At 68.6% G+C, this 115,343-nt stretch carries 101 protein-coding genes, 1 tRNA gene and 3 pseudogenes (1 of these 105 running past the window's edge); 49 read left to right on the top strand and 56 right to left on the bottom strand.

The genetic code is table 11. The features are described from left to right. The 3 genes in view from AAF430_07190 to AAF430_07180 are tightly spaced (at most 10 nt apart) and all read right to left on the bottom strand, a layout consistent with a single transcriptional unit that may run on beyond the window. Positions 1-1,162: the 5' portion of a sulfatase-like hydrolase/transferase gene (locus AAF430_07190; GenBank protein MEM7409998.1), read on the bottom strand. Its footprint begins 461 nt before the window's first position; the window shows 1,162 of its 1,623 coding nt (coding positions 1-1,162); its start codon is at positions 1,160-1,162; its stop codon lies off the left edge, out of view. After that, positions 1,162-2,004 carry a TauD/TfdA family dioxygenase gene (locus AAF430_07185; protein MEM7409997.1) on the bottom strand — a complete coding sequence of 281 codons (843 nt, stop codon included), beginning with the start codon at positions 2,002-2,004 and terminating at the stop codon, positions 1,162-1,164. The genes AAF430_07190 and AAF430_07185 overlap by 1 nt, the downstream gene beginning before the upstream one ends. Positions 2,005-2,014: 10 nt before the next feature. Beyond that, on the bottom strand, positions 2,015-2,626 hold the full coding sequence (locus AAF430_07180; GenBank protein ID MEM7409996.1) for a TetR/AcrR family transcriptional regulator: 612 nt from the start codon (positions 2,624-2,626) through the stop codon (positions 2,015-2,017). Positions 2,627-2,758: 132 nt separating this feature from the next. Between AAF430_07180 and AAF430_07175 the strand changes: the two genes are divergently transcribed. Further along, positions 2,759-3,991 (top strand): hypothetical protein, encoded by a 1,233-nt coding sequence (locus AAF430_07175; protein ID MEM7409995.1) that lies wholly within the window; start codon positions 2,759-2,761, stop codon positions 3,989-3,991. A 33-nt stretch (positions 3,992-4,024) separates the two neighbouring features. Here AAF430_07175 and AAF430_07170 read toward each other — a convergent pair whose 3' ends face one another. Both AAF430_07170 and AAF430_07165 read right to left on the bottom strand, forming a co-directional pair. After that, positions 4,025-5,665 (bottom strand): long-chain fatty acid--CoA ligase, encoded by a 1,641-nt coding sequence (locus tag AAF430_07170; GenBank protein ID MEM7409994.1) that lies wholly within the window; start codon positions 5,663-5,665, stop codon positions 4,025-4,027. Between the two features lie 88 nt (positions 5,666-5,753). Continuing rightward, the gene (locus AAF430_07165) at positions 5,754-7,004 is read right to left on the bottom strand and encodes a sulfotransferase (protein MEM7409993.1); all 1,251 of its coding nucleotides are present in this window, start codon (positions 7,002-7,004) and stop codon (positions 5,754-5,756) included. Positions 7,005-7,202: 198 nt separating this feature from the next. On the opposite strand from AAF430_07165, the gene AAF430_07160 reads away from it, so the two are divergent. Continuing rightward, on the top strand, positions 7,203-8,876 hold the full coding sequence (locus AAF430_07160; protein MEM7409992.1) for an ATP-binding protein: 1,674 nt from the start codon (positions 7,203-7,205) through the stop codon (positions 8,874-8,876). Positions 8,877-8,895: 19 nt separating this feature from the next. Next, positions 8,896-9,489 (top strand): annotated as a pseudogene (locus AAF430_07155) (SDR family NAD(P)-dependent oxidoreductase). Between the two features lie 109 nt (positions 9,490-9,598). Here AAF430_07155 and AAF430_07150 read toward each other — a convergent pair. Further along, the gene (locus AAF430_07150) at positions 9,599-10,204 is read right to left on the bottom strand and encodes a TetR/AcrR family transcriptional regulator (protein MEM7409991.1); all 606 of its coding nucleotides are present in this window, start codon (positions 10,202-10,204) and stop codon (positions 9,599-9,601) included. 150 nt (positions 10,205-10,354) lie between these two features. Between AAF430_07150 and AAF430_07145 the strand changes: the two are divergent. The 3 genes and pseudogenes from AAF430_07145 (at position 10,355) to AAF430_07135 (ending at position 12,549) form a co-directional block, all read left to right on the top strand. Next, positions 10,355-11,725, top strand: a pseudogene (locus AAF430_07145) (cytochrome P450). Next, the gene (locus AAF430_07140) at positions 11,708-11,986 is read left to right on the top strand and encodes a ferredoxin (protein MEM7409990.1); all 279 of its coding nucleotides are present in this window, start codon (positions 11,708-11,710) and stop codon (positions 11,984-11,986) included. Before AAF430_07145 ends, AAF430_07140 begins: the two are co-directional and overlap by 18 nt. A 2-nt stretch (positions 11,987-11,988) precedes the next feature. Further along, positions 11,989-12,549 (top strand): nuclear transport factor 2 family protein, encoded by a 561-nt coding sequence (locus AAF430_07135; protein ID MEM7409989.1) that lies wholly within the window; start codon positions 11,989-11,991, stop codon positions 12,547-12,549. On the opposite strand, the gene AAF430_07130 is transcribed toward AAF430_07135, so the two are convergent. After that, positions 12,546-13,118 carry a hypothetical protein gene (locus AAF430_07130; GenBank protein ID MEM7409988.1) on the bottom strand — a complete coding sequence of 191 codons (573 nt, stop codon included), beginning with the start codon at positions 13,116-13,118 and terminating at the stop codon, positions 12,546-12,548. The two genes, AAF430_07135 and AAF430_07130, sit on opposite strands and share 4 nt — an antisense overlap. A 143-nt stretch (positions 13,119-13,261) precedes the next feature. Here AAF430_07130 and AAF430_07125 point away from each other — a divergent pair, with 143 nt between their 5' ends. Next, positions 13,262-13,708, top strand: coding sequence for a hypothetical protein (locus AAF430_07125; protein MEM7409987.1), 447 nt, complete (start codon positions 13,262-13,264; stop codon positions 13,706-13,708). Between the two features lie 9 nt (positions 13,709-13,717). Then, the gene (locus AAF430_07120) at positions 13,718-14,515 is read left to right on the top strand and encodes a thioesterase family protein (protein MEM7409986.1); all 798 of its coding nucleotides are present in this window, start codon (positions 13,718-13,720) and stop codon (positions 14,513-14,515) included. 28 nt (positions 14,516-14,543) lie between these two features. On the opposite strand, the gene AAF430_07115 is transcribed toward AAF430_07120, so the two are convergent. Genes AAF430_07115 through AAF430_07105 form a run of 3 tightly spaced genes read right to left on the bottom strand, consistent with a single transcriptional unit; the run spans position 14,544 to position 18,164 of the window. After that, entirely contained in the window at positions 14,544-14,927 is a 384-nt protein-coding gene (locus AAF430_07115) for a hypothetical protein (protein ID MEM7409985.1), read from the bottom strand. A 47-nt stretch (positions 14,928-14,974) separates the two neighbouring features. Next, complete coding sequence (locus tag AAF430_07110) at positions 14,975-16,600, bottom strand: hypothetical protein (protein MEM7409984.1); 1,626 nt, start codon at positions 16,598-16,600, stop codon at positions 14,975-14,977. A gap of 31 nt (positions 16,601-16,631) precedes the next feature. Beyond that, on the bottom strand, positions 16,632-18,164 hold the full coding sequence (locus AAF430_07105; protein MEM7409983.1) for an amidase: 1,533 nt from the start codon (positions 18,162-18,164) through the stop codon (positions 16,632-16,634). Between the two features lie 124 nt (positions 18,165-18,288). On the opposite strand from AAF430_07105, the gene AAF430_07100 reads away from it, so the two are divergent. Further along, complete coding sequence (locus AAF430_07100; protein MEM7409982.1) at positions 18,289-18,963, top strand: hypothetical protein; 675 nt, start codon at positions 18,289-18,291, stop codon at positions 18,961-18,963. A 51-nt stretch (positions 18,964-19,014) separates the two neighbouring features. Continuing rightward, positions 19,015-20,169: a cytochrome P450 gene (locus AAF430_07095; GenBank protein MEM7409981.1), complete on the top strand. Its 1,155-nt coding sequence runs from the start codon at positions 19,015-19,017 to the stop codon at positions 20,167-20,169. Here AAF430_07095 and AAF430_07090 read toward each other — a convergent pair. From AAF430_07090 to AAF430_07070, 5 genes are all read right to left on the bottom strand, one after another. Then, entirely contained in the window at positions 20,166-20,723 is a 558-nt protein-coding gene (locus tag AAF430_07090; GenBank protein ID MEM7409980.1) for a PEP-CTERM sorting domain-containing protein, read from the bottom strand. The genes AAF430_07095 and AAF430_07090 overlap by 4 nt on opposite strands. 183 nt (positions 20,724-20,906) lie before the next feature. Beyond that, entirely contained in the window at positions 20,907-22,193 is a 1,287-nt protein-coding gene (locus AAF430_07085; GenBank protein ID MEM7409979.1) for a cytochrome P450, read from the bottom strand. A gap of 56 nt (positions 22,194-22,249) precedes the next feature. Beyond that, complete coding sequence (locus tag AAF430_07080) at positions 22,250-22,711, bottom strand: VOC family protein (protein ID MEM7409978.1); 462 nt, start codon at positions 22,709-22,711, stop codon at positions 22,250-22,252. A gap of 13 nt (positions 22,712-22,724) precedes the next feature. Further along, on the bottom strand, positions 22,725-23,483 hold the full coding sequence (locus AAF430_07075; GenBank protein ID MEM7409977.1) for an SDR family oxidoreductase: 759 nt from the start codon (positions 23,481-23,483) through the stop codon (positions 22,725-22,727). A gap of 55 nt (positions 23,484-23,538) precedes the next feature. After that, positions 23,539-32,283, bottom strand: coding sequence for a thrombospondin type 3 repeat-containing protein (locus AAF430_07070; GenBank protein MEM7409976.1), 8,745 nt, complete (start codon positions 32,281-32,283; stop codon positions 23,539-23,541). Positions 32,284-32,704: 421 nt separating this feature from the next. Here AAF430_07070 and AAF430_07065 point away from each other — a divergent pair, with 421 nt between their 5' ends. Beyond that, on the top strand, positions 32,705-33,370 hold the full coding sequence (locus tag AAF430_07065; protein ID MEM7409975.1) for a hypothetical protein: 666 nt from the start codon (positions 32,705-32,707) through the stop codon (positions 33,368-33,370). On the opposite strand, the gene AAF430_07060 is transcribed toward AAF430_07065, so the two are convergent. After that, a complete protein-coding gene (locus AAF430_07060) occupies positions 33,367-33,804 on the bottom strand; it encodes a pyridoxamine 5'-phosphate oxidase family protein (GenBank protein MEM7409974.1) in 438 nt (145 codons plus the stop codon). The genes AAF430_07065 and AAF430_07060 overlap by 4 nt on opposite strands. Positions 33,805-34,006: 202 nt before the next feature. On the opposite strand from AAF430_07060, the gene AAF430_07055 reads away from it, so the two are divergent. The 3 genes from AAF430_07055 to AAF430_07045 all read left to right on the top strand — a co-directional run bounded on the left by AAF430_07055 (position 34,007) and on the right by AAF430_07045 (position 38,172). Beyond that, positions 34,007-34,474 carry a hypothetical protein gene (locus tag AAF430_07055; GenBank protein ID MEM7409973.1) on the top strand — a complete coding sequence of 156 codons (468 nt, stop codon included), beginning with the start codon at positions 34,007-34,009 and terminating at the stop codon, positions 34,472-34,474. A 361-nt stretch (positions 34,475-34,835) separates the two neighbouring features. Further along, a complete protein-coding gene (locus AAF430_07050; protein MEM7409972.1) occupies positions 34,836-36,143 on the top strand; it encodes a tetratricopeptide repeat protein in 1,308 nt (435 codons plus the stop codon). A 10-nt stretch (positions 36,144-36,153) separates the two neighbouring features. Next, positions 36,154-38,172: a TPM domain-containing protein gene (locus AAF430_07045; protein ID MEM7409971.1), complete on the top strand. Its 2,019-nt coding sequence runs from the start codon at positions 36,154-36,156 to the stop codon at positions 38,170-38,172. A gap of 177 nt (positions 38,173-38,349) precedes the next feature. Here the strand turns inward: AAF430_07045 and AAF430_07040 are convergent, their stop codons facing one another. The 3 genes from AAF430_07040 to AAF430_07030 all read right to left on the bottom strand — a co-directional run bounded on the left by AAF430_07040 (position 38,350) and on the right by AAF430_07030 (position 42,115). Continuing rightward, on the bottom strand, positions 38,350-38,943 hold the full coding sequence (locus tag AAF430_07040) for a hypothetical protein (GenBank protein ID MEM7409970.1): 594 nt from the start codon (positions 38,941-38,943) through the stop codon (positions 38,350-38,352). Positions 38,944-39,053: 110 nt separating this feature from the next. After that, a complete protein-coding gene (locus tag AAF430_07035; protein ID MEM7409969.1) occupies positions 39,054-40,109 on the bottom strand; it encodes a PEP-CTERM sorting domain-containing protein in 1,056 nt (351 codons plus the stop codon). 1,562 nt (positions 40,110-41,671) lie between these two features. After that, complete coding sequence (locus tag AAF430_07030) at positions 41,672-42,115, bottom strand: HAD domain-containing protein (protein MEM7409968.1); 444 nt, start codon at positions 42,113-42,115, stop codon at positions 41,672-41,674. Between the two features lie 127 nt (positions 42,116-42,242). On the opposite strand from AAF430_07030, the gene AAF430_07025 reads away from it, so the two are divergent. The 11 genes from AAF430_07025 (at position 42,243) to AAF430_06975 (ending at position 52,912) form a co-directional block, all read left to right on the top strand. After that, the gene (locus tag AAF430_07025; protein ID MEM7409967.1) at positions 42,243-43,793 is read left to right on the top strand and encodes a thrombospondin type 3 repeat-containing protein; all 1,551 of its coding nucleotides are present in this window, start codon (positions 42,243-42,245) and stop codon (positions 43,791-43,793) included. Between the two features lie 178 nt (positions 43,794-43,971). Continuing rightward, positions 43,972-44,484: a MarR family transcriptional regulator gene (locus tag AAF430_07020; GenBank protein ID MEM7409966.1), complete on the top strand. Its 513-nt coding sequence runs from the start codon at positions 43,972-43,974 to the stop codon at positions 44,482-44,484. Next, complete coding sequence (locus AAF430_07015; GenBank protein ID MEM7409965.1) at positions 44,481-46,214, top strand: amidohydrolase family protein; 1,734 nt, start codon at positions 44,481-44,483, stop codon at positions 46,212-46,214. Before AAF430_07020 ends, AAF430_07015 begins: the two co-directional genes overlap by 4 nt. Continuing rightward, the gene (locus tag AAF430_07010) at positions 46,215-47,039 is read left to right on the top strand and encodes a TauD/TfdA family dioxygenase (GenBank protein MEM7409964.1); all 825 of its coding nucleotides are present in this window, start codon (positions 46,215-46,217) and stop codon (positions 47,037-47,039) included. Continuing rightward, positions 47,036-47,506 carry a hypothetical protein gene (locus AAF430_07005; GenBank protein MEM7409963.1) on the top strand — a complete coding sequence of 157 codons (471 nt, stop codon included), beginning with the start codon at positions 47,036-47,038 and terminating at the stop codon, positions 47,504-47,506. The genes AAF430_07010 and AAF430_07005 overlap by 4 nt, the downstream gene beginning before the upstream one ends. 71 nt (positions 47,507-47,577) lie before the next feature. Further along, positions 47,578-48,741 (top strand): amidohydrolase family protein, encoded by a 1,164-nt coding sequence (locus AAF430_07000; protein MEM7409962.1) that lies wholly within the window; start codon positions 47,578-47,580, stop codon positions 48,739-48,741. 2 nt (positions 48,742-48,743) lie between these two features. Further along, on the top strand, positions 48,744-50,123 hold the full coding sequence (locus tag AAF430_06995) for a hypothetical protein (GenBank protein MEM7409961.1): 1,380 nt from the start codon (positions 48,744-48,746) through the stop codon (positions 50,121-50,123). A 2-nt stretch (positions 50,124-50,125) separates the two neighbouring features. After that, positions 50,126-50,983, top strand: a complete 858-nt coding sequence (locus AAF430_06990; protein ID MEM7409960.1) for an amidohydrolase family protein — start codon at positions 50,126-50,128, stop codon at positions 50,981-50,983. Positions 50,984-51,010: 27 nt separating this feature from the next. Further along, on the top strand, positions 51,011-51,523 hold the full coding sequence (locus tag AAF430_06985) for a hypothetical protein (protein ID MEM7409959.1): 513 nt from the start codon (positions 51,011-51,013) through the stop codon (positions 51,521-51,523). Positions 51,524-51,525: 2 nt separating this feature from the next. Then, on the top strand, positions 51,526-51,939 hold the full coding sequence (locus tag AAF430_06980) for a cupin domain-containing protein (protein ID MEM7409958.1): 414 nt from the start codon (positions 51,526-51,528) through the stop codon (positions 51,937-51,939). A gap of 187 nt (positions 51,940-52,126) precedes the next feature. Continuing rightward, a complete protein-coding gene (locus AAF430_06975) occupies positions 52,127-52,912 on the top strand; it encodes a VPLPA-CTERM sorting domain-containing protein (protein ID MEM7409957.1) in 786 nt (261 codons plus the stop codon). A gap of 131 nt (positions 52,913-53,043) precedes the next feature. On the opposite strand, the gene AAF430_06970 is transcribed toward AAF430_06975, so the two are convergent. Both AAF430_06970 and AAF430_06965 read right to left on the bottom strand, forming a co-directional pair. Then, on the bottom strand, positions 53,044-54,270 hold the full coding sequence (locus tag AAF430_06970; GenBank protein MEM7409956.1) for a hypothetical protein: 1,227 nt from the start codon (positions 54,268-54,270) through the stop codon (positions 53,044-53,046). A 219-nt stretch (positions 54,271-54,489) separates the two neighbouring features. Further along, complete coding sequence (locus tag AAF430_06965) at positions 54,490-55,680, bottom strand: alpha/beta fold hydrolase (GenBank protein ID MEM7409955.1); 1,191 nt, start codon at positions 55,678-55,680, stop codon at positions 54,490-54,492. Positions 55,681-55,970: 290 nt separating this feature from the next. Between AAF430_06965 and AAF430_06960 the strand changes: the two genes are divergently transcribed. After that, on the top strand, positions 55,971-56,606 hold the full coding sequence (locus tag AAF430_06960; GenBank protein MEM7409954.1) for a hypothetical protein: 636 nt from the start codon (positions 55,971-55,973) through the stop codon (positions 56,604-56,606). A 468-nt stretch (positions 56,607-57,074) separates the two neighbouring features. Beyond that, on the top strand, positions 57,075-58,154 hold the full coding sequence (locus AAF430_06955; GenBank protein MEM7409953.1) for a hypothetical protein: 1,080 nt from the start codon (positions 57,075-57,077) through the stop codon (positions 58,152-58,154). 408 nt (positions 58,155-58,562) lie between these two features. Here the strand turns inward: AAF430_06955 and AAF430_06950 are convergent, their stop codons facing one another. After that, positions 58,563-58,823, bottom strand: a complete 261-nt coding sequence (locus tag AAF430_06950) for an RNA-binding protein (GenBank protein ID MEM7409952.1) — start codon at positions 58,821-58,823, stop codon at positions 58,563-58,565. A gap of 363 nt (positions 58,824-59,186) precedes the next feature. Here AAF430_06950 and AAF430_06945 point away from each other — a divergent pair, with 363 nt between their 5' ends. The 4 genes from AAF430_06945 (at position 59,187) to AAF430_06930 (ending at position 61,234) form a co-directional block, all read left to right on the top strand. After that, entirely contained in the window at positions 59,187-59,582 is a 396-nt protein-coding gene (locus AAF430_06945; protein ID MEM7409951.1) for a helix-turn-helix transcriptional regulator, read from the top strand. Positions 59,583-59,655: 73 nt separating this feature from the next. Further along, positions 59,656-60,087: a hypothetical protein gene (locus AAF430_06940; GenBank protein ID MEM7409950.1), complete on the top strand. Its 432-nt coding sequence runs from the start codon at positions 59,656-59,658 to the stop codon at positions 60,085-60,087. 66 nt (positions 60,088-60,153) lie between these two features. Then, positions 60,154-60,429: an RNA-binding protein gene (locus AAF430_06935; protein ID MEM7409949.1), complete on the top strand. Its 276-nt coding sequence runs from the start codon at positions 60,154-60,156 to the stop codon at positions 60,427-60,429. Positions 60,430-60,493: 64 nt separating this feature from the next. Continuing rightward, positions 60,494-61,234 carry a class II aldolase/adducin family protein gene (locus AAF430_06930; protein ID MEM7409948.1) on the top strand — a complete coding sequence of 247 codons (741 nt, stop codon included), beginning with the start codon at positions 60,494-60,496 and terminating at the stop codon, positions 61,232-61,234. A 164-nt stretch (positions 61,235-61,398) separates the two neighbouring features. On the opposite strand, the gene AAF430_06925 is transcribed toward AAF430_06930, so the two are convergent. After that, a tRNA-Ala gene (locus AAF430_06925) sits at positions 61,399-61,474 on the bottom strand. Positions 61,475-61,717: 243 nt separating this feature from the next. Here AAF430_06925 and AAF430_06920 point away from each other — a divergent pair. Further along, positions 61,718-62,170: a universal stress protein gene (locus AAF430_06920; protein ID MEM7409947.1), complete on the top strand. Its 453-nt coding sequence runs from the start codon at positions 61,718-61,720 to the stop codon at positions 62,168-62,170. A gap of 66 nt (positions 62,171-62,236) precedes the next feature. On the opposite strand, the gene AAF430_06915 is transcribed toward AAF430_06920, so the two are convergent. The 3 genes from AAF430_06915 to AAF430_06905 form a co-directional block, all read right to left on the bottom strand. Next, a complete protein-coding gene (locus tag AAF430_06915) occupies positions 62,237-63,250 on the bottom strand; it encodes a ferritin-like domain-containing protein (protein MEM7409946.1) in 1,014 nt (337 codons plus the stop codon). A 137-nt stretch (positions 63,251-63,387) separates the two neighbouring features. Then, positions 63,388-65,004 (bottom strand): PfkB family carbohydrate kinase, encoded by a 1,617-nt coding sequence (locus AAF430_06910; protein MEM7409945.1) that lies wholly within the window; start codon positions 65,002-65,004, stop codon positions 63,388-63,390. Next, positions 65,001-66,191, bottom strand: a complete 1,191-nt coding sequence (locus AAF430_06905) for a dihydrodipicolinate synthase family protein (GenBank protein ID MEM7409944.1) — start codon at positions 66,189-66,191, stop codon at positions 65,001-65,003. The genes AAF430_06910 and AAF430_06905 overlap by 4 nt, the downstream gene beginning before the upstream one ends. 32 nt (positions 66,192-66,223) lie before the next feature. Between AAF430_06905 and AAF430_06900 the strand changes: the two genes are divergently transcribed. After that, positions 66,224-68,911 carry a right-handed parallel beta-helix repeat-containing protein gene (locus AAF430_06900; GenBank protein ID MEM7409943.1) on the top strand — a complete coding sequence of 896 codons (2,688 nt, stop codon included), beginning with the start codon at positions 66,224-66,226 and terminating at the stop codon, positions 68,909-68,911. A gap of 69 nt (positions 68,912-68,980) precedes the next feature. On the opposite strand, the gene AAF430_06895 is transcribed toward AAF430_06900, so the two are convergent. From AAF430_06895 to radA, 9 genes are all read right to left on the bottom strand, one after another. Beyond that, entirely contained in the window at positions 68,981-69,586 is a 606-nt protein-coding gene (locus AAF430_06895) for a response regulator (protein MEM7409942.1), read from the bottom strand. 217 nt (positions 69,587-69,803) lie between these two features. After that, entirely contained in the window at positions 69,804-70,562 is a 759-nt protein-coding gene (locus AAF430_06890; GenBank protein MEM7409941.1) for a hypothetical protein, read from the bottom strand. Between the two features lie 2 nt (positions 70,563-70,564). Then, the gene (gene eno / locus AAF430_06885) at positions 70,565-71,860 is read right to left on the bottom strand and encodes a phosphopyruvate hydratase (protein ID MEM7409940.1); all 1,296 of its coding nucleotides are present in this window, start codon (positions 71,858-71,860) and stop codon (positions 70,565-70,567) included. A gap of 66 nt (positions 71,861-71,926) precedes the next feature. Beyond that, entirely contained in the window at positions 71,927-72,739 is an 813-nt protein-coding gene (locus AAF430_06880; protein ID MEM7409939.1) for an ABC transporter ATP-binding protein, read from the bottom strand. After that, complete coding sequence (locus AAF430_06875; protein MEM7409938.1) at positions 72,736-73,758, bottom strand: iron ABC transporter permease; 1,023 nt, start codon at positions 73,756-73,758, stop codon at positions 72,736-72,738. Before AAF430_06875 ends, AAF430_06880 begins: the two co-directional genes overlap by 4 nt. After that, positions 73,755-74,603, bottom strand: coding sequence for a helical backbone metal receptor (locus AAF430_06870; protein MEM7409937.1), 849 nt, complete (start codon positions 74,601-74,603; stop codon positions 73,755-73,757). The genes AAF430_06875 and AAF430_06870 overlap by 4 nt, the downstream gene beginning before the upstream one ends. A gap of 67 nt (positions 74,604-74,670) precedes the next feature. Then, positions 74,671-74,994 carry a ComEA family DNA-binding protein gene (locus tag AAF430_06865; protein MEM7409936.1) on the bottom strand — a complete coding sequence of 108 codons (324 nt, stop codon included), beginning with the start codon at positions 74,992-74,994 and terminating at the stop codon, positions 74,671-74,673. Positions 74,995-75,038: 44 nt separating this feature from the next. Beyond that, complete coding sequence (locus tag AAF430_06860) at positions 75,039-76,064, bottom strand: polyprenyl synthetase family protein (GenBank protein ID MEM7409935.1); 1,026 nt, start codon at positions 76,062-76,064, stop codon at positions 75,039-75,041. An 86-nt stretch (positions 76,065-76,150) separates the two neighbouring features. Further along, positions 76,151-77,545, bottom strand: a complete 1,395-nt coding sequence (radA, locus tag AAF430_06855; GenBank protein ID MEM7409934.1) for a DNA repair protein RadA — start codon at positions 77,543-77,545, stop codon at positions 76,151-76,153. Positions 77,546-77,692: 147 nt separating this feature from the next. On the opposite strand from radA, the gene bioB reads away from it, so the two are divergent. The 3 genes from bioB (at position 77,693) to bioD (ending at position 80,627) form a co-directional block, all read left to right on the top strand. Beyond that, on the top strand, positions 77,693-78,784 hold the full coding sequence (gene bioB / locus AAF430_06850; protein ID MEM7409933.1) for a biotin synthase BioB: 1,092 nt from the start codon (positions 77,693-77,695) through the stop codon (positions 78,782-78,784). 62 nt (positions 78,785-78,846) lie between these two features. Next, positions 78,847-79,953, top strand: a complete 1,107-nt coding sequence (gene bioF / locus AAF430_06845) for an 8-amino-7-oxononanoate synthase (protein MEM7409932.1) — start codon at positions 78,847-78,849, stop codon at positions 79,951-79,953. After that, a complete protein-coding gene (gene bioD, locus AAF430_06840) occupies positions 79,950-80,627 on the top strand; it encodes a dethiobiotin synthase (protein ID MEM7409931.1) in 678 nt (225 codons plus the stop codon). The genes bioF and bioD overlap by 4 nt, the downstream gene beginning before the upstream one ends. Positions 80,628-80,672: 45 nt before the next feature. On the opposite strand, the gene AAF430_06835 is transcribed toward bioD, so the two are convergent. Both AAF430_06835 and AAF430_06830 read right to left on the bottom strand, forming a co-directional pair. Then, positions 80,673-82,298, bottom strand: a complete 1,626-nt coding sequence (locus tag AAF430_06835) for a hypothetical protein (GenBank protein ID MEM7409930.1) — start codon at positions 82,296-82,298, stop codon at positions 80,673-80,675. Between the two features lie 322 nt (positions 82,299-82,620). Beyond that, positions 82,621-83,868 carry an NAD(P)/FAD-dependent oxidoreductase gene (locus AAF430_06830; protein MEM7409929.1) on the bottom strand — a complete coding sequence of 416 codons (1,248 nt, stop codon included), beginning with the start codon at positions 83,866-83,868 and terminating at the stop codon, positions 82,621-82,623. Positions 83,869-84,067: 199 nt separating this feature from the next. On the opposite strand from AAF430_06830, the gene AAF430_06825 reads away from it, so the two are divergent. Next, positions 84,068-84,631, top strand: coding sequence for an MXAN_5187 C-terminal domain-containing protein (locus tag AAF430_06825; protein ID MEM7409928.1), 564 nt, complete (start codon positions 84,068-84,070; stop codon positions 84,629-84,631). A gap of 92 nt (positions 84,632-84,723) precedes the next feature. On the opposite strand, the gene pyrF is transcribed toward AAF430_06825, so the two are convergent. The 17 genes and pseudogenes from pyrF to rpmH form a co-directional block, all read right to left on the bottom strand. Then, a complete protein-coding gene (gene pyrF / locus AAF430_06820) occupies positions 84,724-85,440 on the bottom strand; it encodes an orotidine-5'-phosphate decarboxylase (protein MEM7409927.1) in 717 nt (238 codons plus the stop codon). A 79-nt stretch (positions 85,441-85,519) separates the two neighbouring features. Further along, positions 85,520-85,927 (bottom strand): ATP synthase F1 subunit epsilon, encoded by a 408-nt coding sequence (gene atpC / locus AAF430_06815; GenBank protein ID MEM7409926.1) that lies wholly within the window; start codon positions 85,925-85,927, stop codon positions 85,520-85,522. Next, complete coding sequence (atpD, locus tag AAF430_06810) at positions 85,927-87,348, bottom strand: F0F1 ATP synthase subunit beta (GenBank protein MEM7409925.1); 1,422 nt, start codon at positions 87,346-87,348, stop codon at positions 85,927-85,929. Before atpD ends, atpC begins: the two co-directional genes overlap by 1 nt. Before the next feature lie 128 nt (positions 87,349-87,476). Then, positions 87,477-88,340, bottom strand: a complete 864-nt coding sequence (atpG, locus tag AAF430_06805; GenBank protein MEM7409924.1) for an ATP synthase F1 subunit gamma — start codon at positions 88,338-88,340, stop codon at positions 87,477-87,479. Continuing rightward, positions 88,341-89,885: a F0F1 ATP synthase subunit alpha gene (atpA, locus tag AAF430_06800; GenBank protein ID MEM7409923.1), complete on the bottom strand. Its 1,545-nt coding sequence runs from the start codon at positions 89,883-89,885 to the stop codon at positions 88,341-88,343. A gap of 2 nt (positions 89,886-89,887) precedes the next feature. Then, a complete protein-coding gene (gene atpH, locus AAF430_06795; GenBank protein ID MEM7409922.1) occupies positions 89,888-90,439 on the bottom strand; it encodes an ATP synthase F1 subunit delta in 552 nt (183 codons plus the stop codon). After that, the gene (locus tag AAF430_06790; GenBank protein MEM7409921.1) at positions 90,436-90,987 is read right to left on the bottom strand and encodes an ATP synthase F0 subunit B; all 552 of its coding nucleotides are present in this window, start codon (positions 90,985-90,987) and stop codon (positions 90,436-90,438) included. The genes atpH and AAF430_06790 overlap by 4 nt, the downstream gene beginning before the upstream one ends. Next, a complete protein-coding gene (locus AAF430_06785) occupies positions 90,984-91,568 on the bottom strand; it encodes an ATP synthase F0 subunit B (GenBank protein MEM7409920.1) in 585 nt (194 codons plus the stop codon). The genes AAF430_06790 and AAF430_06785 overlap by 4 nt, the downstream gene beginning before the upstream one ends. Positions 91,569-91,842: 274 nt before the next feature. Beyond that, complete coding sequence (locus AAF430_06780; protein ID MEM7409919.1) at positions 91,843-92,178, bottom strand: polymer-forming cytoskeletal protein; 336 nt, start codon at positions 92,176-92,178, stop codon at positions 91,843-91,845. Further along, the gene (locus tag AAF430_06775) at positions 92,168-93,085 is read right to left on the bottom strand and encodes a ParB/RepB/Spo0J family partition protein (GenBank protein MEM7409918.1); all 918 of its coding nucleotides are present in this window, start codon (positions 93,083-93,085) and stop codon (positions 92,168-92,170) included. Before AAF430_06775 ends, AAF430_06780 begins: the two co-directional genes overlap by 11 nt. Continuing rightward, a complete protein-coding gene (locus AAF430_06770; GenBank protein ID MEM7409917.1) occupies positions 93,078-93,977 on the bottom strand; it encodes a ParA family protein in 900 nt (299 codons plus the stop codon). The genes AAF430_06775 and AAF430_06770 overlap by 8 nt, the downstream gene beginning before the upstream one ends. Positions 93,978-94,161: 184 nt before the next feature. Then, positions 94,162-94,797 (bottom strand): 16S rRNA (guanine(527)-N(7))-methyltransferase RsmG, encoded by a 636-nt coding sequence (rsmG, locus tag AAF430_06765; protein ID MEM7409916.1) that lies wholly within the window; start codon positions 94,795-94,797, stop codon positions 94,162-94,164. Between the two features lie 458 nt (positions 94,798-95,255). Continuing rightward, the gene (locus AAF430_06760; GenBank protein ID MEM7409915.1) at positions 95,256-96,107 is read right to left on the bottom strand and encodes a R3H domain-containing nucleic acid-binding protein; all 852 of its coding nucleotides are present in this window, start codon (positions 96,105-96,107) and stop codon (positions 95,256-95,258) included. Between the two features lie 48 nt (positions 96,108-96,155). Continuing rightward, positions 96,156-97,865: a membrane protein insertase YidC gene (gene yidC, locus AAF430_06755; GenBank protein MEM7409914.1), complete on the bottom strand. Its 1,710-nt coding sequence runs from the start codon at positions 97,863-97,865 to the stop codon at positions 96,156-96,158. A 14-nt stretch (positions 97,866-97,879) separates the two neighbouring features. Next, positions 97,880-98,101: pseudogene (yidD, locus tag AAF430_06750) on the bottom strand (membrane protein insertion efficiency factor YidD). Further along, entirely contained in the window at positions 98,098-98,454 is a 357-nt protein-coding gene (gene rnpA / locus AAF430_06745) for a ribonuclease P protein component (protein ID MEM7409913.1), read from the bottom strand. Before rnpA ends, yidD begins: the two are co-directional and overlap by 4 nt. A 1-nt stretch (position 98,455) precedes the next feature. Next, the gene (gene rpmH, locus AAF430_06740) at positions 98,456-98,605 is read right to left on the bottom strand and encodes a 50S ribosomal protein L34 (protein ID MEM7409912.1); all 150 of its coding nucleotides are present in this window, start codon (positions 98,603-98,605) and stop codon (positions 98,456-98,458) included. 459 nt (positions 98,606-99,064) lie between these two features. Here rpmH and dnaN point away from each other — a divergent pair, with 459 nt between their 5' ends. Further along, positions 99,065-100,192, top strand: coding sequence for a DNA polymerase III subunit beta (dnaN, locus tag AAF430_06735; GenBank protein ID MEM7409911.1), 1,128 nt, complete (start codon positions 99,065-99,067; stop codon positions 100,190-100,192). A gap of 42 nt (positions 100,193-100,234) precedes the next feature. Here dnaN and AAF430_06730 read toward each other — a convergent pair whose 3' ends face one another. Beyond that, positions 100,235-100,660, bottom strand: coding sequence for a hypothetical protein (locus AAF430_06730; protein ID MEM7409910.1), 426 nt, complete (start codon positions 100,658-100,660; stop codon positions 100,235-100,237). Between the two features lie 588 nt (positions 100,661-101,248). On the opposite strand from AAF430_06730, the gene gyrB reads away from it, so the two are divergent. The 10 genes from gyrB to AAF430_06680 all read left to right on the top strand — a co-directional run bounded on the left by gyrB (position 101,249) and on the right by AAF430_06680 (position 113,186). After that, positions 101,249-103,672, top strand: a complete 2,424-nt coding sequence (gene gyrB, locus AAF430_06725; protein MEM7409909.1) for a DNA topoisomerase (ATP-hydrolyzing) subunit B — start codon at positions 101,249-101,251, stop codon at positions 103,670-103,672. Between the two features lie 21 nt (positions 103,673-103,693). Continuing rightward, positions 103,694-106,198: a DNA gyrase subunit A gene (gyrA, locus tag AAF430_06720; GenBank protein MEM7409908.1), complete on the top strand. Its 2,505-nt coding sequence runs from the start codon at positions 103,694-103,696 to the stop codon at positions 106,196-106,198. Continuing rightward, entirely contained in the window at positions 106,195-107,490 is a 1,296-nt protein-coding gene (gene hemL / locus AAF430_06715; protein ID MEM7409907.1) for a glutamate-1-semialdehyde 2,1-aminomutase, read from the top strand. The genes gyrA and hemL overlap by 4 nt, the downstream gene beginning before the upstream one ends. A 211-nt stretch (positions 107,491-107,701) precedes the next feature. Further along, a complete protein-coding gene (locus AAF430_06710; protein ID MEM7409906.1) occupies positions 107,702-108,022 on the top strand; it encodes an AtpZ/AtpI family protein in 321 nt (106 codons plus the stop codon). Positions 108,023-108,065: 43 nt separating this feature from the next. Beyond that, entirely contained in the window at positions 108,066-108,548 is a 483-nt protein-coding gene (locus tag AAF430_06705; GenBank protein MEM7409905.1) for a hypothetical protein, read from the top strand. Beyond that, positions 108,521-109,237: a F0F1 ATP synthase subunit A gene (gene atpB / locus AAF430_06700; protein ID MEM7409904.1), complete on the top strand. Its 717-nt coding sequence runs from the start codon at positions 108,521-108,523 to the stop codon at positions 109,235-109,237. Before AAF430_06705 ends, atpB begins: the two co-directional genes overlap by 28 nt. A gap of 47 nt (positions 109,238-109,284) precedes the next feature. Further along, positions 109,285-109,596, top strand: coding sequence for an ATP synthase F0 subunit C (atpE, locus tag AAF430_06695; GenBank protein MEM7409903.1), 312 nt, complete (start codon positions 109,285-109,287; stop codon positions 109,594-109,596). 226 nt (positions 109,597-109,822) lie between these two features. Beyond that, positions 109,823-111,685, top strand: a complete 1,863-nt coding sequence (locus tag AAF430_06690; GenBank protein ID MEM7409902.1) for a hypothetical protein — start codon at positions 109,823-109,825, stop codon at positions 111,683-111,685. Further along, positions 111,682-112,347, top strand: a complete 666-nt coding sequence (locus tag AAF430_06685; GenBank protein ID MEM7409901.1) for a class I SAM-dependent methyltransferase — start codon at positions 111,682-111,684, stop codon at positions 112,345-112,347. The genes AAF430_06690 and AAF430_06685 overlap by 4 nt, the downstream gene beginning before the upstream one ends. 2 nt (positions 112,348-112,349) lie before the next feature. Continuing rightward, complete coding sequence (locus AAF430_06680) at positions 112,350-113,186, top strand: glycosyltransferase family 2 protein (protein MEM7409900.1); 837 nt, start codon at positions 112,350-112,352, stop codon at positions 113,184-113,186. 4 nt (positions 113,187-113,190) lie between these two features. On the opposite strand, the gene AAF430_06675 is transcribed toward AAF430_06680, so the two are convergent. Next, entirely contained in the window at positions 113,191-114,207 is a 1,017-nt protein-coding gene (locus AAF430_06675) for a PEP-CTERM sorting domain-containing protein (GenBank protein MEM7409899.1), read from the bottom strand. A 350-nt stretch (positions 114,208-114,557) separates the two neighbouring features. On the opposite strand from AAF430_06675, the gene tmk reads away from it, so the two are divergent. After that, positions 114,558-115,175, top strand: coding sequence for a dTMP kinase (gene tmk / locus AAF430_06670; protein ID MEM7409898.1), 618 nt, complete (start codon positions 114,558-114,560; stop codon positions 115,173-115,175). Positions 115,176-115,343: the final 168 nt, after the last annotated feature.

Raw genomic sequence — 115,343 nt, 5'->3', positions numbered from 1 at the left:
CACGGGCCTTGCGCGAGCCCTGCTCGAGCTCCTGCCAGAGACTGCGCCCGTTCTGTTCGTACTTCGTCTCCACGGGCACGCCGGCGGCTTCGGCGAAGGTCGGAAAGACGTCCATCGCCGACATGATGCTCTCGTTCACGGTGCCGGCCTTCAGCTTCGCCGGGTAGCGCAGTACGGACACCACGCGGATTCCGCCCTCGAAGGTGTCTCCCTTGCCGCCGCGTAGCGGCACGTTGTCGGCCCCGCCGGTCGCGTAGGCGGCCCCGCCGTTGTCGCTGAAGAAGAGCACGATCGTGTTCTCGGCGACGCCCTCCTCATCGAGTGCCTTCAGCACCATGCCGACCGCCTGATCCATCGCGTCGACCACGGCGGCGTACACCGGGCGCGCGCTGTCCCGCAGCATCAGCCGGTTGATGCGCCGCGAGTCGTCGGTCTGGGCGCTGCGCGCCGGCTTGCGATCGTCTTCCATGTCCGCGTACTTCTCGAGCAGGTCGTCGGGCGCTTCGAGTGGCGTGTGGGGAGCGATGAAGGGCATGTAGAGCAGGAACGGCTTCTCCTTGTCGCGGTCTCGAATCCAGCGCGCGCCTTCCTTGCCCAGCAGGTAGGTCTCGTAGCCCTCGTCATCGATCGTCACGCCGTTGCGTTGGAAGTCGCGGCCCCCCTGGTTGGCGAAGGGCGGGAAGTAGCCGACCTCGGTGTGGAGGTGACCGTAGAAATGCTCGAAGCCGCGCTGGTTCGGGTGATAGGTCTCCTGCGCGTGGCCCAGGTGCCATTTGCCGACCATGGCCGTCTGGTACCCCGAGCGTCGGAACGCTTCGGGCAGCATCACCTCATCGGGGTGAATGCCGACGGTGTGCCAGGGCATGATCACGCCGTAGGTCACGCCCAGTCGCATCGGGTCGCGGCCGGTCATCAGCGCCGCACGCGTGGGCGAGCAGATGGGCGTGGTGTAGAAGCGATCGAGCTGCACGCCTTCGGCGGCCAACCTGTCGAGCGATGGGGTCTCGATCACCTCTTCGCCGTGAAAGCCGACGTCCGACCAGCCGAGGTCGTCGGCGAGGAAGATCACGACGTTCGGCTTCTCGGCTGCGGCGGCGGTGGCGGCGAGCGCCAGCAGCGCAAGACCGGTGGTCGCGACGGAACGCAGGGATAGGCGGCGCATCAGAACGGGGCCTCCCCTTCGAGGGTGGTGCGGTGGATCGTGCGCGGGGCGTCTCCGTAGTCGGCGATCGCGTAGTGGTGGGTGGCGCGGTTGTCCCAGATGGCGACGTCCCCCGTCTGCCACCGCCAGCGACACTGGAATTCGGGCTGGTTCTGGTGCTGGAAGAGGAACGCCAGCAGCGCGTCGGCCTCGGCCGGCGGCAGCCCTTCGAGATGCGCCGTGAAGGTGGGATTCACGTAGAGGATCTTCCTTCCCGTCGCGGGATGGGTCCGCACGACCGGGTGGATCGCCCGGGGCAGGCCGCTCATGTCGGGCATCGCGCCGGTCGGCGACTTCGTCGCCTGGGACCGCTCGCGCACCACGTTGCGAACGGTGCCCGCGAGATCGTGGACCGCCTCGAGCCCGTCGAGATAGGCCTTCATGCGATCCGAGAGCGCCTCGTAGGCGGCGGTCATGTCGGCCCACATGGTGTCGCCGCCACTCTCGGGGCACTGCTTCATGTAGAGCACCGAACCCATCGGCGGCTTCGGCGAGATCGACACATCGCTGTGCCACAGATTCGCCCTACCGCCCTCTTGCCCTTCGAGCACCACGATCTCGCGGTGGCCGTCGAGGGTGGGCAGGTAGGCGGGGTGGTCGGTGAACACGGGCGCGAGCCCCGCACTGAACGCGACGTGCTGTTCGGGCGTCAGGTCTTGACCGCGAAAGAAGACCACCTTGTGGGTGTAGAGGGCATCGAGCACGGCGCTGGACTGTTCGGGCGCCAACGGTCGGGACAGATCGAGTCCGCGCAGCTCGGCACCAAGCGCGCCGGAGATCGGGTGGGATTCGAGTTCGGACATCCGGGCCTCCTCAGGCGTGGGGGGACGTGACCGGAGCCTCGAAAGCGCCGGTGAGAAAATCGAGCAGGGCATTCGCATGGGCTTCGAGGCCGCCGTCGGGAGCGGGGCCGTGGGCGAGGCTGCGCAACAAGAGGTCGATCGCCCAGGCCAACCGCAGCTCGACGAGGGGCCTGGGCAACGCCGGGTTGGCGCGTGCCAGGAGCGGGACGAGGCGATCGACGCCGCCGGGCCAGCGCGCCACGACGAAGGCCGGGTCGAGATCGCCGTCGGCGCGCAAGCGGTGAATGAGGCGCAGGTAGCGCGCGCCGTCGGCCCCGCCTTCGGCAAGCAGCTCGGCGAGGGGTTGCATCAATGCCTCGAGCACGGCGCGCGTGCTCGGCGCCTCGGCCGACGCTTCCAGACTGTCGAGCAGCTGCTGGCGCCGCCCCATCAGGGACGGCATGCGGCGCTCGAGCAGGGCTTCCACCAGGGAGCGCTGGCTCCCGAAGTGGTAGTGGAGCGCCGCCGGCGAGAGCCCCGCCTCGGCGTTGATCGCCCGCAGCGAAACCCCCGACAGGCCGTGGTCCGCGAAGAGCGCCTCGGCGCAGTCGAGCAGACGTTCGCGGGCCGAGGCTCTTGCCATGGGGCGCAGTATTCACTTATCACGCGATCTAATCAAATGATAAGTTTGACCCGGACCGACTCGGCGGGCGAGTTTTCGGGCGAGGCGCCCGGAGAAGGAGAGCGCCGCGGGTCCGGGGAGGTCGCGTACGGAATGGCAGCCGGACAGGGAAGCGCCTGGCGGGACGCGGCGGCCTGGCTCGGACCGGTGGCCCGGGCCGGCGGGCAGCTGCTCGGAGACCGGCTCCGCGACCTGGCGCGCCCCGGACTGCCACGGACGCCCGAGGCGCTGGTTCCGCTGGCGGAGCGACTGCTGCGCGAGGCGGCGCCGACGGGAGCGCCCGCGCTGGCCCCGCTCCGCGCGGTCCGGCTCGCTGGTCGCAGCTTCGAGAGCAGCAACTGTCAGAACTTCCTGCTCGCCCTCGAGTACGCGACGCCTGCGGACGACCCGGTCCACGCGCCGGCCACCCTCTACGCGAAGCTCCCCTGTCGCGAACGCGCCACGCGCCTGTTCGCGAACGCCGTCGGCTTCTGGAGCGTCGAGGTGACCTTCTGTCGCGACGTCGCGAACCACGTCCCCGTGCGCGTGCCGCGCGTCTACGCCGCCACCCAGCAGGGCAGCCGCTTCGTCCTCCTCCTCGAAGACCTCAGCGCCGAGCCCGACGTCGTGCTCTTCGACAACCGCGACATGGCCAACGGGACCACGCCGGAACAGGCCGCGCGCTGCATCGACACCTTCGCCGAACTCCACGCGGCCTGCTGGGACTGGCCGCGCGACGCCCGCGAAGCGCGCTTTCCGGAATCCCTGCACCCCTACTTCGCGCCGGGTGCCCGCCGGCGCAGCCGAGCCCTCGCCTCCGTCGCGATCGAACCCGCCCGACGCGCCGCCCCCGACCTCCTGCGCGACGACCACGTCGCCCTCTTGCGGGAAGCCGTGCGCAAGTGGAACGCCGTGCTCGAGGCCTGGTACCGCGAGCCCCTCACCCTGGTCCACGGCGACAGTCACCTTGCGAACTGCTTCGAGTACGCGGGCGCAGACGGACGGCGCGTCGGCTTGTTGGATTTCCAGGGAACCCACTGGTGCCCGGGCACGCGCGACATCCAGTACTGCCTCACCAACTCGTTGGAGCCCGACGTGCTGGCCGAATGCGAAACCGAGCTGCTCGATCGCTACCGCGCCGCGCTCGCACGACATGGCGTCGCGCTCTCGGACGAGCGCGCTCGCGCGCAGTATCGCGCCGCAAGTCTGCAGACCCTGCTCGTCGCCGTGACGACCCTCGGCCTCGGTTCGCTCACCGAGCGCACCGAAACCGTGCGCACCATCCTGCGCCGCAGCCTCGCCGCCATCGATCGGCTCGACTTCGCCGACTGGCTCGCGGACCTCTAGCCTGCCACCGGACTCGGGAACGCTCCGCGCCCGCTAGCGCAGGTCGGGGAGTTGATACCCCTCCTGGTCCAGATCGGCCCGGATGTTCTTCTTGTCGATCTTGCCGGTCGACGTGAGCGGAATGCTCTCGCGGAAGAGCACCTCGTCGGGCAGCTGCCACTTCGCGAAACGCTCGGTGCAGTGGGCGAGGATCTCGTCGGGCGTCGGCTCCTGGCCCGCCGCCGCCACCACGATGGCGATCGGGCGCTCGTCCCACTTCGGGTGGGGCGCCGCCACCACCGCTGCCTGGGCCACCGACGGCAGCGCGCAGATGTGGTTCTCGAGATCGATCGAGCTGATCCACTCTCCCCCGCTCTTGATCAGGTCCTTCGAGCGGTCCGTGAGGATCAGGTACTCCTCGGGATCGATCATCCCGACGTCGCCGGTGACGAGCCAGTCTTCGTGGAACTTGTCGGGCTGCGGGTTGTTGTAGTACTCGCTGCAGATCCACGGGCCGCGAATGCACACCTCGCCCACGCTCTTGCCGTCGTGGGGCAGCGGGTTCCATTCTTCGTCGAAGATCTCGACTTCGAGGCCGGGGATCACGAGGCCCGCCTTGCATTGGTTGGCGATGCGCTCTTCGTCGAGCATCGTCAGGTGCGCGCGCTTCGCAATGCGGCGCGAGACCGTCGCGAGCGGGTTCGTCTCGGTCATGCCCCAGCCCTGGATCATCTCGCAGCCGAGCTGCTGGAAGAACCACTGGATCAGGGCCGGCGGCGGAGCCGAGCCACCACAGGTGAGTCGCGTGACGGTCGAGAGGTCCCAGCGCTTCGGCTCGGCCTGAATCGCCGCCATCGCGCCCTGCCAGATCGTCGGGACGCCCGCCGAGATCGTGACCTTCTCCTCGGCCATCAGATCGAGTAGCGCATCGGGCGTCATGAACTTGTGGGGCAGGACCGTCTTCGTTCCGAGCATCAGCCCTGCGAAGGGAAGCCCCCAGCTCATCGCGTGGAACATCGGCACGATCGCCTGCATCGAGTCGGTGGCCGAGAGCGACATCGAGTCGGTCATGCAGACGGCCATCGTGTGCAGGTAGGTCGAGCGGTGCGTGTACATCACCCCTTTCGGGTGACCCGTCGTGCCGCTCGTGTAGCAGAGACCCATCGGCGCGTTCTCGTCGATCTGGGGCCACTCGTACTCGGTGGACTGGGAAGAGATCCACTCGTCGTAGTCGACGGCGCCGGGCAGAGCCGTGTCCCACTTCTCCGCGCCCGGCTCGGCGCACACCACGACCTTCTCGACCGTCGGGATCTTCCCGACGAGGGGCTCGAGGAGCGGCAGCAGGTCCTGGTCGACCAGGATGATGCGATCTTCGGCGTGGTTGATGATGTACTCGAGCTCACCCGGCGAGAGTCGGATGTTGAGCGTGTGCAGCACCGCGCCCATCGACGGTACGCCCTGGTACATCTCGAGGTGGTAGTGGTTGTTCCAGCAGAAGCTGGCCACCCGGTCGCCGACCGCGACGCCCGCGGCGGCGAGGGCGTTCGCGAGCTGGCTGGCCCGTGCGTGGGTCTGCGCAAGGGACTGGCGGTGGGTGCCGTCGGTGGTCTTCGTGACCACCTCGACGTCCGGGGAAACGCGCGCACCGCGGTCGAGCAGGCGGTGCATCAGCAGGGGGGTGCGTTGCATGGTCATGGGAAGCCTCCGTCGAGCCCGAGCATCCTAGCGCGAACAGGCGCTCGGCTGGGCGGCTTCCGAGCCGTTGCGGGGCGCCCCGCGGCGCTCAGTCGACCTCGAGGTTGACCGGGAAGCGCTCCAGGTAGAAGTCGAAGGCGGCCCGCACCTGCTTCGGCTCGGCCCCGAAGTCCTCGCGAAGGTCGTACACGACGCGTCCGTGCTTGCCGCGCTGATGGGACGCGAGGTGGTCCTGGATCTGCCGACGCACTTCCGCGTTCATGGGCAGGCCCGCCAGGTCGTAGATGCGCTCGACCATCGCGAAGTCGTCGGCCATGAACTCGTGGAAGAGGACGTCGATGGTGCGATCGGCGGGGAGTCGGTCGCGATCGCGCACCGAGGCGGCGAGCAGCTGCTCGATCCGCTGGCTCCAGTACTCGAGGTACCACTCGGGCGGCGTCGTCTTGTAGCTCATGCGCGCGCCGTAGCAGGTGATCGTCGCGGCCGACTGGATCACCGCGACCGGGTCGCGGTGGGTGACGGCGAAGGTCGCGTCGGGGAAACAGTCGGCCAGGGGGCCGAGTTGTTCCAGGTGCTGGGGACACTTCAGCACCCAACGCTCCCGCGGCGCGTACCACTGCAGGATCTTCAGCCCTGTCTTCATGTACTCGTAGTGGGGCCGCTGATCGTGGCTGCGGTAGTACTCGACCCACTTCGGCACGCGCCCCACCCACTCCTGGTTGTAGCTCGAGAAGTCGGGCAGCATGAGCTCGAGTTCTTCGTGTACGTGGTCGGGGTTCATCGGATGCATCGCCGCCGTGAGCGGTGACATCATCTGCATCTGCTCCCAGGCTTTCTGGCAGCGTTGGAAGCGCGGATCGGCGGCGTCGCGGGTGGGGTTCTCCTCGGCGACCGGTGCCTGGCCTTCCCACAACGGCATCGAGCGCAGTCGCGGATCGGCGGCGATCAGGTTCACGAGGTGCGTCGTCCCGGAGCGCGGCAGCCCCACCACGATGATGGGCGCCTTGATCTCGATGTCGTGGATCTCCGGGTGTTCCTTCAAGAGTGCGTGGATGCGCAGGCGGTTCGTCGCGTAGCGGACGCAATCGTTGAAGAGGGAGAGGCGGCCCAGGTTCGTGCGGTCCGGGTCTTCGTCGGGTTCCGAGAGCCAGAGGGCGAGGCGCTCCTCGAAATCGTCGGGCCCGAAGTCGTCCAGTCCGGTCGCTTCGCGGGCCTTGGTGAGCACGGCCGAGACGCTGAGATCGAGATCGAGGCCGTCGGCGTAGTTCAGGGCCGCGCGTTGGACGTCGCCCAGTTCGGGCTGCGCCAGATCGGTGATGCGAATGATCTCGCCTGCCATGTTGCCCGCTCCTCCAGCGCTCGATCGGACCCACGCGCCGACCGGGGAACGCTGCATCATACGCCGTTGCTGCGCCGGCGATCCCTCTTCTTCCCGGCGTGTGTCGGAATGCCTTCGATCCCGGCGTCCGGAATGGCTTCGATCCCAGGCTTCGGAATGGCTTCCTCCGGCGGTGTCGCCGGAATATGATGGGCGCGGATGCAACCCGTGCTCGGCGCTTCCGCGATCCTGGTCGGCGGCCTGGTCTTCCTGGGCATCCTGGCGATCGTGATGGATCGGGTCGGTCGCAACAGTGGTGGCCGCGACTGGGCACTCGGGTGGGTGTGCCTGTGGCTCTCGGGTCTGTGCGTCACGTTGAGCGAGGTCCAGCCGTGGCTGCGTCCCGGCTACCCGATTCTCGCCACCGCCTACTGTGCCCTGACCATCGCAGGCGCCGCGCGCTATCGCGGCGTCCCGGTCCCCGAGTGGCTCTGGGGGACAGCGATCAGCGTGGCCCTGCTGCGGATCGTGTTGCAGCCCTTCCTCACCGAGGGCGCCACCCAGGTGCTCGGCACGGCCGTGATCGCGCTCGCCCTCGGCTTCGCCGCCGGGCTCGTCTGGCGCGGCGCGCGACTCGGTAACTCGCCGAAGTGCGATCGCGCCATCGCCTGGGGCACGCTTTCGATCCCCCTCGTTTCCGCCGCCTACGCCTACGGCAAGGTCATCGGCGCCCCACCGACCCATGGCCTGTTCGCGTGGCTCCTCGGCGGCATCCTGCTCGGCGGCATCCAGGCGGGCTGCCTGTTGATCCGCCTCGAACAGGCGTCCGAACGCTCGCGCGCCTCGCTCGAGGCGTTGATCGGCTCCACCCCCTTCGGTCTGGTGCTCTGCGACTCGCGCGGACGGGTGCAAACCGTGAACCCGGTGTTTGCGAAGCTCCTCGGCCTCGATGATCCGACCGCGTTCCTCGGCGGAAGCCTCGAGCCCCTGCATCGGCGCCTCGCGCAGCTCCTGCACGATCCCAGCCGCGCCATCTTCGCGGCCCTCCCGGCAAAGAAATCGCCCCTCGCCCTCGAACCGCGGGAGCTACAGCTCGAAGACGGACGCCTCGTCGTCTCCGACGTGCGCCCGGTCCACGGGCGCGACGGCGAACCGATGGGTTCGCTGTGGCTCCTCGCCGATGTCACCGAGGAGCGCCGCTTGCAGGAGCAGCTCGGCCGCTCGCGACGACTCGAAACCCTCGGTCGCCTGGCCGGCGGCGTCGCCCACGACTTCAACAACAAGCTGACGGCAGTGCTGGGGAACGCATCGGTGTTGCGCGAGTCCTTCGAGCCGACGGACTCCCGCCAGGCGATGCTCGCAGACCTCGAGCACGCAGCGGAGTACTGCAGCAACCTCACCCAGGACCTCCTCGACTTCGCCCAGGCCGCTCCCCGGGCCCGCAGCGAGGTCTCGGTGCGCGGTTTCCTCGACGACTTGATCCAGACGATGCGACCCCAGCTGCCGCGCTCGCTCGCCGTCCGGGTGGACGTCACCGAGCCTGGGCTTCGGGTCTATGCGGACCCAACGCAGTTGGAGCGGGTGTTCTCGAACCTCCTCCTCAATGCGCGCGATGCCACGGCGGGCGAGGGTCGGGTGACGATCGCCGCACACACCATCGATCGCGGACGCCAGATCGAGATCGAGATCGTCGACGATGGCGCCGGCATGGACGCCGAAACCCGCGACCGCATCTTCGATCCGTTCTACTCGCGCAAGCGCACCGGCACCGGCCTGGGCCTCGCGATCGTCCACGGGATCGTCACCGGACACGGCGGCGAGGTGCGGGTCGAGTCCGAGCCGGGCCAGGGCGCCCGCTTCTCCACCAGCTGGCCGGCCGCGGACGCCGTGTGAGGAACGACTGGACCGCGCGATGACCGATCGACGCCTGGCAGGGAAGCGGGTGCTGGTGACTTGCGCCGAGAGCTACATGGGACCGGCCACCGTCCCCCTGTTTCGCGAGCACGGCGCCGAGGTGATCGCCGATGCGCGCGATCCCCGACCCGCCGACGCTCCCGCGGAGCTCGTCGCCGAGGCCGGTCGGGTCGACGTGCTCGTCGCGAACCTGGCCGCGCCCGCGCATCTGGGCGTCGGGGTGACGGACCTCGACGACACGATCTGGCTCGACATGTTCGAGACCATGGTGCATCCGCTGCATCGGCTGACCCGCGCGGTGCTGCCGCAGATGATCGAGCGACGCGCGGGGAAGATCGTCGTGTTCGGAAGCGCGACGGGGCTGAAGGCGCTCGAAGGCGTGTCGGCCTATGCCGCGGCGCGCTCGGCTCAGGTCGGCTACGTCCGCAACGCGGGCACCGAGGCCGCGCGACACAACGTGCAGATCAATCTGATCGCCCAGAACTGGGTCGAGAACCCGGCCTACTTTCCGCCCGAGTTCGTCGCGACCGACACCTTCCGCGAACTCCTCGACCGCCACGTGCCGTTGGGGCGACTCGCGACTCCGCGAGAAGACGCCCTCTTTGCGCTCTTCCTCGCTTCGGACGAGAGCGACTTCTTCGTCGGCCATTCAGCGGCGGCTGGGCCCAGTAGCGCCGGCCGGGTCGATCCGCCCGCGGCGTTCAACGCTGCTGCAGCTCGCGGACCAACGTGTCCTTCAAGAAGGCGAGACTGCGGGCGGCGACCTGCGGGCTGCGGCCCTCGAGCACGTTCGCCGTGGCGAGGCCCGAGAGCACCGACGTCGCGTAGTGCATCAGGTCGGTCGTCTCGCGTTTCGAGAGCCGACTCTCGGGGAAGAAGTCCTGCCAGATCCGGCTCCAGGTGCGCAGTGTGCCGACCGCCCAGCGCGCGTCCAGCTCGGGCGGCAGGTTCAGCAGGATCTCGAAGGTGGTGCGGTAGTGATCGCTGCGGAAGTGGTGCCAGGCGCGGTCGACGAAGGTGTCGACCCGCTCGGAAACGCTGCCCGTCGCATCCGGTTCACCGAGGGCCTCGGCGAAGCGCGCGAACGACGCTTCGAGCGCCGCAGCGAGCACCCCGTTCTTGTCGCCGAAGTGATGCTGGATCGCTCCCCAGCTCACGCCCGCGCGGCGCGCGATCTCGCCGCCGGTGGTGCGCTGGAAGCCGAGTTCGGCGATGCAGGCGACGACGGCAGCGAGCACGCGGCCCCGCGTCTCCGCCGTGCGTTCGGCGTGACTGCGTCGCCGGCGCGGCGGAGCCGTCACGCGCATGGCGGGCTTGGTAGCGGCGATGACGGCCTCCCGGGCCCGACCCGGGCCCTCCGAACGCCGCAGAGTCTATCACCATTTACATTGACTGGAAATGGTAAATGGCATAGGCTTCCCGTGTCGCGCGGGTTCTCCGCGCCGCGAGGACCTGCCATGGCCTCTGCCGCCGCTTCCCCGCCGCCCACCGACGCTGCAGGCGGTGCCGCGCCGCCCCCCCTGTCGCGCCACTGGCCGCTGCTCGGGCACCTGCTCGAGCTGCGCAAGCGTCCGATCGAGCTCTTCCAGCGCGTGCGCGACGAGCTCGGGGAGATCGGCGAGATCGACTTCGCGGGCAACCGGGTGGTGATGCTGATGGGCGAAGAGGCCCAGGAGGCCTTCTTCCGCGCGCCCGACGAGCAGCTCGACCAGGCCGCCGCCTACCCATTCATGACACCGGTATTCGGAGAGGGCGTCGTCTTCGACGCGACTCCGGAGCAGCGCAAGCAAGCGCTCCGCAACCAGTCCCTGCGCGCCGAGTACATGAAGGGCCACGCCGACACCATCTCGCGCGAGACCCAGCGCATGCTGGAGCGGCTCGGAGATGCGGGGGAGGTCGATCTGCTCGACTTCTTCTCCGAGCTCACCATGTACACCTCGAGCGCGTGTCTGATCGGGCCCGAGTTCCGCGAAGAACTCACCGACGAGTACTACGCCACCTTCTACGAACTCGAGAAGGGCACCGACGCCCTCGCCTACGTGAACCCCCACCTTCCGCTGCCGGTCTTCTGGCAGCGCGATCGCGCGCGGCGTCGCCTGGTCGAGCTCTTGACCGGTGTGTTCGAGCGACGTCGCAACGACCCCGACACGAAGCCCGAGCTCTTCGACGTGTTGCTCGGCCTGAAGGACAAGGATGGCCAGCCCCGCTACACGGTCGATCAGATCACCGGGATGTTCATCTCGCTGATGTTCGCCGGTCACCACACCACCTCGGGCACGGCGGCCTGGACGCTGATCGAGCTCCTGCGCAACCCGCACACCCTGAAGCCGGTCGTGGAAGAGCTCGACGAGCTCTACGCCGACGGCCGCGAGATCAGCTACCAGGCCCTGCGCGAGATCCCCCAGCTCGAGAACGCCATCCAGGAAGCGCTGCGACTCCACCCGCCGCTGATCATCCTGATGCGGAAGGTGGTCCACGATTTCCACTACAAGGGCTGGACGGTGCCTGCGGGAAAGCTCGTCGGTGTGTCGCCCGCGGTATCGAACCGGATGCCCGAGTGCTTCCCCGATCCCGACCGCTTCGACCCGGGGCGCTACGAGAAAGGCCGGGAGGAAGACAAGCAGCTCTTCGCCTACATCCCCTTCGGCGCCGGCCGCCACCGCTGCGTCGGTTCGGCCTTTGCGATGATGCAGCTGAAGGCGATCTTCAGCGACCTGCTACGCGCCTACGAGTTCGAGCTGGCCCAGCCGCCCGCGTCCTACCGCAACGACCACTCGAAGATGGTCGTGCAGCTCGAGCAGCCCTGTCGCGTGCGCTACCGGCGCCGCAAGGCGACACAGACGGCTGCGGCCGCGAGAGCCGCGTCGCGTTCCGACGTCCCGGCAGGCGGTTGCCGCGTCTCGGTCGACCTCGACCTCTGCCAGGGCCACGGCGTCTGCATGGCCGAGGCACCGGGCGTGTTTCGCGTCGACGACGCCGAGCGCAAGGTCGTCCTGCTGCAGGAAACCCCGGACGCCGACGAGCGCGCCCGGGTCGAAACCGCCGTCCAACACTGCCCGACCCGGGCACTCACCCTCGAGGAGTCTTGACGATGCCCGCGTTTCCCCGCGAAGAGCTGCAAGAGATGGTCGACCGCTGGGTCGCCGCCAACAACGAGGCCGGTCGCACCGGTGACTGGTCGCCGATGGCCGAGTTCTTCACCGACGACGCCGTCTATACCTGGACCACCGGTCCCAACTGGGACTTCGTCGCGCGCGGCAAGCAGCAGATCAAGGAATGGGCCTTCGGCACCGAGATGGCCGGCCTCGAGCACTGGACCTACCCCTACGTCCGCACCCTGATCGATGATCAGAAGGCCGAGTTCATCGGCATCTGGCGCCAGGTCGCCCCCGTCAAGGACCCCGACGGGGTGAACTACGAGATCCGCGGCACCGGCGGATCCTGGTTCCGCTACGGGGGCGACTTCAAGTGGGCCTGGCAGCGCGACTTCTTCGACCACGCCTGCGCCGGCGCCGTGTTCGGCGCGATGGCCCAGAACGGTCAGCTCACCGAGAAAATGCTCGAGCGCATGAAGAAGGGCTCGAAGATGCCGGGCTGGACTCGCGCGAGCGAGTACGACTGGTTCTCGGAGATCGCCGACATCGAGGCCTAGCGCTCGGTTCTCGGCTCCTCGGACGCGGCGTCGTCGTCGCGGAACGTCTGCAGCAGGCTGCGTCCGAGCAGGAAGACGGCGAGTGCCGCCAACACGTTGATCGCCCACGGGCGCAGACTCGGGACGGGTGCGGGGCTCGAGATCGTCGTGATCGTGAACTCGGGCACGGGCGGAATGCTCTGCCAGGGTCCCGAAGTCGGCGTCGCGAATGTGAAGGGGAAGAACGAGGGCGCCCCCGTCGACGCGTTGTAGGTGATCCCGAAGTCGTGTCCCCCACTCGCCACGATCTCGGGCCCGTTCAACAGCCCCCCGATCGTCGCCGTCGAGCCAGAGGCCGAGATGCCCACGTCGCCCACCGCGTAGACGTTCCCATCGATCGTCAGATCGATCGACAGGATCGCCGTCGGCAGGTTGTTGTTGGTCTCGTCCGCCAGGACCTGGATCGATCCGCTGATCGGGGTCTGGGGAGCGCTCGCCGACACGTTGAAGGTGAAGTCGATCTGCTGGGTGATGTCGGCCAGCGCCCCACCGGGCAGCAGCAAGACGAGACAAACGAGGATGCGCCGCATGAAGAACCTCCGCTTTGGGGGAGCCGCCGCACCAGCAGACTCCCGTAGCGCCATTAACGGCTCCGAAACCGGGGACTTAGCGGCGCGCCGGTGTGCGCCGGGGAGCGCGGTATGCTCGCGAAGCGCGCCCCACTGGAGCCCTCATGACCCCCCTCGAGCGCTTTCTCCCCTACGCCGCCGATTTCGAGAAGACCCTCGTCGACGACGACTGGGCGCGATTGACCCCCTACTTCGCCGAGGATTCCGTCTACCTCGTCGAGTCCGACCGCTTCGGCGCCGAGCTGACGGGGCCCGACGCGATCTTCGCGGGAATGAAGAAGTCGCTCGACGGCTTCGACCGCGTCTTCGAGAGTCGCGACGTCAGGCCGAGCGACCCCGAGATCGAAGACGACTCCCTCGAGGTCGATTGGTCGATCATCTACCACAAGCCGGGGCTACCCGATTTCGTGCTCGAGGGTCGCTCCCGCGTCGAGTACCGGGACGGCGTGATCGCGCGGCTGGTGGACAGCTACGACGAGGCTGCCACGAACCAGGCACTCGCCGCCTGGACCGCCGACACCGGGATCCAGCTCGATCCGAGCTACACCTGAGCCCCGATCATGGCGCTCGATGACGACATCCGGCTCTCTCCGCTGGAGCCCGGCCGCTTCGGCTGCGAGATCAGTCGCAACTACTGGCTCGTCGCCGGTCCGAACGGCGGCTACCTGGCGGCGCTGCTGGCCCACGCGGGCGACGTCCACCTGGCCGATCCCAGCCGGCAACTCCGCGGGCTCACCGTTCACTACCTGAGCCGACCCGAGGCCGCGCCCGCCACCCTCGCGGCGACGACGCTGCGCACCGGCCGATCGGTCGCGTTCCTGCGCGTCGATCTGCTCCAGGGCGAGCAGACGATCGCCACCGCGACGGGGACCTGGGCTTTGCCACGGGAAGGGGTGCACCACGACGCCTGGCCCATGCCCGAGGCGAAGCCGCCGGAAGACTGCCCCACGATGACCCACATCCGCGGCAGCGACTCGAGCTTTCCGATCCACCGACAATGGGACATCCGTTCGATCACCGGCGTGCCCTTCGGTCGCGGCGAAGAAGCGGACATGTCCTGGTGGATTCGTCCGCCGGCCCACCGCTCGCTCGACGGACCGATGCTCGCGGCGATGGCGGACGCACTGCCCCCGCCGATCTTCATGGTCGCGATGCCAGCGCTCGGCGTGCCGACCCTCGACCTCACGGTCCACCTGCGCGCCGACCTCGAGCGCGTGCCCTGGCAACCCGGCGACTGGATCCTCGCCCGCTTCGTCACGCGCCACGGCGCATCGGGCTACCTCGAAGAGGACGGCGAGCTCTGGACCGCCGACGGCACCCTCGTCGCGATCAGTCGGCAGCTGGCGATCGGCGCGTAGACCGTTCGACGGCCGAAGCCCGAGTGGCCTACTCCGGGTCGGGCTGGGTGAACCACCAGGCCCAGAGGATGAACACCGCCTGGAAGGGCAGGCGCACCCAGTTCGCGAAGGGCGTGCCCGTGCCCGGCCCGTCGGGGCCGATGTTCTCGAGGGCCATGTTCACGTTGGCGGGGAAGACGGCGATGGCGAGCGCGATCGCACCCCAGGCCGCAAAGACGCGCGTGCGTGGCTCGAGCAGGTACACGCCGATCACGATCTCGGCGAGACCGGCCAGCACGTTGAGCCACTCGGGGTTCGGCAACTTCGCGGGAATGATCGACACGAAGAAGTCGGGCGAGAGCAAGTGGAGGAAGCCGACGAAGCAGAGGTTCGCCGACAAGAGATAGAGCAGAGGCTTGCGGAAACGGGCCATGGCCGAAGCTTCCCGCATCTCGCCGCGCATTGCGACGCGGCTCCCACTCAGTAGACGAGGGCGCGGCCCTCCGGCGCGCGCGCGCCAGCCGGGGCGGCGGCCAGGGCTCGGGCACGGGCCTGCATGGTGCGGGCGTCCTCGGCGCGACCCGCCTGCGCGAACGCGCGCGCGGCCAGCTCCAACGCGGCGCGATCCTCGGGCGCGAAGTCGACCATCCGCTGCGCCCACTCCGCAGCTTCTTCGTCGCGCCCCTCCGAGAGCAGGAGCTCGACCAGCGCACCGAAGCGCAGCGTGGCAGGCTGGGCCGTCACGCTGCGTTCGAGCTCGAGGATCGCCGACCGCTGGTCTCCGGCGCGGAGGTAGAGCTGCGCCGCGGTCGCGCGACCGCTCGCCGGTTCGCGTCCGAGCCACGCGAGCGTGCCGAGCCAACGCGAAGCGGCCGGCGCGTCGCTGCGCGCCACCGCCGCCGGGAGCACGTGCTGTTCGATCGCGTAGACGCCGACGGCCAACAGGGATCCGAGCGCCGCGGTCCCCCAGACGGCGGACGCCCAGCCAGCGCGCGACGGACCCGGCGCGGACGCAGCATCGGCGTCGGGCCCGCCGTCGCGGATCAGGATCCGTGCGACGGGTCCGTCGCGGAGCTTCCAGATTGCGCCGTCGAGGACGAAGTGGTGCACGTTGATCGCCGAGGCGACGAGCAACGCCAACCCCGCCTCGAGGCTCACGCCGCCCGAGAGACCGGGGGAGAAGACCACGAAGGGCAGTGTCCAGAGCGCGGTGCCCGCGAGGAAGGTGCGCCCGAAGTAGGGGACCGGCTGGGCGTCGGCGGCGCTCCCCTTCGCATAGAAGCGCGTGATCCAGAGGTACTGCACCGAGTGCGCCACGGCGATCCAGTAGAAGAAGAGGACGCCCTGAGCCGGGTCGAAGGGCCCCCCCGGTTGGCCCCCCCAGTGGCGCACGGCCGCGGGCACGGCGAACCAGAGCGCCTGGCTGAGCACCAGGAGCGCGGCCGGCAAGAGCTCCCCCAACGGGGCCCGACGCGCGAGCCCGATCCCGGCCCACAGCGTCGAGACCGCGTAGCCGATGGCGGCGAGCGTCGTGAACCACGGCGAGATGCCGAGGGCCAGGAAGCGGAGACCCTCGCCCTCCAACGGCAGCCGACGGCTCACCGCCCAACTCGCCGTCTCGTGCATGGCGCCGAAGAAGAGCAGGAACGAACACACGAACGACAGGTGGAGCGCGCGGCGCACGCTGCCGTCGAGGGCCACGCCGCGGCGTCGCAGGAACGCGACGGCGATGCCGAAATTCTGACCGGTGTAGTGCCAGGGGCTCCAACTCACGTAGAGCGTCAACAGCAGCGAGCCCAGCAGCGGCACGTACAGACTGCCGACGAACCAGCCGACGATCGCCAGGGTCGCCCACAACGCAAAGAATGCGTACCGCCGCCGCTGCTGTCGCTCGGCGTAGACGCGCAGCAGCGTGGCGCCGTAGTGGGGAAAGCTGAACAGGAGGATCAAGAGCGGCGCGAGAAACGCCGGGGTCGCGGCAAGGAAGACGTCGCCGAACGCGAGGAACACCAAGAGCAACCCGGCATAGGCGAGTCCGCAGCCCAGCAGGAGATCGGTCGCCGGGCCCACGAACCAGCGGGCAGCAGCAGGCGCATGCGCGGTCATGGCCCCGATTCTCGCATGAACCGGTGCGCGGTCAGCCGGCGAGCGGCGGGCGCTTGCCGAACCAGGGAAGCTCGCCCTCGATCTGGCTCGCCAGGCGGAAGAGCAGATCCTCACGGCCGAACGCGGCCGCGAACATCACGCCGATCGGGAGGCCGGCGGCGTTCCAGTGCAGGGGCAGCGACATCGCCGGTTGGCCACTCACGTTGTAGAGCATGGTGAACGCCGAGGCGGCGGTGGCGGCCGTGATGAATTCCTCTTGATCCGGGTTCGAGAGGCTCATCACGCCGATCTTCACCGGCGGCGCCGCCATCGTCGGCGACAGCAGCACGTCGTAGCGCTGCATCAGGGTCGCCATGTCGGCCGCCGTCTTGCGGAAGGTCGCCTCGGCGCTCGCGAGATCATCGGCGCTCAACCCGTCGGCCTGGGCCAGCTTCGACCAGTTGCCCGGTTCGATCTCGTCGGGGCCGACCGGACGGCCGCGTTCCTCGCCGCGCGCACGGATGCGACGCGCCGTGTGCACCGCGTTGTTGATCCCGACCGCGGTGTAGTACTTGCGCGGCTCGACGGGGAGCGCGACCTCTTCGACCGTGTGGCCCCACGAGGCACACTGCTTCGCCACCTGGGCGGCCGCGGCTTCGCAGTCGACATGGACGGGCAGCCGTGTCACCGGTGTCTTCACCCAGCCGACGCGCAGCGGGCCCGGGTCGCGGCCCACTTCTTCGGCGAAGGGCCGCGCGACCGGCGGAGCCGCCGTGTAGTCATAGGGCGCGGACCCGCGCGACGCATCGAGCAGCACCGCGCTGTCGCGCACGCTGCGGGTGACCGCGTGGATGCAAGAGAAGGAATGGGCCGAGTAGCTGTGCGGTCCGCGCGGCACCCGACCCCGGGTCGGCTTCAAACCAAAGAGGCCGCAGCACGACGCGGGGATGCGGATCGAGCCACCGCCATCGCTGGCATTCGCCGCCGGAACGATCCCGGCCGCGACCGCTGCCGCCGACCCGCCCGACGAACCCCCCGGCGTATGCGCGAGATTCCACGGGTTGCGGGTCGCGCCCCAGAGCGTCGACTCGGTGACCGCCGTCGCTCCGAACTCGGGGCTCGCCGTCTTCCCGAAGATCACGAGACCCGCCGCGCGATAGCGCTCGACCAGCGTGCTGTCGTAGTCGGCGACCCGGTCCTTCCAGGCCACCGACCCGTTGCTGGTGACCGTGCCGCGCACGTAGAGATGCAGATCCTTCAGGAGCCAGGGCACGCCCGACAGCGGTCCCGCTGGTAGATCCATGTTTGCGACCGCGCGGGCTGCGTCGAAGTGGCGGATCACCACGGCGTTGAGCTTCGGGTCCACCGCCTCGGTGCGGGCGATCGCCACCTCGAGCAGCTCGGCCGGGGTGACCTCCTTGCGGGCCACGAGAGCCGCCAGGCCGACCGCGTCCTGGGCGACGTACTCCTCGAAGGAGAGCGCTGCGCCCCGCCCCGACGCCAGGGCTGCCGGGGCGCGACAGGCCGTCGTGAGCGCCAGCGACGCTCCCCCCACCAGCAATTCCCGTCTCGAAATGCTCGCCATGGCGTCCTCCGGGCCGACACCCTGGGGCGGCGGCGCCCCTGCGTCAACGTTCGAGCCGGCTGTGACACCCCAGCCCCGTTTCGGGACACTTCCCCGAGGGCTCGGAAACGGCCCGGAGGACCCGATGCGGATCGGAATCGCGGCGATCTCTGTCTGCCTGACCCTGTGGGCCGCTGCGCCCGCCACCGCGACCCCGACGCGGATCGAGTTCTCCGGACGCCTCGGGTTCGTCAACCCGGCCGGCAATGTCGATCCATCGGTCCAATCCGGGCAGGCCTTCACGGGCAGCTTCGAGGCCGATCTCGACGGCGTCACCCCCGAGCCTCCGAACTCGCCGATCCCGATTCCGAACCAGGCGAGCTATCGGGTCCCGATCAGCGGCTTCACCCTGAGCACGGGCAACCTGACCCTCGCGTTCGCGGGAACGGGCACGACGACGATCCTGGACGACGAGATTTCCACCGCCTCCGACGAGGTGCTCGTGGCGATCGAAGGCCTCCTCTCCACGCCCGCGTTGGGCACCGGAGGCGATCTCTTCCTTCTGATCGGGTTCGCCGATGACACCCAGACGATCCACGCGTCGACGGACTTCCTGTTTCCGACCAGCGATGCCCCGTGGTCCAGCATCGGGTTCACGCTCTTCGAGTACGTGCCTCCGGGACGCACCTTGCAGTCCAAGTTCTTTGGAAGCATCACCTCCTGGCAGGTCGTTCCCGAACCCGGCTCCGCTGCACTGCTCGCGTTCGGGCTCGCGTGGCTCGGTTGTTTCCCGCTTGAACGGCGTCGTCGGATAAGCTGAGAGACTTCCCAGGGCGGGCGCAACGACGCTTGCGCCCGGGAGGCTCGGGCCTTGGCGATCCCTACTGCGGCATTCGTGTGCGATCCGCACACACCCGAATACCAGCGCGACCTGCGCGAGATCCACCGCGAGCTGCGCGACGAGCACCCCGTGTACTACAACGCGGAACGCGAGCTGTGGATGATCTCGCGCTACGACGACGTGAAGGCAGCGCTCCTCGACGAGGCGACCTTCAGCGTCGAGCGCCTCGAAGAAGCGAAGATGCTTCCGCCCATGCTCGTGTACCTCGACGGGCCGCGGCACGATGCACTGCGCAACCTGGTGTCGCGCGGTTTCACCCCAAGGCGCGTGGCGTCGCTCGAGGGCCAGGTGCGTTCCCTTGCGGGCGGCCTGCTCGACGCGATGAATGCCGACGCCCCGGTCGACCTGATGTCCCAGTTCGCGTCCCAGCTGCCGAGCTGCGTGATCGCGGCGCTGATCGGGATTCCCGAGGAGCGGCGGCCGATCTTCCTCCACCACACCGAGGAGATGCTGCAGGCCGGCGTCGACGGGAACGACATCCGCGACCCCGCGGCCGCGATCTTCGCCCAGTTCTCCGAGCTGCTGAACGAGCGGCGCAAGGAACGACGCGACGACTTGATGAGCGCGCTCCTCGACGCAGAGATCGACGGCGAAGCGCTCTCGGAAGCCGAACTCCTCGGCTTCTGTTTCCTGCTCGTCGTGGGCGGCAACGACACCACGATGAACCTGATCGGGAACGGCCTGGCGCTGTTGATGGATCACCCGGAAGCGCGGCGGACACTGCTCGACGACCCGTCACGCCTGCCGCCGGCGATCGAGGAGATGCTGCGGATCGAGGCGCCGACCCAGGCCCTTCCCCGCTGCACGACCCGCGACGTGGAACTCCACGGCGTTCGGATCCCGGCCGATTCCCGCGTCTTCCTGCACTTTGGTGCCGCAAACCACGACGAGCGCGCCTTCGACGACCCGGGCCGCTTCGACATCGCGCGCAATCCCAACCGCCACCTCTCGCTCGGTCAGGGGTCCCACTTCTGTATGGGCGCGTCGCTGGCCCGGATGGAGGCGCGCGTCGCCTTCGAGACCTTCCTCGAGCGCTTCCCGCAATATGCGATCGAAGACACGGGCCGTTGGGTGACCTCGCGCTGGGCGCGCTCCCACCCCGAGCTTCGCGCGCGGCTGCGCTAGGCCCGGCGGCGCCGCGTCGCCAGGAAGCCCAGGCCGAGGGCGAAGAGCGCTCCCGTCGACGGCTCGGGTACGAGCCGCCAGCGCCCGCGGTGTTCCTCGAAGCCCCCCGACACGAGGGAAAGATCGGCGAAGGCAGCGGGACCGTCGCTGCCCAGCCGGACCAGCTGGATGCCGCCCATCGGGTCGTCGCCCGAGAACAGGAAGACGTTGGTCAGGACGCCGCCGCTGGCCGACCAGCCCCCGGCACCCACGGCCAGATCGTTCGCGACGTTCTGGAGATCGAAGGCCGCGAGGTCGAAGGTCTCGGCGTTCGCAGGAAACGAGAAGGCCAGGGAGACCAGGGAGTCGTCGTCGACGATCGCGCCCGGGAAGCCGAAGTTCGCGGCGTCCGTGATGTTGGGATCGTCGAGCACCAACGTGCCGCTGCCCGCGAAGCCCGCGTCGGGCTCCCAGACGTAGGTGGCCTGGAGTGCGTGTGAGGACGCGGCGGCGCAGAGCAGCGAGAAGGCCGTCACGGCGCCCAGCCAGAAAGAGGGTCGGAGCTTCGAATCCACGTCGCGCACCTCGAGGTCGAAGCGCGGCGAAAGCAGCCGCGCCTTGCGACCATGAGTGGCGCTGCGACCCCCGCTGTGGCGCGATCCCCGACACGGACCGGCAACGCAGCCGCAGCCGCCGTGCAACGCAGCTCGTCCTTGTGCTTTGCGATGCCCAGCTGAGCGCTGGTCCGGACGCCGTCGCTAGCGCGGCACCACGCGGGTCGGGAGCTCGGTGAAGCCCTTCACGAAGTTCGAGCGCACGCGCACGGGCTCGCCCACGACCTCGACCGTCTCGAAACGCGCCAGGATCTCTTCCCAGAGGATGCGCAGCTGCATCTCGGCGAGTCGGCTGCCCATGCAGAAGTGCACGCCCCAGCCGAAGGAGAGGTGGTGCTTCGCGTTCTTGCGATCGATCCGAAACTCGTTCGCGCGCGGGATGGCGTCTTCGTCGCGGTTCGCCGAGACGTACCACATCACCACCTTGTCGCCCGCGCGGATCTGCTGACCGGCGAGCTCGGCGTCCCGGGTGGCGGTGCGGCGCATGTGCGCGAGCGGCGTCTGCCAGCGGATCATCTCGCTCACCATGTTCGGGATCACCGACGCGTCGTTCCGCAGCTTCGCGTACTCGTCCGGGTACTCGTTGAGCGCCAGCACCCCGCCCGAGATCGAGTTCCGCGTCGTGTCGTTGCCGCCCACGATGAGCAGCACGAGGTTGCCGAGGTATTCCATCGGCTGGAGATCCTTCGTGGCCTCGCCCTTCGCCAACGCGGTCACGAGATCGATGCGCTCGCGCGGCGGCGCGTCGGCGCGCTCCTTCCACATGGCGGTGAAGGTGTCGAGACACTCGAGCAGTGCCGCCTGACGCGCCTCTTCGGTCACGCCCACGACGCCGGTCTGCCCGGGGCTCGAGGTGGCCATGTCGGACCAGAAGGTGAGCTTGTGCTTCTCCTCCTGGGGGAAGTCGAAGAGGGTCGCGAGCATCGCGGTCGTGAGCTCGATCGAGACGTGGTCGACCCAGTTGAAGGTCTCGCCGACCGGCAGACCCTCGAGGATGTCCACCACGCGCTCCCGGATCAGGGGCTCGAGGACCTTCAGGTTCCGCGGCGCAGCCGCTGGCTGACACACCGCGCGCTGGGCGCTGTGGCGCGGGCCATCCATCGCGATGAACCCGGGCGAGAGCGGGAAGTCCGGGTTCGGATCCCCGATCACGATGCTGCCCTTCGACGAGTAGGTCTCCGGGTCCTTCTCGACGTGGACGATGTCGTCGAACTTCGTGACCGACCAGTACGGCCCGAAGTCGCTCTCGGCGCAGTAGTGGACCGGCGCCTCGTTGCGGAGCCGCTCGAAGTAGCCCCACAGCGTGTTGGTCTCGAAGAGCTCCGAGTCCGAGACGTCGATGTGCTCGAGCGGGATCGACTGGGGGTCGGCGGTGGCCTGGCCCTTCGACGGGGGAAACAGCGAGGGGGGCGCTTCGGTCGCTTCGCTCATGGAGGGCCTCCGGGGTGGGCCTCCATTCTACTCCCAAGGCCTGCGCCGGTGTCGGGTCACCCCGGCGAGACGTCCTGCACCAGCTCGAGCACCGTGCCATCCGGATCCTTGAAGCAGACGAAGCGCGAGTGGGCCCGGCCCTCCCATTCGACGGTGGCGGGCTCCGAGAGCAGCTCGACCCCCCGCGCGCGCAGCGCGGCGACGTCGGCGTCGAGGTCGCTGGTCGCGATCGCGAGGCGCGCGATGCCGAGGTGGTTCAAGCGGGCGTAGGGAGGCTCGGCGTCCGACGGCGACCTCCATTCGAGGAGGTCGATGACGAGCGGAGGCTTCGCGCCGCGCAGGCGCAAGAGACCACCGCGCACCCGGTAGTCGGGCAGCCCGACCGCCGCTTCGACCGCGGGCGAGTTGCGTTCCGGTACGTCGAGGAAGCGTTCGAAGCCGAGCGCTTCGTAGAACGCGCGGGAGCGCTCGAAGTCGCTGCAGTTGATGTTGACGTGGACGAGGCCGCGGAGATGCATCGGCTGCCGCTCGCTAGACGACGGTGTCGCCGTTGTCGACGACGAACTCGGCGCCGGTCACGTGCTTCGAGGCGTCCGAAGCCAGGAACAGCACCATCTCGGCCACGTCGTCGGGTTCGCCGATGCCCAGCTTCTTGCGCAACCCCTCCCGATCCGGGGCGTCCGCGATCTTCAGATCGCGCAGGTTCTCGAGCGCGTTCTCGACCATCGGCGTGTCGATGCTCCCCGGATGCACCGAGTTGCAGCGGATGCCGTTGCGCTCCTGCCGGCAGTGGATCGCCACCGACTTCGTGAGCGAGCGGATGCCCCCCTTTGCCGCCGAGTAGGCGAAGAAGGGCGGGAGCCCCACCAGGGCGGCGGTCGACGACATGTTGACGATCGAGCCACCGCCGCTCTCGCGCATCGCCGGAATCGCCGCGCGACAGCCGAAGAAGGTGCCGTCGAGATGCACCGCCAACGTGCGTCGCCAGACCTCGGTGCTCGTGTGCTCGACGTCGGCGATCGGGGCGATCCCCGCGTTGTTCACCAGCACGTCGAGCCGGCCCTCGTCGCGCATCACCCCGTCGATGACTTCCGCCCAGCGTGCCTCGTCGGAGACGTCGTGGGAGACGAAGCGGCCGCCAACGCCCGCCGCCACCCGGGCGCCGCCGTCGGCATCGATGTCGGTCACGACCACCCGCGCGCCCTCGGCCGCGAGCAGCCTGGCGTCGGCTGCGCCAAGCCCCCCGGCGGCGCCGGTGACGATGGCGACCTTCCCTTCCATTCGACTCATAGAGACGCTCCGCCCTTCCAGGGAGGCGGAGAGATCCACCGTACCCGAGGAGTTTCTAGGGTGCCGAAAGCAAACGCGACGCGCGGCTCCGCCGCCACCCCCAACCGAGGAGGGCCAGCGCCAGCAAGGCCCGCGCGGCGAGGCTCAACCCAGGCACGGCCACCGCCGAGAACGGCTGCAGCGGATCGCTGCCCCGCGCGATCTCGACGTCGTCGGGAATGCGATCGTCGTCGCTGTCGGCGTCCAGGGGATCCGTGCCGTAGACGTCCCGCTCGATCGCGTCGGCGATGCCATCACCGTCCTGGTCATCGGCCACCGCCGGCGTCACGTTCAAGAAGCGGGTGTTCTCGCGTGCGTTCCCGGCCGCGTCGACCGCCCGGTAGCGCACCTCGTAGCGGCGACCCGTGGCGGGCCGCGCGACCTCCGACCGAACCGCGAAGTCCAGGTCCAGCGTGCCCGGAGTCACGCCCTGTACATCGCCGCTGGGGTCGCCGGCGTCCATCGACTCGGGCTCGTTGCTCATCACCGCAAGCAGCGCGACGCTGCTCGGGCCGCAACGATCGTTCGCCTGCACCGCCGCCGCGATCGGCACCAGCGAACCGTCTGCGGGCCAGAGAGCGCCCGGGCTCAGCACCACGGAGAGATCGGGCGGCTCGGTGTCGTGGACTTCGACGGGCACCGTGTCGCTCGCCATCGCACCCGACGCGTCCGTGACCTGCAGCGTCACCACATGAGCACCCATCTCGAGAGGCGCGTCGACGACGGCGCCCTCACCGAGCCAGCGCTCGTTCGCGCCCCCGACGTCCGCGTACCACGCGACCGTGTCGCCCGGGCGCGTGTCGGCCGCTTCGAGTCGCACCGTCGCGCCACCGGGCTCGGTGCATTCCACCTCGTTCGGCACGATCGCCTGAGCCACCGGGGCCTGGCACGACGCGCCATTGATCGCGAGGCCGATCTCCTGGTCCTTCGCGAACGTCGTGCAGTCGCGGTACGTGCCCGCCGGAATGGGCACCAGATCGATGATGTCCCCTTCGTCCCAGGTAAAGACCAGCGTCGCGGCTCCCGTCTCGCGATCGATGCGGTAGAAGCGGCCGGATTCGGGCCCGCGGCCTCCGCCGTAGAGCGAGCCGGCTGCGTCGACGCCGAGGGTCTCGATCCCCGGCAGCAACGGACCGACGATGAGGACGTTGCTCGTCCGGAAGGGAGGGACTTGACGGTGGAGCTGCTGCTCCGCGTCGATCCCGAAGACGATCCCGGTGTCGTCTTCGTAGGCCCACTCCTCGAAGATCCGTGCGATCGACGCGGCCGGGGTCGTAGCGCCCGTCACCAGGTCCACCGCCACGGCGGTTTCGAAGGCGCCGCTGACGTTCGGGGGGAGCCCCTGGACCACCACCGCATCCCCCGCGAACCGGCCGATCGTCCTGAACGCGGTGGCTGGCTCTACGAGGTTCGGTCCGACCCCCGCGTCCTCGACCCGGAACGCCTGGAGCCAGGGCGCGCCGTCCGGGCCCTGCGCCATCAGCCGTCGCGTCTTCGGATCGAAGGTGAGCGCGGACGCGGCGAAGGGCAGGGTGCCAACGGGCGACACCAAGCCCGCTTCGGGATCCACCGCGAAAACCTCGCCGTCTTCATCCAGTGCGTAGAACGCCTCGGGCAACTCGGTGCGGACGCACAAATCGACCGGGCCCGGAGCCAGACCATCGAGCGGAACCTGCAGCTGCGGAGCCTCGGGCCGGATCTCCGCTTCCGCCACCAACGTGTTCTGGAAGAGCGCGTCCAGCTCGACTTCCTCGTCGAAGTCGTCCAGCGACTGGCCCGCGTTGCAGATGCCGACGTCCTCACAGCGCTCGCCGCCCGCGTCGTAGAGGCAGGCTTCGCTTTCGCCGAACGACGTCTCTGCCCGCACGCGTACCCACGCGTACCACGTCCAGATTCCGACGCCGGTCATACGGACGCGGTTGGGGCCTTCCGGATTCCACGCCGCGAGCAGCGCCGGGTCATCCACCACGAAGATCTCGGGAATGTTCGTGCAGCCGCTGTTCGATTGGGGACGTACCGTCGTCGAGAAGAGCATCTGACCGTTCAGGTACGCCGTCACCGTGTCGGAGAAGGTGCGGAAGGTGTCCGAGAGGACCTCGAAGACCAGCCGCTCGGGCCGCTCGAACTGCCTCGGCAGCAGCTCGATCACGCCCGGCTGGGTGCCCGACACGAGATCGATGCGCAGGTCGACGCAGGCCCCGGTCGGCGCGGTCGAAACCTCGAAGCACGCCGCGGGCTCGTCTTGACCCGGATTCGCAACCGACGGGCAGGAATCGCAGAGGTCCCCGCGGTTGTCGCTGTCGCCGTTCGCCTGGCCCGGGTTCACCAAATCGGCGCAGTTGTCCGCCGCATCGAAGATGCCGTCGAGGTCCGGATCGTCGCAGGTGTCGCCGACGCCGTTCGGATGGATCCGGTCCGCCTGATCGGCATTCGCCGTCGACACGCAGTTGTCGAAGCTGTCGACGACACCATCGCCGTCCGGATCGTCGCAGACGTCGCCAACCCCGTTGGGGTGGACCAGGTCCGCCTGGTCCGGGTTCGCGACCAAGGGACAGTTGTCGACGTCGGCGCAAAGCCCGTCGCCGTCGATGTCGTTCTCCGCGTCGAGGGGACAGGCGTCGCAGGGGTTGAGCAGCCCGTCCCCGTCGTCGTCCTGGAGACGTTGGTCCGGGTTGTTCACGTCGGGGCACGCGTCGCAGACGTTGCCGACCCCGTCGCCATCGCCGTCGGACTGGGCGAGGTTGTCGAGGAAGGCTTCGGCGATGGCGATCGCGTCGGCATCTTCCAGGAAGCCGCCGGCCTCGCGAGAGACCAGCAGGTAGAACAGCCGATCGATCGCCCCGAGCCCGCGCAGCTCGTGGTAGTCCAGGTTCGTGTCCACGGACGCCAGCTGCTCCACCCGCCCGGACGGCGTCGGAATCAGGATGAGGTGGTTGACCGAAGGATTCGGAGCGCCCCAGACCCGCTTCAAGTAGAGCGTGAACCCGTCCGAGAGGGGCAGCGCCTTCGCCTCAGCCTCTCCGACGCCATCCGCGCCGAGCCCGCCCGAAATCTGGAACGAGTCGATCGACACCTGTTCGGCCATCAGGGCGAAGAGGCCCGGGAACTTCAGCGTGGTGTAACGACCGTCCGGCCCGAAGCCGCGCTCGGCGATGCTCCCGTTCTGGTAGGCGAGCGAGCTCCAGCTGTTCGTCGACAGCCGGTTGCCCCAGTCGTACATGTCGTTGCCGCCGTCGGAGATCCCCGAACCCGTCTCGCCTTCCGTGAAGTCGAAGCGGTCCGGCACCAACGCCGTGATCGCGGGGTGGGTCGACTGAAGCCGACTCACGAGGCCTTCGAGCGTGAGCGTTCCGTTCGGTGCGTCGATGCAGTTGTCGCACGCGTTTCCAAAGCCGTCAGCGTCATCGTCGGCCTGGTCCGAGTTGGCCACCTGCGGGCAGTTGTCGTCCGCATCAGGCAGCGCATCGCCGTCGTCGTCGGCGTCGCACGCGTCCCCGGCGCCGTCCTGGTCCGTGTCTCGCTGGTCCGGGTCGAAGGCCAGCGGGCAGACGTCGACGTCGCCGCACACGCCGTCGGACTCGAGATCGTTCTCGGCGTCGCCCGGGCACGCGTCGCACACGTCTCCGATCCCATCCCCGTCGAGATCGGCCTGGTCCGCGTTTGCGATGTAGGGACAGTTGTCGAGTTGAATGGGCAGCGCGTCGCCGTCCGAGTCCAGCCGCGCATCGTCGAGGACGTAGACGCGCGGCCGGGAAGTCGCGGGGTCGAAGCCCAGCGCCCGTTCACCGTCGCGCGAAACGGCCCACACCGCGCTCGAGAAGGGAAGAGGAAGCAGCGCGGTTTCCCGAACGACGTCGTAGAGCTGATCCTCGGAGAACGCGAGCCGACCCGCGCGCGTCGTCGCGTAGACCTCGCTCCCGAGTACCCCAATCTCGACGAGCTCGCCGTCGTAGACGCTTCCCACCCAGAAGATCCGATCGCCCGACCGGCTCACCCGCAGGTTCGACGAGCCGGGAGTCCGGATCGGGCTCGTCGCCACCAGGTTTGGTTCGTCGAGCTGGATGTCGTACTTGCGGATCTGGGCCGAGGAGAACAGCGAATCGTCGCTGTGGAAGTAGTACCGGCCGGTCGCGTCGGTCTCCGCGTCGCCGATCCGTACGCTGCTGGTGCGATCGACTTCGATCCCCGTGCTGGTATCGAAGACGCGGATGGGCGTGGTCCCGTGTCTCCGTCCTTCGGTGTAGAGACGCCCCGCCCGACCGGCGTTCACCGTGTAGACGTCGGTGCCGAGGGGGAGTGGAGCGAGCAGCGTCCGGTTCTCGAGATCGACCACCCGCGTCTCGAGTTGTCCGTGATTCGCGACGTAGAGACGGCCTTCGGCTTCGTGCACCGTCATATCGGTGGCGTTCGTGCCGACCGGGATGAGTGTCTCCACCTCGGCCGTCGTGTCGTCGAGGATCAACAGGAAGGCGTCGTCGGTCTCGCCCGTTCCCCGATGCAGCGCGTACACGAAGGGCCGCTGGTAGTCGGTCGCCATCTGGGTGAGGTTCATCTGGCGCAGGTCGAGCTCGACCGGAACGACGAAGTCGGAGCCATCCGCCGAAAAGACGAGCTCGCCCGCGTAGCTCCCGGCGGAGAGACCCTCCACGTCGATGGTCAGGACGAGCTCGGAAGGCACGGCGCCGGAGCTGCGATCGACCTCGAGCCAGTCGATGTTCTCCGAAACGCTCCAGCCGAGCTGCAGATCTGGGGACGACAGGGAGAGCGTTCGCATCTGGGGCGGCAGGTTCGTGAGGAGACGAACCCCGACCGTGTTGGGCGTGACCACCAGGGGCGCCGCGCGCAGACTCCACACCGGGCCCGGAGTCGTCTCGGTGAAACCCACCGCGTCGACACGCCAGTAGTAGACCTGGCCGGGCTCGAGCGGGTCGGGGAGCGCGATGGAGTCGCCTTCGACTTCGCCCAGCAGGGTCAGGGCATCGGGCGCGGTCCCGAAGAACACGCGGTACGAGAACGCCGTGGGCAGCGGTGCCCACGAAAGGCGGGTCAGGGGGAGCGCCTGGCTGCTGCCGTCCGGTGGGGAAGGCGTGGAGCTCGGGACCGGCGCGGGTGCGATCGCGTCCACCGGAATCGACTCGATCGTTTTCCGCTGGGCGTCGAAGTAGAGGAGCGTCGCCCTCGCGTCATGGACGGCGTGGATCTGCGTTCGTACCGGCAGATCGAAGAGGGGTGCGCCGCTGCGCCCGTTGAAGACCCGAACGTCGGCCACGGCCAGTTCACCGCGTCCGCTGGCCGAGTAGATCGGCTCGCCGAACTCGACCTGCTCTTCGAGATCCCGGTCGTAGGCCCGACTCCCCCAGTAGAGGCGGCTGCCGTCACGGGTGAGCACGAGCGCCCCGAAGGCGCCGTCGCGCCGCAGGGCGCCGGCGATGCGCGGGATATCGGTCCGAATGTCGTACCGGATCAGGTCGGCCCGGCTCAGGGTGAACTCTGCGTGGTAGTAGTCGCTGCCGCTGGGGTCGACTTCGGCGTCGCCGCGCGGAAAGAAGCCGACGCTGCCCACCACGCTGCCCGTCTGGGTATCGGCGATCGAGGGTTGGACCGTCGACGACGGTCCGTCATCGTGGAAGTAGAGGCGCCCCGGTCGCCCGGCGTTGAGCCGGAAGACACCCGGTCCGAGGCGCAGTGGCGCGAGCACCTCGCGGAGCTCGAGGTCCACGACCTGCGTCGCGTCGCTCCCGAAGTTGCTGACGTAGAGGCGTCCCTCTTCTCGCTGCAAGGTCATGTCCGTCGCGTTCGACCCAATCGCGAGCACCTCGCTCGCCTCGCCTGTCGTCGGATCGAGGAGGAGCAGCAAGGCACTCTCCGGCGCTTCGGAACCGCGTTGGAGCCCATACACCACGGGGCGATCCGGGTCGGCGAGCAGCTGGGTGATCTCCAACTCGACGACGGAGAGCGAGACCGGAATCGAGAAGGAGACACCCCCCGAGGAGAAATCCAACGTTCCCGCGTACTCGCCCAGGGCTAGGCCGTTGGGATCGAAGACGAGCTCGAGCGTTTCGGGGACGCCCCCGCTCGAAGGCGCGACCGAGAGCCAGCTCAGGTTCTCGCTCACGCTCCAGCCGATTTGCGGATCCGGCGCCGAGAGGGCGACGCGACGGACGACCGCGGGCAGCCCCGGGATGGCCGTGGTCCGGAGTGCGTCGGGTTCGACCCGAACCGGCGCCGTCGCGAAGCTCCAGACCGGACTCGCCACGACCCCCGAGTAGCGCACCTCCTCGATCTGCCAGTAGTAGGTCTGCCCCGGAACCAGGGGTGGTGGCAGATCGATCGCCGTCTCGCTGGTCTCGCCGACGAGTGAGAGGGCGCCGGGGTCGCTGCCGAAGTAGACGCGGTACGCCACGGCCGCGGGGCGCGTGGCCCAGCGAAGCTGCGGCAGCGGAAGGACCTCGAGGCCCGCGCCGGCGGGGTGCGGATTGAACCCAGGCCCGGGAACCGAAGCGATCGAGGCCACCGGGATGGCGTCGATCGCGTGGGCGACCGGATCGAAGACGTAGAGGTTCGCGAGGTCGCCGCCGAAGGCGGACACCGTCGTCGGAACGGGGAGATCGAAGACCGGTTCCCCGCTGCGGAGATCGAGCACCTGCTCTTCGGTCACGGCGAGATTGCCGCGCGGGCTCGCCGCGTAGATCTCTTCCCCGAGGAAGTCGAGCTCGTTCAGATCGGCGTCGTAGATCGCCCCTTGCCAGAAGAGCCGCGTGCCGTCGGCGCTGATCACGAGGTTGGACGATCCGACGGGCTGGCGCGCGCTCGCGACTTCCATCGCGCGGTCGGTGCGCACGTCGTACTTCGTGAGCTCGGCACTCGAGCCGCTGCCGTCGGCGTGGTAGTAGAAGTCCCCGGTCGGGCCCGTGGCGGCGTCGCCGACGCGCACGTGCCGCTGGATCAACGGGCCGAGCTCGCCATTCGTGGTATCGACGCTTCGGATGTCGGTGACGCTGCTGCGGTCCCCCTCGAAGTAGAGACGGCCCGGACGCCCCGCGCTGACGGAGGCAACGTCGGTCCCCAAGGAGAACGGCTCGAGTTCTGCTTGCGTGGCGAGGTCCACCACCCGGGTCAGCGGCGTGCCCTGGTTGGTGATGTAGAGGCGCCCTTCTCCCGTGTGAACCGCGAGATCGGTGGGGTTCGTGCCCACATCGAGGGTCTTCTCGACGTCGCCCGTGTCGGTGCGGAGGAAGAGCAGCCGCCCAGGAGCCCCGTGTCCGCTGCCGCGGTGGAGCGCGTAGACGTAGGGCCGCTCGGGATCCGCGACCATCTTCACGAGCTCGAGGTCGAAGAGCTCGAGCTCGATCGGCAGGCCGAACTCCACCCCTCCGGCCGCGAAGCGGACGAAATCGCGATATGCCCCGGCGGGTAGCCCGACGGTGTCGAACGTGATCGTGACGGCGCCCGGCACGGCGCCCGCGACCGGCGTGACGTCGACCCACTCCGGCGCTCCCACGAAGTTCCAGCCAATCTGAGGATCGAGGGACGTGACTGCCACCTGTTGCGGTGGAGGCGCGATGGTGGTCGGCGACGTCAACACGAGCGCGTCGGGCGCCATCGAGACCCAGCTGGTGTCGAAGGACCAGATGTCGCCGGTGAGGTGGCCCGAGATGCTGTCGATATCGATCCGCCAGTAGTACGTGCGTCCGGGATCGAGCGGCGCGGGCAAGCTCCACTCCGTGTCCTCGGTGTTCGCGACCCAGGGCAGTGCGTCCGGGTCCGTGCCGAAGTAGACGCGGTACCTCGTCGCGAGCGGGCTTCTTTCCCAGCGGAGCGCCGACAGACTGGGAAGGACCCCCGAGTCCGGAGCGGGGCGCGGGTCGAGGCCTGCCGGCGGCACTTCCGCGATGTCGGCGATCGGGATCGTCTCGACGCTGCCGGTGGTGGGGTCGAAGTAGTAGAGCGTCGACTGATCGTTCGAGACGGCCATGACCGTCGTCTCGACGGGCAGCGTGTACGCGACCTCGCCGGTTCGTGTGTCGTAGACGTTCTGCGCGCCAAAGGCCAGGCTCCCGCGCAGGCTGGTCGCGTAGATCTCCTCGCCGAGTTCCCGGAGCTCGTTGAGATCCTCGTCGTAGACGACCCCGTGCCAGAACAGGCGGCTGCCGTCGGCGCTGAGGACGAGATTCTCCCCGCCTGGGCCGCGTACCGCGCTCTCGGCCACGAGCGTCGAGCGGTCGGACTCGACGTTCAGCTTGATCACCTTGGCGTCGGGGACGTTCTCGTCGCTGTGGTAGTAGAAGCGGCCGGTGGGGTCGACCGCCGCATCCCCGCGCTCCTCGACCTGGGTCAACTGCCGGATGACGGTCCTGGCGTCGGTTCTCGCGATGAACGCGCGCGCGAAGCTGAAGGACGGCGACGTCTCGTAGTAGGTGCGGCGCTCCCCCGCGTCGACGCGGAACACATCGTCGACCCGCTGTGCGCCTGCGCTCCCCGGATTCGGCCCGAGCCGAACCCGCGAGATCCAGCCCGAGGGCTGAGCGATCATGAGCCATTCCGCGTCGTAGTGGATCGCCATGTCCGTACCGCCCGGGTACGAAAGGTCGACCGAGTCCTCGATCTCTCCCGTGTCGGTGTTGATGAACAACACCGCGGCCCGGTTGAAGATTCCCCCGGTCGGCGCCAACGCGTAGATGTACGGACGTTCGTGGTCCGTGATCATCCGCGTGATCTCGTAGGGCTGGCCGTTGGCGGCGAACGCGGCGCACCACGACACCGCGAGCGCGACCAGGAGCGCGGCGCGAAGGCCGAATGCACGCGGAACCGGGGGGCGCGGCCGCTCAGACGAACGCGGGACGGTCACAGGCGACAGAACGGCGTTCGACTTCGAAGCCGTGGCCGCGCGCGCACCTCGCCTGAAGAAACCCCACCCCACCCAGAGCCCCCCTGACCGCGCGAATGGTAGGGCGTGACGCCGCTCGTTGTCAGGGCCGAGCGATGCGGAAACCCCTCGGTCGAAGCCGGTGCTTCGATCGGACGAGCTTGGAGGGAGTCAGACGCATCCGAGCAAGCTCACCTGAAGCGGTACCGAGATCCAATGGTCGCGGCGAATCCCCCTCAACGGACGCCCGCTTCGCCCCAGCCGGTGATAGCCTGGCGCCTCGACGCGGGGCGGGACGCGCAGTCTGGAGCGACGAATGAGCTGGGGTGCGATCGACGTGAGCGTGGGCAAGCCGGATTCGAAGCGACTCTGGGCGGCGGTGTGCTGCTGGATGCTGGTCTTGCCCAGCGTGGCGACGGCTTCGGGCATCGACTTCGATGCGTTCTCGGGGAACGAGACCGTGATCGATTTCGAGGACATCGCGCCGAACGAGTTGATCACCGACCAGTACGCGGCAGAGGGCGTCCGCTTCGCCGGCGGGCTCTTCGGCGATGCCTTCGGCTTCACCTCGATCCAGGGCAATCAGGAAGGCGCCAACTTTGCGTCGGGTGAGCCCATCCAGAATCCGATCTCCATCTCGTTCCTCTCTTCACCCGAGTTGGTGGGGATGTGGGTCGGAGGTCAGCAGAACTCCGTCGACACGATTCGCCTCGAGGCGTTTCGCGACGGCATGCTCGTCGACGCGATCCACGTGGTCCCCGACACGGTCGCGCCCGGCGGAACGATCCCCTCGCGGTTCGCAGGCCTGTTCGTGATGGGCGGCATCGACGTGCTGGAGGTGTCGCGGATCACAGGGAACGGGTCGTTCTCGATCGATGACCTGCGCTTCGAAACGCCTCCGATCCCGGAACCGAGCGCAGCGCTGATCTTCGCCGTCGGTGCCCTGCTCTCACGGGCCTCGATCGCGCGCCGACGCCACTAGCGCGCGAAGCGACCCCCATAGAGCGACGGGCTCGACGACTGCACCGGGTGGATGCGAATGATCGCGCGCTCGGAACCGGCCGGGTCGAGATCCTCCGGCGGTTCCTGCCCTCCCGAACCCGCGCGAAACTGACGCCGGAGGAACGCGCGATCCGGGTCGTCCTCCAGCGACGCGCGGCCACGTAGCTCGACGTAGACCGTCGGGTCCTTCGCATCCATCACGCAGAAGGTGACCCGGTCGTCGCCCTCGAGGTTCCGGAACTTCACCCGGTTCTTCAGGGTGGAGATGCGCACGCAGTCTCCGTCGAAGACGTAGCTGACCGGGTTGCTCGAGAGCAGGCCGTCCTTTGCGCGCAAGGTCGTCACCACCCCGAACACGTTGCGCGCGAGCACGTCCTTGTGGGCGTCGGGGATCTCGATCTCTTCGTTGGCCATGGGTGCTTGTCTCCACCGTGTCGGTGGCCTCTCAGAGTACACTCGCCGACGGGTCGAAGAGGCGAGAGGAATCCACGTGCAGAACCGAGGGACCCTTGCGCTCGTGGGAGGTTTCGCGCTGAGGAGCATGCGCGCAACCCGCTTGACATCGCCGGCGGCGGCAGCGCATCGTCCCCCGAAGCCCACGCCCTAGGAGTTCGTCATGACCCTGCGCCTCGCCGTCTCGATCCTCTTCTTCGCCTGCCTCGCCTGCGCTCCGGCGGTGGCCGAAGACGCGAAGCCCGCCGCGCCGAAGCTCTCGATGGGCGACGGTGAGCACAACCGGATCGTGACCGACGGGCTCGCGCGCGACGGTCGGGTGCTCACCTTCCGCGAGGTGGTCGTGGCCGACAACAGCTGGCTCGTGCTCCACCCCTTCAAGGACGGCAAGCCCGTGGGCGCGATCTACGTCGGTGCCACCTACCTCGCCGCGGGCACCCACGAGAACGTCGAGATCACCGTGCAGACGGCGCCCGAACCCGAGCCCGGCGTGATGTACCTGGTGATGCTCCACCAGGACGTCAACAACGACGAGACCTTCGACTTCGTCTTCGTCGACGAGCGCAACGTGCTCGACAAGGCCGTCTTCGAAGGCACCACGATGATCGCCCACGCGGTCGCGGCGCCCTAGGTCACGGCGCCTGCTCGCGCGCTAGCGGCGTCGGCCCGGCCCACGCCCTCCGTTTCGCCCCGCGGGACAGGAACACCGTGCGCGGTCACTGTCCCGTCTCGGCGCGCCCTCCACCCCTACCTCAAGGACCCCGACCGGCGCGTCGATTCCTGAAGGCAGGGGGGGACGTATGCGCAGGCTGTGGAGTACGACGTGGGTAGCGCTCTGGGGCGTTGTCGCCTGGGGATGTGGACCCGAGACGGAACCGTCCAACGCTCCGGCGCTATCCGCGCCCGCCACCGAGGCCGTAGAGGCCGTGGTTGCGCAGGCGCCCCCGTCGCCGCGGGCGCCCACGACCCCGGCGCTGGTCGAGCAGTGCGGGATGCCCTCTCCCGAGATGGAAACGACCCAGGCGCAGCTTCGCGCCGGCCAGTTCAACGCCCTGGATGACCAGCATGCGCGCTACCTCGAGGCCTACCTCGAGGACCGCGCCTGTGAGCCCCACCTCTGGGTCCTGAGCGAATGGATCGAACGACTCCACGATGTCGAACCGCTCGACCGCTGGGTGGCGGAGCGGCCGAAATCGTGGGCAGCTCGAAGCGTGCGCGCGGCCTACTGGCGCAACGAGGTGCGGAACCGGATCGCGGCGCCGGGCGGCGGGGAGGTCACCGCGCGCGAAGCCCTGGTGCTCGCCTCGCGTGACGTCGAAGCCGCCGTCCAGCTCGAATATCGCTCCTACCTCGCCTATGGGCACGCGATCGAAGCGCTCGGCGCGCTAGGGGATCGAGATGCGGTCGTCGCCATGCTGAATCGAGTGCTCGGCCGCGATCCCGCCAACTACGGCACCCGCAGGCGCGCTCTCCAGGCACTCTGGCCGCGCGAAGGAGAGGACGCGGAGCGCCTGCACGCGATCGCGCGCGACGCGCAAGCCGAGGCGCGCCGCGCCCCGCGTTTGATCTATCTGCTTGGTTACGCCAGCGCCGCCCAGGCGGAGGTCGATGAACGCGCGGGTCGGCGCGCCGAAGCCGTCGCGAACTTCCGTCGGGCCGTTGGATACGGCTATCACCACGGCTGGCACAACTCGCTGGTGTCTCGCCTCTACTGGGCCCGCGACTGGAGCGGCGCTGCCGAGGCGATCGAGTTCTGGCTCTCCGACGTTCCCGACGACGCCACGGCCATGAGTTGGCAGGGCCTGACCCTGTTCCGGTTGGACCAACCCGATGCAGCGCTGCAGCGACTCGATCAATCGGTCTCTCTGCTCCCCGACAACGTTTGGATCCGGAACAACCGAGGCATGGTCCGAGACTGGACGAAGAACTACGAAGGTGCCCTCGAAGACTGGCACCACAGTCTCGGGTTCGAGCCGGAGAACCTCACCGCAGTGGCCGGGGTCGCCAGCACCCTGGGAACGCTCGGCCGGTACGAGGAAGCGATTCCCTACATCGAGAAGTGGATCACCCTCAACCCGAACTGGCCCAACGCCTGGTTCCACCTCGGTCGCGCCCTGCAAGCGCTCGGCGACCCCAGAGGCGCGGAAATCCTCGCGGCGTACATCGAGTCGGCACAATCGATCCCGCGCGAGGAGTGGTACGTGAACCGAGCGCGAACACTCTTGGCAGAACCGCCCCTTCCGCAAGACCCCGCCGAGCTACCGGGCCTGGCGCGTTTGTCGGGAACCCAGAACCCGTAGGAGGGCCGGGATGCGCGCGCTGCTGCTGACGCTTCTCTCGATCACCGTCGCGTTCGTCGCCTGGGTCGGCATCCAAGAAGACCCTCTGCCCCCGGTGCCCGTGGCCAGTGTCGAGGTGCCGGCGGCCGTCGAGAATGCAGCGCCGGCGCCCACCTCGCCCGAGGTCCACGGTCCGTCCGACGCGTCCATCGAGGCCGCCCCGGGCGCCGTCGAGGACCTGGCTGGCGTCTTCGGCGGATTCGGCCATACCCTCGAATGGCAGACCCAGTCGTGGCGGGACGATCTCGGCATCTCGGTTCACGTCTTGTCTCTGCGCGCGCCCGATCATGAGATCGCACCGCTGGCCGAGGAGCTCTTCTCGGCGCGGCGCATCGGCGCCGATGCGCCCTCGGGAGGACTGCTGATCCTCGTCAACCCGGCGCGCCACGAAGCACGGATCGAAGTCTCCTACGAGCTCGAGCACGTCTTCCCGGACCTCATCGTGGGACGTCTGGCTCGCAACCAGCTCGCGCCCTATGCCGCGTACCGGGCCGTCGGCATGGCGGTCATGGACGTCCTTCACTTCTTGAAGGACTACGCCTACCTGCAAGCGCACGCCGGGAATCTGGAACTCGACGCCACGCTGCGCGAGCGACAAGAGTACAAGGAGAAGGCTCGCTACCTCTCGGGCGGTGCCGGCGCCCAGGCCGACTTCTTCGATGCGGCTGCGTTGCTCGATCGTGACTGGAAGGCGGTCGTGCCTGCTGCAAAGCGAGCGCGATACGCGCCCTCGGAAGACCCACGAGAGAGTGCCGAGGCGTTCCTCCGCACGCTGCGGGATGGCATCGGGGACCCGACCCTTCCTCTGTTCACCCCAGGAAGCCAGTGCATGCGGGACGGGGTTCCCTTCGCGCCGTTCGAGCAATTCGAGAGGCTGCGTCGGTACGAGGGGTCGAAACCCTTCGAGGTGACCGTGCAGGGAGACCACGCGGTACTCGACTCGAAGCGGCCCGCCCACGGTTTCGTGCCCATCCTGCTCGCCAAACGGGACGGTCTCTGGCGCGTGGATCTCGCCGAGACCTGGAAGAACCTGTTCTTCGACGCAGACGGTGATTACTGGCACAAGAACGCGAGCCATCCATACCGCTTCGGGCTTCACCGCTTCGGCGCAGGCGCCAACCACGACCTCCGCGCCTGGCAGCTCGGGGAACTCCGCCTACCCCAGGCCATCGACGCGCTCAACGCACGACCCGGGGCACTCGACGCCTTCCAGCAGGGCGAGCTCCTCTATCGAAACTGCTGGCTTCCGCTCGAGGCACTCACGCACTACGAGCGCGCCCTGGAGCTGGCACCGAACAGCCAATTCTTCCGGGAGACGCTGGGAGATCGTGCGAGCTACATCGGCTTCCATGATCTGGCAGTCAGCGCCTACGAGAAACTCCACGCCCGGGGCTGGTGGAAGCTGGCCCACGCGCAGCGCAATGCGGGAGATCCGGAAGCGGCTCTTGCCACGGCGCGGAAGCTGATGGAGCGCGACCCGTACCGAATCGAGGTGCTCGAGCTGGTGCGGACCCTCGCGGAGGAGACCGGCGATCTCGACGGGGCGTCCGGCATCATGCGTCAGATCGCGGCGATTCGTGCGAACCCCCATCGTCCACAGGATCCTGTGACGATCCAGTTCGCTCCCGCGCGGCCGACCTTCGACCCGGGGTTGCCGATCCAGATCGAGTCCGGGTCGCTCTACGATCACAGCTCCTTCGGTGTCACACTGAAGAACACGAGTGCCCGTCCAGTCGAGATCGCGAGGATCGGCTTCAGTTCCACTGGAACGGTGTCCTACGCCGGCCAGGGCGACATCCGAGGCCAGTTTCCGTTTTCGGGTAATACGCACCGGATCGGACCGGGCGAATCCATCACGCTCTCCCAGAGCTGGGGCTTCACCGTTCCCCAGGGCAACGAGCAGATCTCGTATGTTTTCGACGTGTGCTGGAAAGCGACCAGCGAACGACGTCAATGTACGGACGGGCGTCTCGACCTCTACGCCCAGTAGGTCGCGTTTCCGCGACGCCGCCACCCAAGGAAACGTCGAGATCACCGTGCCGACGGCGCCGAACCCGAGCCCGGCGTGGTCGACGAGCGCAACTTGCTCGACGAGGCCGTCTTCGAAGGCACCACGATGATCGCCCACGCGGTCGCGGCGCCCTAGGTCACGGCGCCTGCTCGCGCGCTAGCGGCGTCGGCCGCGACGCATCCGGCGGCTCGCCACCAGCAGGCCCGCCACGAACACGAGCGCCGCGCTCGGCTCGGGGACCGGCTTCTCGACGGTGAGCTTCGCGATCCGCACGCCCCCGCGCTGACCCACGAAGCGGAAGGCCGATCCGCGCAATCCGCCCAGGTCTTCGAGTCGCGTGCCGTTCGACGACCAGGTGATCGTCTTCCGCAGCACACCGTCGACCAGCACGTCGAGGGCACCCGTGCCGCCGCCCTCGAGCACCAGCGCGTCGATGGCCAGGACGTCGCCGAGGAACGAGAACTCGATCGCTTCGCCGCGACCGAGGCTGCCGCCGTTCGGTGCGCCGTCCACACCGAGACCGAAGCCCCGGTTGCGGTTCAACGCCTCTTCCATGGCGCCGTCGAAGCCGCGGATCGAAAGCGCGATGCCGTCCTGCGACACCGCCGCGGGGGAAGCGATCCGCCCCAGCGCCAGGCCGAGCGCGTTCGGGTCGCCACCGAAGTCGAGGGTGGTCGCCGCCAGCGCGGGCCAGGCCAGGGTCGACATCAAGAGCACGAGGGCAGCACGTCGCAGCGTCGAGAGAAGCATCGGGATCCTCCAGTGCAGCTTCGGAGATCGGGAACACCAGCCTACGCGCGCGGGATGCCGGCAGGCAATGCCCGCGGCTCCGTCGGAGAACGGGTTTGCCCGCGGGGGCGTCAGTGGACCCGAACGTCCCGCCGACGGCGGCGGCTCAGCACCACCAGGCCGAAGACGACGAGCCAGCCGGTTCCGGGCTCGGGCACGATCCGGGTCCCCAATGCGAAGATGGCCCCGATCCGGGCTCCCGCGTTCCCGCCCTCGAGTTCGAGGAGGACGCGCAGGTCGACCTTCGTCGTGGTGAGGTCATCGTCGAAGTCGCCGAGGGCGAGCGCTTCCGAAAAGAAATCGACGACCGCGGCCACGTTCTCGAACACTCGCTCGAGCAGCAGCTGCCCCTCACTCTCGATGCGGAAACTCGCCTGCTCGACGTCGAGATCCTCGACTTCGTGATCGAGGAAGGTCAGGAACAGGCCGTCGAGGCTGTCGCGCACGGCGAGCTCGTTCGCGAAGCGCGCCTCGGAGCGCAGCGCGATGTCGGCGTCGCCGCCGCGATCGAGGAGCTGCAGCCCCACGCGTCCCCACTCGCCCGCACGGCGGTGCGCGCCGGTCGCGAACGCGGTGGCGTCCGCGTCACTGGCGAGGACGTCGTCGACCTCTGCACCGACCCGCGCCCAGCTCGAGGCCGAACCGAGCACGGGAGTCGTAGCGAGGGTATTGACGAAGAACCCCTGCTCATCCACCTCACCCCCGAGTCCGCTCGCGGTCGATTCAGCGAGACCCGAGTGGCCCGAAGCGCGGGCGCGGGCGCTCGCCGTCTGTCCGACGTCCACCGCCTGCACGGTGCGCAGCGTTGGTACCTCCTCCAGATTCGCGATGGCCCGCGCTTCGCTCTCGCCCGCACCAACCGCATGAACCATCGCGGTGGCATGGCGATCGGCACCCTCGTCTGGAGGGCCGACCGGCCCGAGATCGGGCTCTGGAGTGACGCGGAAGCCGGTGCTGAACCGGGCCCGCGTTGCCCCGCCCACCGCCGTCGACCGCGCGTCGACGGCGCCGGCCGCGGTGACCACGACAGTCGACTCGGCAGTTCCGCCCCGAACGCCCTCGGCCCCAACGCCCCCGACGGCGCGCGACGTGATGATCGCGTCGCCGTTCGGATTCTCCGTATCCACACGCGAAATGGCCTTCCCGGCGCGGCCCGAACGACCAGCGTTGGAAAGACCCGCCCTCCCAGCGTTCGCAACCTGGTCGATGCGGATGCTCGCGCCCGATGCAACGGCCGCGTTGTCTAGCACCGCGTCTGCGCCGTCACCGCCATCCGCCCCGCCGAACCCCCCACCGCCTCGACCGCCGCGAAGGGTGACGAACGCGCGTGTCGATCCAGATCCCATCGCGACCGCAGCCCCGGTCGCGCGACCGCCGTTGCCGCCGCGAGTTCCTGGAGAATTGGCCGCCGCACCGGCACCACCGACAGCGTTGGCCGTCATTGCGACGACGGCACCGGGCTCGGTGGATATGCCGATTGCATGAGCGACCGCTTCTCCGCCATGGTTGCCGGACTGACCGTGGTTTTCCCCGCCTTCCCCCCCTGTCGCCGCCGTGTCCGTGTTGAGCCCCCCATCGAAGACAACGTGCGCGCGCGAAGTCGCGCTTCCCCCGGCGCTTCCCACACCCCCGAGGACTCCGTTTCCGCCGGCGCCTCCCTCGCTCACCAGTCCGAGATCTAGCGCCGTACCGCTCATGTCGTCCGCTTCGAACGCAGCGACGGCCTCACCCGCGCGACCTGCGACTCCCCCCTGCGAGAGGCCTCCGCTCCCGGCCCTCGCGACGAGGTTCACACGGTTGAAGCCAAGCGATGACAACGACACGGATTCGTTCCCGAGCGTGGCGTCTGCACCATCGCCCGCATCGGCTCCAGCGAATCCACTACCTCCCCCTCCGCCGATCACCTCGGTGTTCGCCGTTCCGGAACTCGAGACCGTCCCCGGCCCCGCAAAGGCGGTCGCCGTCCCCCCATTTCCTGCCCGGGCGCCCGGGCCGCTTGCGCTCCCTCCCAAGCCCCCTCGCGCGAACGCGCTGTTGTTCGCCGCGTTCGGCAGTGAAAAGCCTGCCGGCACCGTCGACCGAGCTGCGGCGTTCCCGCCATGACCTCCGTTCCCACCCGTGCCGTTGCCGGAGTTCGCGCCTCCCGCGCCACCGCGTCCACCGGTCGCGCGGGTCGTCGCGCCGAAGTCTTCCGCAGTTGCGGAGGCATCACCGCCTGGACCGCCCCGGCCGCCGCTGCCATTCGGCGGGCCGCCGTCGCCACCGCTCCCGCCGCGCCCGCCGACCACCTCCAGATCGATCGAACCCGGGCCAATGCGGGTCAACGTCAAGGCAACGGACTCCCCCGGGTTGCCGTCCGTTCCGTCTGCATTCGGACCGCCGTCGATCCCGTCTGCTCCGGGGTCCCCCGTCTCGACGATCGGCTGCGCGAACACGGGGGAGCCGACCGAGAGTCCGAACAGCGCGAGTAGGAGGAGGAAGCGCGGGCAGACGCGCACGGGTGAGGCCGATATCGGCCCGGCCGGAAGGGCGAAGCAATGGGGCATGCTGCAGAGCCTCGAGGCCCTTCCCGACGCGATTAGACCGCAGTTCCCGAGCGAGGGTCAAGTCGGCTGCAGCGCGGGACTCTCAAACCGCTTGCCCAGATGCGCGCAGGCCTGGAGGCGTGTCCGAGGGACGGGCCCGCCGGCTAGGCGTCTCCCAGGATCATGCGGGCGCGCCCCGCATCCGCATCCGTGAGGCGCAGGGATTCGTCAGTACGGACGAAGCAGGGGTGATCGTCGGCGTAGACCGGGAGGTCGTCGAGGATCACATAGCGGTCGGCGTCGTGATTCGCGAGCCAGGCTTCGATCTCTCGGCGGCGCGCCCGTTCTGGCTCTTCTCCGTCGGCCCAGAGGTCTCGCGTCTCGCTCACGATCGGAAGCGTGAGCCCGTGACGCACGAGGATGTCACGCGTCTCGGGCCACGGGTACAACATGCGCCAGGTCGTGGTGAGCACTCCCACGGCGCCCGTCGCCATGCCGATCCGGTTCACGAGCGCGAGGAGCAGCGGATCGAGCGGGTGCTCCTGTTCGGGATACCGGACACCCGTCGCGTTCAGGACGCCGTCGATGTCTAGGAAGACGACCTTCATCACATCACCATCGAGCGGAGCGCGAGCTGCAACGTACCTTGCGCGGCGACGACCGCACGCGTCGTCGCCGGCTCACGAGCCTGGCGAGGACTCCCGTAGGCGGTCGATTCAGCCTACGCTGGGGCGAATGGCTGAAGGGGAGATTCGAAGGGTGGTCATGCGACACACGATGACGTCGATCGCTTGGGTTCTCTTGTGGGCGGGCTTCGCGCTCGCGGCCAGCGGCGCACCCGTCGAAGTGCGAGGTGGCGATGCGGTCGTGCTCGAAGGCGATCGCGTCGTTCTCTACGACATCGCGCGCAGCGAAGCATTCGAGATCGTGTCGACCCAGGACGCGAGCCCGCCCTTCGTGCCCAACGACCTCGCGGTCGCCCCGGACGGCGAGATCTATGTCTCACACCCGGACGCCGTCGTGCACATCGATCCTCTGACCGGTGCCCAGACCACCATCGCTTCCGCGAGCGTGGGAACGGGGGCCGCCATCGATGGCGTCGCCGCCATCACGTTCGGCCAGGACGGGCTCCTCTATGTCGCGCAGAACAACGCGATCGACCCCACCCAGACCCAGCTCGAGATCCTGACCCTCGACACGGCGACCAGAGAGCGGGCTCCGTTCTTCTCCGCCCCTGCCGACCCAGCGAACGTCACGGAGATCTTCGGCCTCGCCCAACGACCCACCGGCGCATGGATCGTCTCGTTCCAGGGCCCGCTCGGTCGAATGCGGCCGATCTCTCCGCCGAGCTTCATCGGCTTTCGGTTCGGTGGAACCGTGACGCGCTTCTCGGTCGCGATCACCGACGACTTCGTCTACTCGGGCGCGTTTCGAAGTCCGATCGTTTTTCTCCAGCCGGGGGAGTTCATCTACCGATGCGACCCCAACGCGCCCAACGCCGCGACCACCGGTAACCCAACGAGCAGCATCATCCGCCCGGATGGTCGGTTGGTGATCGCCAACGGCGGCAGAAACTGTCTGTTCACCCCAGGTGTGGCCGACCGCACCCTCGTGCTCTACGACCCGGAGACCGACACGGCCGAGGAGATCTTCCGCGCGCCGCCGCCCGCGAGCGAAGAGCTACCCCGCCAGATCGCGCTGATCCCCGAAGGCTTCTTCCAACCCGATACCGACAGCGATGGCATTCCCGACGGACTCGACAACTGCGACGACGTCGTGAACGTCGATCAAGCCGATCTCGACGGCAACGGCGTCGGCGATGCCTGCAACGACTTCGAAGACATCGACGGCGACGACTTCGCCGACGCACTGGACCTCTGCCCCGAGGACTTCGACCCGGATCAACAGGACTTCGACGCCGACGGGCTCGGCGACGTCTGCGACCGCTTCCCCGAAGATGCGAACAACCGCGCCGCTGCGTGCGAAGCCGACCTCGCCATCGTGCTGACCGAGCTCGCGCTCTGCCGCGACGAGCTCGAGCGCGACACGGATGGCGACGGTGTGCTCGACCGGCTCGACCGCTGTGTGGCGACGCCCGCGGGCACGGTCGTCGATGCCGACGGCTGCTCGGTCGACCAGTTCTGCGCGGCCATCTCCGAAGACGCTCGACGCTGGCGCCAGGCCTGCTGGCTGGCCGACTGGCAGGGCCCCGGCGACACGATCCGCCGCAACTGTCGCGTCAGCCGCGACGGCTGCGTTGCGCGCCAACGTCGGGGCCGGTACTAGACGCGAACGAGGACCGCGGGCGAGCCCGATGTCGTTTCGCCCGAGGCGATAACCCAGATGGTCCAGGCGCTACGCGCGGCGGGCCTGCCCTAACCAGCCCCCGGACCGCGGGTCCGGGGCCTGCTTGCAACGCCGATTTATCTTGCGCGAAAGATAAAATTCAGCCTAGGCTGGTCGCGTGGACTGGATCGACGAGATCGCGCGGGCCTGGCGGCGAGAATACCCGGAACTCGACAGCTCGGCGATGCCGCCGCTCGTGCGCCTGGCCCGACTCGCGGTGCTGCTCGAGCGCTTCCAGCGGGCCGTGCTCGAGCCCTTCGAGCTGAGCGCGTCGGACTATTCGGTGCTCGCCATGCTGCGGCGGGCGGGGAAGCCCTACCGGGCGTCGCCCAGTCTGCTGGTGAGCCGCCTCCAGCACTCGTCCGGGGGGCTCACGAAGATGCTGAAGCGGCTCGAGGAACGCGGGCTGGTCGGGCGGGTGCCCGACCCCGACGACGGGCGCGGGCTGCTCGTGTCGCTGACGCCGGCCGGCCTGCGTGTGCAGGAGTCGGTGTTCAACGCCTTCCTCGCCGCGAGCAACGACCTGCTCGGCTCCCTGCCGCGGCGAGAGAAGCGCGATCTCGACACCCTGCTGCGCGCGCTGCTCGATCGCTTCGAGGACTACCTCGGGGACGGGGGAAGCGCCGAATGAGCTTCGACCTGGTGATCCGCGGTGGTGTCGTCGTCGACGGGACCGGACTGGCGCGACGACGCGCGGATGTCGGGGTGCGCGGCGGGAAGATCGCGGCCGTCGGACACCTCGGCCGGGCCGCAGGCGACGCTCGCGTGATCGACGCCGGCGGTTGCATCGTGGCGCCGGGGATCGTCGACCTCCACACCCACTACGACCCGCAGCTGACCTTCGATCCGTACGCGACGTCGTCCTGCTACCACGGCGTCACCACCGTCCTGGCGGGCAACTGCGGGTTCTCGATCGCACCGGTGGTGCCTGCCGGCCGCGACTACTTGAAGGCGATGTTCGCGAAGGTCGAAGGCATGGCCCCCGCGGCCCTCGACGGCGTGGTCTGGGACTTCGAGAGCTTCCCCGATTACCTCGCTGCGCGGCGCGGCAAGCTCGGCGTGAACCTCGCCTGCTACGTCGGCCACTCGACCCTGCGCCGCCATGTGATGGGCGCCGACGGGTCCGAACGCGAGGCCACCCCCGACGAGGTCGAGCGCATGTGCGCGTTGGTGCGCGAAGCGGTGTCTGCGGGCGCGGCCGGCTTCTCGTCGTCGGATGTGCCCACCCAGGTCGACGGCGACGATCGGCCGATCGCAAGTCGCTTCGCCGCAAAGGCGGAGCTGCTCGCACTCGCCCAGGCGGCGGGCGAAGCCGGAGCCGGCAGCATCGCCTACCTCCCCGAGAGCGTGATCGGCGGCCTCGACACCCGCGACGAAGACCTGCTGATCGAGATCGGCACGCGGAGCCGGCTGCCCGTGGTGATCCAGGGCGTGGGCGGTCGCGACAAGGTCGACGCGCCAACCGCGGGCTGGGACAACGCAAAGGCCTTCCTCGACCGTGCGGGCGATGCCGGCGCCGCGATCTTCTCCCTGCTCCGCAACCACCCCTTCGATCGACCGATCGATCTCGACGAGGGCTGTCCGCTCTACGCGGGCGTCTTCCCCTGGGCCGACTTCATGAAGCTCTCGCGCGACGAGAAGCTGGCGCGCCTGGCCGACCCGGCCGCGCGTGACGTGTTGCGCCACGCCGTCGAGCACCCCAACCGCGACCCCCAGGCCGGCTCGACCCTGCCGCCGCCGCATTGGGACGTCACCTTCGTCGACGAAGTCAGCCTGCCCGATCACGAGCCGCTGCTGCGCCGCAGCATCGCCGACATTGCGGCCGAGCGCGGCGTGGCGCCGGCCGACGCCATGCTCGACCTGGCCCTCGCCGAAGAGCTTCGCATCCGCTTCCGTTGGGAGAACCGCACGCCCGAGTGGTCGGACGCCGTGCGCGAGAGCATGAAGCACCCCTCGATGCTGATGGGCGTCTCCGACGGCGGCGCGCACCTCGATCGCGACGACGGCAGCGACTGGTCGACCTACTTCCTTCGCCACTGGGTCCTCGACGAAGCCGAGTGGACCCTCGAAGAGGGCATTCGCCAGCTCACACAGGTCCCGGCCGCACTCGCCGGGTTCACGGATCGCGGCCTCGTCGCGCCGGGCTATGCCGCCGACCTCATGATCTTCGACCCGAGCCAGGTCGGCCCCGGCACGAAGCGCCGCGTCGCCGACTTCCCGTCGGGGGAAGAGCGCTTCAGCGCGCGGCCGCGCGGCTTCGTCGCGACGATCGTGGGCGGCGAACCGATCGTGTTGGAGGGCAAGCTCACCAGCGCGCTCCCCGGCCAGGTGCTTCAGCCCTTCCGTGCGGGCGCCGCGTAGATGGCTTGTGATTTCACCCGCGTGACCGCCGTGGTCGGCGCCGAAGTGCGCGGCGTCGACCTCCGCAAGCCGCTCGGCGCTGACGATCGCAAGGCGCTGCAGGAAGGTGTCGCGCACTACGGCGTGCTCTTCTTCCGCAACCAGCCGCTCACTCCGTCCGAGCAGCTCGCGCTTGCACGACAGCTCGGGAAGATCCAGATCCCGGCGTTCTCGCCGAAGTACGGCGACGATCCGGAGCTGGTCGTGCTCGACCAGGTGTCGCCGAAGGGCGAGGGCGCCGACAATTGGCACAGCGACAACACCTTCATGCCCGAGCCACCGATGGGTTCGATCCTGAAGGCCGTGCAGCTGCCCGAGGTGGGCGGCGATACCTGCTTCGCCAACATGCAGGCCGCCTACGACGCGCTCTCGCCTTCGATTCGCGCTTGGATCGACGGGCTCGAGGCCGTCCACGACATCACGAAGCCGCTGCAGAAGGCGATTGCCGCCGGTCACAGCAACGCCAAGCTCGCCGAGCTGCAGGCCCAGTGGCCGCCCGTCACGCACCCCGTGGCGTGCACCCACCCGATCACCGGACGCAAGGCGCTCTTCGTGAACGGCAATTCGACCACCCACATCGCGGGTCTCTCCGAGCGCGAGAACGCAGCGCTCCTGCCGATGCTGCTCGATCACGTACGCGACCCGGCGTTCCAGTGCCGCTTCCAGTGGGACACCGACTCGATCGCCTTCTGGGACAACCGCGTCGTCCAGCACTACGCGGTGCCCGACTACGACACACGCCGCGTCATGCACCGCGTGACGCTGGATGGAGAGCGCCCGAAATGACGCAGGAACGGAAAGAGCCCGAAGTCCGGTTTCGTCACGCCGACGACGAGAAGTGGCAGGAGGTCCGGGCCATCGAGGTCGAGGGCCGGCGCGCGGTCGTCCTCGAGAAGTGGCTCGACTTCACGCCCGCGTTCTTGTCGCTCTACGCGAAGTGGGATCCAGGCATGATGATCCACAAGCACGGCCACAACTCGGACCACGTCGTGTTCGTGATCGAAGGCGACATGCACTGTGGCGACGTCCACTGCACGGCCGGCATGCACATCACCCTCGAACAGGGCGCGTCTTTCGGCCCGTTCGTTGCGGGTCCGAACGGCGTGACGCTCTTCGAGGTGATGATGGGCGACCCGCGCTCATGGCCTTCCGACACCGAGGGTTTCGAGCGTCTCCTCGAAGCGAAGAACGCGAAACGCCTCCCCAATCCTCCGATCGAGCTTCCCTCGTGGATCGAAGATACACGCAATTAGGCCCGATCGAAGATACCCGCAACTGAACCCGATCGAAGACACGCGCGACTAGCCGCACCAGGAGAACCCCCATGCGAAACGGATTCAAAGTCTTCGATGCCGACGCCCATGTCGTCGAGCCCAAGGACCTCTGGGAGCGCTTCCTCGACCAGCGCTACCAGCACCGGGTGTCGTGGAAGCAGCCCTTCGAGGGCATGGACCGCTTCCGCCCCGCCACCGTCGACGGGCGCTACACCCAGAGTCACAAGACGCTCTACGGCAACCAGCAGGAGGCCGTGCGCTGGACGACCGAAGCGATGGTCGCGAAGTACGGCGACGTCGTGCACAAGGGCTTCGACGGAGCGAGCGTGGCCCAGAGCATGAAGGTCGAAGGTGTCGACCTGATGGTGCTCTACGGCCCCGGCTACGACATGTGGGTCGACGGCATCGACCCCGACCTCCAGGCGGGGATGGCGCGCGCCTACAACCGGTGGGGCGAGGAGATGCGCGAGACCTCGGGCGGGCGCGTGCTCACGGCAGCCCCCGTCCCGCTGAACGACATCACCCGCGCCGTCGAAGAGGTGCGCTACGCCTACGAAAAGCTGGGCGTGCGCTGCTTCTGGGCCCGCCCCAACCCGTTCAATCAGCGCACCCTCGGCGATCGCTACTACGACCCGCTCTGGGAGATCCTGCAGGACCTCGACGTCTCCTTCGCCACCCACGAGTTCATGGGCCTGGCGGGCACCTCGGCGGGGAACGACCGCTTCTCGAGCTTCGTCGAGTGGCACAGCTGCGTGCACCAGATGGAAGCGCAGATGGCCATGCTCGCGATGATCGTGAACGGCGTGTACGAGCGCTTCCCGCGCCTGCGCGTGGCCTACATGGAAGCCGGCTCGGCCTGGCTGCCGTCCTGGCTGCACCGGATCGAGGAGCACGTGGAGCTCGCGGGCTGGCTCGAGACGCCCGAGTGCACGAAGGAGCCAGCCGAGTACTTCCAGAAGAACTGCTGGGTGACCACCGAGTGCGACGAGCACCTGGTGCACCACGTGATCGAAGAGATGGGCGACGAGCGCATCCTCTTCGAGACCGACTACCCCCACCCCGACTCGAAGTACCCGCACGCGGTCGAGACCTTCCTCTCCCAGGAGAGGCTCAGCGACGAGAGCAAGCGCAAGGTCCTCTGGGACAACGCCCTCGACTTCTACCGCTTCCCCGAATCGCAGCTGCCGACGAAGTTCGAGGAGGCCACGGGCTAAGCGTGGCCCCGCGCTGGTACGAGAGCGTCGACTTCGACCGCCTGGTGCAACGCCACCAGCCGCCGCCGGAGTACTTCGAGGGCGACTGGCGACTCGACCCGGAGGCCATCGAAGCGCGCCAGCTCGCCGCCGTGCAGGATCGCGCCCGGCGTGCCTACGAGGTGCCCTTCTTCCGCAAGCGCTGGGACGCCGCCGGCTTCCACCCGGATGCTCTCGGCTCCCTCGACGACCTGCGCCAGGTGCCCAGCTACGACGTCGACGACATCCGGGCCAGCGTCGAGGCCCACCCGCCGCTCGGCGATTACCAGGGGGTCGGCCTCGGCGACGCGGGCGAACAGCCCCTGCGCCTCTTCATGTCGGGAGCCACCACCGGCGCACCGCGCCCCACCCTCTATACCCAGTGGGACCGCGAAGCCGGCGCCATCCTGATGGCGCGCGCGCTCTACCTCCAGGGCGTCCGGCCCGGCGACGTGGTGGTGAACGCCTGGGCCTACTCGACCCACAACGGGGCCTTCGCCTTCGACGAAGCGCTCCAGAAGTGGCTCCAGTGCGTGGTGCTGACGACGGGCACGGGCACGGTCACCAGCAGTCGCCGTCAGGTCGAGCTCGCGCATCAGTACCAGGCGAGCGCGATCCTCACGACGGGCGACTACCTGGTGCACCTGGCCGAAGTGGCCCGCGAGATGGGGCTCGACCCGAAGAAGGATCTCGCCCTCAAGGCGCTGCCCAACATCGGCGACCGCGCCGTGCTCGAAGAGACCTTCGGCGTCCCCAACTACCAGTCCTACGGCTTCCACGAAGTGCAGTGGGTCTCCGTCGAGTGCCCCGAGCGACAGGGCCTCCACATCTTCGAGGATGCGTTCATCGTCGAAGTGGTGGATCGCGAGACGGGAGAGCCCGTCCCCGACGGCACCCCCGGCTGCCTCTGCATCACCGAGACCTACAAGACCGGCAGCCCTCAGTTCCGGTACAACATCCAAGACCTCTCGACCCTCTACCCGCGCGAGCAGTGCGCCTGTGGCAGTTGGCTGCGGCGCATGGCGCCCTTCGCCGGGCGCGCCGACAACATGGTGAAGCTGCGCGGCGTGAACGTCTGGCCCGAGGCGATCGGGGAGATCGCCCTCGACGATCCCCAGCTCGAGCACGACTACTTCGTGCGCGCCGTCCGCGAAGGCACCCGCGACGAGATGATCGTGCACTTGACGAGCCGCGCCGGCGCGCCGGAACATGCCGATCTGGCGCAGCGCGCCGAGGAGCGTCTCAAGGAGCGTTTCGGCGTGAGGATCCGCGCCGAGGTCTGGCCGCCGGGATCCCTCGACGCCTGGACCGAGATCCACACCTCGCCGAAGCCGAAGCGCTTCCGCGACGAGCGAGAGGGCTGAACGTGGGCGCGATCGATTACTGGTGCAATGCGTTCGCCCCCGACCGGAGCCCACTCTGGGACGACGCGATCGCCGCCCAGGGAATCCCGCTCAAGGTCCGCAGCGACGACGACGACCGCTTCGCCACGCTCGAGGTGATGGTGGAGCGCATGGACGCGCTCGGCATCGACACCCTCGTGTTGCCGTGCGCCGAGGTGCCCGAGCGCGCCGAACCTTTCGCCTACGAGCGCTACGCCACGTCGCCCGCCGAGCTGGGGAAGTGGGCGTCGGCCCACCCGGGGCGTTTCGTCGGGCTCGCGAGCCTCGACCCGACGGAAGGGGTCCGCGGTCTCGCCGCCACCCGTACCCTCGTCGAGGGCCTGCCGATCGTCGGCCTGCACCTCCACACCCACAGCTTCGATCGGCGCTTCGATCATCGCGACCTCTACCCGTTCTATGCGCTGGCGGCGGAACACGACCTCGCGGTCGTCGTGCAGGCGGGCACGTCGGGTGGACGCATGGCGAGCGAGTGCGGCCGCCCGATCGGCATCGACCGGCCGGCGCTCTTCTTCGAGGACACGCCCTTCGTGCTGTCCCACACGGGCTGGCCCTGGGTCGACGAGGCGATCGCGATGGCCCTCAAGCACCGCAACGTCTTCCTCGGCACCGCCGCCTACCCGCCGCACCACTGGCCGCCGGCCGTCGTCGACTTCCTGCGCGGGCCGGGACGCACGAAGACGCTCTTCGGCACGAGCTTTCCCGTCGTCGGCCACCGCCAGGCGCTCGGCCGCCTCGACGCGCTCGAGCTCGACGCGGCGACCCGCGAAGCCCTGCTCGGCGGCAACGCGCGCCGCGTCTTTCCCGCGCTCGCACGCGACTGACCCTCACCCCGAGACCAGGAGGCACGCATGCCCGGTACGGTCTACAGCGTCCCGCCGATTCCGCCGGACCCCCAGCACACCACCTACGTCGACGCGGGAACTCTGCGCTTCGGCGTCGAGTGGCGCCTGCTCGACGACGCCGAGCTCGCCGCGAACTACGAGGGCGAGGCGATGGACGAGATCCAGGCGAACCTGAAGACGGACGACGTCGACGACCACGGGGTGTCCATCCACGTCCTGGGCGCGGGGGACGGCCACGAGTACCTGCGCTTCGACTGCTTCCGCGAGGGTCCGCACTACCACTACATCGAACCCTCGGGCGAACGGCAGACGATCGTCGACTTCGACCCCGCGGCCCTCGGCGAGATGCTGCCGTGGACGTTGGGGCAGCTGCGACACCGGCTCGGGCCGATGCTCACCTACTCGGGTGGCGCTGCAATCGCGTCGGAACTCGACACGCGAGCGATCGACACCGCCCTCGACGAGGTCGCCCGGCTCGCGGAAGCAGCCGAGCGCGCCCTCGCGGCTCAGGGGAAGTAGACGTGCCGAACCCGCCCGCCGTGTTCCGTTGGGATGCCCTCGACTGGGACGACCCGCTCGCATCGGTGCCGCCCGACAAGCGCCCGCCGAAGGAGCTCGTCGCGAAGGCGCGTCGCTCGAAGGGCACGCGACGCAAGCGCATCGTGCGCGGCGAGGGCGGCTTCTTCATGAACCGCTCGCTGATGAGCCCGGGCTTTCGGGTGCCGGCGCACCATCACGACCACGACGAGCTGCTCGTGTGCCTGACCGGCGGATGCGTGTTCGACGACGGGGAGATGACGCTCGGCCCGGGCGACAGCATCGTGATCCACGCCCATACCCGTTACGGCTTCACCTGCGGTGACGCCGGCATGGACTTCCTGACGATCCGCTCGGGCGAGGCGAGCGTTTCGCTCGACGAGGGCGCCGACGCGTAGCGCCGGACTCTTCGCCCTCGGGCGTGCGCAGGCGAACCGCAGGCCGCGCGCAAACCTGCGGCAAAGCACGCGCAACGCGCAGGCAGCACCGCGCCCTGTACGCGGAATGTGGGATTTTCAACTCAGGTGTTCCGCGTAGCACCCCGATGGAAGGGGTGCGCACTCCTGCGCTCGTTGGACACCCCCCATGCTGCGAAACGTTGTCACCGCCTTTGCGGTGTTGCTGCTGTGCATTCCTGCTTCCGCGGGCACTCTCGTCTGGGAGAACGCTTTCGCTGACGAAGCGGACATCTCGGGCGCGACCGTCGACGCCGCCACCACCGGCGACGTGCAGGTCGACATCACGACCGCCGTCGTATCGGACCAGGACAACGGCGGCCCGGGCCCCGACCAGAGCCCCTTCAGTACGAACCCGCTCTACTTCAAGGCCGAGCACGCCACGACCGGCAACCACGCGGGCTACGGCTTCCTCGGCTTCGACAACACGGCCGACGATCCCGCCGACTACCTCGAGATCCGGCTCGGATTCTCGACGCCGGTGGGCGGTCTCACCTTCTCGCTCCTCGACATCGACCAGCGCAGCCAGCTCGGCACCCGCGACTTCATCGACGCCGTGATCGTCACCTACAACGACGGCCCGAACGTGCTGAGCAACCCGGCCTTCTATTCGTTGGGCCCCAATGTGCAGGTGGGCGACGAAGGGCTGGGCGAGTTCGAGGGCGTCGCCCACATCGCCGACGGCGAAGCCACCTTCAACGGCAGCACCGACAGCAACATCGACTTCGACTTCGGTACCACCAACGTGTCTTCGGTGACGATCCGCTACTTCACCACCGACGACGCCCCGGCCAACCCGAGCGGCCAGCTGATGGGCATCAGCGACCTGGTGTGGACGGTGGTGCCGGAGCCGGCGACCGCGTCGCTGCTGCTGGCGGGCGTGATCGGTCTCGCGGCAGCGCGGCGTCGACCCTAGCGCGCGCGGCGCATCGACGCGGTAGCCCCGCCTGGAGCCGAGAGACGAGGCTCCGGGAAGGACCCCGGTACCGGTGCCGGGCCACCTGGCGGCGCGCGACACAGCGGTACCGGGGTCGGGATCGAAGCGATCTAGGGGTCTGTGCGGGCTCCTCGCCGCAGCAGGGTCCAAGCACCTCCCAGCACGAGCAGGCCGAGCAGCGCCATACGCCCGTGCTGCGTCGCCGACGGTACGGTCGTCAGCGGCGGTGGCGCCGGTGCCGGCAGCACCTGACAGCCGGCTCCGTTCGTCACGGTCCCCTGGATGTTCAACCCCGTGATGCTCCCGTTGTTGTGGACGTCCACCTCGAGGCAGTTCTCACCCGCCGTGAAGAACGCGGCGTTCGTGGTGGAGATGGGAATCGCCGGCAGGTTGAAGTTGGCGGCGGTTCCGCCCGTGATGGATCCGATCGGGTTCCCGTTCAGGCTGAAGTCCGCGTTGTTGTCGACGAGCGCTTCGAGGCTGAGCGACGGCGCATCGACGCTCTGAAAGTCGAAGCAGATCTCGAACTCGGTCGTGGAGTTCGTCTGCTGGTTGGCCGCGATGAACGCGGTGCCCGGAATGACGTTCCACGAGGCACTCGTCGCGATCACGTCTGCACCCCGGGGCACCACGCCTCCACCCGGGTCGACGGTGACCACCCACTCGTCCTCCTGGGTACCGATCGGGAAGACGCTGCCGTCGGACGCGACGCCCGTGTCGACCTGACAGGTCAGCGGCGCCTCCAGCACAAAGCCGTGGCCGATGTTCGGCTTGATGGCGTCGAGGGAGAAGATGTCGACATTGGTCAGCAACGTGATCCCGAGCGACGGATTCGAGCCCGTGACCGTGTTCCCGTCGAAGATGTAGCTCGTTCCCGTCCAGTTCCAGCCCGGCGTCGAGGTGGCACTGAAAGGAACGCCGTTGGAGTCGAAAGCGATCGGTTCTTCCAACCACGGCGTGGTGATCACTTGATCCGCGGCGTCGTAGGCGATGAGGGTCAGGATTTCCGGACCACTGCCGCCGTCGAGGTCGCCCAGGCGCAAAGCCGTGCCCGATGGCAGCGAACCATTCGTCAGCGTGGTGAAGTCCCAGCTCGAGTCTCCCGAGAAGCCACCGCCGGGGATCGCGCCCGTGCCGCTCGCCGACCCGATCCAGGGCGTCTGCGCGGGCGACGAGAACGAGGCGGTGAGCGAGCTCCCGCCGTTGTCCACGACCGACCAGGTCTGGACCGCAGGCCCGTCGCCATCGACCAGACCTGCAAGGGATAAGTGGGTTCCGGAACCCGTGAGGGGAACGGCGAGTGCCGGCAGTGCCAGGCTCCACGCCAGGAGAACCATCGAAGCTCCAAGGAAGCGCGCGTGTGTCACAGACATCTCCTCTTCGCGGTCGCGTTCGTGCCGGCGACAGGAACGTCCCGGCGCACGATCGGCACGAAACAGGAGGCGCAACCGTAGATGTGGAGCTCTGCGCACGGCGCTGGAGATTCGCTGGGGAGATCATGTCCGCAACGAACCTTGCGGGCCTGAGATCCCTATGGCCGTTTGGCGCGCGAGGTGTCAGCGACCGCAGCGTTCCAGGAAGTCGGTGAGACTCTCGAGGGTCGCTTCGTTGGCGAGCACCCCGGTGTGGGTGTCGCGAATCCCGCGGATGCGCCCGGCTTCGCGCTGTGCTTCTTCGCGGAGCTGGCTCGCGGTCTGGACGACGCCGTCCCCACTCCTTCCGGGCAGATAGGTGAACAGCATCCGGTAGTGGGTCGTGGGGTCGAGCGGCGTGTCGTAGAGGCTCTCGAGGAAGGCACTGCCCGGAGCGACATCCACCCACGACGGCGCGGCGACGGGCGCCCAGCGCGCGCCGACGCGCGCGGTGCCCACCCCCTCGAGCGGAGACGCGATCGTCGCCAGACCTGTCACGGGTACGCCGGTACCGATGTGATCCATCATCCGCCGCGCGACGAGCCCGCCCATCGAGTGGGCCACGACACAGAGCTGCTCGTAGCGGTGGAACGCGTGCAGCTCCGAGACGAGGAACGCGAACGTCTCCGCGGTGATGTCGAGAGGCAGCGCACTCGGATACTGCGCCACCCAGAACTGATGGCGCTCGGGGCTCAGATGCTCGGTGAGCCATGCGAAGTCGCTCGCGGTTCCCAGAATCCCGTGCACGAAGAGCACCGGCGTGCGCTGCGGGTCGTACTCTTCGAGGTAGAAGACGCCGACGGCGCCATGCTCGAGCGCTTCGAGCGGATGCCAGAAATGAGTCCGCGCGTTCTCTGGCTGGAAGCGCGGGTCGTCGAGGCTCGCGACTTCACCGGCCGCGATCAGCTGCTCCTCGACGATGCGGTTCTCGAACTCCGGCTCGTGACCCGTGAATACGTGGTCGAGCTCCAGGGCCACGTGGGGTTCGGGTAGCTCGGGGCCCACGGAAACGGGCTCCGGGTGCAGGGCGTAGCGTTCGCCAGGGCGCATCTCACCGTTGCGATCCGGATCCTCACTCGCCCACAGGAAGTACTCGCCCTCGGGAACGACCAGCGCGAACTCGCGCGGTCCACTCAGGTAGTCGTAGGCATGGACATGATCGACGGCCCAAGGCTGACTCTCGTCGGTCTGGAACGCGGCGACCAGAATCGGTCGATCGCTCGTCGCGGGCGGGTCGAGCGTGCCCCGGATGACCCCCCAGCCCTCGAGCTCCTGGAGGTCGCGTCCGAGCGTCGAGAAGGCGCAGCTCGTGACCGACGCCGTCAAGAGAAGCACAACGCATGCGAGACGAACCGCCGCCGTATCCTGCATTCGCGACCCCACCCTCGAAGGACGAACCCGAGCCGGCACAGCGCGGCGTAGAGCCGCCGGGTTCGGGTTGCCGGCCGGGACCGACGGAGCGGAGGCGAAGGTAAGGCCCAGCGCGGCACCGCGCACGCGCGAGGCTCACGGAGTATTCTCTGGCAGCACCCTGCTGGTCGTTCTGCAGCGCCGAAGAAACGAGGGATCCGGGCCCCTCGACCCAAACGGGCGAACCGGGTCTGCAGGCGCTTGGGAGCGCTGCCATGGAATGCACACGCTGCAGTGCCTGGTTCGCCGACTACATGGCGCCGTGCCCGTTCTGCCACCCGCCGCCGCGGTTCGTTCCCAAACCGGCGGTGGACCAGGCGTTCCTCCAGGACACGGGACTCGCCCACATGCTCCGTCAGCAGAAGCACACGCGCAGCTGGGCCCCCGAGACGAAGGGCATCAGCATGCGCTTGCTTGCGGAAGCGATCACCTTTGTTTCGGAGAAGATCTGGCGCGACGGGTTGGGTCCGGCGCCCGTGGACTCGAGAGGCTTCGATGCGGGACCGGTGCGGATCGAAGCCTCCCTCCGCCACATCGTGGCGTTTCGCCTGGGTGGAGGCCACGGCAGGACCGAGCGGATCTGGGAGTCAAAGGCCTACTACGAGGTCGCTGGTGGAGAAGACAGTCACTGGCTCGCCGCACTCCGTCAGCACGACCTCTGCGAGTTGCTGACGTGCGTCGGAGTCATCGCCACCTACTCGCAGCCCGGTCGGTCGCGCCCGCAGGACGACTTGCTTTCGAACCCGGTCGACCCCGTGAATGCCTTCCGGCTCTTCACGCGTCATCTCGCGAAGGGCGACACCGAAGGCATGGTCCGTGCCTCGGAGCGGATCCTCGACGTCTGCCGCTGACTAGGCTGCACGGCTCCTTCGAATCTGGCCGCGTCGCCTCGTCTGCCCGACGGCCGCGTCGAACGCGCTAGGACCGCACCCGGGCGCGTGCGGGTCCCGGCGCATCCAGAGCCAGCTCGCGGCCGCCGACACGCACACCGCGATCACGACCAGGCCTTCGCGCGACACGCTCGGCAGCGCGGTGCAACGCGTGCTCCGGCGCATCGCTGCGGGAGCGCACCCCCCCGATGTTTCGTTCCCTAGCAACGGTGGACACCGTCTCCGAGAAGGACCCGTCAATCTGGAACGACTGCTCAAAGGGAATCACCCTCGCCAGGTCCCACGACGACAAGATTGCGCATGCGGTTTGGGTGGAGTGCTGCGCGCGTCAATCACACTTGCCCCGGGAACGACCTCCAGCTCTGTTGACCGCTCGCTCCGAACGAGTTCAGACTCGAGTCACACACAACTACGTATCGGAGATCCCTCATGTCTAGACTCTGGATCCTCTCTGTGGTCACGTTGTCGTTTCTTGGCGCCGGTCATGCCGGGGCGCAAGGCTGTCTTCCCAACTGCAGTCTGACGGCGAGTGAGTATCTCGTTCGCGAGGACTGCTCCGGGCTCAACGCAGGCCAGAACTGCTTCGAGTCCCTTGCCGATCTGACGGGCGTCTGGACGTCCATTCAGGACACGCCGACCTATCCCAATGTTTGCTCGGGATGTTCTACGGGCTGGCTCTGGAGCGATCGGGCTCCGAGCGAGAGCGACCCTGTGACGGTAGACATCGGACCGGGCGATTTCGAAACCATGGTGTGTCCGGAGAACACGTCGGGCGCTCTCTTCGGTCACGTTCACTTCAAGGGTTCGGGGATCGAGGTGACCCGAGTCGGAGTCGCTGCGGGTGCGCTCGAGCGCAACGGAATCAACATGCGTGGCTGCGAGGGAATCCACGTCTCCGATCTCACGGCGATCGGCCACACCACCGGCGTCCTTTGGACGGGGAAGGGCGATGGCGTCTGGGATCGCGTGAACATGCTCGCCGTGAACGAAGGCAACAAATACATCTCTGGATGGACCGACAACTGTGATGAGTTCGGGTCCAGCGACCTGAGCTATCACGTCCTCCACGGCGTCACCTCAGCGGCCTATCTCGAGGACACGTTTGCAGCTTCATCGCCGGTTGGATACTCGGCAAACTGCTCGAAGACCTGGTTCGACGATGGTTCGATCATTTCGAGATCGGACGGAGGCAAACCCAACGCGATCGGACTCAAGGTCCACAACCATTCATCCCGATCCGTCGAGTTCATCGTCGCGCACTCCACGATCGAAGTGCGCATCGAGGAGGTGTCGACCGTGGCCGGCAACGCCACCGGACTTCACGCCCTGGCGACAGGACAGAGCCCGCTCGTGATGCTCAAGGGGACATCGATCGAGGTGAAGGCTGCAGTCGGAGAGTCGATCTCGGCGAGTGCGGTGGGAATCGACGGTGGCAACCTGGCCGATTTCCGAGTGAAGACCATGATCAGCGTAGACGCTTCAGGTACCGCGACCGAGATCGTCCCATAGCGAGGCTTGCTTGGCGGACGAGGGGCCTCGGGGTTCCGAGCGTGCTGCGGCACGAGCCGCGGCCGGATGGGAGGACCAGAGGCCCTTCCGTTGGCTTCGCGGGCGGGTCCAACGACGGCCGTCCGCGCTCTCGGACGGCGAGCGGCGCAGGCGGCAACGGAGCCGAGCGGGTTCGAACCGCCAACCGAGCAGGAGCTGGCGCGCACTGGCGTTCGCCTGGGTCCGCAGAGGTCTCGAGCTCGATGGTGGAACGAGCCCCCAGCGCGTTCCTGAAATCCCGTAGGGTTCGGGGAAGATCGCTGAGGTCGTTCCAGCGAGGTCCCTCTCGCGCCTCGAGCGCTCCCCCGGGCAGCAACCGAAACGAGGGCCGGAGCGTTGATTCCCGCCCCGGCCCTCCTGCGGTCAGGGCTAGCCGCGACCGCGGCGGTCCTGGGCCTCGTTGACCCGGATGCTTCGGCCGCCGAAGTCGGTTCCGTCGAGCGCGCGAATGGCCTCGCCGGCCGCGTTCTCGTCTTCCATCTCGACGAATGCGAAGCCGCGCGGACGGCCCGTCTCGCGGTCGGTGATCACGGCAACCGACTCGACACCACCGTGTCGTCCGAAAGCGTCTTTGAGTTCGCCCTCGGTGACCGAGAACGGAAGGTTGCCTACGTAAATCTTTCTACCCAATGGATCATCCAATTCTGCCCCGGTTCTCCTTCGAGAACTTTGGGGTTGAGGTTCGGGCGGCGGGCAGGCTCCTTCGAGCGGTGCCGCGTTCCGATCGTGTTGCTTGCCAGCCATCCGTGCTGGCACGAGCGCCGAAACTCGCGGGGCGAAGAGCCAGTGGAGAAGCCTCGTGCCTCCCGTGCTGACTCGGCCCGTCATCGGCCTTGCTGGCGCGGACCATACGGAACCCTGGCGTCTGCGCAAGGCGAGGTCCAGCGGAGCCGCGGCGCACGCCCGCTGCTAAGTATGCTAAGCTTGCTAGGTCTGTGAAGCAGCCCTGATGGTGTGCTGCATGAGATCCTCTTTCGCTGGTTGTCCGACCCGATGCCGAAAGCGGCAAAACGCTCTCGAAAACGCTCCGAGTTCGTCACGCGCCAGAGCGAATTGGGCGCGATCCTGTCCGACCTGAGGACTGCGAAGGGCATGACGCTCCGGGAAGTCGAAGAGGCTACCGGCGCGTCCGTTTCGAACGCCTACCTGAGCCAGCTCGAGAACGGGAAGATCCGAAAGCCGTCTCCCACCGTGTTGCGCGATCTCGCGGAGGTCTACGTCGTGCCCTACGACTCCTTGATGGAGAAGGCCGGATACCTGCTGCCCTCCGAGAAGAAGGGGCAGCGACGGAAACGGCTCGCGGTGTTCGCGATCGACGATCTCACGGCCGAGGAAGAGGAAGAGCTCCTCAAGTATCTCGCGTTCCTGCGATCCCGAGGTTCCCGTTGAATCGACGAACCGACCTGCGAGCCTTTGGCAGGACGCCTCGCCGCAACCCGCTCTCGTCCGAAGCGTTCGTCGTATGAGCAATGTGCGGATCTTCGTCAGCTACGACACCGAACACGATGCGGACCTCCTCACGGAGATCCGAAGGCAGTCGGAGTCGTCGGGGTTCGAAGTCTCGGCCTGCTCCCAGCGAATCTCGGGGCGCGAGTTCTGGAGCGAAGGAGCACGCCGTGAGATTCGTGGCTCGGATCTGGTGATCTTCCTCTGTGGCGAGCGCACCGAAGACTCGAAGTCCATGAGTGCGGAGCTGCAGATCTCGAACGAAGAGCAGATCCCGCATTTCATGCTCTGGGGCCGCGCAGGAATCCAATGCACGAAGCCACATGGGTCCAAGTCCCATGAGGGGATGTACAGCTGGACGCGGCCCATCCTTCTCGAACAGATCTCGCTCATCCGACGTAGCCTGGGCCCGGCCGCGTCACCCGGCTCGGGGAAAGAGCCGTCATGACGGCGCGGCCGCGGACCTCGGCTTTTCGACCCGCGGCCAGCAGCTCGCCTGTCTTCCCGGCGAACGATGGGTAGACGGCTCTACGTCGAGAATCTCTCGGCCTCCACGACGCTCGCCGACCTCCGAGCGGCGTTCGAGCCTCACGGTCGAATCGAGTCGATGATGATCCTCACGATGATGGAGGCGGGAAGCCGGAAGTTCTTCGCATCCGTCGAGATGGCCTGCGCCCGTGAAGCCCATCACGCCCTCTTTGCGCTGGATGGAAGTGTGCTCGGAGGCGAGAGCATCCAGGTGAAGGACCCGCATGCGGAGGTGCCCATCCCCTCGCCGCGCGGTCACTAGGGACCCTCGCTGGGGACGAGATCACCGGGGACTCGCAGCCTACACTGAGGGTTGAAGGCCCGGTATGAGTTCCCACACCAACGACACCCGTTCCCACGACGAGACCCGCGCCGAGCGCAAGCAGCAGGTGGCCCTCGGCTATCGCTTGTTGGCCTCCCAGCGCTGGGGCGACCTGGGCGACGGTCACATCAGTGCACGAGATCCAGAGCGCGAAGATTGCTTCTGGATGCTTCGCTTCGGACCCTCCTACCACGAGGCCCGCGTGGACGACCTCGTTCTCGTCGGTCCGGATGGCGATCTCGTGGAGGGCCAGGGACCGATCAACATGGCGGCGTACTTCATCCACCACCCGATCCTGATGGCGCGCCCCGACGCGGTGAGCGCGACGCACGTGCACACGGGTTGGGGCACGCCGTTCTCGGCGGAAGTGCGGCCGATCGAGCCGATCACCCAGGAGTCGTGCCTGTTCTACGAAGACCACGCGATCTTCGACGACGAAGAAGTGCAGGTGCAGAGTGTCGAGGGCGGCAAGCGGATCGCGGTGGCGCTGGGCTCCCACCGCGCCGTGATCCTACGCAACCACGGTCTGCTCACCGTGGGCGAGAGCGTCGACCAGTCGGTCGGAAGCTTCGTCGTGATGGAGCGCGTGGCCGAAGCCCACATGAAGGCGCGCCAGGCCAAGCCGATTTCGCCGGAAGCCGCGCGCTACGCGAAAGAAGACCTCGTGCGTCTCGGCGCGGGGCGCTACGGCTTTTGGTCGATGGTGACTCGGCACCTCGGCGACCCCGCCGTCGTCACGAGCTAGAGATCACGGCAGCAAGCGGCGCGGCGACATGGCTTCCGGTGGGTGGCGCCGAGCGGGATCGCACGCGGGCCGGGCAGCGGCACGAGACACCAGCCCGGCGAAGCCCGGATGAGCAACCGCCAACGGCAGGCGCCACTTCGACGCGACCTCAGAAACGCAGGCGGTGGTGGAGCCGAGCGGGATCGAACCGCCAACCTCTGCGTTGCGAACGCAGCGCTCTCCCAATTGAGCTACGGCCCCGGAACCAGCCTGTCGCGCGTCCGGCGGCGTTGGGACGCGGCCGGATCGGCCCGGCGTGGCGGGGGCTGGGCCCACCTCCGACACCGGGATCGGGGACGGTAGAGGCCGCCCGGCCGGGCGTCAAATGCCCGCTTTCAGGGCGCTTTCCGGCTCGGTTCCCGCCCTCGCGGGCACCCGCCCACACCCCGGAAAGCCCCCGAAACAGGGGTTGATTCTCCCGCCGGCGAGGCGCAGCGTGGAGCCATGACGATCGAGATCCGCCGCATCCTGGTGCCGGTCGACTTCTCGGATCACACGCCGGCGCTGATCGACTGGGCCACCCACCTGGCCGAGGAGCACGAGAGCGAGCTCCTGCTCCTCCACGCCTACCACCTGCCCGTCGAGTTCCAACAGCTCGAAGGGGCGTACCTGCCGCCCGACTTCTGGGCGAGCGTGAAGACCGACGCCAAGGCCCAGCTCGAGGCGCTGGCCAGCGAGCTCGACAACGGCGGCCGTGGCGTCGAGACGATCGTCTGCGAGGGCTACGCGGCGACGGTCATCGTCGAAGAAGCCGCACTCCGCGACGTCGACCTGATCGTGATCGGCACCCACGGCCTGTCGGGCCTGAAGCACCTGCTGCTCGGCAGCATCGCCGAACGCGTCGTACAGAAGGCGCCCTGCCCGGTGCTGACGGTCAAGACCCCGCCGAAGGCGTGAGTCGGTCCACGATCAAGACGCCGCCGAAGGCCTGAACGCCCGCGCGCGGGATTCTGGCGCGCGCGGCTAGACGATCCCCAGCAGCCGGTCCTGCTCTTCCGGGTCCGTGTCCTCGAAGTGGAGCAGGTTCATGTCGGCGTAGGCCTGGCGCACGCGCGGGGTCATGAGCCCCAGCCGCTTCACGTTCGGCACGATCCGTGCGAAGAGCTGCTGGCGGAAGGCCTGCATGATCGGCGACGCCAGGATCAGCTCCTTCACCTCGCCGCGATCGAAGCCCATCACGTCGGCGATGTCGTCGCCGATCAGGCGGTCGCGCATCATCACGCTGGCTTCGATGATGAAGTCCTCGCGGTCGCGCAGCTCGTTCTCGGGCATGTCCTGGTAGTAGCCGTCGAGGGAGAGCACGCCGAAGGCCACGTGGCGCGACTCGTCCTTCATCACGTAGTGGATGAGCTCCTTCAGGAGATCCTCGTCGGCGATCTGGTAGAGGTTGCCGAAAGCAGCCATCGCCAGGCCTTCCACCAGGATCTGCATGCCCAGGTATTTGAAGTCCCAGCGACTGTCGGTGAGGATCGTATCGAGCAGCTTGCGCAGGTTCTCGTTGATCGGGAACTCCCACTCGAGCTTCTCGCGCAGGTAGCGTCCGAACACTTCGACGTGTCGCGCCTCGTCCATCGTCTGGCTCGAGGCGTAGTACTTCGCGTCGATCCACGGCACCGCGCTCACCAGCTGAGACGCCGTCATCAGCGCGCCCTGCTCGCCGTGCAGGAACTGGGAGAGCTGCCACGCCAGCGTCGCGTGGCGGAAGTGGGCCTGTTCCTTCTTGCTGCAGCGCTGGAACGGGCCGTAGTTCTCGAGCGGGTTGAACGCCGCCGGGATGATCTCGCTCTCGGGCTCGACGTGGATGTCCCAGGCCAGCTGGGTCGTCGCGTTCCACTGCTCGCGCTTCGCCTTCTCGTAGAGGGCGCGCAGGCCTTCTTTGACGGATCCGTAGTGCCAGGTGTAGGCGCTGTTGAACGAGGTGAGGATCGCGTCGAGCTCGCCGTCCACGGGATCGGCGGCGCGGGAGGGCTTGGGCATGGCTGGGGGGCTCCGATGAGGTCAAGAATCAGAGGGGTAAAATCCCCTCACGCTCTCTTTCGGCCTCGACCCCCGCGAACCTGAGTGCGATTCCCACACTCTCGGAGCGCTCCAAGTCCTTGATTTTGTGAGCTGAATCACCCTTTCGAGAGGCGCCCGAGGGCCCCGGCCGGGTGGCGCGCCTGGTAGTCGGCCGCGGTCCAGCCCACCGCCTGCTCGGCGCCCGCCGCCAGGCTGGCGAGCACCAGTAGCTCGGCGGCCAGGCTGGCCCGGGGCGCGAAGCCGAGGGGGCCGCCCTCGCGCGCGACGCCCGCATCGAGCACCACTTCCGCTTCTCGGGCCAGCGGCGAGTCGAGGCCCCCGGTCACCGCGATGATCCGCGCGCCCAGGGGCTTCAGCGCCGCCACGGCGGCGAGCAACTCCTGGGTGGTGCCGCTGTTGCTGATCGCGATCACGACGTCGCCGGCCACGATCTGCCCGGCGCTGCCGTGGATGGTCTCGGTGGCGTGGAGGAAGGTCGCCGGCGTCCCGGTCGAGGCGAAGAGCGATGCGGCGTAGCGCGCCAGGTGCTCGGGCTTGCCGACGCCGGTGATGTGGAGCCGGGCCCCGGACTCGCGCGCTTCCCCGAGCAGGGCGAGGGCATGCTCGTACGCATCCGCGTCGAGCCGCTTTCCGAGCGCCTCGAGCTCTTCGAGCGCCACCCCGAAGCTCGCGACGGCCGCGCGGGTCGCTGCGTCGTCTTCGGCGCGGGCCGGTCCGCCGAGGATCGCGGCGAGGTCGGGCACCAGCGTACGCACCTTCGCGTAGGCGGCTTCCGGATCTTCGGGGAACGCACCGAGCTGCTCCACACAGGCGGCGCCACAGGCATTTGCCAGCCGCGCCGTCTCTTCCCAGCCCATCCCGTTGGCGCGCCCGGCGAGCAGACCACCGAGAAAGGCGTCGCCGGCGCCGGTGGTATCCGAGGCCTTCAACGGCGTGCCGGGGACGAACCCCTCGTAGCCCTCGGCCGCGACGGCACAGCCCGCCTCGCCGTCGGTCACGACGACGGCGTCGTTGCCGAAGCGTGCGCGCAGCGCGCGGGCGAGTTCGAGCGGGTCGTCGCTGCCCGGGACGAGCTCGCGGCAGGCGCCCTTCGACGGCTTCAGGATCTCGGTCTCGGCGAGGATCGTGAGCAGCTGGGCTTCGTCGCCCAATCCCGACGCCACCGCGGCGCTCGGCGGTACGTCGAGATCGAGCACGCGCGTCGCTCCCGACGCCTTCGCCAGAGCGAGCACCTCCGCCACCGCGTCGAGCGGCAGCTGGGAGATCTCGGTCGAGACGAAGCGGGCGTCGGCGATGAAGTCCACGAACTCTCGGATATGGGACGCCGACGTCTCCGACGTCGCCGCCGGCGCCATATAGATCGTGCGTTCGCCGGCGGCGTCGACGAAGATCTCACAGACCGAGCTGGCGCTCCCCGAGCGATCGATCGCATGGCGAATCCCCAGCCGGTCCATGGCGCCGCGCAGGAACCGGCCGTTTGCGTCATTGGCGCCGCGGCCGAAGATCCCGGTGCGCAGCCCCAGACTCGCCGCCCAGCCGAGATGGTTCAGGACGACGCCGCCGATCATCGGCTGCACCGGGCCCGACCCGAGGTCTTCGAGCATGCCCTTCTCGTCGGCGCCCAGCAGACGCGGCGTGCGGTGCATCCGGTCGACGACCATGCTGCCGATGCCCACGACGTCGAGCGGCTTCGCGGTGTCTGCGTCGCTCAAGACAGGGCTCCCTCGGTGTGCCAGCGGGACACCCAGAGTTCGCCGAGCTCGTCGCGCGCGCGCTCGCGCAGGGCCAGGAAGGCCGCGTCGAACACCTCGGTGTCGGCGTTGGTGAGCGCCGCCGTGCCGGGCGCGACTGCGTCGCTCGCGATCACACCGAGCGAGAAGAGGGCGCGCTTGAGGCACGCGATCGTCCGCTTTCCCGACGGCACCCGACAGCAAGCAGCGAAGGCCTGGGCGACGCCGCGTGCCGCCGCCATGCGTTCCGCATCGCCGGCGCGGCACACCTGCCAGGCGCGCGCCCACTCGCGCGGCAATGCGTTGCCCGGCCCGGCGACCACGCCGATCGGGAGCCCGCCGCGCAGCCGGCGCCGGTTCCAGTGCTCGCGCACCGTGCCCCAGAACCCGGGGTAGGGGCCGAAGAGATCGAAGATCAGCATGGCGTTGCCCACGTAGATGCCGAACTCGCCGCGCTCGCGAAAACCGGCGGCCGCCTTCGTGTAGTTCCCCAACACCTTCTTCGGCGCCGACACCTTGATGCCGCGCACGAAGTCGTGGCGGCTCATCGCCTTCACCTGGCGCGTGCGGATGTGGGGCACCTTCGGATCGACGGCGATGTCCGCGTTGTCGTAGAGATAGATGGGGATACGACGCGAGCGCGCGTCGAGCAGGTCGGCGACATCGCGCGCCACGAAGTGCACCGGATCCTCGACCCCGTCGATCGAGAGCGGCGCCAGGACGGCGGCATCGGCGCCGTGGGCGATCGCGAAGTCCAGGTTGGCGAGCGTCTCTTCCGCGGTGTGCGCGGTCACGCCGGCCCAGGCCTCGATCTGACGATCGCCGCGTCCGAGGCCTGCGTTGCACTTCGCCACTTCTTCCGAGCAGACCTGGATCACCCGCTGGCGGACGTCGTTCGTCACGCGGTCCCACTCGCCGGTGGTCCCAGCCGCGAACACGATGTCGGCGCCGTAGCCGTCCTGCACCACGAAGCGCACGAGCGCGCGCTGGTCCTCTTCGCGAAGACCGCCGTCTTCGTCGAGCGCGGTGATCACGGGAACGCTGAGTCCCGGCCGCGGCCGCGCTTCTTCTACCGATCGCAGAAGCCGTCCTCCAGACCCCTTCGGGCCACGCAAGCATACCGAAGCTGGTTCCCCCCATCGTCCGGTCGGGGCCGCCGCTGGATTCACAAGCGGGTGCCGCGCCGGTGTAGGCTGGAGCGATGCAAGTCGCGCAGGCAACGCTCCTGCTGGTGCTCCTGGCGGTGAGCCTCGCTACCTCCGCGCGGGCCATCGATACCGACGGAGACGGCTTCGACGACGGACCCGCCGACAACTGCGACTACTGGGCGAACCCCGGTCAGGAGGACTTCGACGGCGACGACTTCGGCGACCCGTGCGACGCCGACGCGGACGACGACGGCGTGGTCGATGTGGCACCCGAGATCCGCGTCGCGCGCCAGGACGGCAACGCAGACAGCGTGCGGCTCCTCTGGTCGCGCGGCTCGGGCGCCTTCGGAGACCCAGCGCCCGACGTCACGGGCTACCAGCTCGAGCGCAGCCAGGATGCGGGGCCCTTCGTCGTGGTCGCCAGCGGCGACTTCCGCTGGATGACGGCGGTCGACACCCTGCCGGGACCGGGCACCTACGACTACCGGGTGCGGCTCCTCACCGGCGGAGGACTCTACGCGATCTCCGAGATCGAGACCGTCGTCGCGAGCTTCCCGCTCTTTCCCCTCGAGGAAGCACTCGACGGAGTCGCGCGGATCGCTTGGAGCGACATGTGGACGCCCCCGGCCGGCACGACCCTGGCCGGCTACGAGCTCCAACGCTTCGACGGCGCCTGGTTCGCCGCCCACGCGGGTTTGTTGACCGACACCGTGTTCCTGGACGACGACGGGTTCCCGTCCGCAGCCCAGGATTCCGGAGTCGGGACGAACCGCTACCGGGTACGCGCCGTCTTCGACGACGGCATCGGGGGACAGCAGTTCGCCGCCTGGTCGAACGAGGAGATCCTCGAGATCGAGGCCGAATGCCCCGAGATCGGCGTTCCGCTGCCGACGAACGTCGTGGTCGCGGACGACCTCGACAGCGATCTGGACTACGACGGGGACGATCTGAAGCTCGCCCTCGACGCCTGCGCCATGGCGGGTGGGTGCGTGTTGCGCGCACTCCCGGAGACCTACGAGAACGTATCGATCATGGTCACGACGTCTGCAGCCTCCTGCGACGGCACCATCACCGACCTCACCAACCCCCAGTACTGCCTGCTCCTCGATTTCCCGAACGGCCTCGTCATCGAAGGCCACGGGGAGCAAACCGTCTTTCGCTCGCCGCTCTGGACGCCGCCAACTCGCCCGCCGGCGGTGCTCGAGTTCCATCGCAAGACCTTCCCGCTGCGCCTTCGCAACCTGGTGCTCGACGGCCGCAAGCACGAGCAGGTCGCGCCCGACCCGGGGCCGACGATCAACTGCGCCTCCTGGCATCACAATGGCCTTCGCGTCTGGAACCAGTTCCAGCTGCGCGACATCCCCGACGACGGGATCGGCGACGACGACAACCTCTGCGAACTCGAAGCCTGCCTCGAAGATCCGGCCGGAGGCCACGACGGCGATGGGCTCTGCGAGCCCGACGAAGCCTGCATCGAGGATCTCGCGGGGGCCGGCGACAACGATGGTGTCTGCGAGAACGAGTTCTGGAAGACCTACGACGCCTGCGAGTCACAGACCGAGCAGAACGACGGCTGTCTGCACAACGTGGTCGCCCGCGGCTTCACCAGCAACGGAGCCACCTTCAACAACACGCGCCGCTGGACGATCGAGCACAGCCGCTTCGAAGACGTCGGCTGCTGGAACGGGGGCGACGGCTTCGATTGCCCCTACATGGATACGGCCCCCAATTTCGGCCCGCCCGGCGTGAAGTGCACGTCCTTTGGCATGACGGCGGGCGACTACACCCGCGAGTTCGTGATTCGGGACAACGTGTTCGAGCGCGCCAACAAGTACGGGATCCAGCTCAAGAACGGCCCCGCTTCGTCGTGCAACGGTCTCCTCTACGACCACCAGATCACGGGGAACACCTTCCGCGACCTCGGCCACCAGGGCATCTTCGCCGTCGGCGTGCGCGGCGCCCGCATCCAGGACAACCACGTCGAAGGCACCGTGGTCTGGCCCCTGATCGAGCCCAGCGGCAACAACAATACCTATGGGATCAACCTCGGCGGCTTCTGCAGCGACGACAACGAGGTGTCCGGCAACACCCTGACCCAGCTCGCCGGTCTGGCCATCGGCGTGAACACCGACACCGAGACCTACGACTGCAGCACGGGCAGCTGCAGCCTCGCTCCGGAGATCGGCAATACGATCGAGGGAAACACGATCAGCGGGACCTGCCTCCAGAAGAACACCGCCTCGGGAACGCCCTCGGTCTACGAGCTGGGCTCGATCCACTTCTTCTCCCTGGCACACGGTCTGGTGCGCCTGGTCGACAACGTGATGACCCAGTCGGGCTGTCGCTTCACCCTGAGCGTGTTCGGGGGACGGCCGATGCGCGCCGAGGTCTCGGGCGGCTCCTACGAGAGCGGCCCCAACGCGGCCACCGCGGCGCAGGAGTCCTTCTACGCCGGCGCGCTCCACGTCCACGGCACCGGCCGCCGGCTGGACGTCCTGCCGGGCGTCGACTTCACCAACGCCGGGGACCCCGCCGTGCCCAAGGCGAGCGCCCAGCTCAGCGGGCGTGTGGTGGTCGACGACATCGCTAGCGATCCCTTCGCACCCGGCCCGTTCGGCACCGCGCTCGAGGGCAGTGGCGGCCTCGTCGTCTTCCTGCCCGCGCCCGCGACGGGGCTCGGTCTCTTCTGGGGAGCACTCGCGGTCGCCGCGATCCACCGAAATCGACGCGCGCATCGGTAGCGGGCGGCAGGCGCGCGCGTGCGCACGCACGGGCAGAACCCGTGCGTGCGATCATCGCGGCGAGCGGCGCTAGACCGTTTCGAAGAAGAAGGTCATCCGCACCTGGAGCGCCGTCGCCAGCTTGTAGAGCGTGGACATCGACGCCGCCGACTTCCCGAGCTCGATCTGCGAGATCAAACTCACCGAGAGGCCGGTGCGGTTGGCGAGCTGCTTGAGCGTCAGGCCGGCCGTCGTGCGCTGTTCGCGCAGGCGACTGCCCACGATCTGGTTGAGACGCGTCTCCACGTCGATCAGCAGACCCTTTTCGCGGATCGCGTTGTCGACGACCGCCTTCAGCTCCTGCGGCTCGATCGGCTTCTGCAGGTAGTCGAAGGCCTGCTGCTTGAGCGCCCGTACGGCGACGTCCACCGTCGGCATTGCCGTCGTGGTGATCACGCACAGGTCCGAGTCAGCGGCGCGAATGCGGCCCAGCAGTTCGAGGGACGGATCCGCTGGCGGTGAAACGTCGAGGATCACCATCTGGAACGCCCCGTGCTTGATCTCTTCGATCACAGCGTTCGGATCGGTGTTCGACTGAACGCGGTACCCCTCCTGCGTGAGCAGATCTTTCAACTCGAGGACGGTGCCCTCGTCCGGATCCACCACCAGGATGTTGAGACGGTTCTTCTCGGCCATGTCGATTCTCCGCGGCATCACCCCTGCGTAGGGTGGAGACCGAACCCCTTCGCTTCATTGGGGAATCGGTTCTCTCGCCGGTCTGGAGAAGCTCTTCGGTATACCTGCGCGATTGCTGTAGGCCTGAATTGCCGCGGGCTGCGAAAAATCCGCCCCGACCCCTCTGGGGCCGAGAAACCCTTGGGAATTCCGGCGCCTGGACGCCGCCCGGAGTGGCCTACGGAGCGGCGTTCTTCGCCGGCCCGGGCGTCGCGGTCAGCCAGTCAGGCTGGAATAGCGCGGCCGGGGCTTCGGCCCGGGAGACCCCTGCGACCTCGAGGCGGGCGCGGAAGCCGGCGGGCGTGCGCAGCTCGATCCACTTCGGCAGGCGGATGCCGCTGTGCACCTCGATCGGGCCCAGCCGGTACTCGACCCCATCGGCACGCACGATGCGCAGCGGGTCGAAGCTCACGGTGTCCACCCACAAGGAAGGCAGCAGCTGCTCCTTCGGGGCCGAGCCCGGGATGCGTCCGCCGAAGACGTAGCAGTCGTGGCGACCCAGCCGACCGAGCACGAGCTCCTGGTCGGCCACGCCGAAGCTGCCGAGCGCAGCGCGCAGGGCTTCTCCCGACGTCGCTTGCAGCAAGAAGACGGGCGGAAGAAAAGGATGGGGGTTGCGCAGCAGCTGGCCGTCCCGGCTCGCCTGATAGGCGTTGCCCTGGAGCAGGTGCCGCTCGACGAAGCCGAGCTTGTTGCGCAGCTCGAGGCGCGCCAGGCCCGAAGGATGCACGGCGAGAGTGCCGTCGGCCGAAGGGGCGGCGCCGGCCACGCGCAGCGTCACTTCGATCAGCAGCGGCTTGCTGCGCCCGCTGACCTCGTTCGCGTTGGCCACCGCGCGCGCCACCTTCTCGGGACCGGGGATGGCCGCCAGGCTGGGGAGCGCCCAGACCAGCGTCGCCACCAGCCAGAGAACGAGCGTCGCCCGCAGCGACCGCACGGCTACTTCGCCCCCGAGAGCGTCGTGCGCCCGGCGTAGACGGCGCGGTCGCCGAGATCGGCCTCGATCGCGAGCAGGCGGTTGTACTTCGCCACCCGATCCGAGCGCGAGAGGGAGCCGGTCTTGATCTGCCCGGCACCGGTGCCGACGGCGAGGTCGGCGATCGTGGTGTCCTCGGTCTCGCCCGAGCGGTGCGACACCACCGCCGCGTAGCCCGCTTCGCGCGCCAGGCGGATCGCTTCGAGGGTCTCGGTCAGCGTGCCGATCTGGTTCACCTTGATGAGGATGGCGTTCGCGACGCCCTGGTCGATCCCTTCCTTCAGGATCTTCGGGTTCGTCACGAAGAGATCGTCGCCCACCAGCTGCACCTGCTTGCCGAGCTTGTCGGTCAGCGCCTTCCAGCCCTTCCAGTCGGCTTCGTCGAGGCCGTCCTCGATCGAGACGACCGGGTACTGACGCACCCAATCTTCCCAGAACGCGATCATGCCTTCGATGCTCAGGGTGCTGCCTTCGCCCTCGAGCACGTACTGCCCATCCTTGTAGAACTCGCTCGACGCCGGGTCGAGGGCGATCGCGATGTCCTCGCCGGGTCGGTATCCCGCCGCTTCGATCGACGCGAGCACCAACTCGATGGCCTCGCGGTTGCTCTTCAGATTGGGCGCGAAGCCGCCTTCGTCGCCCACCGCCGTGGCGTAGCCCTTGTCGGCGAGCAGGCCCTTCAGCTTGTGGAAGGTCTCAGTGCCCCAGCGCAGCGCTTCGGAGAAGGTCGGCGCGCCGAGCGGGAAGAGCATGAACTCCTGGAGGTCGACCGTGTTGTCGGCGTGGGCTCCGCCGTTGAGCACGTTCATCATCGGCGCGGGCAGCACGTGGGCGTCCTGACCGAGGAAGCGGTAGAGCGGCTGGCCGGTCGCGTTCGCCGCGGCATGTGCTGCCGCGAGGGACACACCCAGCAGCGCGTTGGCGCCGAGCCGGGACTTCGTGTCGGTCCCGTCGCAGTCGAGGAGCGCACGATCGAGGGCTTCCTGCTCGGCCAGACTTCCGAGGGTCAGGCCCTGGACCGCCTTGGCGAGCTCGCCGTTCGCGTTGGCGACGGCCGTCTGCACGCCCTTCCCCAGGTAGCGGCCGGCGTCGCCGTCGCGCAGCTCGAGGGCTTCGCGGGATCCGGTCGAAGCGCCGGACGGCACTGCCGCGCTGCCGACCACACCGGTCGACGTCGTCACGTCCACCGCGACGGTGGGATTCCCGCGGGAATCCAGAATTTCCCGCGCCTGCAGCTTCTCGATCTTCAACTCGGCCAACGAACACTCTCCTGCGGGCGGGGGGATGAGGGCCCCGGCCGGCGTCTCCTCGAATGGGCCGGGAGGCTAGGAGACCCCACCGCCCGGCGCATCTCGCGGTCCGACGTCGCGGTGGGGCACGACCAGAGGAATGCCGTCGCTCGCGGTCTCGACACGCGCCTCGACGCCGAAGACCGACCGCAGTAGCTCCGGTCGGAGCACCTCCGACGGCGAACCCTCGGCGACGATGCGGCCTTCGGCCATCAACGCGAGCCGATCGCAGCTGCGGGCGGCCAGGCTGAGGTCGTGGGAGACGACGAGCGCGGCCCCACCCCGCTCAGCGAACGCCCGCACGCGCTCGAGGACCCGGGTGCGATGACGCAGATCGAGGTGCGACGTCGGCTCGTCGAGGAGCAGCACGTCCGGGTCCTGGGCCAGGGCCCGCGCCACCAGCACCAGCTGTCGCTCCCCCCCCGAGAGTTCCAGCATCGAGCGGTCGGCCAACGCGGCGATCCCCATCTCTTCCAGGCAGGCCCGGGCGGTGGCGACATCGGCTTCGCTCTCGAAGCCCGGGCCGATGCGATGCGGCGCGCGTCCCATCAGGACGACTTCGCCTGCGCGGAACGGAAAGGGGATTTCGACGTCCTGGGGGACCACGGCGAGGCGACGGGCCAGCTCGCGCCGCGAGAGCGCGTCGACCGCAGTCCCGGCCAGCCGCACCTCCCCGCGCGCGGCCGCGACCACCCGGGTAGCGACACGGAAGAGCGTCGTCTTCCCCGCGCCGTTCGGACCGGCGAGGCCGAGCACTTCTCCCGCGGCCAGCTTCAGCGACAGCCCCTCGAGAACCGAACGGTTGCCGAGCCGCACGGCCAGGTCGTCGAAGACGAGCGCCTCGCTCATGACGGAAAGCTCCCGGCACGGTTGCGCCGCAGCAGATACAAGAAGAGGGGCCCACCCACGAGCGCGGTGATGGCGCCGACCGGGAGCTCGCGTCCACCGAAGGCCGAGCGCGCGACGGTGTCGCTCAGCACGAGAAAGGCCGCTCCCGAAAGCGCCGCCGCGGGCAGGAGCAGGCGGTGGTCGGGGCCGAAGCGCAGGCGTAGGAGATGGGGAACGATCAGTCCCACGAAGCCGACGAGACCCGCCACCGCGACCGCCGCGCCGACCATCAGCGACGTCGAGAGCAAGAGCAGGCGCTGCAGCCTTCCGACCTCGACCCCGAGCTGCGCCGCCGACTCTTCGCCGAGCACGAGGAGATTCAGGTCGCGCAAGAGTGGCAGCGCGCATCCCAGCCCGAGGAAGAGGAAGCCCGCAACGATCGGTGCGGCGTCGGCGCGCACGCTCGAGAGACTCCCGATCAACCAGAGAAAGAGGCTCGTCCCCTCGGTGAGGCCGGAGAGCGACGCCATGAACACGATGCCCGCCGACGCGAAGGCGTTGAAGACGACGCCGGTCAGCAACAGGTGGTGGGCAGACACGCGGCCGCCGGTCCCAGAGACACCGTAGAGCGTCGCGGTGGTGAGCAGCGCCCCCGCGAAGGCGGCCGGCGGGACAGCGCTGGCGCCCCAACCGAGGGCCGGACCGAAGGAGAGCGCGAGGATGCCTCCCACCGCCGCGCCTCCCGAAACCCCGAGCACGTAGGGATCGGCGAGCGGGTTGCGCAGCAGCGCCTGGAAGAGCACCCCGGACACGGCGAGCGCTGCGCCCACGACGGCGGCGAGCGCCACCCGGGGCAGCCGCACACGCCAGACGATGTCCTCGATCGCCGGCGCTTCCAGGCTGCCGAAGAGCGCGCGGAACGCGTCGCCCGGGTGCAGCGCACTCGGCCCCGCGATGACGCCCAGCGCCACCACGAAGAGCAGGAGCCCCGCGAGGCCCACGAGCCGCAGCGCGGCAGCGCGGGCCGAGAGCACCTTCATGGCGTCGCGCCCGCCGCGACGTGCGCGCGCAAGAGCGCGAGGCTCTCGTCGAGGAAGGGACCGGGCACGGTGATCTGCTGCTCGAGCACGTGCACACGCGACGCGACCACCGCGGGGAGCGAGGGCCAACGCTGCCAGTGCGCTTCGGCTTCGTCCGGCGGGTCGGCCGCGTCGAGGATCAGGGCCGGGCCGGCCTCGATCAGCCACTCGACGGACACCCGCGGATACGCCTCCTCGAACTCGGCCCCGAGGTTGTGCGCGCCCGCGGCGACGAGCATCGCGTCGAGGTAGCTGCCGGACCCAACGACGTAGAGCGGGTCGCGCTGCAGCACGATGACCGCCGAGGGGGGATCTTCCCGGGGGCTGAGGTTCCCGTCGGCCCACGCCTCGCGAATCGCCATGACCCGCGCCTGCGCTTCGCTCTGACGGTCGAGCTGTGCGCCAAGCACGCCGATCGAGGCCAAGACCTCCATCGTGGTGACATTGCGCAGGGCCAGCACCTCGATACCGAACTCACCGAGTCGTGTCTCGAGGTCGCGCTGCTGTGCACTGGGCACCAGGGCGACGATGTCGGGCTCGAGCGACACGATGGCTTCGAGACTCGGATTGAAGAGCCCCCCCACCGTGGGCAGATGCGCGACGCGCGGCTCGCGCTCGGCCGAGGAGGAATCGACACCTACCAGTGACTCCTGCGCTCCGAGCGCCAGCACGATCGCGGTGACCGACGGCGAGAGCGAGACGAGTCGCACCCCCTTGGCGTCGTCGCGGGGCGCGGCGGCATCGCAGGACACGACCGCGACGACGCAGGCGCACAAGGCTGCGAGCCGGAGGCGGAGGGGAGGCATCGCGGCAGGGTAGCGACCCCGCTGCGCCTGGAGGCCGGCGGCCACGCGCCGCCGGCCCCGTCGAGCCTCAGTCCTGGCGGCGGAAGGTGGTCTTCCCCTCGACCGACAGATGCGGCTTGAGGCGTGCGAAGCCCGCCTCGCCGATGCCCTTCACGTCGAGCAGATCCTCGACACGCTTGAAGCCGCCGACGGCTTCGCGCTGGGCGATCACGGCGCGCGCCCGCGATTCGCCGATACCGGGCAAGGCCTCGAGCTGCTCCGCGGTCGCCGTGTTGAGGTTCACGACACCGGAGAGCTTCGCGGTCTCGGCGTGGCCGACGCCCGTGCCGGCCACCCAGAGGAAGGCGACGAGCGCCAGCGCGGCGCCCGCCTGTTGCAGGATGCGAGTCATGGGAGGGTTCTCCCGGGACCGATGCGGGGCGAAGCGAGGGCGATCTAGCGATCGCGAGAGACGGCGAAGTCGGCACCCGCCAGCAGGGCCCGCTTTGCGGGGCCATCGGCGAAGGGGGCGATCGCTGCGCGCGCGCGGGCGGCGTGCTCTTCGGCGCGTCGGACCGTGTCTTCCATGCCCCGGTGGCGGCGCACGACGTCGATCGCCGGATCGAGGTCGACGTCGTCGGAGACCGGCTCACCCGCGTCGGCGAAGCGCGCGACGGCTTTGAGCAGCGCACCCACCGCGTCGCGCTCGGCGGAAGAGCAGCGCTTCAACGCGAGCAGCAGGGGGAAGGTCACCTTCCCTTCCCGCAGGTCGTCGTAGGGGCGCTTGCCCAGGTCGGCCTCGCGGTCTTCGTAGTCGAGGGAGTCGTCGCGCAGCTGGAACGCCAGTCCGAGCTCGCGGCCGTACTCGGCCAGGCGGCGGCGCTCGGCGCGGGTGACGCCACCGAGAATCGAACCGGTTTCACAGGCGGTCGACAAGAGCGCGGCACTCTTGCGTTCGATGACGGCGAAGTAGTGCGACTCGGTGATCGACAGGTCGAAGCTGTGCTGCAGCTGCAGCAACTCGCCTTCGGCCATGCTGCGGATCGCGTTCGCGAACACGTAGAGGATGTCGAGGTTGCCGTCCTCCACGATCAGCGTGGAAGAGCGCGCGTAGAAGAAGTCGCCCGCTAGCACCGCGCGGCGGTTGCCCCAGATCGCGTTCGCCGAGGGCCGCCCGCGCCGCATCTCCGATACGTCGACGACGTCGTCGTGGAGCAGGGTCGCGGTGTGCATCAGCTCGATGGCCGCACCCATGTGGATCCGGCGCGGGCCCGTATAGCCACACAGCTCGGCGGCCAGCAGCACCAGGGCCGGGCGCATCCGCTTCCCCCCCGAGGCCAGCACGTGGTCGCCCACCAGGGCGAGCACTTCGCCGGCGGTGGCAAGCTGCTCTCGCATCACGCCCTCGACGAGCGACAGCTCGTCCGAGAGGGAATCCATCACCGCGGGGAAGGACGCGGCTTGGGGGGCTCCATGCGTCATCGCGACCACCCTAGCCATTGCGGTTCGGGCTGTCAAAGTCCGCAGATCCTAAAAAATGAACAAAAACCGGGGGTTAACGGACGTCCTCAGGAATTGTGAACGGGGGTTGAACGCAGCCAGGCCACCGCCTCGCCGACTTCGGAGACGGGAATGAGGCGCGCGCCGGCCGGGGTGGAGAGGCCGTCTTCGGTCCCCGCCGGCACCAGCAGCTGGCGGAACCCCAAGCGCGCGGCTTCTGCCACGCGGGCATCGAGTCGACTCGCGCGGCGGATCTCACCCCCCAGGCCGACCTCACCGCAGGCCGCCGCGTCGACGGGCAGCGGGACGTCGAGCCGACTCGACGCAAGCGCGAGCGCCAGACCGAGGTCGGCACCGGGCTCCCGCACCCGCACGCCACCCACCGCGTTGACGTAGATATCGCGCGACACCAGGTCGACCTGGGCGCGACGGTCGAGCACGGCGAGCAGCAGCGCCAAGCGCGCGTCGTCGACGCCAATCGCGGTGCGCCGCGCGGTGCCGTAGCCCGCCGGTGCCACCAGCGCCTGGATCTCGATCAGCATCGGTCGCGTGCCTTCGAGCAGCGGCACGATGCACGAACCCGGCGCGCCGCCGCGCCGCTCGGCGAGGAAGCGTTCGCTCGGGTTCGCGACGGCCTCGAGGCCTGCGCCGCTCATGTGGAAGACGCCCACTTCTTGCGTCGACCCGAAGCGATTCTTCTGCGCACGCAGCAGACGGAAGGCGTGGAAGCGGTCTCCCTCGAACTGCAGCACGACGTCGACGAGGTGTTCGAGGACGCGCGGCCCGGCGATGGCGCCTTCCTTGGTGACGTGGCCGACGAGCACCAGCGCCGTGCCGTGGGCCTTCGCCGTCGACGCGAGCAGGGCCGCGCTCTCGCGCACCTGGGCGACCGAGCCCGCCGCCGACTCGACGCGCTCGCTGCGTAGGGTCTGGACCGAGTCGACCAGGACGAGGCCGGGCGCGGTCTCGCGCCACGGCGCCGCCAGCGCCTCGACGCGGGTCTCGGGCAGCACCACCAGGTTCTCGGGGAGCTGGGGTAGACGATCGGCACGCAGCCGGATCTGTTCGGGGCTCTCTTCGCCGGCCACGTAGAGCACGGGCCGCGAAGACTCGAGACTGGCGGCGAGTTGCAGCGCAAGGGTCGACTTCCCGATGCCCGGCTCACCGGCGAGCAGGGTCACCGAGCCCGGGACGAAGCCCCCGCCGAGCACCCGGTCGAGCTCGGGGATGCCGCTGGCCAGGCGCGGCACCGAGTCGGCGTCGATCTCCGCCAGACGCCGCGGCTTGGCGCCGACCGGGCTGGCCTCGGGCGAGGCCACGTCGAGGGTGGGCGCCGCCGTGCTGCCTCCCACCGCCTCCTCTTCGAGGCTGCCCCAGGCGCCGCACTCGGGGCAGCGACCCAGCCAACGCGGCTGCTGCGCCCCGCACTCGCGGCAGGCGTAGATGCTCCGAGGACGCCCCATCGGCGCCAAGGTAGCGGGCCCGCTGGGACCCCGGGGCTGTCAACCCGGCGCGAGGCTTCGGTTGACAGGGCCCCGACCGGGCCCCTAGCTTGGCGGCGGTTCGCGGCCGGGATCCCCCGAGGTCGCAGTTTCCCGAGGAGATTCGCCGTGTTCGAGCGTTACCAGAAGCTGGCCGAGCGGGCCCTGGCCGACGAGGCCCCGTCCGAGGCCGACGCGCTGTGGATCCTGGATGGCGACGACGTCGCGCTCCTCCCGCTGCTGCACGCGGCCTTCGCCCCGCGCGAACGTCACTTCGGCCGGCGCGTCATGGTGCACGTGCTGAACAACGTGCAGAACGGCCTCTGCCCCGAAGACTGCGGCTACTGCTCCCAGTCGCGCGATTCCGACGCTCCGATCCGCAAGTACAAGATGAAGGACCGCGAGACGATCCTCGCCGAGGCCGAGCACGCCGCGAAGTCGGGGGCGAGCCGGTACTGCATGGTCATGTCGGGCCGGGGCCCGAGCCTGGCCCTCACCCGGAAGCTCGCCGACACGGTGCGCGAGGTGAAGGAGCGCTACCCGATCGAGGTGTGTCTCTCGGTCGGCCTCCTCGAAGAAGAGCACGCGCGCATCCTCGCCGACGCCGGACTCGATCGCCTGAACCACAATCTGAACACGAGCGAGTCTCACTACGGCGAGATCTGCTCGACCCATACCTATCAGGACCGGGTGAACACGCTGGTCGCCGCGCGGAAGTGCGGCATCGAGCCCTGCAGCGGATTGATCCTCGGCATGGGCGAGACCAGTCAGGACGTGCTCGAAGTCGGTTTCCGGCTGCGGGAGCTCGAAGTGCCCTCGATCCCGGTGAACTTCCTGATCCCGATCGACGGCAACCTGGTCACCGACGACGGCAGCCTTTCACCCGAGCGCTGTCTGCGCGCGCTGTGCTTGATGCGCCTGATCAATCCGCGGGCCGAGCTGCGCGCGGCCGGTGGACGCGAAGGCCACCTGCGTCACCTCGAACCGCTCGCGCTCTGGCCGGCGAACTCGCTCTTCGTCGAGGGCTACCTCACCACGAAGGGCGACGCGGTGAACGACACCTACCGGATGATCCGCGAGGCGGGCTTCGAGGTGGAAGGCAACCCGCTCGCCCCCTCGCCCCACGATGCACCGATCGCCGTCTCCGATGACGGCGGGTTCCGACTGCGCGGCGGCGACGGCGAGATCCTGAAGCCCGAGATCGCGCGCGGGGACGCGTGAGCGTCGCCGACGTTGCGGCGGAGACTCTCGGCGCGATTCGCGCACGGGGGACCCACCGTCGCATGCGCGTGCTCGACGGCGCCCAGGCGCCTCGGATGGTCGTCGATGGGCGCGAGGTGTTGCTCTTCGCGGGCAGCAACTACCTCGACCTCGCGCATCACCCGGAGGTCGTCGAAGCGGCGAGTCGCGCGGCGCGCGACTACGGCTGCGCGAGCGGCGGCTCGCGTCTGATCAACGGCAACCTGCGGCTCCACGAAGAGCTCGAGGAAGGCCTCGCGAAGTTCTTCGACACCGAAGCCGCGCTCGCCTTCAACACCGGCTACGCGGCGAACGTCGGCGTGATCCCCGCCTTGGTCGGACGCGGCGACGTGGTCGTCTCGGACGCGCTCTCCCACGCCTCGATCGTCGACGGCTGCCGGCTCTCGAAGGCCGACGTCCGCGTCTTTCCCCACGGCGACGTCGCAGCCCTCGAAGCCGCGCTCGAAGGAGCCGCGCGCGACTACCGGCGCGTGCTGCTCGCGATCGACGGCGTCTACAGCATGGATGGGGACGTCGCGCCGGTCGCCGAGATGGTCGCGCTGGCGAAGCGCTTCGACGCGATGGTGCTGCTCGACGACGCCCACGGCACCGGCACGCTCGGCGCGCGAGGGCGGGGCAGCACCGAGCTCTGCGGCGTGAAGGATGGCATCGACGTCCTGCTCGGCACCCTCGGCAAGGCGATCGGTTCCTTTGGGGCCTTCATCGTCGGCAGTCACGCACTGCGGGAGCTGCTCGTCAACGTCGCCCGCTCCTTCATCTTCAGCTGTGCGCTGGCCCCGCCCCAGGTCGCGGCCGCGAGCGCGGCGCTGCGGCTCGTCGAACGCGAGCCCGCGCGGCGCGAACGCTTGCAGGCGAACGCCGCGCGACTGCGCGCGCGACTCGCGGATCACGGCATCGCCACGGCGCCCAGCACCACGCAGATCGTGCCCGTCCAGATCGGCGAAAACGCGACGACGATGGCGGTCTGCGAGGCGCTGCTCGAGCGCGGCTTCTATGCCCAGGGGATTCGACACCCCTCGGTGCCCGAAGGAACCGCGCGCCTGCGCATCACCCCGATGGCCACCCACACCGACGGCGAGATCGACGCGCTCGCCGACGCGGTGGCCGACGAGATCGCGCGACGCCTGTGACTTCCGCGCGCGGCGTGTTCGTGAGCGGCACCGATACCGGCGTCGGCAAGACGGTCGTGGCGTGTGCGATTGCCCGTGGATTGCGGGAACGCGGCGTCGACGTGGGCGTCATGAAGCCGATCGAAACCGGTGTGGGACCGGACGGTCCGCTCGACGCCCAGGCGTTGCGCGAAGCGGCGGGGAACCCGGACCCGCTCGAAGCCGTGTGCCCCATGCGGTTCGCCCAGCCGTCGGCGCCGACGGCGGCAGCGCGGGACGAAGGGCGCCAGTTGTCGCTCGAACCGCTCGACGCGGGCTTCGAAGCCCTGCGCGCACGTCATGATTTCCTCGTGGTGGAAGGCGCCGGTGGCGTGCTCGTCCCGGTGACCGATGACTGCTCGATGCTCGCGCTGGCAAAGCGCTGGGCGCTCCCGCTGGTGCTCGTCGCGCGGGCGAACCTCGGGACCATCAACCACACCTGGCTGTCGCTCGCGGCCGCCGAGCGCGCCGGGGTACCCGTCGCGGGGCTCGTGATCAGCCACTCGACCGGCCCGCTCTCGGAAGCGGATGCGGCGAACCTCGAAGTGCTGCGGCGCGACCCCCGTGCCCCCTGGCTCGGAGAGGTTCCGCCCCTGGCGCCGGGGGAGGTCCCGAAGCCGGACGCGCTGAACCTGTCCGCGCTGCTGGCGCGCTGACCCGCGCCGCGAGGGGTCGGACCCCGGGGCGCGGGTCGATGCGAACTAGGGACAGGTCCCGTCGTAGACGGCGGAGATCGTCGCGTTGGTCGCGTCGTAGCACGTCGTCCAGATGGCGTCCGCCACCAGGGTCGGTTGCGGACCAGAGAACGAACCCGCCGACACGAGGGTGTAGACCGTCCCCGAGGACGGCACGGGGTCGGACGCACGATCTTCGATGTCCTCCAACAATACGTGGATCTTCGGGAAGTTGGAGAAGTGGGCGTTGCCGGCCACCACGATCGGCGCGATGCCGTCGTTTCCGTTGACGTCCGAGACGGTCGTGATCTCGAAACGCAGCTGGCTGCGCGAGGAAACCGTCAGGTTTCCGCCCACATCGATGTCCGCACCGTGGCCAATCACCGTGAACACGCCCGTTCCGTCCACGTTTCCGATGCCGAGGTTCTGATCCACGGTGAACGAGCCGTTGCGGATCGTGACCGCCGACTGGCCTGTGTGGTGCGGAGCTGAAGACGAGCCCATCGTCATCGATTTGGTGGAAAAGGTCCCACCGTCCACGATCAGGCTGCCCATCCCCTGGTCACCGACGCGGATTCCCTTGTTGAGGGTCACCGTCGCGTCGTTCCGCACGTGCATCACGCCGAACGACCCGGCCAGCGTCCCTACGGTGACCACTTCATGGAAGATGCTCGTGCCACCAGAGAAGTCGGCGATGCCGATGCCAGGAATCCGCCCGGAACCGTCTTCAACGAAGTCGTTCGGATAGTGCGAGCTCCCTTGCTGTTTCGTGTAGCTATAGCCACGGCCGATGCTCGATCCGACGACCTCGATATCTTCGACGGGATCGAAGGCGGGATTGTTGGGATCCTCGGGATCGTCGTAGCCTTCCTCGAGGTGACCTCCGCTCACGTGAAGGATTCCGAGCCCCTGGACGCCGACATCGACGCCGGGCGTGCGAAGCTCGCCTCCCTTGAGGTCCACCACGCCGATCGAATCTGCCGAACCCATGGCGATCGATACCTTCTTGGTCGTGTGTACTTCGCCGCCGGTCTGCTCGAAGAGCCCGCGAGCACCGAAGTAGCCCACGCGCAGATAGGCCTTCGTGAACTCGGGATCGCCCGAGCCCGCCTCCGACGCGTACTTCCCCACTTGGAGCTTCCCGTCAGAGATGCGAAGCGTGCCGGTCGCGCCGACGTCCACCGGGAGCAGCAGTCCCGGGGGCGTGGGGGGTGGATCGCCGAGGTGGTCCGCGTCCCAGCCACCGATATAGAGCTGGCCCGTGCGGTACTCGGCCAGCGCATCGTCGAGGATCACCATGCCGGGCGCCTCGAACCCGTGGTACGAGACGTAGGACTTCAACCAACTCCCACTCGCCGCTGCGATCGGCGGAATCTCGTTGGTCGGGTTGGTTCCGGGCTTCCAAACCCAGCCCGTGTCGGTTCCGGCTGTGGCGTCCCAGCGCTCGTCGATGATGATCGACGGGTCGTTGGCGTCGCGAAGCCCTTCGAACCAGGCATGCGGCGTGTCGCCGTTGCTGATGCGGCCCGCCGTTCCGGTGGCGGGCGCCCAGAGAACAATGACCGCCGCGAACGACGCAAGCGCAGCGGGCGGGATCCAACGGAGTCTCGTACTTCGGTTTCGTTCTTCGGAGAGGTTCGTGTACCGGGACATGCGGTCACCTCACGAGTTTCCCCGCGGTTTGCAGCCCGACGCGCCGAGTGCGGGGAAGCTCGATGCGCCCCGTCCGACCACCGAACGATCGGCGGCCCTCGAGAGCGTGTGGTCGCCGTTCCGGAGTTGTGTTGCGCGAGTTGCGCGGGTGTGACGTTGGTCACGCAGATCGTGGAGAGGATCGAGCGTTTGCAATCGCTACGCGTTTCAAGCGCCGCAAGGTCGGTTGACAGTGGTCGCCAAGCGTCGCGCGCGTGATCGATCGGCGGTCACGCGCGGCGGACCGTTCGACTCGGGGGGCGTCGGGCGCGACGCATCGAAGTCACGCGTCGGCGCGAAGTCGTTCGGAGATCGAGGACTCGGAGAGTCGAAGACTGCGGCGCAGGAAGCCGCGCTTTACCCCGGCCATCGTGCGGATCATCTGACGTCGCAGCGGTGGAATCCCCAGCGCGAGGGGCAGGGCGAGGTCGCGGACGAACCCGGCGCTCGGGATCGACGACTGGAAGAAGGGTGTGAGCCAGCGCGTGAAGCGTTGGTAGAAGGCGAGGTGGACGCGGCGGCGCGCTGTGTAGTCGGACAGCGCGGTGTCGAGTGCGTCGTGTTCCGCGAGGCACTGGGCCAGCACCCAGGCGTCCCACAGGGCCAGGTTCACCCCCTGGCCCAGCTGAGGGCTCATCGCGTGGCCCGCATCGCCGAGAGCGACCCAGCCGTCGCCGTGCCAGCGCGGCATCACGACGTCGAGGTAGCCGGCGAAGGACCAGGCCTCGATCGGCACGGTCTCGAGGAGCGGCGCTGCACGCGGTTCGAGGGAAACGATCTGGGCGTGGAGGGCTTCGGCACCGGCGGCACGCACAGCGGCCTCAGCGTCGGCCCGCACGCTGTAGAAGAAGCTGACCAGCGGGGTGGCAGTCGAGTCGTCACCGCGGGTGCCCGTCGGGAGGAAACCCACCATCGTGTGGGTACCGCGAACGACCTGTTGGAGGGTGTCGGTGAACACCCGCTCGGGGTCGGGCGCGATCGTCCAGAGCGCACCCCAGGGGTAGGGGCGCGCGCGGTGGGGCAGGCCGGTCCAGCCGCGAGCGGCGGAGCGCGCGCCGCCCGCGATGATCACCAGGTCGAAGGGTCCCTGGCGCTGACCGTCGACGCACAGCCAGCGCGCGTCCCCATCGGCCTCCCAGCCCGTGACGTCCGATCCCGTGTGCAGGGGAACCGAGGCGGCCTCGAGGGCCGCGGCGAGGATCTCGAGCAGGGTCGCGCGGTGCATGCCATAGGCGCGCGCGCCCGGTAGCCAATCGTCGTAGCGGAGGTCGAGTAGACGCCGGCCCCTGTCCGTCGCGGCGTCGATGCCCACCAGGGGCGCACCGTGCGCCGCGGCCGCGTCTCGGAGCCCGAGGACCTCGAGGACCTGCAAACCGGTGGGCTGGAGCATGAACCCGGTCCCCACCGGCAGGAGCGCGGGCGCGCGTTCGAAGAGCTCGACGGCGTGACCCGCCGTCGCCAGGAGCAGGGCCGCCGCCGGCCCGGCGCTGCCGCATCCGATGATCCCCACCCGCAGCGCTCCGACCGCCATCAAGGCAGGTTAGCTCCGGCGCGCCTCCAGGTTGCGTCAAGGCTGCCCGTGACGCGCGTCATTAGTGCACGTCAGGCGAGTGCGTCAGTATCGCGTCATGGTGGAGGCGGCTTGGTGCCGGTTGGCCTCGATCGCAGATTTGTGGCGAAAGAGCCCCGATTTGCTCAAGTCTCGCTGCCGGGAGCCCGAACCGGGTGGCGTGGCCGGTGAAACGATCGAAGAGCAGCTGCAGATCCTGGATCACAAGCTCTCGCAGCTGAAGCGGGAGTACGACCAGTACTTCCTCGGAACCCGGCCCCGCGAGCCGGTCCTGCTGCGCGGCGACGTCAACAAGATGGTCGCGAAGCTCTCGAACCTCCACATCCAGAACACGGGTGCGCGCTTCAAGTTCAGCAGCCTGTGTTCCCGGTTCCAGGCCTTCCGGCGTCAGTGGGACGAGACGCTGCGCAAGATCGAGGCGGGCACCTACGAGCGCCACCAGTTCAAGGCGAAGATCCATGGGGTCGGTGGCTCGAAGGTCGGCGGTCCGCCTGGCCCGAAGCCCGATGCTGGCAGGGGCGAGGACCTCTTCCAGAACTACATGGACGCCCGCCTCGCCTGCGGCGAGAGCGTCAAGGGTCTGACGCGCGAGAAGGTGGAGGGCGTGATCGAGAAGCAGCGCGCCCAGCTCACGAAGAAGTTCGGGGCCGAAGCCCAGTTCTCGTTCCGGGTCGCGGTCGAGGACGGCAAGGTCCGGCTCAAGGCGTCCCGCAAGACCGGCTGAGCGCGTCTCGAGGCCATGACGCACGCGTCTGACGCGCGTCGACGACACCCGCGTCATGGCTTAGCGCCGAGCTCACACGCGTATTGACGCGATCAGGCCAGGGCGCGGGCGATCGTGTCCTGGATCGCCTGGGCCGCGGCGCGGGGATCCTCCGCGTCACGAATCGGGCGCCCGACCACGATGTGGTCCGCGCCCCGGGCGAAGGCGTCTTCCGGCGTGACGACGCGGCGTTGGTCGTCCGTCCGGTCGCGGGGACGGATGCCCGGGGAGACGATCAGGAAATCCTCTCCCACCGCCTTGCGCAGCGCGGGCGCCTCCAGGCCGGACGCGATGACGCCGTCACACCCGAGCTCGACGGCGCGCCGCGTGCGGTGGATGACCGCTTCCTCGATGGTCCCGCGGAACCCGAGATCGGCGAACTCTGCGTCATCGATGCTGGTCAGCACCGTCACGGCCAGGAGCCGGACCGATCCGCGCTCGGCGACCGCGGCGGCGATCATCGAGGGATTGCCGTGGACCGTGGCGAAATCCACCCCGTTCTGGGCCAGTCCGCGAACCGCCCCCGCCACGGTGGCCGGGATGTCGTAGAACTTCAGATCCGCGAAGATCCGCTTCCCGCGGTCGCGAAGCTCGCGGATCAGATCGAAGTAGCGCCCGCTGGTCGAGAGCTCGAGACCCAGCTTGTAGAACTGGACGCTGTCGCCGAGCTGGTCGGCCAGCGCCAACGCTGCGTCATAGCTGGGAACGTCGAGCGCGAAGATCAGGCGCTGGTCGACCGGGATCTCCCGGGACGTCGTCAAGGCGCGCACCGGTCCAGACGCGGAACCGGCGAACGGAGGCTCCGGCGCGTCATGACGCGCGTCAATGTGTGGGTGTCGATCGCGCCGTTCAGCGCTGGCTCACGGCAAGGCGGTTGCGTGCGCGGGCCACTGCGGCCTCGAAGTCGGCGAGTCGGGCCTCGTCATCGGGCGCGGAGCCGAGCTCGGACAGGCCCTGCTCGGCCCGCTGGAGCGCCAGCTCGGCGCGCGCCGTATCGATGTCACCCCCGAGCTCGCAGGAGTCGACCAGCACCGCGACCGCTTCGCTCGACACGTCGGCGAAACCGTCGGCGACCGAGGCATAGACGGTGGAGCCGTCCTTCTGGATCTGGACTTCGCCGACCCGCAGCGGGCAGAGGAAGCGCTCGTGATCCGGGAGCACACCGAAGTCGCCCTCGGTGCCCGGCAACACGACGCCGTCCACGGGGCCCGCGTAGGCCGCGCCCGCGGGAGTGACGATGGTGAGTTCTAGCGCCATCAGGACATCCGCTTCGCTTTCTCGATGGCCTCTTCGATCGTCCCGACCATGTAGAAGGCCTGCTCGGGCAGATCGTCGTGCTTGCCCTCGAGCACTTCCTTGAAGCCGCGGATCGTGTCCTCGAGCCGGACGTAGACGCCCGGGGTACCCGTGAACTGCTCGGCCACGTGGAAGGGCTGGGAGAAGAAGCGCTCCAGCTTTCGCGCCCGCGACACGGTCAGCTTGTCCTCGTCCGACAGCTCGTCCATCCCGAGAATGGCGATGATGTCCTGCAGGTCCTTGTACTTCTGCAGGGTCTGCTGGACCCCGCGCGCGACCTGGTAGTGCTCGTCGCCGACCACCTGCGGATCGAGGATCCGGCTGGTGGAGTCGAGCGGGTCGACCGCCGGGTAGATGCCCAGCTCCGAAATCCGGCGCGAGAGCACCGTCGTGGCGTCGAGGTGGGTGAACGCCGTCGCCGGCGCCGGGTCGGTGAGGTCGTCCGCGGGGACGTAGATCGCCTGCACCGAGGTGATCGAACCCTTGGTGGTCGAGGTGATGCGTTCCTGCAGCTCGCCCATGTCCGTGGACAGAGTCGGCTGATAGCCCACCGCCGAGGGAATCCGCCCGAGGAGCGCCGACACTTCGGAGCCCGCCTGGGTGAAGCGGAAGATGTTGTCGATGAAGAGGAGGACGTCCTTCCCTTCCTCGTCGCGGAAGTACTCGGCGGCGGTGAGCGCCGTCAGGCCGACGCGCGCACGGGCTCCCGGCGGCTCGTTCATCTGGCCGAACACCAGGGCCGCCTTGTCGAGCACGGTCATGCCATCCGGCGTCTTCGCCTCGGCCATCTCGTTCCAGAGGTCGTTGCCCTCGCGGGTACGCTCCCCCACGCCGCCGAACACCGAGTAGCCCGAGTGCTCCTTCGCGATGTTGGTGATCAGCTCGAGGATGACGACGGTCTTGCCGACGCCGGCGCCGCCGAACAGACCGACCTTGCCGCCCTTGGGGTAGGGCGCGATCAGGTCGACGACCTTGATGCCCGTCTCGAAGGCTTCGACGCTCGTCGACTGGTCCACGAACTCCGGCGGCTCGCGGTGAATCGGGTAGGTCGACTGGGCCGAGATCTCCCCGCGCTCGTCCACCGGCTCGCCGATCACGTTCATGATGCGGCCCAGGGTGGCCTCGCCCACCGGGATGCGGATCACGTCACCGCTGTTGCGCACTTCCTGGCCACGGCGCAGACCGTCGGTGGTGTCCATGGCGATCGTGCGCACGGTGTTCTCACCGAGATGCTGGGCCACCTCGAGCACCAGGTTGTCGTCGCGCTCGTCGATGCCGGGGTTGGTCACCTTCAGCGAGGTGAGGATCTCGGGAAGTCCCCCGGGCGGGAACTCGACGTCCACGACGGGGCCCATGATCTGGACGATCTTGCCTGCTTCCATTGTTCTCTTCGTTCGCCTCCGGCTCACGGCGCGCTTCGACCTTCGGTCTCGCTTGCGCGGGCGGGTGATGTGCTTGGGTACCGCCGGTCGGCCGGCGGACGGGGTTGAGGATGATTCGGGCGCCGTGCCTAGAGGGCTTCGGCGCCGCTGACGATTTCCACCAGCTCCTTCGTGATCGCGGCCTGGCGCGCACGGTTGTACTGGAGGGTGAGGGATTCGATGAGCTCTTCCGTGTTCCGCGTCGCCGACTCCATGGCGGCCATGCGGGCGGCGTGCTCACCGGACTGGTTCTCGAGGAGCGCCCGGAAGATCTCGATCTCGACGGCCTTCGGCACCAACACCGCCAGGAGCTTCTCGGGATCGGGCTCGATCTCGTAGGGCAGCGTCTCCGCGTCCTCGTCGACTTCTTCTGCGGTGAACGGAAGCAAGCGAACGACGCGCGGGGTCTGGTTCATGGCCGACACGAACTCGGCGAAGACGAGCACGACCTCGTCGATCTCCTGGTTCGCATAGCGGCGCGAGAGGTACTGGGCAGCCTCGGCAGCCTGACCGTAGGTGACCCAGCCGTCCTGGGCGTAGTGCTCGGTCAGCGCACTCGCGTGCTTTCGCTGGAAGGCCTCGCGACCCTTCTTGCCGGCGGTGCTGATGAACACCTGGCGCCCTTCGGCTTCGCGCTCCGCCACGGCTGCGCGGGCGGCCTTGATCACGTTGCTGTTGAACGCACCGCACAGGCCACGATCCGAGGTCACGACCAGGAACTCGACCGTCTTCTGTTGGTCGTGGGCCTTGAGCAGCGGGTGCTCGCTGTCCTTCTGCGCGGCCGCCACTTCAGCGAGCGTGGCGCGCATGCGCTCGGCGTACGGCCGGGCCGACTCGATCGCCTCCTGCGCGCGACGCAGCTTCGCACCCGCCACCATGCGCATGGCGCGGGTGATCTGCTGCGTCTTCTCGACGCTGGTGATGCGCCGCTTGATGTCCTTGAGGCTCGGCACTTACGCAGCCGCGCTTCCGGAGCTCGCCGTGAAGACCTTCGCAAACTCGTCGAGCGCCGCGGTCAGCTTCGTTTCGGTGTCTTCCTCGAGCTTCCCGCTGTCGCGGATGCTCTTCAGGACGTCGCCGTGGCGGGTACGGACGTACTCGAGCATCTCCGCCTCGTAGCGGGCGATGTCCTCGAGTTCGAGCTCGCGCACCCACGACGCACGGTCATCCTTCGGCGTGCCGGCGTAGATCGAAACGACCTGCTCTTCCATCGGCAGCGGCGTGTACTGGGGCTGCTTCAGCATCTCGGTCTGGCGTTCGCCGTTCGCGAGCTGCTCCTGGGTCGCCTTGTCGAGGTCGCTGCCGAACTGGGCGAAGGCCGCCATCTCGCGGTACTGGGCGAGGTTCAGCTTCAGCGTACCGGCGACGCTCTTCGTCGCCTTCGTCTGGGCAGCACCGCCCACCCGTGACACCGAAATACCCACGTTCACCGCGGGGCGGATGCCCGAGTTGAAGAGGTCGGTCTCGAGGAAGATCTGACCGTCGGTGATCGAAATGACGTTGGTCGGGATGTACGCCGAGACGTCGCCGGCCTGGGTCTCGATGATCGGCAGCGCCGTGAGGCTGCCGCCGCCGAGCTCGTCGCTCATCTTCGCGGCGCGCTCGAGCAGCCGCGAGTGGACGTAGAACACGTCGCCCGGGTAGGCCTCGCGTCCCGGCGGGCGGCGGAGCAGCAGCGAGAGCTGGCGGTAGGCGACGGCCTGCTTCGAGAGGTCGTCGTAGATGATCAGCGCGTGCTTGCCGTTGTCGCGGAACCACTCGCCCATCGTGACGCCCGTGTAGGGCGAGATGAACTGCAGCGGCGCCGACTCACTCGCGCCGGCGGCGACCACGATCGTGTAGTCCATGGCGCCGTACTGGGTGAGCTTGTCGACCACCTGGGCCACCGTCGACTGCTTCTGGCCGATCGCCACGTAGATGCAGAAGACGTCGGTGTCCTTCTGGTTGATGATCGTGTCGATCGCGATCGCCGTCTTGCCGGTCTGGCGGTCGCCGATGATCAGCTCGCGCTGGCCGCGCCCGATCGGGGTCATGGCGTCGATCGCCTTGATGCCGGTCTGGAGCGGCTCGTGCACCGACTTGCGGGCCACGATGCCGGGTGCCTTCAGCTCGACGCGGCGGCTCTCGCTGGTCTGGATGTCGCCCTTGCCGTCGATCGGGTTGCCGAGGGCGTCGACCACGCGGCCGACGAGCGCCTCGCCGACCGGCACCTCGATGATGCGGTTGGTGCGGCGGACCAGGTCGCCTTCCTTGACGTGGGTCGTCTCGCCCATGACGGCGATACCCACGTTGTCCTCTTCGAGGTTGAGCACCATCCCGTTGGTGCCGCCCGGGAACTCGACGAGCTCCCCGGCCATCGCCTGTTCGAGGCCGTAGACGCGCGCGATACCGTCACCGATCGACAGCACGGTGCCGGTCTCGGCAACGTCGATCTCCCGGTCGTATTCCTTGATCTCGCGCTTCAGGATGTCGGTGATTTCACCGGGCTTGATATCCATGCTCACTGTCCTCTCGTGAGGGTGTCGCGCAGCTGGTCGAGCTGCGTCTTGAGGCTGCCGTCGAAGACGACGTTGCCGACCACGGCGACGGCGCCGCCGATGAGGTCGGGATCGATTTCCACATCGAGTTCCACCTGGCGGCCGGTGCGGGCGGCCAGGGCGCGCTGCAGGCGGTCGCGCTGGGCGTCACCGAGCGGCGCGGCCGCGCGTACGCGCGCCTTCACCAGGCCGGCGGCTTCGTCGGCCAGCCGATCGAACTCGCTGCAGATCGCATCGAAGTCGACCAGGCGACGCTGGTCGATCAGGTAGACGAGAAAGTTCCGCACCGAGCCCGAAAGACCCAGCTGCTGACCCACCGCCTTCAGCACGCCGCGGCGCTGCTCGACGGGGTGGAGCGGGCGGAACAGCGCCCGACGCAGCGACGGCTCGGTCTCGAAGAGCTTCGCCATTCCCTGCAGCTCACCGCGGACGGCATCGACGGCCTGATCGTCCTGGGCGAGGGAGAAGAGTGCGCGCGCGTAGCGGCGCGCGGCGGCCGTGTTCTGCACGCTCACGAGCTGGCCTCCGGCGCCCGCTCGATGCGGGTGATGAATTCGTCGACGAGTCGATCGCGGTCTTCGCCGGTCACGTTCTCGCGCAACATGCCGCTGGCGAGCTGGACGGCGAGCTCCGAGGCCTCTTGGCGCAGGCTGCCCCGCGCCCGGCGCAGCTCCTGGTCGACCGCAGTCGCCGCGTCCTTGCGGATCCGCTCGGCCGCTGCCTTGGCGTCCGCGAGCAGGTGCTGGCGCTCGGTTTCCACCCGCTCTTCGGCGGTGGTGCGAATCGAGGCGAGCTCCTGGTCGAGCTCGGTGAGCTTTCGCTGCCACTGGGCATGCCGCTCTTCGGCTTCCTTCTTCAAGGCGGCCGCTTCCTCGAGTTGCTTGCGGATGTCTTCGCGGCGATCGGTGAAGAACTGGACGGCCGGCTTGCGGACGAGCACGAACAGCACGGTGAACAGGATCAAGAAGTTGACGGTCGGCCAGAGCAGGCCGGCGCCTTCGGCCGCCGCCGCGGGAGCCGCCGCGAGCAACACCGCCAGGAGCGTCGCCAGATGTCGCGTCATAGTGCGCGCCCCAGCACCTGCGAGGCGGCCTGGCGGGCCAGCTCTTCGGCTTGAGCGCGCAGACCGGAGCGGGCGCCTTCGAGCGCACTGGCCACTTCGCTGCGTGCACGCTCGATCTGCTGCTCGGCGTCCGAGCGGGCAGCGGCGGTTTCGCGCTGGGCTTCGTCGCGCACCTCTTCGAGGGCGCCACGACGCTTCTGTTCGGTGGTCTCTCGGGTCTCGGCGATCGTGCGCTCGTAGCGGGTGAGGACCTCGCGCGTCTGGGCTTCGAGCTGCTCGGCGCGCGTCTTGGTGCCGGCGATGCGCTCTTCGCGCTCGTCGAGGACGCGCAGCAGCGGCTGGAACACGAAGGCGTTGACCGGGAAGATCAGCAGCACGAACAACAAGAGCAGACCCACGAGTCGAAACCCGTAGGGCGCACCCATGGCTTCTGCCCAGGACGCGACGGGCATTTCGGGAAGCAGCTGCAGGCCACCCTCGGAGGCAGCGTGCGCTTCGGGCGCGATGCACAGCCCGAGTGCCACGAGGCCGGTGGCCAGGGCAGTCGGGGAGAAGAGCCGCGGGAGGAGGGATCGGTTCATGACCGGGGGATCCCGTCGCGGCCGGACCAAGGGAAGGGGCCGGGCGCAGCGGGACCGCTTTACCTCGCCAGTTGAACTCGAAACGGGTGGCGGTGGAGCTAGGCGCGAGAACGCCGGGCTGGCCTTTCCGGTTTCGATGGTGAGTGGATTGGGGTCGGAAGGAACAAGGACCGGCGCGCGCCGGTGCTTGGGCGCGGCAATTCTTACATAGCTGGCCCGAACTTCAAGACGCGCACACGCCCGTTTTGCGGCTAGAACGGGCGCTTCGGGGGTCTCAGGCGGTTGGGCCGCAGCGGCAGTGGCCGTTGACCCGCGCGCCCTCCGCCATCTCCAGGGCACTCGCGGTGACATCGCCTCGGACGACGGCTCCGGGCCCCAAGGTCAGGCGTCCGCGGGCCGCGATATCGCCCTCGACCGAACCCTCGACCACGACCTCCGCGGCCTGAACGTCGGTGTGGACCCGCCCGGTGGGTCCCACCCACACCAGGGCCTCGGCCACGATCTGACCTCGGACCTCGCCGTCGATGCGGGCCGGCCGCGGAAGGACCACCAGCCCCTCGAAGACGGCGCCCTCGGCCAGCGCCACGTCGCGGGGTGCTTCAGGAGCCAAGCAGGGCCTCGGTCAGGCGGTCGAAGTCCTCGGCGCCGAAGTACTCGATCTCGATGCGGCCGCGCTCGCCGTCGCCCTTGATGCGAACCCGGGTCTGGAGGCGCTGGCGCAGGGCGTCGGAGACGCTCTGAAGGTGGGGATCCGGGCGGTTGCGGGCTTCCGCCGTGCCCTCGGGCTTCGGCTTCGGCCGCGCCCATTCCTCGGCCGCGCGCACCGACAGCTGGTCCTCGACGATCCGGTCGCGCAGCTGGCGGCGGCGCTCCGGGCTCTGGACCGTGAGCAGGGCCTTCGCGTGACCCAGGCTGAGGCGTCCCGACTCGACATCGCCCTGCATCGGCTTCGGCAGTTCGAGGAGACGCAGGTGATTCGAGATGGTCGAGCGGTCCATGCCGACCCGCTCGCCGATCTCTTCCTGGGTCGCGCCAGTATCGGAGAGGGCACGGAACGCGACGGCCAACTCGATCGGGTTCAGGTCGCGCCGCTGGACGTTCTCGACCAGGGCCACCTCCAGGCGATCGCGCGGGTCGATCTCGAGGATCACCGCCGGCAGGCTCTCGAGGCCCGCCTGCTTCGAAGCCCGCCAACGACGCTCACCGACGACGAGCTCGTAGCGATCGCCCGCTCGCCGCACGACGACCGGCTGCAGCACGCCGTGGATGCGCACCGAGTCGACCAGCTTCTGGAGGCCTTCGGCTTCGAACACGCGTCGGGGCTGATCCGGGTTGGGGTCGATCAGTGCGATCGGTAGCTCGGTGCGGCCTTCGGTCGGCGGGCCTTCCGTCGCTGGTGAAGCGGCGGCCGACCGCGAGGCGGCGGGCGCCTGCGGAGCGATCGGGGCCGGATCGGCACCGCGATTCGGCAACAGCGCTCCGATCCCACGGCCCAGGGCATTGCGCGGGTTACTCATCCAGTTCTCCTTCGGGACGCGGCGTGGAGAGCGCAGCGTCGGCAGCGTCAGGGTTCGGCGGGTCGGGCTCGACGGAGGCGGCGCGCGGGAAGGCGGGCGACGGCGGCGATACTGGGGGTTGCGGCTGCGGAATGCGCCCCAGCAGCTCGGACGCGAGGTCGAGGTAGGCGCGCGAGCCCTTCGAATGGACGTCGTAGAGCAGGATCGGCTTTCCGTGGCTGGGCGCTTCGCTGAGTCGCACGTTGCGCGGGATCGTGGTCTGGAAGACCTGCTCGCCGAAGTGTCCACGCACCTCGGATTCGACCTGGCGCGAGAGGTTGTTGCGCGGGTCGGACATCGTCAGCAGCACGCCCTCGAGCTGCAGCCCCGGGTTCAGTTCGCGGCGCACGAGCTCGACGGTCTCGAGCAGGCCGGCCAGACCCTCGAGTGCGTAGTACTCGCACTGCAGCGGGATGATCACACCGTCGGCAGCGGTGAGTGCGTTGAGTGTCAACAGACCGAGCGACGGCGGGCAATCGATCAAGACGATCTCGTAGGCGTCGCGCACTTCGGCGAGCGCGCGCTCGAGTCGTCGCTCGCGGCTGATCGCGGATACGAGTTCGATCTCGGCGCCGTAGAGATCGCGTCCGGAAGGGACGAGATGCAAGTAACGCAATTCGGTTTCACGCGTCATGTCCTTCATGACGCATGCACCACTGAGCGCGTCGTACACCTGCGGCGTGCTCCCGCTCTCGCCGAACGCGCTGGAAGCGTTGGCCTGCGGGTCGAAGTCGATGACGAGGGTCGACCGCTCGGAGGCGGCGAGGCTGGCGGCGAGATTGACCGCCGTCGTGGTCTTCCCGACTCCGCCCTTCTGGTTGACCACAGCGAACACGCGGCCCGGTTGGGTCATCGCTTCTCACCCCTCGCTCACTCGCCCCGGCGTCGGCAGGCGCCCCGCCCAGCGCCACGAGGCCCGCATCCGGGCCTCCACCGAATTTCCCCTTGGGGAAAGCGACTACAATCCCTTGGATACCACAGGATCCGGGACGGGGCCATCCCTGAAGCCCTGTCTTTTCCCCTGATTTTTCAGCCGCTTAGGGTGAGCCCGCTGGGCGATGGAGCCAGGCCGCCCGTGGCGGTCCGTCGGGCGCTGCATAGGAATGGAGCGTGCCCGGGCGTAGCTCGGGGATCTCGGAAACGCGCAGATCCGGGTTGGTCGCGATCGCGAGCCAACCACCGGGCTGCAGCCAGGGGCGCATCCAGGCGACCGCCTGGGCGGGCTGCGCGAACGCCTGGGAGATGACTCCTTCGCAGGGCTGCGGGGGCAGGTCCTCGACACGCCCGCGAATGGCCTCGACGTGGTCCAGCCCGAGTTCCCGGATCACGGCGCGTTGGAAGTGGTGCCTGCGCTCTCGCGACTCGATCAGCCGAAATCGGGTATTCGGCCGGCACAGGGCCAGCGGGAAGCCAGGAATTCCTGCGCCGCTCCCGAGGTCGGCGAGAGTCTCCGCCGGCGGCAGCACGCGCTCGAGGGCGGCGGCTTCCATGAGCAGCGCTTGGGCGATCCGGGCCTCGCCCTGGTGCCCGGTGAGGTTGAGGCGCTGGCTCCAGCGATGCAGCAGCTCCGCCAGTGCCAGCCAGCGAGGGTCGGCCTGGACCGAATCGGGAAACCCCAGCTGTGCCAGGCCCGCTTCGAGGATCCGAGCCGTTTCGGGCGGTGCCGGGGCCACGGGCGCCGAGAGTACCGCCCGGCCTCGGGCGGTCCAGGGGTATATCCAGCATTCCGCGGCCTTTCGGCTCCGCTGTTCCACGTGGAACGCGTGCGCTCCGGACGCAGGCCTCTGTTCCACGTGGAACATCCGTGGCCAGGAGGCCATGCGGCCCAGCGAGATCCCAGCTGTCGGACCCGGGATTCGCGCGGGATAGGAGACTTCCGTTCCACGTGGAACGCCGTCAGCTCCGCGGCGCTCGGACGCAGGGGCCTGGGGCCCTCCTCGCCCAGCGTCGATTCCTCTGCCGCTGGAGCCCTCCGTTCCACGTGGAACGCGAGGGGTCATCCGCCGAGCCCAACACCACACCCGGGATGCAGGCATGGACAGGGCCAGAAACACGAAGGGCGCGCAACCGGTTCTGGTGCGCGCCCTCCTCCCCGGCTCCCGGGGAGATCCGTCTCGGGGTCGACCGGGCTCTAGGAGCCCTCGCTCTGGCGGAGCGCCTCTTCGTACTCATCCGCGCCTTCCGGCACGACCACGACCTGGCGGTAGCGCCCTTCCCCGATGCTCATCGTGGCGACGCTGTCGAGCTCCTTCACGGCGAGGTGGATGGCGCGCCGATCATGACCGTTCATGGGATCCAGCGCGATCGCCTTGCCGCCTTCCTTCGCCCGCTTCACGGCCCGCTCCGCCAATCGTTCGAGGTGCTTCTCGCGCGACTCCGAGGCGCCCTCGATATCCAGCACGACCCGGCCCTCGTCCTGGATCCGCGCCAGCGCCTGGTTCGCCAGCAGCTGCAGCGCATCGATGGCCCGCGCCTCGCCGGCTGCCAGCACGGCGGCCGCCGCGCCCTTCACCTCGACCGCCGTCACGTCGCCTTCCTGCGATTCGGAGATCTCGAAAGGACCGACCTCCAGACGCTCGATTGCGCCGCACACGTACTTCCCGATCTCGCCGAGCTCGCCCTGAACCTTGCCGACGGACGGCTCGTCCGAGAGGACAGGAGCCGGGGCGGCGTCGCGACCACCGCGGTCGCGACCCCCGCGCTCGCGTCGCTCGCGCCCACCTCGGTCGCGTCCACCGCGGCCCTCTCGATCGCGGCCCCGGCCCTCACCACCGTCGCGGGGCCCGCGCGGTGCCGGCGGCTTCCGATCCTTCGGCCCGGCCACCACGACCGTGCGGCCGCCGAGGCCATACACATCTCCCGCCGCCGGTTCCTCGATCTGGAGCGCATCGCTCTCCAGACCAAAGAAGGCGCACGCCTTGGCGACCGCGGCCTCGCGGTCATCGGCGACGAACTCGTGGAGTTCCTGTTTCGCGTCGTACATCTCTTTCCTTCTCTCTTTCCTGACAGTGATCGCGCCTGTGCGAACGGCTCAGTTGGTTGCCGCCGGCTCCAGGTTCCGCCCAATCCACAGCTGATGGGCGATCGCGAGGACGTTACTCATCATCCAGTACAGCACCAGGCCCGACGGAAACGTGTACGAGATGACCGTCATCATGAGCGGCATCACCGTCAACATCATCTTCGCCTGGGCGGGGTCCATCGACGTCGTCGGCATCAACTTCTGCTGCGCGAACATCGAGCCACCCATCAAGAGCGGCAGCACGCGCACCGGGAAGTCGATGCCGGGAAGGGTGAACAGGAGGTCCGGCGCCGACAGGTCGTCGATCCAGCCGATGAAGTGAGCGTGCCGTAGATCGATCGATACGCGCAGCGCGTAGAACAACCCGATGAACACGGGCAACTGCAACAGCATCGGGAAGCAGCCACCGAGCGGGTTCACCTTCTCCTGACGGTAGAGGCTCATCATCGCTTCCGACTGCTTCTGGCGATCGTCGGCGTACTTCTCCTGGATCTCCTTCATCTTGGGCTGGATGCGCCGCATCCGTTCCATCGACTTCATCTGCTTCACGGTCAGCGGAGCCGTCACCACCCGCACCAGCACCGTGAGCAAGATGATCGCCCAGCCGTAGTTACCCACGATCCCGTAGAGCACGTGGAGCGCCCAGGCGAAGAAGCGGGTCATCGGAGCGATGATCGACCAGCCGAAGTCGACCGCCTGTACCGCCGTCGGCGAGAACGCCTCGAGGCGCGCCACCTCCATCGGGCCCACGTAGCCGCGGTACTCGCGCACCGCGGATTGGCCCGGCGTCAACGTGACCGGGTCGAAGTAGAGCTGCACGACGCCGCGCTTCCCGATCTCGATCGGATGGAAGCGCGCGCTCGCCGACGCCGGCTGTTCGGGGAACAGGGCCGACAAGAAGTACGGCGTCTGGGTCCCCGCCCAATCGACCTCCTTGTCGAAGACGACTGGCTCGCCTTCCTCGCGCCCGGTGAAGAACCCGAAGAAGCCGCGACCGCCCAGGCCCGCCAGGAGCTCCTGCTCTCGCTCGCCGCGGTGGAGTGCGACCGCGCTCTGCTCGCGGAAGTCGTTGCCGTTGCGCTCCTCGAGGGGCCATTCCACGAGAAAGGCGGGCCCGATCACCTCGGTACTGCCGTTGTCGACTTCGAGACGCAGCCGGAAGTCGTAGTCGTCTTCCGAAAAATCGTATATTTTACGAACAGTTACGCCATTTTTCGTGATCGAGAAGGCTACCTGCCGAGCGCTCTCGGTCACGTTCCACACGGCACGGGAGAGGTCGCCCAGGCCCAGCTCGAGGAACGGCGACGTCACGGTCGGGTCCTGCGCGCTCGGGGTGACGAGCTCGATCGGGTCGCCGAAACGGTCCGCGTAGAGTTCGTCGAGCAACCGCCAACGCGTGAGCGTGGCTCCCTGGGTCGAGAGTTGAGCGCGGTACTTCGCGGTCTCGACGGTGATCGTCTGCGCTGCGACCGCCGCGGGCGCCGGCGTGCTGTCGCGCGGGATCGCGCGCGGTGCCGGTGCCCCCTCCGTCGGCGTGCTCGGATCCGCAAGCTCCGGGTAGCGACCCGCTGCACCCTCTTCCGCGCGTGCGATCTCGGTCGGCGCTGCAGCCGTGGCCTCTACCTCCGCCTCGGGGCGCGGACGCGGCTCCTGGGTCATCGACCAGAGCGACAACACCAGGAACGACAGGGCGAATGCCAGCAATAGGTTCCGATCCAAGCCGGACTCCCTCAAGGAACAGGGTCGTAGCCGTGCCCACCCCAGGGATGGCACCGGCACAACCGCTTCGTCGTGAGCCAACTCGCACGCGCCACCCCGTGGCGCTCGATGGCTTCGATCGCGTACTCGGAACAACTCGGCTCGTAGCGACAGCGGGGCCCGAGCAGAGGAGACAAGGTGAGCTGGTACGCCCGCAACACGGCCTGAGACACCCGGCGCAAGGCGTTTGCGATCATGATCGCTTACCTGCTCGCGGTGACATCAGCGCATCGAGCTCGGCCGCGATCTCGGGCCCGCCGAGCGCTGCGGCGCGGGGGCGGGCGATCACCACCACGTCGTGCGCTCCCACGCGCTCCTGACCACCCTGGCGAAACCACTCACGAATCCGTCGTTTCACCCGGTTGCGCACGACCGCGTTCCCCACCTTTCGACTCACCGTGACGCCGAGCCGGGCGTCGCTGGGGCTCTCTCGTCGCAGCACGACGAAATTCGCCGAGCTGCGCCGCTGCCCGCGCCGTGAGATCTCCTGGAATTCTCGCGATCGCCGGACGCGCGCTGAGCGCGGGAACCGTCCGCCGACGCTCGCCACCCTACTTGGAGGGCACCGCCGGGCAGAGTCGCTTCCGGCCCTTTGCGCGGCGTCGCTTCAGGATCGCCTGGCCCCCCCGCGTCTTCATGCGTGCGCGGAACCCATGGACTCGACGCCTACGGATACGGCTGGGCTGATAGGTCCGCTTCATGAGGAGGACACCTTCCGGGATCGGTTCGGGGGGAGGGAAAGGGTGGGCGCCTCGCCGGCAGCGAGGAACGGCGGAAAATAGCCGTGGCGCCTCTCGGGTGTCAACCAGCAACCGCCCAGTTCGCCGCGTAGAGGGCTTCTCGCGCCGTTTCTCGCATCGCCGTGGTAGCATGGACAACGCCTGCGGGATCCGGCTTTCGGTCTCGAGGGCCGGGGGTGAAAGGACGGCAGCGCGTGGATTTCCGGGCACACGGAAATCCAGAGCGTTTGCCGTCAGATCCATGCGTTTTGCCCGGTTCCGCCGGCTTCTTACAAGTATTCCTCTCTTCAGAGATCTGAAGAGAAAATCCAGAGAAGAGGCCCTGGGACGCGCGTGTCCTTCAGGACCTTCGGCAAACCCCCTCAGCTCCCGACTTCGTTCTCAAGAAACCAGACGTTCGGGAAGCACGGAATCCAGACCATGAAGTTCGCCATCGAGAAGTCGGAGTTCCAGCGTGGCCTCGGCCGAATCCAGTCGATCGTCGAGAAGCGCAACACGATGCCCATTCTCGCGAACGCGCTGCTCGAACTCACGGGGAAGGGGAAAGACGGTCAGCTCGAGCTCGCAGCGACCGACCTGGAAGTCGGGATCCGCAGCGCCCACCCCTGTGAAGTGTCGAAAGCCGGCAGTGTCACCGTATCCGCGCGCAAGTTGCACGAGATCGTACGCGAGCTTCCGGACGAGACGATCCACCTCGAGACCTCGAGCAACGCGTACCTGACGATGCGTTGTGCGCGCGCCGAGTTCACCCTCGCCGGCACCACGGCCGAGGAGTACCCGAGCCTTTCCAACTTTGCGCCCGAGCAGCTCGTGACCGTCCCGGCGGCAGTGCTCTCCGAGATGATCGAACGCACCATGTACGCCGCATCGACGGATGAGACCCGGTACAACCTCAACGGCGTCTTCGTCGAGCGCATCTCCGACTCGGGGAAGCTGCGCATGGTCGCGACGGATGGTCATCGCCTGGCCTACGTCGACCGGGCACTCGGCGAGGGGTTCGCTGGGCTCGACGATTCCGGCGTGATCATTCCGCGCAAGGGCCTCGCCGAACTGAAGCGTCTCGTCGACGAAGACGACTCGGACGAAGTCGAGCTCGGCTTCGAGAGCAACAATGGCCTGGCGCGGAAGGGCGGCGTGACATTGACGATGCGCCTCATCGAGGGAGAGTTCCCGAACTATCGGCAGGTGATTCCCGAGGAGCGTGGCCAGCACCTCACGCTGTCCGCGGAGACCTTCGTCCACGCGTTGCGTCGCGTGGCGCTGTTGTCGGCGGAGCGCAGCCGGGCAGTGAAGCTCGAGCTCAGCGACGGGCAGATGAGTCTGTCGTCGAACAACCCGGACCTCGGCGATGCGCGCGAAGAGCTCGACGTCGACTACGCGGGTGAGACGCTCAGCATCGCGTTCAACGCGCGCTACCTGATCGACGCGCTCGCCGCGGCAGGCAGCAAGGAGATCCGCTTCGGCTTCCGCGATGCGTTGTCGCCGGCGGAACTCTCGCCGACGGACGACGCCGACTCGCTCGCGGTCGTGATGCCGATGCGGCTCTAGCCGCGCGTCGGACGCTCGCGGACCGCAAGAAGGTCTGAGGGACTACTCGGCCGGAGGCAATGGCGCTTCGGCCTCGGGCACGACGAGCTTGCCCAGGAGCGGATCGCTCCGTCCTGCGATCTCGACCCGGTATTCGTAGACGCCGGGCTGCAGCTTGCAGAGGGTGGCGAAGTTCCCGGTCGTCACCGGTTCGGCGACCAGGCGGGGGCCATCCACGCGAAAGGGGCTCGGGCCCTTACACGCCATCCGCCGGGTGATCTCCACCGGGAAGGAGATTGCGGCATCCCGAGCGGCGTAATTCAGCCAGCCGAACGCCTCGGTGTCGGCGACGACCATCACGCTGGGGACGAGGCGGGCCGGGGAGATCACGACGATCTCGGTCTTCAGCGCCGCGTGGTCGGGGAGACCCTCGTCGGCCGCGGACGGGACGGCGAGCAAGGCGATCCAGAACGCGAGCCAACGCGCCATCGGCGATCCTCCTCTGGGTTCCGTGGCGCGAGGGCGTGGCGCGGTCGGAACGCACGCTTGGATGCGGGGTTGCGCGGATGCGTTTCGGAGCGAGCTCGGTTTGCGGCCGTGTTCGCAAGCTCTTTCGGGCGCGCTGATCCCCGATTCCACGACGTCGATCGGGGCCTTGCTGGGCCCGATTCGGAGGCACGTGCCGCGCTGCGTGGGACGCCGTTTCCAGTGTCTTTCCACGGCCCTTCGACGGGGTCCGGTTCCGCTCGCCGGAAGGGCTGAAACGCTTTCAGATTCCTATAGTTAGCGCCTTTACGCAGCTCCTGGGGTCGGGTACCTTTCGCCCCGCCGTGGAGCGCCTCTGCGGCGGCCTCGATCGTGCCCGCGAAGCCATAGGGCGGATGGGCGTCAAGCAGGACCGTGTCCGCAACGTGAAGCCGAGGCTGCCACCGCGGAACGCCCACGGTCCCGATCGAGCGGCCACCCAGGCGCGGCGGAACCAACCCGAAACGAGGCGAGAACCCGGGAACGATTCCCCGACCCGACCCAGGCTTTCGCACGCGCTGCCTCCCCCGCAGCGCACAGGAAATTCTCCGAGTGAGCTACGACGCCAGTGCCATCGAGGTGCTCGAAGGCCTCGATCCGGTTCGCAAGCGACCGGCGATGTACATCGGCACGACCGGCCCCGACGGGCTGCACCATCTCGTCTACGAAGTCGTCGACAACGCGGTCGACGAAGCCGTCGCCGGCTTCTGCAAGCAGATCGATGTGATCCTGCACCAGGACGGCAGTGTCACGGTCAGTGACGACGGCCGCGGCATTCCCGTCGACGAGCACCCCACCGAGAAGCGCCCCGCCGCCGAAGTCGTGATGACGACCCTCCATGCCGGCGGCAAGTTCAACGACAGCACCTACAAGGTGTCCGGCGGTCTGCACGGAGTCGGTGTCTCGGTGGTCAACGCACTGTCCTCGAAGCTCGAGGTCGAGATCCGCCGCGAAGGCGCCGTCTGGCGCCAGACCTACAAGCGCGGCAACCCCGAGAGTCCCTTCGAAGAGATCGGCACCACCGAGAAGACCGGCACCCGGGTGACGTTCCTCGCCGACCCCGAGATCTTCTCGGTGACCGAGTACGAGTTCGACGTCCTGTCGCAGCGACTGCGCGAGCTCTCGTTCCTGAACGCCGGCCTGCGCATCGTGATCAGCGACGAGCGCACTGGGAAGAGCCACGACTTCTGCTACGAGGGCGGGATCGTGTCCTTCGTGGAGCACCTGAACCGCAATCGTGCGCCGCTCCACAAGCCGCCGATCCTCGTCTCGGGCGAGAAGCCGATGGCTCAGGGCGACAGCGAAGTGCCCGTCACCATAGAGATCGCCCTCCAGTACAACGAGAGTTACAACGAGGCCGTCTACTCGTTCGCGAACAACATCAACACCGTCGAAGGCGGCAGCCACCTGGTGGGCTTCCGCACGGCGCTGACGCGCACCCTGAATCGCTACATCGCGTCCCAGGCGAAGAACGGCAAGGGCGACGCGGGGGAGGCGCTCTCGGGCGACGACACCCGCGAAGGCCTCACCGCAGTGATCTCGGTGAAGCTGCCCCAGCCCGAGTTCGAAGGTCAGACGAAGACGAAGCTCGGCACCTCGGACGTGCGCGGCCTCGTCGAGGGCCTCGTCTACGAGCAGCTCGGCGACTACCTCGAAGAGAACCCGAACGTCGCGAAGCCGCTGCTGGCGAAGGTGCAGGACGCGGCGCGCGCCCGTGCTGCCGCCCGCAAGGCCCGCGACCTCGCCCGGCGCAAGGGCGCCCTCTCGGATCACAGCCTGCCCGGGAAGCTCGCTGACTGTCAGGAACGCGACCCGTCCCAGGCCGAGCTCTTCATCGTCGAGGGCGATTCGGCCGGTGGCACCGCGAAGCAGGGTCGCTCGCGCGAGACCCAGGCGATCCTGCCGATCCGCGGGAAGATCCTGAACGTCGAACGCGCCCGCCTCGACAAGATGCTCTCGAGCGCGGAGATCCAGGCGCTCGTCACGGCCATCGGTTGCGGCATCGGGCCCGAGTTCGACGTCAGCAAGGCCCGCTACCACAAGATCATCATCATGACCGACGCGGACGTGGACGGCAGCCACATCCGCACGCTGCTCCTGACCTTCTTCTATCGCCAGATGCGCGACCTGATCGAGGCCGGCTACCTCTACATCGCCCAGCCGCCCCTCTTCAAGGTCAAGAAGGGTCGCAGCGAGCGCTACATCAAGGACGAGCGCACCCTCGAGGATCACCTGCTCGACCTGGCCCTGGCCGGCGCGACGGTGACGGCAAGCGGAGCCGCCACGCCGATCCCCGAAGACCAGCTGCGGTCGCTCCTGACTGCGGCGAGTCAGTACAAGGGCATCCTCGGGCGAGTCTCCCTGCGCCGGCTCGACGCCAAGGTCGTCGACGCGGCGATCCGCGAGGGCGAACCGAACGAGACCAGCGTCTCCGACGCGGCCGCGCTGCGCGATCGCGTGGCGCCGGCTCTCGAAGCCCGTCTCGACGAAGACGTCACCTGGACCGTCGAAGAAGATCCCGAGCACGGCGCCCAACGGCTCGTGGCCGAGACGCGGCGGGCGGGCGTCGTCTTCCGGACACCCCTCGACACCGCGTTCCTGCGCTCACCCGACGCCCAGCGGCTGTCCGAGCTGTGGCAGACCATGCACACCAACGGCAACCCGCCGTTCCTGGTGCAGCGCGGCAGCGACGATGAGCCCGAGGAGATCGGTGGCCCGGTGCGGCTGCTCGATCATCTGCTCGCCCTCGGCGAACGCGGCCTCTCGATCCAGCGCTACAAGGGTCTGGGCGAGATGAACCCGGATCAGCTCGCGGATACCACGATGGATCCGCAAACGCGCACGCTCCTGCAGGTGCGCGCGCCCGACGACGTGGAGGCCGACGACGCCTTCACGACCTTGATGGGCGACGACGTCGAACCGCGCCGCCAGTTCATCGAGCGCAACGCCCTCGACGCCCAGAATCTGGACGTCTAGCGGACGCCACGGAGCTCGCGCTTGTCCGACGAAACGACCTTACCGCCCGAGCCGCCCGCCGAGGGCGGCGACCCGCCGGGGCCGACCAGCCCGCCGGTCAACATCGAAGACGAGGTTCGCAGCTCGTTCCTCGCCTATTCGATGTCGGTGATCATCAGTCGCGCGCTGCCCGACGTGCGCGACGGTCTGAAGCCGGTGCACCGCCGCATCCTCTACGCGATGCAGCAGGAAGGGCTGCTCTCGACGCGCGGCTACTCGAAGTCGGCCGGTGTCGTCGGTGAGGTGCTGAAGCACTACCACCCCCACGGCGACTCGGCCGTCTACGATTCGATGGTGCGGATGGCCCAGGACTTCTCCCTGCGGTACCCGCTGGTCGACGGTCAAGGCAACTTCGGGTCGATCGATGGCGACTCGGCCGCGGCCTACCGCTACACCGAGGCCCGCCTGACGCGCCTGGCCGAGGAGATGCTGCGCGACATCGACCGCGAGACGGTCGACTTCGTCCCCAATTTCGACGGCGGCATGACCGAGCCCGTCGTGCTCCCGACCCGCTTCCCGAATCTGCTCGCGAACGGGTCGTCGGGGATCGCCGTCGGCATGGCGACGAACATTCCGCCTCACAACCTGCGCGAGCTCGTCGACGCGTTGAAGCTCGTGGTGTCAGAACCCGAGTGCACCCTCGACGACCTGCTCGAGAAGATGCCCGGGCCCGATTTCCCGACGGGCGCCATCATTTGCGGCACCGAGGGCATCCGTTCGGCCTACGCCACTGGCCGCGGCCTGCTCACCGTCCGTGCACGCGCCGACTTCGAGCAGCACAAGAAGCGCGGTGAGCGCATCGTCGTGACCGAGATTCCCTTCATGGTGAACAAGGCGACGCTCCAGGAGCGCATCGCCGAGCTCGTGAAGGATGGGAAGATCGACGGCGTCGCCGACATCCGCGACGAGTCGAACCGCGAGGGCATCCGGGTCGTCATCGAGCTGAAGAAGGACGCGCCGGGCGAGGTCGTGCTCAACCAGCTCTACAAGCAGACCCCGCTGCAGTCGACCTTCGGCGTGAATCTGCTGGCGCTGGTGAACGGCCGGCCGCAGACGCTCTCCCTCAAGGAGACGCTCCAGCACTACATCGACTTCCGCCGCGAAGTCGTGGTGCGCCGCGCCACCTACGATCTCGCGCAGGCCGAGGCCCGGGCGCACCTGCTCGAGGGTTACGCAATCGCCCTCGAACACCTCGACGAGGTGATCGCGATCATCCGCGAGTCCCAGGACACGGCCACGGCGCGCACCACCCTGATGTCGCGCTTCGAGCTCTCGGAGCGCCAGGCGAACGCCATCCTCGAGATGCGCCTGCGCCAGCTGACGGCGATGGAGCGCCAGAACGTCCTCGACGAACTCGAGGAAGTGCGCGCGAAGATCGCCGACCTGAAGGCCCTGCTCGCCAGCGACGAGCGGATCCTCAGCGTCGTCGTCGAAGAGCTCGACGAGATCCGCGAGAAGTACGGCGACGATCGCCGCACCGAGCTCGGCGCGGCGGTGGAGGGGCTCTCCACCGAGGACCTGATCGTCGAGGAGGACATGGTCGTGACCGTGTCCCACCTCGGGTACATCAAGCGCAACCCGCTCACCCAGTACCGCGCGCAAAGGCGCGGGGGCAAGGGCGTGAAGGGGATGGAGGCGCGCGACCAGGACTTCGTCGACCGCCTGTTCGTGGCGTCGACCCACGCCTACATCCTGTTCTTCACCACGCGCGGTCGGGCCCATTGGTTGAAGGTCCACGAGCTTCCCCAGCTCGGTCGCACGGCGCGGGGGAAGGCGCTCGCGAACGTGCTATCGCTGGCCGAGGACGAGCGGGTGCGCACGACCCTGCCGGTGCGTAGCTTCTCCGAGGTCGGAGACGACTTCGTGCTGCTCGGCACCAAGAAGGGGGTCGTCAAGAAGACGCGTCTCGACGCCTTCGCGAACCCGCGTCGCGGCGGGATCATCGCGATCAACCTCGACGACGACGACGAGCTGATCGGAGCGAGCCGCACGAACGGCAGCAACGAAGTGATCATCGCCACGCGCGACGGCAAGTCGATCCGCTTCCCCGAGGATCAGGTGCGCTCGATGGGCCGCACCGCCGCTGGTGTGCGCGGCATGTCGCTCCGCGAGGGCGACTCGGTGGTCGGCATGGAGATTCTGTCGCCCGGTGCGTCGGTGCTCACGGTCACCGAGCGCGGCTACGGCAAGCGCACGCCGCTCGACGACTACCGGCTCCAACGCCGTGGTGGCCAGGGCATCATCACGATCCGCACCAGCACCCGGAACGGCCCGGTGGTCTCGGTGGCCCAGGTGGTCGACGACGACGAGGTCATGCTGATCACCGACGCCGGCAAGGTGCTGCGCGCGAAGGTCTCGGGGATCTCGACGATGGGCCGCGCGACCCAGGGCGTGCGTATCATGAACCTGGCCACCGACGAGAAGCTGGTTTCGATGGCGCGCCTGGCCGACGAAGACGAAGACGCGAGCGGAGGTGAGGGCGCGTGAAGCGCGGCCGCTCGAAGCGGCTCTTCGCCCGCGCGCGCCGCTTCATCCCGGGCGGCGTCAACAGCCCGGTTCGGGCGTACGGCTCGGTCGGGAGCACGCCGCCGTTCATCGAGCGCGCGAAGGGCGCGAAGCTCTGGGACGCCGACGGCAATGTCTACCTGGACTACGTCGGTTCCTGGGGACCGATGATCCTGGGCCACGCCGACCCGGACGTGCTGCGACGCGTCCGTGACGCGGCCAAGGCGGGTACGAGCTTCGGCGCGCCGACCGCCCTCGAGACCGAGCTCGCCGAGAAGGTGGTGGCCGCGGTCGATTCGATCGAGCGCGTGCGCTTCGTCAGCTCGGGGACCGAAGCCACCATGAGCGCGCTGCGCCTCGCGCGCGGGGTCACCGGTCGCGATCGCATCCTCAAGTTCGAGGGTTGCTACCACGGCCACGCGGATTCGCTGCTGGTCGGCGCCGGGAGCGGCGTGGCGACCCTGGGCATCCCGGGTTCCCCCGGCGTGCCCGCCGCGTTCACCGAGCTCACCGTGCAGGCGCCGTTCAACGATCTCCGCGCGGTCGCCGACGCCATGACGCGCTGGGGCGACGAGATCGCGTGTGTCATCGTCGAGCCGGTCGCCGGGAACATGGGGTTGGTGCCGCCCGAGCCCGGCTTTCTGCAGGGCCTGCGTCGCCTCTGCGACCAACACGGTGCGCTGCTGATCTTCGACGAGGTCATGACCGGCTTCCGGGTAGCCCGCGGCGGCGCCCAGGCCCGCTACGAGGTGACGCCCGACCTCACCTGTCTGGGCAAAGTGGTCGGCGGCGGGCTGCCGGCGGCGGCCTTCGGCGGCCGCGCCGACCTGATGGATCAGATGGCGCCGGACGGGCCCATCTACCAGGCGGGCACCCTCTCGGGGAACCCCCTCGCGATGGCGGCCGGTGCCGAGACCCTCGCGCGGCTGGCGAAGCGCGGTGTCTACCGGGCACTCGGCGAGCGCGCCGAGCGCCTGGCGACGGGCCTGGCGGAGGCCGCGCGAGAGGTGGGCATTCCCCTCACCTCCAATGCGGTCGGCGGGATGTTCGGGTTCTTCTTCCACCCGGGACCCGTGCGCAACTTCGCTGACGCCAAGAAGGCCGATGGCGACCGTTTCGTCCAGTTCCACGCGGGCATGCTGGAGCGCGGCATCTACCTGGCGCCGTCCGCCTTCGAAGCCGGGTTCGTCTCGCTGGCCCACTCGGCGCGGGACATCGAGACGACCCTCGCTGCGGCCCGGGAAGTGCTCGCAAAGCTGGCTTCGGCGCGTTGAGGCCCGAGGGGGCCTCGGCTAGCATCCGCGGCGTTTCGGGCTCGGTGCCCACCGATCCTCCGCTCCCGCGGACCGCCCCCACCTGGTGTGACTCGTCGCGAGTCCCCCGACACGGGGCGTCCGGACTGGCGCTGGCGTTGGAATCTGGAGGACCCGAACCCGTGGTTCTCGAAAACCCATCCAGCGCGAAGTCGAGGGTGCGCGAGCCGGCGTGACCAGCTCGAACCCCAACCCCAATGATCCTGCGAACGAGGATCCCACGGCGCGCCAAATCGAGGCGCGACGCCAGGGAGCTGCCTACCAAGGCGCGTTCGAGGCGGTCGTGGCGATCTTGATCGCCGCCGGGGTGGGGTACTGGGCAGATACGCGGTTCGACAGTTCTCCGGTCGGTCTTTTGATCGGCACCGCCATCGGCTTCGGCTCGTTCGTCTTGCGCTTGCTGCGCCTGGGGAATCAACTCCAGGAAATCTCCGAGTCCGAGGCTTCCGGTGGAAGCGCGGACTCGGGATCGACGAACGACCGCGCGGACTGAGCCTCGAGCACCGCCCTCCGAACCCCTGCCCCACGCCTTGACGATGAACCAACCCGCTCTCATCCAGCCTGTCGAGCGCCTCAACATCACGCTGTCTGCCGGCGCGGTGGCGGCGTCGTGGTGGCTGGTGTCGCCGGTGTTCGCGCTTAGCCTGGGATGGGGCGCGCTGCTCGAAGCGATCAATTTCCGCGGCCTGCACCAGCAGACCCAGCTGCTCTTCTTCGGCCAGATCCGCACCGGCGGCAGCTGGACCGGCCTCTACGGGCTGCGCTTCGGACTCCTGATCATCGGCATCGGCGGTGGGCTCTGGCTCGGCGCCGACCCGATCGGGCTCTTGCTGGGCCTGTCTCTCATCATGCCCGTCACCGTGTGGGTGGCGTGGCGGAACCGGCCGGCCGTCGATCCGAACGCGCCGGCACTCGATCCCGAGGATCCGGCTTGGGACGACTGGAACCCCTGGCTCGCCCGCGAGCGTGAAGCCGCGGACGAGGAGGAAGCATGCTCTTCCGAGAACTCGAAGGTCTGATCTCTTTCTCCTGGGTCTTCCAGGCGGCGCTGGTGGCGGGGCTCGTGCTCCTCTTCGGCGGCATGCTGGTGCGCAGCAAGCTGGCGACGCCCGACGGTGGCGTCCTGCCCGACGAAGGCTTCAGCATCCGCAACCTGCTCGAGGTGCTCGTCGAGTGGTTGGCCGGCATGGCGAAGGACCGGATGGGTCCCGAGTGGCGGAAGTACTTCCCGCTCGTCGGCACCATGTTCTTCTTCATCCTGGTCTCGAACCTGATGGGCCTGATCCCGGGCCTGGACGGTTCCACCAGTGACGCCAACACCACCTGGGCCTGGGCCATCATCGCCTGGGTCTTCTACACGGTGATCGGCGTCGCCAAGCACAAGCAGAAGTACCTGGTGAAGTTCCTCGGGCCCTCGTTCTTCGAGAAGGAGATCGGCGGCCGGACGGTGCACTTCCGCTTGCTGGCACCGATCTTCTTCCTGCTGGAAGTGCCTCTGGACATCGCGCGCATCGCCACGCTCGCCGTGCGTCTGCTCGCGAACATGTTCGCCGATCACACCGTGATCGGAGTCTGGCTGTCGCTCGTCCCGATCGGCGTGCCGGCGGTCTTCATGGGCCTGGGGCTCGTCATCTCGTTCCTCCAGGCCTTCATCTTTGCCTTGCTGACCATGATCTACATCGGCTTGGCGCTCGACGAACCGCACTGAGCGAGTCGTCAGCGCGTAGCCCAACACTCCGAGGAGAGACCCCAAAAATGCGTAAGTTCGGAAAGACTCTGGTTTACACCCTGCTGTTCGTCGTGGCCCCGATGGCCGCGTTCGCAGAGGATGGTTCGGGCGGCTCGAGCTGGGGCTACGCCCTGGGCGCCGGCCTCGCCGTGGGCCTCGCGGGTCTCGGCTGCGGGATCGGCCAGGGCCTCACCGCCGGCAACACGACCGCCGGCATCGCGCGCAACCCGGGTGCCGCGGGCGCGATGTTCACGAACTTCATTCTCGGCATGGTCCTGATCGAGTCGATCGCGATCTACGGCCTCGTGATCGCGTTCCTGCTCCAGGGCAAGATCTAGCGACTGCTGGTTCGCGCCGGCCGCCTTCGGGCGGCCGGCCCCGGCGACCCCACCCCGTCGCCCCGAGCCGCTCGCTGCGGCTCCTCGGCCCCTCTGGTCCCTCCGTCCCCCCTGGACGGAATGTTTCTGGACGGAGGGTTTCCGTTCGCGCGAGACCGGTTCAGTTCGGCCCGATTCCGGCCGATGACACAGGGGCCTTCATCCGCGCGCGGAAGTGGCCCCAAGCATGTCGTTTCGAACGCTTTTTTCGTCCCGCGCGGCGACGCCCGCGACGGACTTCGTGATCCTCGCCCTCCTGGTGCTGGGGAGCGTGGGCCTCTATGCCCAGACGGCGTCCTTCGGATTCGTGAGCTTCGATACTCCGCGCGTCCTCCTCGGGCACCCCCAGCTCTACGACGAGACGTCCTTTCTCTCGAGCGTCCAGGCGATCTTCACGACCTTCCCGCGCGAAGAGCCGCTGGTGGTCCGCGACTTGACCTGGGCCCTCGACGCGCGGCTCTTCGGCTTCACGAACCCGGCCGGCTACCACGCGGGCAACGTCGCCTGGAACGCCCTCGTCGTGGGTCTGCTCTTCGTGTTCCTGCGCCGCAGCACCGGGTCGACGCTCCTCGCCGGCGGCGTCACCACCGCCTTCGCCGCGCTTCCGATTCACGTCGAACCGGTCAGCTGGGTGATGGGCCGCAAGGACCTGCTCGCGGCGACGTTCATGCTGGCAGCGCTGCTCGCCCAGCACGCCGAGCTCGGTGCCGAGACCCCGCGGCGGCGCTGGATCGCCTACGCGCTCGGGCTGGTCTTCACCGCGCTCGCCCTCGGCTCGAAGATCAGCGCGATCGTGCTGTGGCTGCTGCTCGGTCTGCACCGCTGCTTCCACGCCGACCTGCCCGGGGTGCGCGCGCAGCAAGAGGAGGGGGAGGGTGACGCGGCCCCGTTTGCGAGGCGTGTGAAGCAGTCGGCGATCGCGGTGGCGCCCCACGCACTGCTGTCGCTCGCCGTCTTCGCCTGGTACCGCGGCGTGCTCCACGAATACGGGGTGATCGGCTCGGGTGGGCCGCAGCCGCTGTCGGCCGAGCATTTGTCGAACGTGTTCGCATTCCTTCCCTGGATCGGCTGGGAGTATGCGAAGAACCTGGTCTGGCCCTTCGATCTGTCGGTCTACTACCGCTGGCCCCACGTCGGGTTGCCGCTGTCCCCGGCCGAGATCGCCAGCGGCACCCTGCTGGGCGTGAGCGTCCTGGTGGGGGTTGGGGCGATCTGCTGGAAGCGCCGCGACCTCGCCTTCTTCGCGCTCTGGCCCTTCGTGCTGTTGGCGCCCTACACCGGGCTCTTCTACGTCGGGTTCTGGCGCGCGGATCGCTACTTCTACCTCGCGGCGGCCGGCGTGCTGCTCGTCGCCGGCGTCTTCCTGCGCGAGGCCGCCCAGCGTGTGCCGCAGGCTCGCTTCGCGGCGGCGGCAGCGGCCACGCTCTTCGTCTCCGTCCACGCCACGTGGTCCTGGCACCACCAGCAGCACTGGCGCGACAACCAGGCGCTCTGGACCTACGAGGCGCATCGCAGCGAACCGTCGCTCTTCGCGATCCAGGCGCTCGCGAAGTTCTACACCCAACAGGCCGAAGCGTCGGACGACTCCGCGCTGCGTCGTGCCTGGACGCGGCAGGCCGCGCAGCAGGTGGCGCGCGGCCTGGCCCGCCGCGACGTACTCGCCCTCGCTCCGACGAACTACCGCGTCCCCGAACAGCTCCAGGAAGCCCGACTGTTCGCGCTCCAGGGGCGCATCGGCGCCGTGATCGGGATGCCCGCTGCAGAGCGTCTCGCTCACTTCCGCCGCGCCTTCGAACGCGCACCGGATCGCAGCAGCGCGATCCTGCTCTCCCAGCATCTCTACGACGTCTCGCACCAGGTCGCCGTCGAGCAGCGCGAGCCCCTCCTGCGCGAGTCCCTCGGCGCCTTCGTCGACTACGTGCGGCTCTCCCAGCACGACGCGCGCTATCTCGCCGAGAGCGAACGGCTCTTCGAGCAGAACTTCGCGTCGGGTCGCTTTCCCTTCCTCGCCGACGAAATCGAGGCGGTGCGCGAGGTGTACTACCCGTGACGCAAGCGAATCGAGCCGAAGCCACGGCAGGCACCGAGAATCCCTACGCCGGCGCCTACCCGTTCCTGCCCGAACGCCGCGCCGTCTGGGCCGAGATCGTGCGCTACGTGGCGCGCGACCTGGGATCCGTCGAGACCCTGCTCGAGCTCGGCGCCGGCTACTGCGATTTCGTCAATCAGTACCCGGCGAAACAGAAACTCGTCTTCGACCTGAACCCGGAGATGCAGGCCTTCGCGGCGCCCGACGTCGATTGGCGCCTCGCCGATGCACGCGCCGTCGAGGACCTGCCGGGCCAGTCCGCCGATCTCGTCTTCGCGAGCAACTTCTTCGAACACCTCGACGCCGACGCCGGCCGCGAGGTGCTCGACGGCTGCCGCTCCGCTCTGCGTCCCGGCGGGCGGATCGCATTGATCCAGCCGAACCACCGGCGCTGCGCCGATCACTACTTCGACGACCCCACCCACGTGACCCTCTACGACGACCACAACATCGGCCCCTGGCTCGAGGCCGCGGGCTTTCGGGTCACGCGACTCGAAGCCGGGCTCCTGCCCTTTTCGATGCAGAGTCGGGCGCCGAAGTGGCCGTGGCTGGTGCGCGCGTACTTGAACAGCCCCGTCCGGCCCTGGGCGGCCCAGCTCTACGTCGTGGCGGAGGTGGCCTAGCCATGTGGCGCGACCAGACCGTCTCGGTGGTGCTCCCGACCTACAACGAGAAGGACTCGATCCGCGCCTCGATCCGCGAGTTCGAGGCGACGGGCGTCGTCGACGAGATCGTCGTCGTGAACAACAACGCCGCCGCAGGGACCAGCGAGGAAGTCGCGGCCACCTCGGCCCGCGAGGTCCACGAGCCCGAACAAGGCTACGGCGCAGCGATCCAGCGGGGTTTCCGCGAGACGAGCGGCGACCTCGTGATCGTGTGTGAACCCGACGGCACCTTCCGCGGCCACGACGTGCGCAAGCTGCTCGCCTACGCCGAGGACTTCGAGGTCGTCTACGGCAGCCGCACGGTGAAGGAGCTGATCTGGGAGGGCGCCAACATGGGCACCTTCCTCAAGTGGGGGAACTACGCCGTCGCAAAGGGAATGGAGTTTCTGTTCAACACGACGTCGCTGACCGACGTCGGCTGCACCATGCGCTGCATCCGCCGCGAATCGCTGGCGCGCCTGCAGCCCTTCTTCACCGTCTCGGGCTCGTTCTTCGGGCCGGAGATGATGGTGCTGAGCATCCTGATGGGGATGCGCATGATCCAGATCCCGGTGAACTACACGAAGCGCGTGGGCACCTCGTCGGTCACGGGCAACAAGTGGGTCGCCTTCCGGCTGGGGATGCGGATGATCGGGCTGATCCTCGACTACCGGGTTCGCAGCTGGGTGTCGCCGGCGTCCTTCGACGCGATCCGCGCTGCGGGTAGCGTTGGCTGGGACACCCGCCTCGAAACCCGCGACCTCCGCCTCGAGCTCCTCGACGAGGAAGAGAAGCCGGAAGCGGACGACTCCCGCTGACTCGCTAGCCCCGATGCTTCCGCCGGCGCGCCAGCCATAGCACCCACAGCGCGCCGGTAGCGAGCAGGGCGGGCGTCCCCGGCTCGGGCAGCGGCATCACCGCGACCGAGACCGGGAAGTCGAGGCCCGTCAGGATGTCCACCTGGTTCGACCCGTCGAGGTTGGCGCGGGTGATCGTGCCGCGACTGCGGTCGCTCCAAAAGACGTGACCGTCGATCGGGTCGACGGCGAGGCCGATCGGGAAGATCAGACCGTCGTCGACATCCGCAATGGTCTCGACGTCCGAGCCGTCGAGCCGCGAACGCATGATCCGCGGGTCGACCTCTCCGAACAGGAAGGCGGGTCGGTAGTTGTCGATCCAGTAGACGCGTCGGTCGACGACGTCGAGCGCGATCTCTTGAAGGGCCGCGTCCGGATCCCGGGTCAGGAACTGCTCCTGGCTGCCGTCCGGGCGGATCCGCCGGATGCCCTGGATCGGATGCGCGTTGAACGCATAGTAGATCCAGCGATCGACCGGGTCGAAGTCGACGCTCCAGGGCCCCGGACCGGTCAAGAAGTACGGCAGCACCTCCTGCAGCCCGGATCCGTCCGGCTCGACGCGGCGGAGCTGGTCGAGTCCCGTGGTCGAGAAGTAGACGGTGCCTTCGCTCGGGTCCGTGACGCTGTGCACGACGAACCAGCCCGTGGAATCGTTTTGGGGGATGGGGGTCAGTGTGACGCCGCGTCCGTCGAGGTCGCTGTGCAGCACGCCGAAGGTCGAAGGCCACGAGAGGACTTGATTGACCGCGTCGATCGAGATCCCGCGCCCCACGCCCGGGTCGTAGACGATCCGCTCGGCGTTCGATCCATCCGCGTTGGCGCGTTCGATGTACCCCTCGCGTGCCTCGAGCCAGTAGACCTTCGTCTCCGACGGCAACGTCGCCCGGGCGAGGCTCGGGAGCAGCAGGAGCGCGGCAACGATCCAGCGGTGGAAGCGTCTGCGCCGAGAGCGCAGGCGATACGCAGATTCGGGACCCGACATGGCGAACCTCCGAGGGCGCGACACCCCCGTATCGGCATGCGGAGCCGCAGGCTTCAATCGGAGCAGCCGATCGAAAAGGAGCCGGGCGGAGGCTGGCCGCGGGTCTCACCCCGTTGATTCACCCGCGACCCACCCTGCCTCCGCCCGACGTCCTGGACCCGCCGACCCCCGGTCCCGTTAGAGGGGTGCTGGCGGGCGTGCTCGAAGGCACGGGCTTTTCAAGTAGCAAGCGGCGTGCCACGCTCAGTCTGGAGGGCCACGGCCGCGCAAGTCATGAATCTGCAACGCGTTCGAAGCGAACCCGGACCTGCCTCGCGCGCGCAACGTGAACGCGGGTGGACGCTTCAGCCGTGAACCGCGGTCGACTCATCGCCTTCGAGGGCGTCGACGGGACGGGGAAGTCGACCCAGCGCGAGCGCGTCGCGAACGCCCTGCGCGAACGCGACATCGACGTCGTCGAAACGCGCGAGCCGACCGATGGCCCGATCGGGCGCCGCATCCGGCGCATGGCCCAGTCGGGCGAGACCGTCGCGCCCGACGAAGAGCTGCAGTGGTTCTTCGACGATCGCCGCGAGCACGTGCGCGAGGTGATCGCGCCGGCGCTGGCCGCCGGGCATTGGGTGCTGACCGATCGTTACTACCTGTCGACGGTCGCCTATCAGGGCGCGCGGGGTCTCGACTGGGAGGAGATCCTGGCGCGCAGTGAGCGTGAGTTTCCTGTTCCCGACGTCGCCCTGCTCTTCGCGCTGGACGTCGAGGTCGGCCTCGAGCGCACCCGCTGGCGGGCCGGGCCCGCGGAACCAGCCTTCGAGGAGGCCGGCTTCCTCACCCGCGCGGCGGCCATCTTCGCCGCCCTGCCCTGCGCGTACGTCCATCGGGTCGATGCGCGCGGCGGAAAAAAGATCGTGACCGAGCGCGCGCTCGCCGCCCTGGACGCGGCCCTCAGCGCGGCGCAGGGGACCCGCTAAAGCCCCAGTATCGAAGGGGTTTTTTGGCTTCCCCGAGGGTGTCCCGCGGCGGAATCGCTACGGGGTCGGCGAATCCCCACAAACTTTTTTCGAGGCGCTTCGACACAACGGACACCGGCTCACCACTCCACCCAGACGACCTGTACCCCCTCGCCCCTCGTGCGGTTG

The organism is Myxococcota bacterium (genome assembly GCA_039030075.1).
Lineage (GTDB): Bacteria > Myxococcota_A > UBA9160 > UBA9160 > SMWR01 > JAHEJV01.
This window is presented reverse-complemented; position numbering and strand designations above follow the sequence as displayed.

Bases quoted from the DNA above. Each gene is read 5' to 3' on its own strand.
- AAF430_07185 (MEM7409997.1), bottom strand. From the start codon at position 2,004: ATGTCCGAACTCGAATCCCACCCGATCTCCGGCGCGCTTGGTGCCGAG.
- AAF430_07180 (MEM7409996.1), bottom strand. From the start codon at position 2,626: ATGGCAAGAGCCTCGGCCCGCGAACGTCTGCTCGACTGCGCCGAGGCG.
- AAF430_07175 (MEM7409995.1), top strand. From the start codon at position 2,759: ATGGCAGCCGGACAGGGAAGCGCCTGGCGGGACGCGGCGGCCTGGCTC.
- AAF430_07170 (MEM7409994.1), bottom strand. From the start codon at position 5,665: ATGACCATGCAACGCACCCCCCTGCTGATGCACCGCCTGCTCGACCGC.
- AAF430_07165 (MEM7409993.1), bottom strand. From the start codon at position 7,004: ATGGCAGGCGAGATCATTCGCATCACCGATCTGGCGCAGCCCGAACTG.
- AAF430_07160 (MEM7409992.1), top strand. From the start codon at position 7,203: ATGCAACCCGTGCTCGGCGCTTCCGCGATCCTGGTCGGCGGCCTGGTC.
- AAF430_07150 (MEM7409991.1), bottom strand. From the start codon at position 10,204: ATGCGCGTGACGGCTCCGCCGCGCCGGCGACGCAGTCACGCCGAACGC.
- AAF430_07135 (MEM7409989.1), top strand. From the start codon at position 11,989: ATGCCCGCGTTTCCCCGCGAAGAGCTGCAAGAGATGGTCGACCGCTGG.
- AAF430_07130 (MEM7409988.1), bottom strand. From the start codon at position 13,118: ATGCGGCGCATCCTCGTTTGTCTCGTCTTGCTGCTGCCCGGTGGGGCG.
- AAF430_07125 (MEM7409987.1), top strand. From the start codon at position 13,262: ATGACCCCCCTCGAGCGCTTTCTCCCCTACGCCGCCGATTTCGAGAAG.
- AAF430_07120 (MEM7409986.1), top strand. From the start codon at position 13,718: ATGGCGCTCGATGACGACATCCGGCTCTCTCCGCTGGAGCCCGGCCGC.
- AAF430_07115 (MEM7409985.1), bottom strand. From the start codon at position 14,927: ATGGCCCGTTTCCGCAAGCCTCTGCTCTATCTCTTGTCGGCGAACCTC.
- AAF430_07110 (MEM7409984.1), bottom strand. From the start codon at position 16,600: ATGACCGCGCATGCGCCTGCTGCTGCCCGCTGGTTCGTGGGCCCGGCG.
- AAF430_07105 (MEM7409983.1), bottom strand. From the start codon at position 18,164: ATGGCGAGCATTTCGAGACGGGAATTGCTGGTGGGGGGAGCGTCGCTG.
- AAF430_07100 (MEM7409982.1), top strand. From the start codon at position 18,289: ATGCGGATCGGAATCGCGGCGATCTCTGTCTGCCTGACCCTGTGGGCC.
- AAF430_07085 (MEM7409979.1), bottom strand. From the start codon at position 22,193: ATGAGCGAAGCGACCGAAGCGCCCCCCTCGCTGTTTCCCCCGTCGAAG.
- AAF430_07080 (MEM7409978.1), bottom strand. From the start codon at position 22,711: ATGCATCTCCGCGGCCTCGTCCACGTCAACATCAACTGCAGCGACTTC.
- AAF430_07075 (MEM7409977.1), bottom strand. From the start codon at position 23,483: ATGAGTCGAATGGAAGGGAAGGTCGCCATCGTCACCGGCGCCGCCGGG.
- AAF430_07065 (MEM7409975.1), top strand. From the start codon at position 32,705: ATGAGCTGGGGTGCGATCGACGTGAGCGTGGGCAAGCCGGATTCGAAG.
- AAF430_07060 (MEM7409974.1), bottom strand. From the start codon at position 33,804: ATGGCCAACGAAGAGATCGAGATCCCCGACGCCCACAAGGACGTGCTC.
- AAF430_07055 (MEM7409973.1), top strand. From the start codon at position 34,007: ATGACCCTGCGCCTCGCCGTCTCGATCCTCTTCTTCGCCTGCCTCGCC.
- AAF430_07050 (MEM7409972.1), top strand. From the start codon at position 34,836: ATGCCCTCTCCCGAGATGGAAACGACCCAGGCGCAGCTTCGCGCCGGC.
- AAF430_07045 (MEM7409971.1), top strand. From the start codon at position 36,154: ATGCGCGCGCTGCTGCTGACGCTTCTCTCGATCACCGTCGCGTTCGTC.
- AAF430_07040 (MEM7409970.1), bottom strand. From the start codon at position 38,943: ATGCTTCTCTCGACGCTGCGACGTGCTGCCCTCGTGCTCTTGATGTCG.
- AAF430_07030 (MEM7409968.1), bottom strand. From the start codon at position 42,115: ATGAAGGTCGTCTTCCTAGACATCGACGGCGTCCTGAACGCGACGGGT.
- AAF430_07025 (MEM7409967.1), top strand. From the start codon at position 42,243: ATGGCTGAAGGGGAGATTCGAAGGGTGGTCATGCGACACACGATGACG.
- AAF430_07015 (MEM7409965.1), top strand. From the start codon at position 44,481: ATGAGCTTCGACCTGGTGATCCGCGGTGGTGTCGTCGTCGACGGGACC.
- AAF430_07010 (MEM7409964.1), top strand. From the start codon at position 46,215: ATGGCTTGTGATTTCACCCGCGTGACCGCCGTGGTCGGCGCCGAAGTG.
- AAF430_07005 (MEM7409963.1), top strand. From the start codon at position 47,036: ATGACGCAGGAACGGAAAGAGCCCGAAGTCCGGTTTCGTCACGCCGAC.
- AAF430_07000 (MEM7409962.1), top strand. From the start codon at position 47,578: ATGCGAAACGGATTCAAAGTCTTCGATGCCGACGCCCATGTCGTCGAG.
- AAF430_06985 (MEM7409959.1), top strand. From the start codon at position 51,011: ATGCCCGGTACGGTCTACAGCGTCCCGCCGATTCCGCCGGACCCCCAG.
- AAF430_06975 (MEM7409957.1), top strand. From the start codon at position 52,127: ATGCTGCGAAACGTTGTCACCGCCTTTGCGGTGTTGCTGCTGTGCATT.
- AAF430_06970 (MEM7409956.1), bottom strand. From the start codon at position 54,270: ATGGTTCTCCTGGCGTGGAGCCTGGCACTGCCGGCACTCGCCGTTCCC.
- AAF430_06960 (MEM7409954.1), top strand. From the start codon at position 55,971: ATGGAATGCACACGCTGCAGTGCCTGGTTCGCCGACTACATGGCGCCG.
- AAF430_06955 (MEM7409953.1), top strand. From the start codon at position 57,075: ATGTCTAGACTCTGGATCCTCTCTGTGGTCACGTTGTCGTTTCTTGGC.
- AAF430_06945 (MEM7409951.1), top strand. From the start codon at position 59,187: ATGCCGAAAGCGGCAAAACGCTCTCGAAAACGCTCCGAGTTCGTCACG.
- AAF430_06940 (MEM7409950.1), top strand. From the start codon at position 59,656: ATGAGCAATGTGCGGATCTTCGTCAGCTACGACACCGAACACGATGCG.
- AAF430_06935 (MEM7409949.1), top strand. From the start codon at position 60,154: ATGGGTAGACGGCTCTACGTCGAGAATCTCTCGGCCTCCACGACGCTC.
- AAF430_06930 (MEM7409948.1), top strand. From the start codon at position 60,494: ATGAGTTCCCACACCAACGACACCCGTTCCCACGACGAGACCCGCGCC.
- AAF430_06920 (MEM7409947.1), top strand. From the start codon at position 61,718: ATGACGATCGAGATCCGCCGCATCCTGGTGCCGGTCGACTTCTCGGAT.
- AAF430_06915 (MEM7409946.1), bottom strand. From the start codon at position 63,250: ATGCCCAAGCCCTCCCGCGCCGCCGATCCCGTGGACGGCGAGCTCGAC.
- AAF430_06900 (MEM7409943.1), top strand. From the start codon at position 66,224: ATGCAAGTCGCGCAGGCAACGCTCCTGCTGGTGCTCCTGGCGGTGAGC.
- AAF430_06895 (MEM7409942.1), bottom strand. From the start codon at position 69,586: ATGGCCGAGAAGAACCGTCTCAACATCCTGGTGGTGGATCCGGACGAG.
- AAF430_06880 (MEM7409939.1), bottom strand. From the start codon at position 72,739: ATGAGCGAGGCGCTCGTCTTCGACGACCTGGCCGTGCGGCTCGGCAAC.
- AAF430_06875 (MEM7409938.1), bottom strand. From the start codon at position 73,758: ATGAAGGTGCTCTCGGCCCGCGCTGCCGCGCTGCGGCTCGTGGGCCTC.
- AAF430_06870 (MEM7409937.1), bottom strand. From the start codon at position 74,603: ATGCCTCCCCTCCGCCTCCGGCTCGCAGCCTTGTGCGCCTGCGTCGTC.
- AAF430_06865 (MEM7409936.1), bottom strand. From the start codon at position 74,994: ATGACTCGCATCCTGCAACAGGCGGGCGCCGCGCTGGCGCTCGTCGCC.
- AAF430_06860 (MEM7409935.1), bottom strand. From the start codon at position 76,064: ATGACGCATGGAGCCCCCCAAGCCGCGTCCTTCCCCGCGGTGATGGAT.
- radA (MEM7409934.1), bottom strand. From the start codon at position 77,545: ATGGGGCGTCCTCGGAGCATCTACGCCTGCCGCGAGTGCGGGGCGCAG.
- bioF (MEM7409932.1), top strand. From the start codon at position 78,847: ATGCGCGTGCTCGACGGCGCCCAGGCGCCTCGGATGGTCGTCGATGGG.
- AAF430_06835 (MEM7409930.1), bottom strand. From the start codon at position 82,298: ATGTCCCGGTACACGAACCTCTCCGAAGAACGAAACCGAAGTACGAGA.
- AAF430_06830 (MEM7409929.1), bottom strand. From the start codon at position 83,868: ATGGCGGTCGGAGCGCTGCGGGTGGGGATCATCGGATGCGGCAGCGCC.
- atpC (MEM7409926.1), bottom strand. From the start codon at position 85,927: ATGGCGCTAGAACTCACCATCGTCACTCCCGCGGGCGCGGCCTACGCG.
- atpD (MEM7409925.1), bottom strand. From the start codon at position 87,348: ATGGAAGCAGGCAAGATCGTCCAGATCATGGGCCCCGTCGTGGACGTC.
- atpA (MEM7409923.1), bottom strand. From the start codon at position 89,885: ATGGATATCAAGCCCGGTGAAATCACCGACATCCTGAAGCGCGAGATC.
- AAF430_06790 (MEM7409921.1), bottom strand. From the start codon at position 90,987: ATGACGCGACATCTGGCGACGCTCCTGGCGGTGTTGCTCGCGGCGGCT.
- AAF430_06785 (MEM7409920.1), bottom strand. From the start codon at position 91,568: ATGAACCGATCCCTCCTCCCGCGGCTCTTCTCCCCGACTGCCCTGGCC.
- AAF430_06775 (MEM7409918.1), bottom strand. From the start codon at position 93,085: ATGAGTAACCCGCGCAATGCCCTGGGCCGTGGGATCGGAGCGCTGTTG.
- AAF430_06770 (MEM7409917.1), bottom strand. From the start codon at position 93,977: ATGACCCAACCGGGCCGCGTGTTCGCTGTGGTCAACCAGAAGGGCGGA.
- AAF430_06760 (MEM7409915.1), bottom strand. From the start codon at position 96,107: ATGTACGACGCGAAACAGGAACTCCACGAGTTCGTCGCCGATGACCGC.
- rpmH (MEM7409912.1), bottom strand. From the start codon at position 98,605: ATGAAGCGGACCTATCAGCCCAGCCGTATCCGTAGGCGTCGAGTCCAT.
- dnaN (MEM7409911.1), top strand. From the start codon at position 99,065: ATGAAGTTCGCCATCGAGAAGTCGGAGTTCCAGCGTGGCCTCGGCCGA.
- AAF430_06730 (MEM7409910.1), bottom strand. From the start codon at position 100,660: ATGGCGCGTTGGCTCGCGTTCTGGATCGCCTTGCTCGCCGTCCCGTCC.
- AAF430_06705 (MEM7409905.1), top strand. From the start codon at position 108,066: ATGAACCAACCCGCTCTCATCCAGCCTGTCGAGCGCCTCAACATCACG.
- atpB (MEM7409904.1), top strand. From the start codon at position 108,521: ATGCTCTTCCGAGAACTCGAAGGTCTGATCTCTTTCTCCTGGGTCTTC.
- atpE (MEM7409903.1), top strand. From the start codon at position 109,285: ATGCGTAAGTTCGGAAAGACTCTGGTTTACACCCTGCTGTTCGTCGTG.
- AAF430_06690 (MEM7409902.1), top strand. From the start codon at position 109,823: ATGTCGTTTCGAACGCTTTTTTCGTCCCGCGCGGCGACGCCCGCGACG.
- AAF430_06680 (MEM7409900.1), top strand. From the start codon at position 112,350: ATGTGGCGCGACCAGACCGTCTCGGTGGTGCTCCCGACCTACAACGAG.
- AAF430_06675 (MEM7409899.1), bottom strand. From the start codon at position 114,207: ATGTCGGGTCCCGAATCTGCGTATCGCCTGCGCTCTCGGCGCAGACGC.